The 115,343-nt window shown below is 41.4% G+C and carries 110 protein-coding genes, 1 tRNA gene and 3 pseudogenes (2 of these 114 cut by a window edge); 12 read left to right on the top strand and 102 right to left on the bottom strand.

Annotation, left to right across the window (positions count from 1 at the left end; all coding sequences use genetic code 11):
* A protein-coding gene (locus tag QFZ72_RS04375; protein WP_307429898.1) for a hypothetical protein crosses the window boundary here: on the bottom strand, window positions 1-459 show its 5' portion. 306 nt of this gene lie to the left of the window's left edge; the window shows 459 of its 765 coding nt (coding positions 1-459); the start codon lies at window positions 457-459; its stop codon lies off the left edge, out of view.
* Between the two features lie 282 nt (window positions 460-741).
* Here QFZ72_RS04375 and QFZ72_RS04370 point away from each other — a divergent pair, with 282 nt between their 5' ends.
* Together QFZ72_RS04370 and QFZ72_RS04365 are read left to right on the top strand one after the other, a co-directional pair.
* Window positions 742-1,455 carry a GT-D fold domain-containing glycosyltransferase gene (locus QFZ72_RS04370; RefSeq protein WP_307429895.1) on the top strand — a complete coding sequence of 238 codons (714 nt, stop codon included), beginning with the start codon at window positions 742-744 and terminating at the stop codon, window positions 1,453-1,455.
* Between the two features lie 684 nt (window positions 1,456-2,139).
* Window positions 2,140-2,424, top strand: a pseudogene (locus tag QFZ72_RS04365) (histidine phosphatase family protein); the annotation flags it as partial.
* Window positions 2,425-3,067: 643 nt separating this feature from the next.
* On the opposite strand, the gene eno reads toward QFZ72_RS04365, so the two are convergent.
* The 8 genes from eno to rpoN all read right to left on the bottom strand — a co-directional run bounded on the left by eno (window position 3,068) and on the right by rpoN (window position 11,826).
* Entirely contained in the window at window positions 3,068-4,360 is a 1,293-nt protein-coding gene (eno, locus tag QFZ72_RS04360; protein ID WP_223438259.1) for a phosphopyruvate hydratase, read from the bottom strand.
* Between the two features lie 25 nt (window positions 4,361-4,385).
* Window positions 4,386-5,921, bottom strand: a complete 1,536-nt coding sequence (gene gpmI / locus QFZ72_RS04355) for a 2,3-bisphosphoglycerate-independent phosphoglycerate mutase (RefSeq protein ID WP_307429892.1) — start codon at window positions 5,919-5,921, stop codon at window positions 4,386-4,388.
* Window positions 5,914-6,675 carry a triose-phosphate isomerase gene (gene tpiA, locus QFZ72_RS04350; RefSeq protein WP_252202468.1) on the bottom strand — a complete coding sequence of 254 codons (762 nt, stop codon included), beginning with the start codon at window positions 6,673-6,675 and terminating at the stop codon, window positions 5,914-5,916. Before tpiA ends, gpmI begins: the two co-directional genes overlap by 8 nt.
* A gap of 29 nt (window positions 6,676-6,704) precedes the next feature.
* Window positions 6,705-7,889: a phosphoglycerate kinase gene (locus QFZ72_RS04345; RefSeq protein WP_307429888.1), complete on the bottom strand. Its 1,185-nt coding sequence runs from the start codon at window positions 7,887-7,889 to the stop codon at window positions 6,705-6,707.
* Between the two features lie 135 nt (window positions 7,890-8,024).
* The gene (gene gap, locus QFZ72_RS04340; protein ID WP_070878074.1) at window positions 8,025-9,032 is read right to left on the bottom strand and encodes a type I glyceraldehyde-3-phosphate dehydrogenase; all 1,008 of its coding nucleotides are present in this window, start codon (window positions 9,030-9,032) and stop codon (window positions 8,025-8,027) included.
* A gap of 53 nt (window positions 9,033-9,085) precedes the next feature.
* The gene (locus QFZ72_RS04335) at window positions 9,086-10,114 is read right to left on the bottom strand and encodes a sugar-binding transcriptional regulator (RefSeq protein WP_307429881.1); all 1,029 of its coding nucleotides are present in this window, start codon (window positions 10,112-10,114) and stop codon (window positions 9,086-9,088) included.
* Between the two features lie 120 nt (window positions 10,115-10,234).
* Complete coding sequence (locus QFZ72_RS04330) at window positions 10,235-10,492, bottom strand: glutaredoxin family protein (protein ID WP_307429878.1); 258 nt, start codon at window positions 10,490-10,492, stop codon at window positions 10,235-10,237.
* A 14-nt stretch (window positions 10,493-10,506) separates the two neighbouring features.
* Window positions 10,507-11,826, bottom strand: a complete 1,320-nt coding sequence (gene rpoN, locus QFZ72_RS04325) for an RNA polymerase factor sigma-54 (protein ID WP_307429875.1) — start codon at window positions 11,824-11,826, stop codon at window positions 10,507-10,509.
* Between the two features lie 78 nt (window positions 11,827-11,904).
* On the opposite strand from rpoN, the gene yvfG reads away from it, so the two are divergent.
* Window positions 11,905-12,120 (top strand): protein YvfG, encoded by a 216-nt coding sequence (gene yvfG / locus QFZ72_RS04320; protein ID WP_252202474.1) that lies wholly within the window; start codon window positions 11,905-11,907, stop codon window positions 12,118-12,120.
* A 218-nt stretch (window positions 12,121-12,338) separates the two neighbouring features.
* Here the strand turns inward: yvfG and QFZ72_RS04315 are convergent, their stop codons facing one another.
* The 3 genes and pseudogenes from QFZ72_RS04315 to QFZ72_RS04305 form a co-directional block, all read right to left on the bottom strand.
* The gene (locus tag QFZ72_RS04315) at window positions 12,339-12,485 is read right to left on the bottom strand and encodes a hypothetical protein (RefSeq protein ID WP_307429870.1); all 147 of its coding nucleotides are present in this window, start codon (window positions 12,483-12,485) and stop codon (window positions 12,339-12,341) included.
* Between the two features lie 51 nt (window positions 12,486-12,536).
* Window positions 12,537-12,890, bottom strand: a pseudogene (locus QFZ72_RS04310) (peptidoglycan recognition protein family protein); the annotation flags it as partial.
* A gap of 508 nt (window positions 12,891-13,398) precedes the next feature.
* Window positions 13,399-13,474 (bottom strand) — tRNA-Arg (locus tag QFZ72_RS04305).
* 480 nt (window positions 13,475-13,954) lie between these two features.
* On the opposite strand from QFZ72_RS04305, the gene clpP reads away from it, so the two are divergent.
* Window positions 13,955-14,554, top strand: a complete 600-nt coding sequence (clpP, locus tag QFZ72_RS04300; RefSeq protein ID WP_307429867.1) for an ATP-dependent Clp endopeptidase proteolytic subunit ClpP — start codon at window positions 13,955-13,957, stop codon at window positions 14,552-14,554.
* Window positions 14,555-14,888: 334 nt separating this feature from the next.
* Here clpP and QFZ72_RS04295 read toward each other — a convergent pair whose 3' ends face one another.
* The 21 genes from QFZ72_RS04295 to QFZ72_RS04195 all read right to left on the bottom strand — a co-directional run bounded on the left by QFZ72_RS04295 (window position 14,889) and on the right by QFZ72_RS04195 (window position 33,335).
* A complete protein-coding gene (locus tag QFZ72_RS04295; protein WP_133312653.1) occupies window positions 14,889-15,146 on the bottom strand; it encodes an HPr family phosphocarrier protein in 258 nt (85 codons plus the stop codon).
* A gap of 25 nt (window positions 15,147-15,171) precedes the next feature.
* Window positions 15,172-16,122 carry a DNA-binding protein WhiA gene (gene whiA / locus QFZ72_RS04290; protein WP_307429861.1) on the bottom strand — a complete coding sequence of 317 codons (951 nt, stop codon included), beginning with the start codon at window positions 16,120-16,122 and terminating at the stop codon, window positions 15,172-15,174.
* Window positions 16,123-16,174: 52 nt separating this feature from the next.
* Window positions 16,175-17,134 carry a gluconeogenesis factor YvcK family protein gene (locus QFZ72_RS04285; protein ID WP_307429858.1) on the bottom strand — a complete coding sequence of 320 codons (960 nt, stop codon included), beginning with the start codon at window positions 17,132-17,134 and terminating at the stop codon, window positions 16,175-16,177.
* Complete coding sequence (gene rapZ, locus QFZ72_RS04280) at window positions 17,135-18,022, bottom strand: RNase adapter RapZ (protein WP_307429855.1); 888 nt, start codon at window positions 18,020-18,022, stop codon at window positions 17,135-17,137.
* Between the two features lie 53 nt (window positions 18,023-18,075).
* On the bottom strand, window positions 18,076-18,534 hold the full coding sequence (locus QFZ72_RS04275) for an 8-oxo-dGTP diphosphatase (protein ID WP_223438291.1): 459 nt from the start codon (window positions 18,532-18,534) through the stop codon (window positions 18,076-18,078).
* Between the two features lie 339 nt (window positions 18,535-18,873).
* Window positions 18,874-19,824, bottom strand: coding sequence for a thioredoxin-disulfide reductase (gene trxB / locus QFZ72_RS04270; protein ID WP_307429848.1), 951 nt, complete (start codon window positions 19,822-19,824; stop codon window positions 18,874-18,876).
* Window positions 19,825-19,927: 103 nt separating this feature from the next.
* Window positions 19,928-21,397 carry a tetratricopeptide repeat protein gene (locus QFZ72_RS04265; RefSeq protein ID WP_307429845.1) on the bottom strand — a complete coding sequence of 490 codons (1,470 nt, stop codon included), beginning with the start codon at window positions 21,395-21,397 and terminating at the stop codon, window positions 19,928-19,930.
* A gap of 637 nt (window positions 21,398-22,034) precedes the next feature.
* The gene (gene hisIE / locus QFZ72_RS04260; RefSeq protein WP_307429843.1) at window positions 22,035-22,667 is read right to left on the bottom strand and encodes a bifunctional phosphoribosyl-AMP cyclohydrolase/phosphoribosyl-ATP diphosphatase HisIE; all 633 of its coding nucleotides are present in this window, start codon (window positions 22,665-22,667) and stop codon (window positions 22,035-22,037) included.
* Window positions 22,664-23,422, bottom strand: a complete 759-nt coding sequence (gene hisF, locus QFZ72_RS04255) for an imidazole glycerol phosphate synthase subunit HisF (protein WP_307429840.1) — start codon at window positions 23,420-23,422, stop codon at window positions 22,664-22,666. Before hisF ends, hisIE begins: the two co-directional genes overlap by 4 nt.
* Entirely contained in the window at window positions 23,419-24,156 is a 738-nt protein-coding gene (gene hisA, locus QFZ72_RS04250; protein ID WP_307429837.1) for a 1-(5-phosphoribosyl)-5-[(5-phosphoribosylamino)methylideneamino]imidazole-4-carboxamide isomerase, read from the bottom strand. The genes hisF and hisA overlap by 4 nt, the downstream gene beginning before the upstream one ends.
* On the bottom strand, window positions 24,153-24,788 hold the full coding sequence (gene hisH / locus QFZ72_RS04245) for an imidazole glycerol phosphate synthase subunit HisH (protein ID WP_307429834.1): 636 nt from the start codon (window positions 24,786-24,788) through the stop codon (window positions 24,153-24,155). Before hisH ends, hisA begins: the two co-directional genes overlap by 4 nt.
* On the bottom strand, window positions 24,789-25,376 hold the full coding sequence (gene hisB / locus QFZ72_RS04240) for an imidazoleglycerol-phosphate dehydratase HisB (RefSeq protein ID WP_307429832.1): 588 nt from the start codon (window positions 25,374-25,376) through the stop codon (window positions 24,789-24,791).
* A 12-nt stretch (window positions 25,377-25,388) separates the two neighbouring features.
* Complete coding sequence (gene hisD / locus QFZ72_RS04235) at window positions 25,389-26,657, bottom strand: histidinol dehydrogenase (RefSeq protein ID WP_307429828.1); 1,269 nt, start codon at window positions 26,655-26,657, stop codon at window positions 25,389-25,391.
* Complete coding sequence (gene hisG / locus QFZ72_RS04230; RefSeq protein ID WP_307429826.1) at window positions 26,647-27,294, bottom strand: ATP phosphoribosyltransferase; 648 nt, start codon at window positions 27,292-27,294, stop codon at window positions 26,647-26,649. The genes hisD and hisG overlap by 11 nt, the downstream gene beginning before the upstream one ends.
* Entirely contained in the window at window positions 27,287-28,462 is a 1,176-nt protein-coding gene (locus QFZ72_RS04225) for an ATP phosphoribosyltransferase regulatory subunit (RefSeq protein ID WP_307439580.1), read from the bottom strand. Before QFZ72_RS04225 ends, hisG begins: the two co-directional genes overlap by 8 nt.
* A gap of 744 nt (window positions 28,463-29,206) precedes the next feature.
* Window positions 29,207-29,728 (bottom strand): acyltransferase, encoded by a 522-nt coding sequence (locus QFZ72_RS04220; RefSeq protein WP_307429823.1) that lies wholly within the window; start codon window positions 29,726-29,728, stop codon window positions 29,207-29,209.
* Between the two features lie 2 nt (window positions 29,729-29,730).
* Window positions 29,731-30,372: a pyrophosphatase PpaX gene (gene ppaX, locus QFZ72_RS04215; protein WP_307429820.1), complete on the bottom strand. Its 642-nt coding sequence runs from the start codon at window positions 30,370-30,372 to the stop codon at window positions 29,731-29,733.
* Window positions 30,362-31,312, bottom strand: coding sequence for a nucleoside recognition domain-containing protein (locus tag QFZ72_RS04210; RefSeq protein ID WP_307429818.1), 951 nt, complete (start codon window positions 31,310-31,312; stop codon window positions 30,362-30,364). The genes ppaX and QFZ72_RS04210 overlap by 11 nt, the downstream gene beginning before the upstream one ends.
* A gap of 4 nt (window positions 31,313-31,316) precedes the next feature.
* Window positions 31,317-32,135: a prolipoprotein diacylglyceryl transferase gene (gene lgt, locus QFZ72_RS04205; RefSeq protein WP_307429815.1), complete on the bottom strand. Its 819-nt coding sequence runs from the start codon at window positions 32,133-32,135 to the stop codon at window positions 31,317-31,319.
* A gap of 25 nt (window positions 32,136-32,160) precedes the next feature.
* Complete coding sequence (hprK, locus tag QFZ72_RS04200) at window positions 32,161-33,096, bottom strand: HPr(Ser) kinase/phosphatase (protein WP_307429812.1); 936 nt, start codon at window positions 33,094-33,096, stop codon at window positions 32,161-32,163.
* A complete protein-coding gene (locus QFZ72_RS04195) occupies window positions 33,069-33,335 on the bottom strand; it encodes a hypothetical protein (protein WP_307429809.1) in 267 nt (88 codons plus the stop codon). The genes hprK and QFZ72_RS04195 overlap by 28 nt, the downstream gene beginning before the upstream one ends.
* Before the next feature lie 111 nt (window positions 33,336-33,446).
* On the opposite strand from QFZ72_RS04195, the gene QFZ72_RS04190 reads away from it, so the two are divergent.
* A complete protein-coding gene (locus QFZ72_RS04190; protein ID WP_307429806.1) occupies window positions 33,447-34,130 on the top strand; it encodes an N-acetylmuramoyl-L-alanine amidase in 684 nt (227 codons plus the stop codon).
* A gap of 34 nt (window positions 34,131-34,164) precedes the next feature.
* Here QFZ72_RS04190 and QFZ72_RS04185 read toward each other — a convergent pair whose 3' ends face one another.
* The gene (locus QFZ72_RS04185; protein ID WP_307429803.1) at window positions 34,165-35,067 is read right to left on the bottom strand and encodes a metallophosphoesterase; all 903 of its coding nucleotides are present in this window, start codon (window positions 35,065-35,067) and stop codon (window positions 34,165-34,167) included.
* A gap of 112 nt (window positions 35,068-35,179) precedes the next feature.
* On the opposite strand from QFZ72_RS04185, the gene mscL reads away from it, so the two are divergent.
* The gene (gene mscL / locus QFZ72_RS04180) at window positions 35,180-35,569 is read left to right on the top strand and encodes a large conductance mechanosensitive channel protein MscL (RefSeq protein WP_307429801.1); all 390 of its coding nucleotides are present in this window, start codon (window positions 35,180-35,182) and stop codon (window positions 35,567-35,569) included.
* A 180-nt stretch (window positions 35,570-35,749) separates the two neighbouring features.
* Here the strand turns inward: mscL and QFZ72_RS04175 are convergent, their stop codons facing one another.
* The 10 genes from QFZ72_RS04175 to QFZ72_RS04130 form a co-directional block, all read right to left on the bottom strand.
* Window positions 35,750-36,118: a phage holin family protein gene (locus QFZ72_RS04175; protein ID WP_307429798.1), complete on the bottom strand. Its 369-nt coding sequence runs from the start codon at window positions 36,116-36,118 to the stop codon at window positions 35,750-35,752.
* Window positions 36,111-36,320: a PspC domain-containing protein gene (locus QFZ72_RS04170; protein ID WP_307429795.1), complete on the bottom strand. Its 210-nt coding sequence runs from the start codon at window positions 36,318-36,320 to the stop codon at window positions 36,111-36,113. Before QFZ72_RS04170 ends, QFZ72_RS04175 begins: the two co-directional genes overlap by 8 nt.
* 6 nt (window positions 36,321-36,326) lie before the next feature.
* A complete protein-coding gene (locus QFZ72_RS04165) occupies window positions 36,327-37,415 on the bottom strand; it encodes a DUF4097 family beta strand repeat-containing protein (protein ID WP_307429792.1) in 1,089 nt (362 codons plus the stop codon).
* A gap of 73 nt (window positions 37,416-37,488) precedes the next feature.
* Window positions 37,489-37,809, bottom strand: coding sequence for a magnetosome magnetite crystal formation protein family (locus QFZ72_RS04160; RefSeq protein ID WP_307429789.1), 321 nt, complete (start codon window positions 37,807-37,809; stop codon window positions 37,489-37,491).
* A gap of 217 nt (window positions 37,810-38,026) precedes the next feature.
* A complete protein-coding gene (uvrA, locus tag QFZ72_RS04155) occupies window positions 38,027-40,903 on the bottom strand; it encodes an excinuclease ABC subunit UvrA (protein ID WP_307429786.1) in 2,877 nt (958 codons plus the stop codon).
* Between the two features lie 7 nt (window positions 40,904-40,910).
* Window positions 40,911-42,893, bottom strand: a complete 1,983-nt coding sequence (uvrB, locus tag QFZ72_RS04150) for an excinuclease ABC subunit UvrB (RefSeq protein WP_307429782.1) — start codon at window positions 42,891-42,893, stop codon at window positions 40,911-40,913.
* 615 nt (window positions 42,894-43,508) lie between these two features.
* Window positions 43,509-43,748, bottom strand: coding sequence for a CsbA family protein (locus tag QFZ72_RS04145; RefSeq protein WP_307429779.1), 240 nt, complete (start codon window positions 43,746-43,748; stop codon window positions 43,509-43,511).
* Window positions 43,749-43,763: 15 nt separating this feature from the next.
* Window positions 43,764-45,353 (bottom strand): peptide chain release factor 3, encoded by a 1,590-nt coding sequence (locus QFZ72_RS04140; RefSeq protein WP_307429776.1) that lies wholly within the window; start codon window positions 45,351-45,353, stop codon window positions 43,764-43,766.
* A 237-nt stretch (window positions 45,354-45,590) separates the two neighbouring features.
* The gene (locus tag QFZ72_RS04135) at window positions 45,591-47,003 is read right to left on the bottom strand and encodes a HAMP domain-containing sensor histidine kinase (protein ID WP_307429772.1); all 1,413 of its coding nucleotides are present in this window, start codon (window positions 47,001-47,003) and stop codon (window positions 45,591-45,593) included.
* The gene (locus QFZ72_RS04130) at window positions 46,993-47,697 is read right to left on the bottom strand and encodes a response regulator transcription factor (RefSeq protein WP_307429769.1); all 705 of its coding nucleotides are present in this window, start codon (window positions 47,695-47,697) and stop codon (window positions 46,993-46,995) included. The genes QFZ72_RS04135 and QFZ72_RS04130 overlap by 11 nt, the downstream gene beginning before the upstream one ends.
* Window positions 47,698-47,889: 192 nt before the next feature.
* Here QFZ72_RS04130 and QFZ72_RS04125 point away from each other — a divergent pair, with 192 nt between their 5' ends.
* Together QFZ72_RS04125 and QFZ72_RS04120 are read left to right on the top strand one after the other, a co-directional pair.
* The gene (locus tag QFZ72_RS04125) at window positions 47,890-49,353 is read left to right on the top strand and encodes an ABC transporter permease (RefSeq protein ID WP_307429766.1); all 1,464 of its coding nucleotides are present in this window, start codon (window positions 47,890-47,892) and stop codon (window positions 49,351-49,353) included.
* Window positions 49,354-49,366: 13 nt separating this feature from the next.
* Window positions 49,367-50,068 (top strand): ABC transporter ATP-binding protein, encoded by a 702-nt coding sequence (locus QFZ72_RS04120; protein ID WP_307429763.1) that lies wholly within the window; start codon window positions 49,367-49,369, stop codon window positions 50,066-50,068.
* Window positions 50,069-50,392: 324 nt separating this feature from the next.
* Here QFZ72_RS04120 and QFZ72_RS04115 read toward each other — a convergent pair whose 3' ends face one another.
* The 14 genes from QFZ72_RS04115 to QFZ72_RS04050 form a co-directional block, all read right to left on the bottom strand.
* Entirely contained in the window at window positions 50,393-51,784 is a 1,392-nt protein-coding gene (locus QFZ72_RS04115) for a M20 family metallopeptidase (RefSeq protein WP_307429761.1), read from the bottom strand.
* 18 nt (window positions 51,785-51,802) lie between these two features.
* Window positions 51,803-53,173 carry a M20 family metallopeptidase gene (locus QFZ72_RS04110; protein WP_307439578.1) on the bottom strand — a complete coding sequence of 457 codons (1,371 nt, stop codon included), beginning with the start codon at window positions 53,171-53,173 and terminating at the stop codon, window positions 51,803-51,805.
* Window positions 53,174-53,277: 104 nt separating this feature from the next.
* Window positions 53,278-54,891, bottom strand: coding sequence for an ABC transporter substrate-binding protein (locus QFZ72_RS04105; protein WP_307429759.1), 1,614 nt, complete (start codon window positions 54,889-54,891; stop codon window positions 53,278-53,280).
* 36 nt (window positions 54,892-54,927) lie between these two features.
* Window positions 54,928-55,848 (bottom strand): oligopeptide ABC transporter permease, encoded by a 921-nt coding sequence (gene opp4C / locus QFZ72_RS04100; RefSeq protein ID WP_307429756.1) that lies wholly within the window; start codon window positions 55,846-55,848, stop codon window positions 54,928-54,930.
* 22 nt (window positions 55,849-55,870) lie between these two features.
* Window positions 55,871-56,821, bottom strand: coding sequence for an ABC transporter permease (locus QFZ72_RS04095; RefSeq protein WP_307429754.1), 951 nt, complete (start codon window positions 56,819-56,821; stop codon window positions 55,871-55,873).
* 30 nt (window positions 56,822-56,851) lie between these two features.
* On the bottom strand, window positions 56,852-57,868 hold the full coding sequence (locus QFZ72_RS04090; protein ID WP_307429751.1) for an ABC transporter ATP-binding protein: 1,017 nt from the start codon (window positions 57,866-57,868) through the stop codon (window positions 56,852-56,854).
* Complete coding sequence (locus QFZ72_RS04085) at window positions 57,865-58,884, bottom strand: ABC transporter ATP-binding protein (protein WP_307429747.1); 1,020 nt, start codon at window positions 58,882-58,884, stop codon at window positions 57,865-57,867. Before QFZ72_RS04085 ends, QFZ72_RS04090 begins: the two co-directional genes overlap by 4 nt.
* 31 nt (window positions 58,885-58,915) lie before the next feature.
* A complete protein-coding gene (locus QFZ72_RS04080) occupies window positions 58,916-60,121 on the bottom strand; it encodes an amidohydrolase (protein ID WP_307429744.1) in 1,206 nt (401 codons plus the stop codon).
* 395 nt (window positions 60,122-60,516) lie between these two features.
* Window positions 60,517-61,464, bottom strand: coding sequence for a siderophore ABC transporter substrate-binding protein (locus QFZ72_RS04075; RefSeq protein WP_307429740.1), 948 nt, complete (start codon window positions 61,462-61,464; stop codon window positions 60,517-60,519).
* Window positions 61,465-61,486: 22 nt separating this feature from the next.
* Window positions 61,487-62,242, bottom strand: coding sequence for an iron ABC transporter ATP-binding protein (locus QFZ72_RS04070; protein WP_307429737.1), 756 nt, complete (start codon window positions 62,240-62,242; stop codon window positions 61,487-61,489).
* A complete protein-coding gene (locus QFZ72_RS04065) occupies window positions 62,236-63,186 on the bottom strand; it encodes an iron chelate uptake ABC transporter family permease subunit (protein ID WP_307429734.1) in 951 nt (316 codons plus the stop codon). Before QFZ72_RS04065 ends, QFZ72_RS04070 begins: the two co-directional genes overlap by 7 nt.
* Entirely contained in the window at window positions 63,179-64,129 is a 951-nt protein-coding gene (locus QFZ72_RS04060) for an ABC transporter permease (RefSeq protein ID WP_307429731.1), read from the bottom strand. The genes QFZ72_RS04065 and QFZ72_RS04060 overlap by 8 nt, the downstream gene beginning before the upstream one ends.
* 204 nt (window positions 64,130-64,333) lie before the next feature.
* Window positions 64,334-64,765 carry a MarR family winged helix-turn-helix transcriptional regulator gene (locus QFZ72_RS04055; protein ID WP_307429727.1) on the bottom strand — a complete coding sequence of 144 codons (432 nt, stop codon included), beginning with the start codon at window positions 64,763-64,765 and terminating at the stop codon, window positions 64,334-64,336.
* A gap of 252 nt (window positions 64,766-65,017) precedes the next feature.
* Window positions 65,018-65,431: a VOC family protein gene (locus tag QFZ72_RS04050; protein ID WP_307429726.1), complete on the bottom strand. Its 414-nt coding sequence runs from the start codon at window positions 65,429-65,431 to the stop codon at window positions 65,018-65,020.
* Between the two features lie 390 nt (window positions 65,432-65,821).
* Between QFZ72_RS04050 and cyoE the strand changes: the two genes are divergently transcribed.
* The gene (gene cyoE, locus QFZ72_RS04045; RefSeq protein ID WP_307429723.1) at window positions 65,822-66,736 is read left to right on the top strand and encodes a heme o synthase; all 915 of its coding nucleotides are present in this window, start codon (window positions 65,822-65,824) and stop codon (window positions 66,734-66,736) included.
* 80 nt (window positions 66,737-66,816) lie between these two features.
* Here cyoE and QFZ72_RS04040 read toward each other — a convergent pair whose 3' ends face one another.
* The 34 genes and pseudogenes from QFZ72_RS04040 to degS all read right to left on the bottom strand — a co-directional run bounded on the left by QFZ72_RS04040 (window position 66,817) and on the right by degS (window position 98,288).
* The gene (locus QFZ72_RS04040; protein ID WP_307429720.1) at window positions 66,817-67,137 is read right to left on the bottom strand and encodes a ribonuclease E inhibitor RraB; all 321 of its coding nucleotides are present in this window, start codon (window positions 67,135-67,137) and stop codon (window positions 66,817-66,819) included.
* Between the two features lie 239 nt (window positions 67,138-67,376).
* A complete protein-coding gene (locus tag QFZ72_RS04035) occupies window positions 67,377-68,105 on the bottom strand; it encodes a MerR family transcriptional regulator (RefSeq protein WP_307429718.1) in 729 nt (242 codons plus the stop codon).
* A gap of 285 nt (window positions 68,106-68,390) precedes the next feature.
* A complete protein-coding gene (locus tag QFZ72_RS04030) occupies window positions 68,391-69,569 on the bottom strand; it encodes a PDZ domain-containing protein (protein ID WP_307429716.1) in 1,179 nt (392 codons plus the stop codon).
* 102 nt (window positions 69,570-69,671) lie between these two features.
* Window positions 69,672-70,025 carry a swarming motility protein SwrAA gene (locus QFZ72_RS04025; protein WP_252207555.1) on the bottom strand — a complete coding sequence of 118 codons (354 nt, stop codon included), beginning with the start codon at window positions 70,023-70,025 and terminating at the stop codon, window positions 69,672-69,674.
* Window positions 70,026-70,289: 264 nt separating this feature from the next.
* The gene (locus QFZ72_RS04020) at window positions 70,290-71,753 is read right to left on the bottom strand and encodes a S41 family peptidase (protein WP_307429711.1); all 1,464 of its coding nucleotides are present in this window, start codon (window positions 71,751-71,753) and stop codon (window positions 70,290-70,292) included.
* Between the two features lie 518 nt (window positions 71,754-72,271).
* Window positions 72,272-73,618: a murein hydrolase activator EnvC family protein gene (locus tag QFZ72_RS04015; protein ID WP_307429708.1), complete on the bottom strand. Its 1,347-nt coding sequence runs from the start codon at window positions 73,616-73,618 to the stop codon at window positions 72,272-72,274.
* Window positions 73,619-73,685: 67 nt separating this feature from the next.
* Window positions 73,686-74,576, bottom strand: coding sequence for a permease-like cell division protein FtsX (gene ftsX / locus QFZ72_RS04010; protein WP_307429705.1), 891 nt, complete (start codon window positions 74,574-74,576; stop codon window positions 73,686-73,688).
* Complete coding sequence (ftsE, locus tag QFZ72_RS04005) at window positions 74,569-75,255, bottom strand: cell division ATP-binding protein FtsE (protein ID WP_307429702.1); 687 nt, start codon at window positions 75,253-75,255, stop codon at window positions 74,569-74,571. Before ftsE ends, ftsX begins: the two co-directional genes overlap by 8 nt.
* A 435-nt stretch (window positions 75,256-75,690) precedes the next feature.
* Window positions 75,691-76,023: a cytochrome c551 gene (gene cccB, locus QFZ72_RS04000; protein ID WP_307429699.1), complete on the bottom strand. Its 333-nt coding sequence runs from the start codon at window positions 76,021-76,023 to the stop codon at window positions 75,691-75,693.
* Between the two features lie 53 nt (window positions 76,024-76,076).
* Entirely contained in the window at window positions 76,077-76,943 is an 867-nt protein-coding gene (locus QFZ72_RS03995) for a YitT family protein (protein ID WP_307429696.1), read from the bottom strand.
* A 366-nt stretch (window positions 76,944-77,309) separates the two neighbouring features.
* Window positions 77,310-78,411 (bottom strand): peptide chain release factor 2 gene (prfB, locus tag QFZ72_RS03990; protein WP_307429693.1). Its coding sequence is split into 2 segments (ribosomal slippage): window positions 77,310-78,338 and window positions 78,340-78,411, totalling 1,101 coding nucleotides; the frame shifts between segments, so codons are not numbered across the junction.
* A 57-nt stretch (window positions 78,412-78,468) separates the two neighbouring features.
* Entirely contained in the window at window positions 78,469-80,979 is a 2,511-nt protein-coding gene (gene secA, locus QFZ72_RS03985) for a preprotein translocase subunit SecA (protein WP_307429690.1), read from the bottom strand.
* A gap of 228 nt (window positions 80,980-81,207) precedes the next feature.
* Window positions 81,208-81,780, bottom strand: coding sequence for a ribosome hibernation-promoting factor, HPF/YfiA family (gene hpf / locus QFZ72_RS03980; protein ID WP_307429687.1), 573 nt, complete (start codon window positions 81,778-81,780; stop codon window positions 81,208-81,210).
* A 207-nt stretch (window positions 81,781-81,987) separates the two neighbouring features.
* Complete coding sequence (locus QFZ72_RS03975) at window positions 81,988-82,386, bottom strand: DUF8042 domain-containing protein (protein ID WP_483862251.1); 399 nt, start codon at window positions 82,384-82,386, stop codon at window positions 81,988-81,990.
* The gene (fliT, locus tag QFZ72_RS03970; protein WP_307429682.1) at window positions 82,370-82,720 is read right to left on the bottom strand and encodes a flagellar protein FliT; all 351 of its coding nucleotides are present in this window, start codon (window positions 82,718-82,720) and stop codon (window positions 82,370-82,372) included. The genes QFZ72_RS03975 and fliT overlap by 17 nt, the downstream gene beginning before the upstream one ends.
* On the bottom strand, window positions 82,720-83,121 hold the full coding sequence (fliS, locus tag QFZ72_RS03965) for a flagellar export chaperone FliS (RefSeq protein WP_307429679.1): 402 nt from the start codon (window positions 83,119-83,121) through the stop codon (window positions 82,720-82,722). The genes fliT and fliS overlap by 1 nt, the downstream gene beginning before the upstream one ends.
* 18 nt (window positions 83,122-83,139) lie before the next feature.
* Window positions 83,140-84,918: a flagellar hook-associated protein 2 gene (locus QFZ72_RS03960; RefSeq protein ID WP_307429676.1), complete on the bottom strand. Its 1,779-nt coding sequence runs from the start codon at window positions 84,916-84,918 to the stop codon at window positions 83,140-83,142.
* 14 nt (window positions 84,919-84,932) lie between these two features.
* Window positions 84,933-85,265 (bottom strand): flagellar protein FlaG, encoded by a 333-nt coding sequence (gene flaG / locus QFZ72_RS03955; protein WP_307429673.1) that lies wholly within the window; start codon window positions 85,263-85,265, stop codon window positions 84,933-84,935.
* A gap of 523 nt (window positions 85,266-85,788) precedes the next feature.
* Window positions 85,789-86,622: a flagellin Hag gene (hag, locus tag QFZ72_RS03950; protein WP_307429670.1), complete on the bottom strand. Its 834-nt coding sequence runs from the start codon at window positions 86,620-86,622 to the stop codon at window positions 85,789-85,791.
* A gap of 182 nt (window positions 86,623-86,804) precedes the next feature.
* The gene (gene csrA / locus QFZ72_RS03945; RefSeq protein WP_307429667.1) at window positions 86,805-87,029 is read right to left on the bottom strand and encodes a carbon storage regulator CsrA; all 225 of its coding nucleotides are present in this window, start codon (window positions 87,027-87,029) and stop codon (window positions 86,805-86,807) included.
* Complete coding sequence (gene fliW, locus QFZ72_RS03940; RefSeq protein WP_307429665.1) at window positions 87,029-87,457, bottom strand: flagellar assembly protein FliW; 429 nt, start codon at window positions 87,455-87,457, stop codon at window positions 87,029-87,031. Before fliW ends, csrA begins: the two co-directional genes overlap by 1 nt.
* Window positions 87,458-87,483: 26 nt before the next feature.
* Window positions 87,484-88,052, bottom strand: a pseudogene (locus QFZ72_RS03935) (DUF6470 family protein).
* 195 nt (window positions 88,053-88,247) lie between these two features.
* Window positions 88,248-89,129 (bottom strand): flagellar hook-associated protein FlgL, encoded by an 882-nt coding sequence (gene flgL / locus QFZ72_RS03930; protein ID WP_307429663.1) that lies wholly within the window; start codon window positions 89,127-89,129, stop codon window positions 88,248-88,250.
* A 10-nt stretch (window positions 89,130-89,139) separates the two neighbouring features.
* On the bottom strand, window positions 89,140-90,660 hold the full coding sequence (gene flgK, locus QFZ72_RS03925; RefSeq protein ID WP_307429660.1) for a flagellar hook-associated protein FlgK: 1,521 nt from the start codon (window positions 90,658-90,660) through the stop codon (window positions 89,140-89,142).
* A gap of 18 nt (window positions 90,661-90,678) precedes the next feature.
* A complete protein-coding gene (locus tag QFZ72_RS03920; protein ID WP_307429657.1) occupies window positions 90,679-91,158 on the bottom strand; it encodes a flagellar protein FlgN in 480 nt (159 codons plus the stop codon).
* A gap of 18 nt (window positions 91,159-91,176) precedes the next feature.
* Window positions 91,177-91,437 (bottom strand): flagellar biosynthesis anti-sigma factor FlgM, encoded by a 261-nt coding sequence (flgM, locus tag QFZ72_RS03915; protein WP_307429655.1) that lies wholly within the window; start codon window positions 91,435-91,437, stop codon window positions 91,177-91,179.
* A 71-nt stretch (window positions 91,438-91,508) separates the two neighbouring features.
* Window positions 91,509-91,925 carry a TIGR03826 family flagellar region protein gene (locus QFZ72_RS03910; protein WP_307429651.1) on the bottom strand — a complete coding sequence of 139 codons (417 nt, stop codon included), beginning with the start codon at window positions 91,923-91,925 and terminating at the stop codon, window positions 91,509-91,511.
* Window positions 91,926-91,982: 57 nt separating this feature from the next.
* Window positions 91,983-92,675 carry a ComFC family protein gene (locus QFZ72_RS03905; protein WP_307429648.1) on the bottom strand — a complete coding sequence of 231 codons (693 nt, stop codon included), beginning with the start codon at window positions 92,673-92,675 and terminating at the stop codon, window positions 91,983-91,985.
* Entirely contained in the window at window positions 92,675-92,956 is a 282-nt protein-coding gene (gene comFB, locus QFZ72_RS03900) for a late competence protein ComFB (RefSeq protein ID WP_307429646.1), read from the bottom strand. The genes QFZ72_RS03905 and comFB overlap by 1 nt, the downstream gene beginning before the upstream one ends.
* A gap of 81 nt (window positions 92,957-93,037) precedes the next feature.
* Complete coding sequence (locus QFZ72_RS03895; RefSeq protein ID WP_373464413.1) at window positions 93,038-94,504, bottom strand: ATP-dependent helicase ComFA; 1,467 nt, start codon at window positions 94,502-94,504, stop codon at window positions 93,038-93,040.
* A complete protein-coding gene (locus tag QFZ72_RS03890) occupies window positions 94,501-94,686 on the bottom strand; it encodes a Myb-like DNA-binding domain-containing protein (protein ID WP_307429641.1) in 186 nt (61 codons plus the stop codon). Before QFZ72_RS03890 ends, QFZ72_RS03895 begins: the two co-directional genes overlap by 4 nt.
* Before the next feature lie 532 nt (window positions 94,687-95,218).
* Complete coding sequence (locus tag QFZ72_RS03885) at window positions 95,219-96,061, bottom strand: DegV family protein (protein ID WP_307429638.1); 843 nt, start codon at window positions 96,059-96,061, stop codon at window positions 95,219-95,221.
* Window positions 96,062-96,375: 314 nt separating this feature from the next.
* Entirely contained in the window at window positions 96,376-97,059 is a 684-nt protein-coding gene (gene degU / locus QFZ72_RS03880; RefSeq protein WP_252202546.1) for a two-component system response regulator DegU, read from the bottom strand.
* Between the two features lie 71 nt (window positions 97,060-97,130).
* Window positions 97,131-98,288, bottom strand: coding sequence for a two-component sensor histidine kinase DegS (gene degS / locus QFZ72_RS03875; protein WP_307429633.1), 1,158 nt, complete (start codon window positions 98,286-98,288; stop codon window positions 97,131-97,133).
* 149 nt (window positions 98,289-98,437) lie between these two features.
* Between degS and QFZ72_RS03870 the strand changes: the two genes are divergently transcribed.
* Complete coding sequence (locus QFZ72_RS03870; protein WP_307429631.1) at window positions 98,438-99,073, top strand: YigZ family protein; 636 nt, start codon at window positions 98,438-98,440, stop codon at window positions 99,071-99,073.
* A gap of 19 nt (window positions 99,074-99,092) precedes the next feature.
* The gene (locus QFZ72_RS03865; RefSeq protein ID WP_307429628.1) at window positions 99,093-100,094 is read left to right on the top strand and encodes an LCP family protein; all 1,002 of its coding nucleotides are present in this window, start codon (window positions 99,093-99,095) and stop codon (window positions 100,092-100,094) included.
* Between the two features lie 1,343 nt (window positions 100,095-101,437).
* On the opposite strand, the gene QFZ72_RS03860 is transcribed toward QFZ72_RS03865, so the two are convergent.
* A complete protein-coding gene (locus QFZ72_RS03860; RefSeq protein ID WP_307429625.1) occupies window positions 101,438-102,520 on the bottom strand; it encodes a glycosyltransferase family 4 protein in 1,083 nt (360 codons plus the stop codon).
* A gap of 135 nt (window positions 102,521-102,655) precedes the next feature.
* A complete protein-coding gene (locus tag QFZ72_RS03855; RefSeq protein WP_307429622.1) occupies window positions 102,656-103,780 on the bottom strand; it encodes a glycosyltransferase family 4 protein in 1,125 nt (374 codons plus the stop codon).
* Between the two features lie 142 nt (window positions 103,781-103,922).
* On the opposite strand from QFZ72_RS03855, the gene QFZ72_RS03850 reads away from it, so the two are divergent.
* A complete protein-coding gene (locus QFZ72_RS03850) occupies window positions 103,923-105,155 on the top strand; it encodes a glycosyltransferase family 4 protein (protein ID WP_307429619.1) in 1,233 nt (410 codons plus the stop codon).
* 28 nt (window positions 105,156-105,183) lie between these two features.
* Here the strand turns inward: QFZ72_RS03850 and wecB are convergent, their stop codons facing one another.
* The 8 genes from wecB to QFZ72_RS03810 form a co-directional block, all read right to left on the bottom strand.
* Complete coding sequence (gene wecB, locus QFZ72_RS03845; RefSeq protein WP_307429616.1) at window positions 105,184-106,329, bottom strand: non-hydrolyzing UDP-N-acetylglucosamine 2-epimerase; 1,146 nt, start codon at window positions 106,327-106,329, stop codon at window positions 105,184-105,186.
* 150 nt (window positions 106,330-106,479) lie between these two features.
* Window positions 106,480-107,697, bottom strand: a complete 1,218-nt coding sequence (locus QFZ72_RS03840; protein ID WP_307429613.1) for a glycosyltransferase — start codon at window positions 107,695-107,697, stop codon at window positions 106,480-106,482.
* Window positions 107,694-108,428 carry an ABC transporter ATP-binding protein gene (locus tag QFZ72_RS03835; protein WP_307429610.1) on the bottom strand — a complete coding sequence of 245 codons (735 nt, stop codon included), beginning with the start codon at window positions 108,426-108,428 and terminating at the stop codon, window positions 107,694-107,696. The genes QFZ72_RS03840 and QFZ72_RS03835 overlap by 4 nt, the downstream gene beginning before the upstream one ends.
* Window positions 108,429-109,208, bottom strand: a complete 780-nt coding sequence (locus tag QFZ72_RS03830; RefSeq protein WP_307429607.1) for an ABC transporter permease — start codon at window positions 109,206-109,208, stop codon at window positions 108,429-108,431.
* 927 nt (window positions 109,209-110,135) lie between these two features.
* On the bottom strand, window positions 110,136-111,395 hold the full coding sequence (locus QFZ72_RS03825) for a nucleotide sugar dehydrogenase (protein ID WP_307429604.1): 1,260 nt from the start codon (window positions 111,393-111,395) through the stop codon (window positions 110,136-110,138).
* A gap of 83 nt (window positions 111,396-111,478) precedes the next feature.
* A complete protein-coding gene (locus QFZ72_RS03820) occupies window positions 111,479-113,119 on the bottom strand; it encodes a glycosyltransferase family 4 protein (RefSeq protein ID WP_307429601.1) in 1,641 nt (546 codons plus the stop codon).
* Between the two features lie 44 nt (window positions 113,120-113,163).
* Window positions 113,164-113,640, bottom strand: a complete 477-nt coding sequence (locus tag QFZ72_RS03815) for a hypothetical protein (RefSeq protein ID WP_307429597.1) — start codon at window positions 113,638-113,640, stop codon at window positions 113,164-113,166.
* On the bottom strand, window positions 113,600-115,343 hold the 3' portion of the coding sequence (locus QFZ72_RS03810) for a glycosyltransferase family 2 protein (protein WP_307429594.1). The gene runs 467 nt beyond the window's last position; the window shows 1,744 of its 2,211 coding nt (coding positions 468-2,211); the start codon falls outside the window, past its right edge — the gene reads right to left on this strand; it ends in the stop codon at window positions 113,600-113,602. The genes QFZ72_RS03815 and QFZ72_RS03810 overlap by 41 nt, the downstream gene beginning before the upstream one ends.

Raw genomic sequence — 115,343 nt, 5'->3', positions numbered from 1 at the left:
TGGTTTCCAGAAAAAAAACCTTCCTAATCTATTCTGTATCGAGTCGTATACATATCCATATTGCGGTATTAATGCAGCAGTATTCTTTTTATGAGTGTGTTTAAGCAGTACCTCAATAAATGATTGATGATACATATCATCACTTTCTAAGTGAACTTCATACAAAAGGTCACTTCCTTTAATGGTGTTTTTTACTACCGCTTCAAACAATTGAGAAGGGATAAACCTAACATTATTAGGGAGTGGACGATGATTATTTAGAGCGGTTTTTATCTTATCTTCTGTTTTAGGATTATACAAAACTAGTGCTAAATAATCTTGGGAGCTTTGTCCTTTTAAGCTTTTTAAGGTATAATTCATAAATATCGAGATTCTCCTTTCTATCCATTCCTTAGTAAAACTTTCCTCATTTGCTCCTATATTATTAAAAGGAATTCTTATAATTAATTTCTTTTTCACAATTTTTCTCCACCTTTAGTTATTTTCATTACTCTTTTAACTCGTTTCTCTAAATTACAAAAAATTGAGATTAGTATAAATAGATATGATTTTCGTTAATTTCTAAGATCCACATCTAATATTTACTCTCTTACAAACCTATCTTATGATTTCTGATAGTTTATGGAATAGACAAATTCATCTAAATTCTAAAAATGGTTGATAATATAAGAATTCAGAGAAGCTATTTCATATTCTATAAAAGATACTTAATTAATTTTGGAATTTAGGAGTGGTTTTAGTATGTTTAAGAGTATGTATCTGGAAATGGATGAAGTCATACAATTAATAGGGAATGCTCTAAATGAGAAAGAGCCCTTTTCTTTGGTGAGAATAGGGGATGGAGAGAATTTAGTAATGTCTCAAAACACCGTAATGAATATCCAGGATGTGTTGAGAGAGCCCTGGGTCATTAAAGCAAATAACGGTCAAAAAGGAGTTAAATTACCTAATGCATCTTTAAGGGATTTAATGATAGAAGCTATCAGAAAAGCAAATGTGGTTGGAGTTCTTCCTCAAAATGACACTATTATTCAAGCTCCAAGTCATCTTAAGCGAGATTTAACTGATAAAATATTTTCCTATTATAAAATAAATCCTGAATATACTTGTCATGCCTGCTTAAATAGAGAACTCGCTAAGGAACCGGAGTTTTGGAAGATATTAAAAGGGAAAAAAATCCTTATCATTTACCAATTCGCGGATCAACTAAAAAATATTTTACAGAGTGAGCCTTATAAATTAGAAATTACGATGACAATTCCCTTCTCTCACTATAATCAGATGACTGATACATTAGGAAAAATAAAAGCTAATAAAGATGAATTTGATATCGCCTTGATTTGCTGCGGTGTAAATGCTGTTGTACTTGCACATAAAATTGCTGAATTAACGGGAAAAGTAGGGTTGGATTTTGGAAAGGCATCAAACATTTTAATCAAAGGAAGTCCAAATTAATGTCGAGAGACAGATAATTATTTTTGAATGGTCCACGTTTGTTTTCTTTTCAATTTTTCAGAAAACTTGGCTATTAAGTAAGTATGATATAAGGATTAAAAAATGGCTGTTACTATCAACAGCCGGTACTTTTATCCTTATATATTTTGTATCATTTATTCCTGTCATTTTGATTTTTTCTTGTAACCATCATGTTCCGGGTTCGTTCCCTGCTGTTGTTACTGGTCTTATGCGGAAATGTCCCATGTCTGACTTGAAGATATTGAATATCTTTACAACGAAAACATAACTATTTTTTCCCCCTATCACCAGACGCAATAATTTATCTTCCTGCTATAATGCCAGGTTTGTCTTTCTGAATTCATTTCATATTAGCCTCAATATGTGATAATTTTCTCCAATTTCTACGGGTAATGCTTTTGAGTGATTCACCTAGACCATCCATTCCAAACATAGCATTTGCTGGATACTCTTGATTTGTTCGCCAATAGCTGATCTACTTGATGCTTGTCATTTCAGAATGCTGTAGTCATTTATTTGACGAAATAGTTCCTTATTATCTTTGTCTGTGTTACCTGCTTGTTTTTGGCATATCTATGAAAACAGAAAGATGCTAAAAATAATCCGAGGGGGAAAATCGAATGCAAATGATATTCACTTGATCCGTCAAGGGAAAAGGACTGGAACAAGGTGCAGCGTTTACTAGGAAGATTCGATTCTCCTTTAAATGGACTAGGGAAAAAACAGGCACTTCTTCTAGCCATTTGTCTCATAGCCGTTAAAGTTGCGGCTGTTTATATGAGTCCATTGAAACGAGCTAGAAAAACAACATATATCTTTGGACAACAGCTAAGTGTCAATATGAAAAGGGAGTCAGATCTCTCGGAGAGGTCTTTTGGTTATTTGGATGGTTTGCTTCGCAATAAAACTCATACTTGTCAGTATCATGAAGCCGGCTTCTTCTGGTAATTTACAACCGAATGTAATAATGAGTTTATCGGTATCTGACACCATTTTTCCTATCTCTACGTCAAAAATCCACGGATGATACTGCGTGGAATATTAAGGCAGATACTGATAAACGAGTCTTTTCTGATGCTGATCTTATTCACCTTTTGTTTTTTCCTTAATCTAGATATTGTCCTTGGTTGTCATGGGATAATAAATTATACTGATGTCCCTCTAAATTCGTAAATTATTAATATTGGTTGAAGGCCCATTTCATAAGGAGAATAACGAAAATAAGCAAATAAAATCTTCATATTATCTCCTTTATTCACATTTTCTTTGATTATTATTTATATGTAAGGTTGGAGGAGAAGGTATGGATAAGAGAGCATTAAAAGAAAAATATGCTAATTAACAATAAATAGGTGAAAGATTAAAAAGGAGCTTGAGCCGTATGAAGAAAATTGACAAGTACGGTACTGTGGAGAGCTAGGGAGATTGATGCCAGCGGGGACATGTTCTATTTTTGTTTCAAAAAATCTTTAAGCTCTACCTTATTAAATTCGGAAGGATTAGTGGAATCAAATCTCCATTTTGGTCTCATATGAATTAATACACATAAAAAAGCTGCCCATTTCATTTAACGGGCAGCTTTTTTTCAACATTATTTTCTTAAGTTATAGAAAGTATGGATTCCATCGTATCTAGCTGTGTCACCAAGCTGATCTTCGATGCGAAGAAGCTGGTTGTATTTTGCAACACGGTCAGTACGTGATGGAGCACCTGTTTTGATTTGGCCAGCGTTTGTTGCTACAGCGATGTCAGCAATTGTGCTGTCTTCTGTTTCACCAGAACGGTGAGAGATAACAGCTGTGTAGCCAGCGCGTTTAGCCATTTCGATCGCATCAAATGTTTCAGTTAATGTACCGATTTGGTTCACTTTGATAAGGATCGAGTTGCTGATTCCTTTTTCAATACCTTCAGAAAGCTTTTTCGTGTTTGTTACGAATAGATCGTCACCAACTAATTGAACTTTGTCACCAAGGCGCTCAGTTAATAGTTTGTGGCCTTCCCAGTCGTTTTCGTCTAATCCATCTTCAATTGAGATGATTGGATATTTTGATACTAAATCTTCGTAGAAGTCTACCATTTCAGCAGATGTTTTTACAACACCTTCGCCTGATAAGTGGTATTTTCCATCTTCTTTATTGAAGATCTCAGAAGCAGCAACATCCATTGCAAGCTTCACTTGCTCGCCTGGTTTGTAGCCAGCTTTTTCAATTGCTTCGATGATTGTTTGAAGAGCTTCTTCGTTTGATCCAAGGTTTGGAGCGAATCCGCCTTCGTCACCTACAGCTGTGTTAAGGCCTTTGCCTTGAAGAACTGATTTCAGGCTGTGGAAGATTTCAGCACCCATGCGAAGTGCTTCGTGGAAATCTTCAGCTCCAACCGGCATTACCATGAATTCTTGAATGTCAACGTTGTTATCAGCATGCTCTCCGCCGTTGATGATGTTCATCATTGGCACTGGCAATGTTTTAGCGTTGAATCCGCCAAGGTATTGGTAAAGTGGAAGACCTAAGAATTCAGCTGCTGCACGAGCCGCTGCCATAGATACACCAAGGATTGCGTTCGCACCTAATTTACCTTTGTTTTCCATACCGTCAAGTTCGATTAGAAGGTGATCGATTGCAACTTGCTCAGTTACGTCGAAACCTAATAATTCAGGAGCGATTACTTCGTTTACGTTTTTAACAGCGTTCAATACGCCTTTTCCCAGATAACGGGATTTGTCGCCGTCACGTAATTCTACTGCTTCATATTCACCAGTAGATGCGCCAGATGGAACCAATGCACGTCCCATAGCACCTGTTTCTGTGTGTACTTCTACTTCAACTGTCGGGTTACCGCGTGAGTCTAATACTTCGCGAGCAAATACATCAACAATGTATGGCATAATTTATTTCTCTCCTTTTAAATGGTTATTTTTTAATTAATGATTTACCTGTCATTTCTTTCGGAAGGTCTACTCCAAGCAAGTCAAGCACGGTTGGCGCTAAATCACCAAGAATTCCATCTTCTCTTAAGCCTGCAACTTCCTTTGTTACGATTACAGGAACTGGATTTGTTGTATGTGCTGTCATCGGTGTACCTTCTAGAGTTGTCACTTCATCAGCATTTCCATGATCCGCTGTAATTATAGCCGTTCCGCCTTTAGCAAGAATTGCGTCAACGATTTTGCCAAGACATTCATCAACTGTTTCTATTGCTTTAACAGTCGGTTCAAGCATGCCTGAATGTCCAACCATATCCGGGTTGGCGAAATTCAGGATAATCGCGTTATGCTTGTCAGCTTCGATTTCGCCAAGTAACGCGTCCGTTACTTCGTAGGCGCTCATCTCAGGCTTCAAATCATAGGTTGCGACTTTTGGTGAATCGATTAGAATGCGTTCTTCACCTGGGAATTCTGCTTCACGTCCGCCGCTCATGAAAAATGTTACGTGAGGGTATTTTTCCGTTTCAGCAATCCGAAGCTGGGTTAACCCGTTTTGCGATAGAACTTCACCTAGTGTGTTATCTAAGTTCGTTGCTTTAAAAGCAACATACCCGTCTACTGTTTCACTAAAATGAGTTAAACATACAAAATGCAGGTTTTTCGGATGCTTTGGTCCACGGTCAAATGAACGGAAGTCTTCGTTTGTAAATGTGTTCGAAATCTGAATCGCGCGATCCGGGCGGAAATTATAGAAAATAACCGCATCGTTCTCGCTGATTGTTGCAACAGGAGAGCCGTCTTCTTTAGTCATAACTGAAGGAAGAACGAACTCGTCGTGGATTCCATTTTTATATGAATCTTCCACTAAGTCAAGCGGATTCGTATAAGTTGGGCCCTCGCCGTATACCATTGCGCGGTACGCTTTCTCAACACGATCCCAGCGCTTGTCGCGGTCCATGGAATAATAACGGCCTGAGAGGGTTGCAATTGCACCAACACCATACTCTTCGATCTTTTCGTTTAATTGCTTAATATAGCCTTCTGCTGTTTGCGGGCCAACATCACGGCCGTCAAGGAAGCCATGGATGTAAACATTCTTGACGCCTTCTTCTTTTGCCAGTCTCAGCAAAGCGAAAAGGTGGTCAATGTGGCTATGAACGCCTCCATCAGACAGCAATCCAAAGATGTGAAGGTTTGTGCCGTTTTCTTTAACGTGATTCATAGCTGAAATAAAGGTTTCATTTTTTTCAAATTGACCTTCACGAATGGCTACGTTCACACGCGTTAAGCTTTGGTATACGATACGTCCGGCACCGATGTTCAAATGTCCTACCTCTGAATTCCCCATCTGGCCTTCAGGCAAACCGACGGCTTCGCCGCTTGCCGTTAAAGTAGCATGAGGATACTGATTCCAGTATCGGTCAAAGTTTGGTTTTTTTGCATGAATAACCGCATTACCCTTCTCTTCGCTGCGAAGTGCAAACCCGTCAAGGATAATTAAGGCTACCGGTTTCTTACTCATGTTGTCCTGCCTCCAAAAGCTGTAAGAAAGATTGCGGCTCAAGACTTGCTCCGCCGACTAAAGCGCCGTCGATGTCAGACTCTGCCATGTATTCTTTTATGTTTTCAGGCTTTACGCTGCCGCCGTATTGAATACGTACTGCTTCAGCCACTTCTTTAGAGAACTGCTCTGCCACAACTGAACGGATGTGTGAACAAACGTCATTTGCATCTTTTGCAGAAGAAGATTTGCCCGTGCCGATTGCCCAGATTGGCTCATATGCAATGACAACTTCTTTTAATTGCTCGTCTGTTAAACCAGCAAGTGCTTTTGTTACTTGAACTCCTACAAGATCGTTTGTTTTGCCTGCTTCACGCTCTTCAAGCGTTTCGCCGCAGCATACGATCGGCACAAGACCATGCTTGAAAGCAGCAGCCGTCTTTTTGTTTACTGTTTCATCTGTTTCAGCAAACATTTCGCGGCGCTCTGAGTGACCAAGGATCACGTAGCTTACGCCTAAGTCTTTAAGTGCAACAGGGCTTGTTTCGCCTGTAAATGCACCATTTTCTTCGAAATGCATGTTTTGGGCACCGATTTTAACATCAGTTCCTTTAGAAGCCTCTACAAGGCGGTCTAAAAAGAGTGCAGGTGCACAAACTACAGATTCAATTTTGTCAGCAGAAGGAACTAAGCCTTTTACTTCTTCAATGAATGCTGCTGCTTCGCCCATTACTTTGTTCATTTTCCAGTTACCAGCGATAATTGGCTTTCTCATCACGCACACCGTCCTTAACAAACAAGAATTTATTTATCGTTTAATGCGACAACTCCTGGAAGCTCTTTGCCTTCCATGAATTCAAGAGATGCTCCGCCGCCTGTTGAAATGTGATCCATTTTGTCTGCCATGTTGAATTTCTCAACTGCAGCAGCAGAATCTCCGCCGCCTATAACTGTGTATGTATCTTTTGCTTCTGAAAGTGCTACAGCCACAGACTTTGTACCTTCTGCAAATGCATCTAATTCAAATACGCCAAGCGGTCCGTTCCAGATCACAAGCTTTGAATTCCTGATAACATCAGCGTAGATTTCGCGGGATTTTGGTCCAGCATCTAAGCCTTCCCAATCACTTGGGATGCTGTCGATCGGCACAACTTTAATGTTTGCATCGTTTGAAAAATCATCCGCTACAACTACGTCAACTGGAATGTAAAAGTTAACGCCGTTCTTTTTCGCCTTTTCCATGAAGGATTTAGCAAGCTCAACTTTATCTTCTTCAAGAAGAGATTTCCCTACCTCGTGGCCCATTGCTTTAATGAATGTATAGGCAAGTCCGCCGCCGATGATCAAGTTATCCACTTTATCTAAGAGGTGATCAATTACACCGATTTTGTCTTTTACTTTAGCTCCGCCGATAATTGCTGTGAACGGACGCTCAGGGTTTGATAATGCTTTGCCCAATACTTCTAATTCTTTTTCCAAAAGGAATCCTGCAACTGCCGGAATGTGGTCTGCAATGCCTGCTGTAGAAGCATGTGCACGGTGCGCTGCTCCGAAAGCGTCATTTACATAGACATCAGCAAGCTCAGCAAATGCTTTTGCAAGCTCAGGATCATTCTTCTCTTCACCAGGGTAGAAACGAACGTTTTCTAATAGAAGTACGTCGCCTTCCTGCATTTTAGAGATTTCAGCTTTTACAGAGTCGCCATATGCTTCGTCTGCTTTCGCTGCATTTTTGCCAAGTAATTCTTGAAGACGCTCTGCAACTGCGTTTAAACGAAGCTCCTCAACAACTTGTCCTTTTGGACGGCCTAAATGGCTTGCTAATAGAACCTTTGCACCTTGCTCTGTTAAGTACTGAATAGTTGGTAAAGCTGCGCGAATGCGTGTGTCATCTGTTACTTTGCCATCTTTCATCGGCACGTTGAAATCAACACGGCAGAAGACAACTTTCCCTTTAACCTCGATGTCTTTTACTGACTTTTTGTTCATCTTCAGGAATTCCTCCTTTAATTTGGAATGGTATGGCATACAAAGCAAAAGGGAGGGGGCATGTATTCCCCTTCCCCTTTGCACTCATTATAACCTTAGTTTTGGTTTAAATCCAAGCCTCAGCAGACTTAAGGATTAAAGACCTTTAGAAGCGATGTAATCAACTAGGTCTACTACACGGTTAGAGTAGCCAGACTCATTGTCATACCAAGAGATTACTTTTACCATGCTGTCTTCCATAACCATTGTTGATAAAGCATCGATTGTTGAAGAAGCTGGGTCGCCATTGTAGTCGCCAGAAACTAATGGCTCTTCGCTGTAGTTAAGAATTCCTTTTAATGCGCCTTCAGAAGCTTCTTTGAATGCTGCATTTACTTCTTCAGCTGTTACGTTAGTGTCAAGCTCAGCAACTAAGTCTACTAAAGAAACGTTTGGAGTTGGAACACGCATAGCTCCGCCGTTTAATTTACCTTTAAGCTCAGGCAATACTAGAGAAACTGCTTTAGCTGCTCCAGTTGAAGTAGGGATGATGTTTTCAGCTGCTGCACGGGCACGACGGTAGTCTTTATGCGGCAAGTCAAGAATTTGCTGATCGTTTGTGTATGAGTGAACAGTTGTCATCATACCGCGTTTGATGCCGAATTTGTCGTTAAGAACTTTAGCGAATGGCGCTAAGCAGTTAGTAGTACAAGATGCATTAGAGATTACATCATGGCTTGCAGCGTCATATTTGTCATGGTTAACACCCATAACGATTGTGATGTCTTCATCTGTTGCAGGAGCAGAGATGATTACTTTTTTAGCGCCAGCTTCTAAGTGCTTCGCAGCGTCTGCACGCTTAGTGAAGAAACCAGTTGATTCAACAACTACTTCTACTCCGCGCTCGCCCCAAGATAATTTCGCAGGATCGCGCTCTGCTGATACTTGGATTGTTTTGCCGTCAACAACTAGGTTGTTTCCGTCTACTTTCACGTCAGCATCTAATCTGCCATGAATTGAGTCATATTTTAAAAGGTGAGCAAGCATGTTAGCGTCTGTTAAGTCGTTAACCGCTACAACGTCCACGTTAGGATTTTTAAGTGCTGCACGGAATACGTTACGTCCGATACGTCCAAAACCGTTAATACCAATTTTTACTGCCATGATGAAATTTCCTCCTTTAAATAAGTGAGAGATTTTTTTTGTAGCTATTATAATCAGGGATTAAGATCCCTTATTAACTCTTTCGCGGCCCCTTCATCCGTTATAAGAATGGAATCGGCTGCCTGCCTCAGGTATGCCCGGATGGCTTTTGCTTTTGAAGCTCCGCCTGCCACTGCAATAACATCCTGAATCTTTTCTAAGTCGTTAAGCTGCATCCCTACTGTCTGCACCTTGTGAACGACTTCTCCTTCTTGATTGAAATAATACCCGAACGCTTCTGCTACCGCCTGACCCTGCTCTATCTTTATGTAGTCTTCTGGCAGTGTTTTTCGGCGTTCCGCCATTGTCTTAGCGTCTCCTATTCCATGAACAACCATACTTGAGGATTTAATGAGCATAAGCAGCTCTTTAATCGACGGTTCTTCAATAATAGAGAGATAGGCTTCCTTGCTTAACTGATCTGGAACGTGCAGAAGACGGTAGTTTCCCATCGCCCTCTCAGCCATTTTTGCGCAGATTGTGTTGGCCTGGTTTTCTACATTTTCTCCAAGGCCGCCTCTGGCAGGTACATACAGCTGTTCGCGATTTTTACTGTCCGGCGTCATCATTTCAGCGACAGCGGCAATGGTTGTTCCTCCAGTGACAGCGACGATATTTTCCCCTGTAAGCCGCTCTTTTATGCATGCGACACAGGCTCTGCCCATTTCTTTCTTAACCCATGAGAACTGATCGCTGTCTCCGGATACGACGATGACGTTTTTAAGATTTAAACGTTCCTTTAATGTATTTTCCAAAAACGTTAAACCTAAAACATCTTTCATCGTTTCTTCGAGAATACTTAACAGAGATGATCCTTCCTTCGTTAACATCATGCCAGAGGAAAAAATATCGATCAAATTTTGATCTTTCAAAAATTGAACTTCCCCTCTTAAAACCCGCTCACTGATCCCGAGACTAGATGAAAGACTTCGACGTCCGATTGGCTGCATTAGTCGTATATACTGAAGGATCTGATAACGTTTTTGCATAACTTGAAGCAGATCAGGCAATAATTTTTTTTGGACTTCTATAATTGACCTCATGTACAAATTCCCTTTCAAGAACATACGGGACGAAAAGTGTCCCTCTATGACGTAATATGTCCCACTATACCTAAAAAAAATCATCCCTGCTATATTTTCATTTTAGCAGGGTGAAAATGCTTATTCAACTATTCTTTCTTGCTTTTTATCAAGTAACCGCTTTCTTATAAAATCTTTTTTAATTTTGCCGTATCCAAGCACCAAACCTCCATATTCAACGACAGGAATCATGAGCTGATACTTTTCAAGCAGGGTATCATCACTGTAAATATCAACAACTTCGATTTCTATATTCATGTCGTTTTTCAGCTTTTCAAGTTCCTCTAAAGCTTCAACACAGAGAGGACAGCTGTTTCTTGAATACATTTTTAAAAGCATTATTTTTACACATCCTAATATCGTTTTCTTGCAGAAGAAGAGGCAATCCCTAACTGATCTCTGTATTTGGCCACCGTTCTTCTTGAGACATCAATTTGATGTTCCTCTGCGAGTTTTGTGACAATTTTCTGATCAGACAGCGGTGCAAGTTTATCTTCCTTTTCAATCATTTGTTCTATGATTGTTTTAACAGTGGAAGCAGTAATGTCCTGCGAGGATTGTTCTAATCCATTTGAGAAAAAATACTTCAGCTCATAAAGCCCATGAGGAGTCTGAACATACTTCTCCCTCACTGTCCGGCTGACAGTTGATTCATGAACTTCAATTGCATCAGCGACAGTCTTTAATGTCAGCGGTTTCATAAACAATTCGCCTTTTTCGAAAAAGTCAGCCTGCCTCCGCACAATTTCTTTCATCACTTTCATCATTGTCTCTTTCCGCTGATTCAGCGTCTTAATCAGCCATCTGCATTGATTGAGCTTTGAAGACAGATATTGCTTCACATCTGCATCTTCTATAGAAGAATAATTAGATTTATAGGCAGAGTTAACGGCGACTTTAGGTGAAATGTCATCATTGTACATGACTTGCCATTCCCCGTGAACCTTGGCCACTGTCAGTTCAGGAACAATATAGCTGTCATGAACGTGATGATAGGCAAGCCCAGGGCGCGGATGCAGCGTTTTTATAAAATCCTGGACACTTTGAATTTCTTTTAAATCAAACTTTGTTCTTTTCGCAAGCTCTTTCCATGATTTTTCCGCGAATAAGTAGAAATAGTCGTTCACAATTAATTCGGCTGTTTTATTTCGTTTCGGCAGCCTTGCGAGCTGAATCGAAATGCATTCCTGCAGATTTCTCGCCCCTACTCCTGCCGGGTCAAGCTTCTGTAATACGGTTAGCTGCTGATTTAGCTCTTCAGCACTGATGCTGAATTTTTCAGAAAGTACACTAAGATCTCCCTCTATGTACCCGTTAGGATCAAGAGCCTGTATCAGGATATGAAGAGCTCGTTTTTCTGATGCAGTCAGCTTCATCCCGAGCAGCTGGGCCTCTAAATGCTGCTGCAGGGTTGTGCCAATGCTTGATACGTTTTCAATCAAGTCCGTGTTCTTTGATGAACTTGTCATTTTTGTCCGTGATGAGGTATGATACAATACGCCTGAATCAGGCTTCTCTTTTAATTCGATGAGGGGATTTTCAAGGGTAAGGTCCTCTATATAGGAGGCAAGCTCCATAGAAGAGTATTGAAGAAGAGTAATTGCTTGCTTTAATTCTTGAGTCATATTGAGTTTTAATGATTGCTCTTGAAATAAACCGACTTTCATATCCATAGTTCGTTCCCCCTGCTTCTCATTTTACACGAAAACGGTCCATCATTGTATGGAAAGAACTTCAAAGGAGAGATATCAATGAGTGAATTATTTTCAGTGCCCTACTTTGAGCAAAATTTTAAAGAGCACATTAAACAGAATGAAGGTCAAGTTCCGAAGCTTGATGCCATGAACCGTTATTATCGATCTGTCGTTTCAGCGCTGGTTCAGGATCAGCTTACAAAAAACTCAGTGGTCTTAAAACGGATTCAGAATTTGGATGAGGCGTACAATACGATTAAATCTGAAAAATAATTGAAAAATTTACCTGTTCACAAAAAACGTGACATGCTTTAAAATAAGAATTGTTGAGTCGTCAAGCACGGCAATATACACTTCTTGTCCAGTGCGGCTTACTGGACTCTTACATATTATTTCTGTTTCCATTCAATCATGCCCCGCCAGGTTAACTTGGCAGGGCTTTTTTTATTGGATTGGCATTTAAAGTCCGCGTCAATATCTGTCTAGATCGTCTAAAAACACTTTTCTACCGAACCCCGGTTTCCCTTTCGTATAATGGTCACATCTACCTCAGTGCCTGTTTCCTGCTTTGGCGGCTCTACTTTAATAGGCGTTCCGCTGCTGCCCCATGCATCATAATAAACACGCACATCACTCATAAATTTTCCCCATGTCACACCATGTTCTCTGAACCAGCTGCCCGGATCCGATCTTCTGCGTGGATCAAGTGTACTGTGGGCAACTATTTTTGTCGAAGGGTTTAAATTGAACCTGCGGCAAAGGTACGCGTGGTACCATACATACCGGTCATAGGCTTTAATGAAATCTCCAGTGCGGCAGAGCTCAACTGCAATAGCTGCGTCATTTGCATCATAACCGAAGAGCTGATAATATTCAGGGTTCCGATATAGATTGTGCCACGCTTTTTCATCTAATGGGATGATCTCAAGAATTTTGCCATCACCTATAAACGTATGAGCAGATGCACTCGGCTGAGAGTTGTTAAAATAATTAAAGTGATCGTCAGCATCAGCCGAGTTATTTGCCGTTTCGTGAGAGACTATAAATAGAGGTCAAGTCAGTTTTTCCCCTGAACGTGCATTTCCAAGACGGATATATTTGATATTTTTGAGAAACACTCAATGCTTATCACCCCTTATTATAGTAAATGAGAAAGAGACGCCTTTTGGAAAGGCGCCTCTCTTGGGTCATTCGTCTATTTTTAAGGAATCTATAATAGAATCTAGCATTCAAAATAGCAGAGCTATTTGCTCAGCTCCATTTCTGACAAATGAGCTTTTGTGTTGGAGCTTGTACCGGTCAACTCAGTCCGTATAGGCGTCCTGCTAATCTTTGACGGCCGCACAGAAAGTCTTTTTAGCATAAACCGCTGTTTTATTAGCATAAATTCCATTTGTTCTAGCCGATTTTCCGCTTTTTTAGCTATTTTCAATTATTGATTAGCCGGCGAATTGTGGGTTTAACCATTTTTGTGATTAGCTCAATTGAAAGAGCCTCCAACAAAAAAAGAAAGAGCTGGTTTAATTAAAAACCAGCTCTTTCTATAAGTGACGCGCTCGAAGGGATTCGAACCCCCGACAGACGTGGTACCGGAAACCACCGCTCTATCCAACTGAGCTACGAGCGCATATAAAAATTTATTAGTCAGTAGCGCTATTATACGATAAAAACTACCTATGTATCAAGCGGTATTTTTATTCTGCAGGCTGAAAGGACTAAACTCCTGAAGAAAACGGGGGATTTCTAAGATATAAAGCGCTGAACCAAATAGGGTGATCATTAAAAAATGCTTTCCTTTTATCAGCTGCCGAACGGAAATATAAAGGATATTTTAAAGTGCCTGCCGAATACTTATGTTACAGCCTGCTTGGGAAAGACCACTATTGAAGTTCTATCATACGCAGAAAAAATGAGGCATGAAACAGCTTCACTCAACCGTTTGAAAGAAAGAATAATTGGGTAACATGGTTACAGTCAGCAACTGCTGCATATATTATAAGCTGCAAGAAAAAGCATCAAAGAACAGCGTTTCGTTTGACCTTTATTGACCATAGTTGTATGATGAGAGTACATAAAATTTACCTTTATTTAAAAGGAGGAAAATACGATGAATTTAATACCTACAGTTATTGAACAAACGAACCGCGGTGAACGTGCATACGATATTTACTCACGTCTTTTAAAAGACCGCATTATCATGCTTGGAAGCGGGATTGACGATAACGTGGCAAACTCAATTGTCTCCCAGCTTTTGTTCTTAGAAGCTGAAGATCCAGAGAAAGACATCTCAATCTACATTAACAGCCCTGGCGGTTCTATTACAGCCGGTATGGCGATTTTCGATACAATGCAGTTTATTAAACCACAAGTATCAACTATCTGCATCGGTATGGCCGCGTCAATGGGAGCATTCCTCCTTGCAGCCGGTGCAAAAGGCAAACGCTATGCCCTTCCAAACAGTGAAGTTATGATTCATCAGCCTCTTGGCGGAGCTCAAGGACAGGCAACTGAAATTGAGATCGCTGCAAAACGCATCTTGTTCTTGCGTGATAAGCTGAATCAAATTCTTGCTGACCGTACTGGCCAGCCAATGGAAGTGATCGCTCGCGATACAGACCGTGACAACTTCATGACGGCAGAACGTGCACTTGAGTACGGCTTGATTGATAAAGTGATGACTCGCAATACACTGCCTGATAATAAATAATAAGATACAGCAGAACGGCCTTAGGCCGTTCTGTTTTTTTGTTTTCTTCTTAGTAAATTGGCTTTTCCAATAGACTTGAGGCATGATTTCCAAATCGTGGATTTTACTTTCCAGAATCCTCTTTTTACTAAAGAAAATCCGTAAAACACTTTCCAGATTGAGCGAAATCCTCCTTTTTTCCTGCTGTAAGCTGATTTACTTTCCAAATAGTGACTTTTACTTTCCGAAATATCCTTTTTACTAGCGAAAACCCGTAAAATACTTTACAAAGTCAGCGAAATACTTTCTGTTTTCCAAATACCTCCTAATCAAAAAAAACGGCCAAAGGCCGTTTTTAAGCTTCTTGCTTCACATATTGAGATAAAACCTCTAATGCTTCTGACTCGTCATGGCCTTCTGCGATAAGAGTAACCACTGAGCCAGTGCTGATTGCAAGACTCATTAACCCCATGATGCTCTTCGCGTTCACTTTTTTCCCGTCTTTTTCTAAAAAGATGTCTGATGAATAACGATTAGCCTCTTGTACAAAAAGTGCTGCTGGACGGGCTTGTAAGCCTGTCTTTAAACGAACTTCGACCTGTTTCTCAACCATATGAATCCCCTCTTCTTTCCCCTTTTTATTTGATCGTTACTGGCTGGCCATTTCTTAGTTGTTCTGCAATCTCGTCAAGTTTTCTCAGACGGTGATTAATGCCTGACTTGCTGATTTTGCCGCTTGATACCATTTCACCCAGTTCTTTAAGCGTAACATCCTGATACTCTACCCGAAGACGTGCAATTTCACTTAATTTGTCGGGCAGTGCTTCAAGACCCATTTTTTCATCGATAAATTTTATATTCTCGACTTGGCGTATGGCTGCACCAATTGTTTTGTTTAAGTTAGCGGTTTCACAATTGACGAGGCGGTTAACGGAATTTCTCATATCGCGGACAATCCGCACATCTTCAAAGCGCAGGAGTGCCTGATGACCGCCTATAATGCTGAGAAAATCAGATATTTTCTCGGCTTCCTTCAAATAGGTAATGTATCCTTTTTTCCGTTCGAGTGTTTTGCTGTTCAAATGGAAGGAATTCATTAATTCACATAGAGAGTCATTGTGCTCTTTATATAATGAAAAAATTTCTAAGTGATAGGATGAAGTCTCCGGATTATTGACAGAACCTCCTGCCAAAAAGGCACCTCTTATATAGGATCGCTTGCAGCATTTCTTTCTGACAAGCTCCTCGGAAATACTTCTCTCAAACGTAAAATTTTCTCCGAGGATGCCCAGATCCTCTAATATTTCACGAGCTTTTTCTATCAGCCGAACGATGTAGACGTTATTCTTTTTCAAACGCATTTTCTTCCGCACAAGCAGCTCGACAGAAACGTCATACTGCTTTTTTAAGAGAGTATATATTCTTCTAGCTATTGCTGCATTTTCGGTTTGAATGTCCAAAATTATTTTTCGATTCGAAAAAGAAAGAGAGCCGTTCATTCGGATGAGTGCAGATAACTCTGCTTTTAAACAACAGGCTTTAGACTCTATGTTGGTTAATTCTTTTTTTGTTTCAGAAGCAAAGGACATCTCTCTGCACCCTCCAATCCTTATGAATGCATTCGTTTGCACTCTTTATTTTTTATGTGATCATATCATACAGCAGCTTGGCAACTTTAACCGTATCATGGCGGATGACGTTATTTTCGTAGGAAACAATCTTATCATGAACGATCTCCAGTCCCAAATCCCGCAATGCTTCAATATCATAATAGACCGGTTTAGCCAGTTCCTCTGCATATAATGCTTTCATCATATCAGGAATTTCTTCATCATTCACTAATATTGTATCGATGAACGTGCATTTCATATGTTCATTCAATGCTTTTACATGATCGCTTGCAGTAAAATCAAGGGTTTCCCCTGCCTGAGTCATCACATTGCAAATATAAACCTTTTTTGCTTTTGCCTTGCAAACCTCATCACCAATTTTAGGAACGAGAAGATTAGGAAGAATACTCGTATATAAGCTTCCCGGACCGAGAAGAATTAAGTCAGCCTGCCGAATCACTTCGATCGTCTCTTCAAGAGGCTCAATGGACTCGGGTGATAAAAAGACGCGTTTAATCTTCTTGCCGGAGTAAGGTATTTTTGATTCTCCTGAAACAATCGTTCCATCTTCCATTTCAGCATGAAGGACGACGCTTCGATTTGCAGCAGGCAGAACTTTTCCACGCACATTAAGGACTTTGCTCATTTCCCTCACGGCATGGAAAAAGTCTCCAGTAATATTCGTCATCGCTGCCAAGATAAGATTTCCAAGAGAATGTCCTGTGAGACTATTTCCTTTATTAAACCTGTGCTGAAATAAATCTTCTACTAACGGCTCTACATCTGAAAGCGCAGCTAACACATTGCGTATGTCACCTGGAGGCGGAATTTGGAGTTCGTCACGGAGCCGGCCTGAGCTCCCGCCATCATCTGCAACTGTAACAATTGCTGTAATATCAACAGGGTATACTTTTAACCCCCGCAAGAGTACAGACAATCCGGTACCTCCGCCGATTATGACAACCTTTGGCCTATTTGCAGTATCAGTCATTTAATGACGGCTTCTGCGCTCAATATCACGATGTGATACGTGCGTCTGATAGTCATTTTTGTAGTGCTTCGCAATGTATTCCGCCAATGTAACCGACCGGTGCTGGCCACCTGTGCATCCTATTGCAATGACAAGCTGGCTTTTTCCTTCTCTTTTATAGTAAGGCAGCATGAAGGTAAGCAAATCCAGTACCTTTTCTAAAAACTTCTGAGTCTCTGTCCATTTTAGAACATACGAGGAAACTTCCTCTTCAAGTCCTGTTTTCGGTCTCATATGATCAATATAATGCGGATTCGGCAAGAATCTGACATCGAATACTAAATCAGCATCGATCGGCACTCCGTATTTAAAACCGAACGAGAGCACATTTACAGAGAAGGTATGCTCAGCATCTTCCGCAAACTGCATCAGTATTTTTTCTCTGAGTTCGCGGGGCTTCAATTCAGATGTGTCAAAAATCATCTGAGAACGGCCTTTCAGCTCCTCCAGCAATTCTCTTTCGTTTTTAATGCCTTCTAAAGGCAAGCCTGTTGTGGCTAATGGATGGGACCTGCGTGTTTCCTTGTATCGAGTAACAAGGGTAGCATCCTTAGCATCCAGAAAAAGAATTTGAGGATTTATCCAAGTCTTTTCCGCCATATCATCCAGCGCCTGAAACAGGCTTTCAAAAAATTCGCGTCCCCGCAAATCCATTACCAGTGCAACTTTGTTCATTTTAGAGCCGGATTCCTTCATCAGCTCAAGAAACTTCGGAAGCAAATTAGGCGGCAGGTTATCTACACAAAAATAACCAAGATCTTCAAAGCTTTGAATGGCAACCGTTTTGCCTGCTCCTGACATGCCTGTAATAATCACCATCTTTATATCCTGAACACTGCCTGTACTCATGCAGATTGCCTCCTTTCTCTTTACCCGCGCTTTTATATTAATGAATGGATCGTTTACTGCGGATCTAACCGATATGCCAGCAGTTCGAAATCAGGTGTGTAAGTAAAGGTGCCATATATCAGACCGGCACCTTTCATCATAAACTCAAGAATATGATGATCGCCCGGAGCCATCGGAAGGTCACTGACCTCTTCTAAAGAATGCCACTTAAGCTTTCCTTCCTCAGACTCTGCCACATTCTCACCTGTAAATTCCGTAGCAAAAAACGTAAACATCATCCACTCTGAAACAATTTCATTTCCATCTTTAATAATAAAAGTGAAGATCCCTTTAATTTTTGGGTTTTTTAAATATATGCCTGTTTCTTCGCGATATTCTCGAATGACAGTGTCTTTAATCGATTCACCCTGCTCCATTTTTCCGCCAGGCGCCACCCACCATCCTCTTCTCGGTTTTTGCAGGAGAAGAATTTTATTGTCCTGTACTAAAACGCAATTCGTTACTCTTTGCAAAAGTCTTTCACCTCTGGATTCGTTCGGGTAGTCTTAACATATTTTCTCACTTTTTATTATACTATTTCAAAGACAACCTCACAATGAACGGAGGCTACGGACAGACTTATTTTTTAAAGGAATGTCTATGAGGTTTATATACGTGTAAGCCCTGAAAAAAGTTTCAAAGAAAAATGAACAAAAAAAAGGAGTACGGGAAAGGGCGCCCGTACTCAAAAGTTTATTTATAAAAGGGGGTCAATTACTATTTATATAGTACCCCATTATTATTTCAGTGATGTTACAGGATAGTTAAAACCGAGTTACGTTTTTGTTAACAGTTTAAAGCATGACCGAAAATCAATTGGCAGCTTTCATTTTTTCCATTAATTCTTCTACAAAATGCTGAGCACTTTGTGCTGCAATCGAGCCATCGCCTGTAGCTGTTACGATTTGACGCAATGATTTTTCGCGGATATCGCCTGCAGCAAAGATGCCAGGCACCTTCGTTTCCATGTGCTCATTCGTTTCGATATATCCGTTTTCGTTTGTAATGCCAATAGAAGCAAACGGTTTTGACAGAGGAAGCATTCCGATATAAATAAATACTCCGTCCGCACTCATTTCAGTCTCTCCGCCTGTTTGAGTGTTTACAAGGGTTGCACTGCCGACCTTGCCGTCTTTTTCATTGATTTCTTTAATCGTATGATTCCAGATGAAATCTACTTTATCATTATCAAACGCGCGCTGCTGAAGAATTTTTTGGGCACGAAGCTCATCGCGTCTGTGAACAATTGTCACTTTTGATGCGAAACGGGTTAAATACACGCCTTCTTCTACTGCAGAGTCGCCTCCGCCAATAACGATCAGCTCTTTGTTTTTAAAGAATGCGCCGTCACATACTGCACAGTAAGAAACTCCGCGGCCGCCCAGTTCCTTTTCGCCCGGAACGCCGATTTTCTTGTACTCGGCACCAGTTGAAATAATGACAGAACGCGCTTTGTATTGTTTGCTTCCGGCAACAACTGTTTTGTACTCTTCGCCGTCGATAATTTCTTTTATATCTCCGTATGCATATTCAGCACCGAATTTTTTCGCATGATCAAACATTTTTGTTGATAAGTCAGGTCCAAGAATATGGTCAAAACCAGGATAGTTTTCAACGTCCTCTGTATTGGCCATTTGTCCTCCAGGAACACCGCGCTCAATCATTAAAGTTGAGAGGTTTGCTCTGGATGTATAAACAGCTGCTGTCATTCCGGCAGGACCTGCACCAGCGATAATGACATCATAAATTTTCTCTTCAGACACACTACATCACTCCTTGCGTTCGCAGCAATTGATCATTTTCGGGATCTTGTGTTACCCCTACTCTTATCCTATAAGAGATAAGTGCTTCATGCCATTTTTTTGCTCACGTCCATAAATTCTTGATGAAAGCTGAATACTTTGAAAGAGTTTTACCTGATATGGAGTATTGTTCAGCAAGCTCTGTCTGCGTCACTTTATATCCATTTTCTTTTTTCCACACGTATTCCAGTGCGCAAGCCCATGCAAGGTGGTTTTTAAGCGGCATCTCTTCTCTTTTTGCTTTTAAAGCTGTTTTAAAGAAAAACAAATAAAGTCCTTCATTCATGGTTTTATTGTTTTCAAACAGGACTTGCGCTGCCTGGTAGGTGAACTTTGATTTCTCAGAGACACTTTTTTTAATCTCTCCATTAACATGCGCAATTGCAAGATCCATAAACTCTCTTTCGAAGACTGATTGAGGAACTTTTGCTGATTGAAAGAATTGAATCTGATCAAGCTGCTTTGTTTCAGCCGCTAAAAAGATCGCAAGCAGACGCTCTTCAATCGGCATCGTCATTGGACGTACCGCCGTCTTCTTCTCCGACGACCACGGTTCTGAACCGGCTTTTTCAGGATTTATTTCAATCACACGATCCCAGCTGGTTCTGGCAAGCTCTTCTTTTCCGGTAAAATAAGCGGAATATGAAAGCCAGTAATAGAAGGTATCATCACCGTCAAAACCTTGTCTATAAATGGCTCTGAGCCATTTAAAGGCAAGCTCATATTGCCCGACCAATGCAAAAGTCGCACCAAGCTTATAGCGGTGTTCAAAAAGAATAGGATAGATGTGTCCAAGTCTTTGCGCCAATTCTTCTACTTTATCATCCTGCCGTTCGTAGTAGTAGAACACAAGCAAATTGCAAAGAGCATGGAGGTTGCCCGGATTTTTGTCGAGCACCATATCTAAATAATCTTTCGCCTGCTGAACGTCGCCCATGTAAAAGTAGGCTAACGACAAGTTGTTGTAAGCTGACCAGAATTCCGGAAAATCCGTGACGATTTCTTTTAACAAGGAAATGGCCTCTTCTAATTTCCCATTTTCCAGAAGGGATTTTGCTGCATCCTGCTTAACAATCAGTTCATCTGAATCTAAAAAGGGATCCTCTTCATCTGCCCCTTCAATTGTGAGCAAATCAAGGAGATCTTCTGTTTCTTCGATGAACTCGCCATTCGGCTCTTTTGACTGATATTGGGTCGCGCATTTGTAGGCTTCATGAAAGAGACCTAAATGTGCGTAATTATTCGCCATAAAGTAATGGCATTCCGTTAAATCTTTATCAATATTCTTGATAATGTATGTTAAAAGCTCATTAGATTGCTGGTATTTTCCAAGCTCGGTATAGATAGCTGCAAGCTGGCTAAGCATGACAATCTGATTCGGCTCAAGCTGAATCGCACGCTGAATCCACTTGCTCGCTCTTAAAAGATCGCGTTCCCGATAGGCTTTCATGCCCTTACGGTAAAAGTACTGTCCGTCTTGGAAGAAAGGGACAATCTGCGCTTTTTGCTGAGTGTTACTCGATTGTTTTCCCACTGAAATCCTCCATTTCTTTACTTCTGCCGTAGGTTAGTATACCACATCGGGGAAGTTCAACAATAGGAATGGTAAAAATTATTAAACCGTTTTACAAAACAAGAATATCGCCTTATGAACATGGTCTAAGCTTAGGCAAAATGGAAGTGCGGCAAACAGAATTGATGGAAATATTTGAGCGCTTGAAGAAAAGGAGTTTTTGCTGGATCTATGAGGACCCAGATTGTTTTTTTCTGTACAGAGATGCAAGTTTTTGAGGTTATTAAATAGGAGGGAATTGGCAGAGCTATTGAATAGCGAGCACAAATAAGGCCAACAAAGTTTTTCCTCTTTCCCCATCAGCCATTAAACCCTAAATACTCAATTGCATCGAGTAAAAGACTGATCAGAAGTTGGCATGGAAAATCTACGTGCACATTTTTCTGGGTGGAAAACGTTTTTCTGCTCCATTCCGCCTCTTTGATGCACTTTTTTCAAGGGGGAGATCATTTTTCTGCTCCATTCCACCTCTTTGACGCACGTTTTTCAGGGTGAAAGCCATTTTCATGCTCCATTCAGCCGCTTTGATGCACTTTTTTTAGGGCAGAGTTGGTTTTTTTGATCCTAAGAAAAAGCCCTCAAAATGAGGACTCTTCCACTATTCTTTCGGTAAATGACGCTCTTCCAATACATTTAGCACTTCATCAAGCGGAAGTTTTTGTTCACGGAGCAGCACCATTAAGTGGAACAATAGATCAGCAGCTTCCCATTTTAGTTCATCCGCATCGCGGTTCTTGGCTGCGATGATGACTTCTGATGCTTCCTCTCCAACTTTTTTCAGGATTTTATCGACGCCTTCTGTAAACAGGTACGTTGTATAAGAGCCTTCAGGCATTTCTGCTTCACGTTCTGCGATCAATTTTTCCAGTGTGTTCAGGATTTCAAAGCGTTCGGCAGGGGCTTGCCCGGAATCGCCAAACACGTTTTCTGAAAAACAAGAGTACGAGCCAGTATGACACGCAGGGCCGGCAGGTTTCACCAATACAAGCAGAGCATCCTGATCGCAATCGTATTTTAACCCAACAACCTCCTGGGTATTGCCTGAAGTTGCCCCTTTGTTCCAAAGCTCCTGTCTGGAGCGGCTGTAAAACCATGTTTCTCTCGTTTCAATTGTTTTTTGCAGAGATTCCTCATTCATATAGGCCAGAGTAAGAACTTCTTTGCTGACTGCATCCTGAACGATTGCAGGGACTAAGCCATTTTGATCAAACTTTACCGATTGCAGATTCATCTGACATTCACTCCCTGCGTTTTTAAGTAATCTTTCACTTCTTTTACTGACGTCTCTTTATAGTGAAAAATAGAAGCTGCAAGGGCAGCATCCGCTTTTCCTTTTAAGAATGCCTCTGTGAAGTGTTCAGCGTTCCCTGCACCTCCTGAAGCAATAACAGGAACGGAAACTGCTTCGCTTACCATTTTATTTAAAGCAAGGTCGAATCCGCTTTTTTCACCGTCGCTGTTCATGCTTGTGAGCAGAATTTCGCCTGCGCCGCGCTTAACTGCTTCTCTGGCCCAGTCTGTCACTTCCCACTCTGTTTCTTTTCTTCCGCCATGTGTGTACACCATATATTTGCCGGTTTCTTCAGTAAATCTTGCATCAATAGCTACAACCATGCATTGGGAACCAAAGAATCGCGCCCCCTCTGAAATCAGTTCAGGGCGCATCACTGCTGATGTATTGACAGAAACTTTGTCAGCACCTGCACGAAGAATTTTTTTCATATCGGTAAGCGAATTGATGCCGCCTCCCACTGTAAATGGGATCGCAAGCTGCGCTGCAACACGTTCAACCACATCCACCATTGTTTTTCTGCCTTCGTGAGAAGCAGATATATCTAAAAAGACGAGCTCATCTGCGCCCTCTTTGTCATAAAAGGTTGCAAGCTCAACAGGATCCCCTGCATCTCGCAGCCCCAAAAATTGAATGCCTTTTACTACCCTTCCGTCTTTTACATCAAGACAAGGAATGATCCGTTTTGTAATCATGCGAGCTCCACCTCTTCTAAGGCTTGGGCAAGATCGAATTGATTTGTGTAGAGCGCTTTTCCTACAATTGCCCCTGCCACTCCTTCTTTTTGAAAAGCAGCAAGCTTCACTAAATCGTCCAGAGAGCTGACTCCGCCAGATGCGATTACTTCTTTGCCGGTAGCCCCCGCCATTTCGCGGACAGCGTCAACATTAGGTCCGGATAACATGCCGTCTGTTGCAATATCAGTGAATATAAACACTTCAGCACCTGCTGCAGCAAGCTCCACACCAAGATCAGCAGCCTTTACTGTTGACGTCTCAATCCACCCTTCAGTTGAAACATAGCCATCCTTTGCATCAATTCCGATCGCTATTTTACTGCCATATTTCGCAAGCATTTTTTTCACGAAATCAGGATTAGAGATTGCAGAGCTTCCCAGGATAACGCGGGATATCCCATTTGAAAGATAATACTCTACGTCTTCCTCCGTACGGATTCCTCCGCCTATCTGCACTTTTACATTCAGCTTTTCCGCTACTTCGAGAACATGTTTGTGATTAACTCTTTTGCCGGCTTTAGCTCCATCCAAATCAACCATGTGAATCCATTTTGCCCCTTTATCAGCAAACACTTTTGCCATCTCGTAAGGTGAGTCGCCGTAAATTGTTTCTTTTGCATAATCGCCTTGTATTAGACGGACACATTTTCCTCCGCGCATATCGATTGCCGGATATATGATAAATTCACTCATGATTTCTCCTTCTCTTCAACAATTTTGACAAAGTTCCTCAGAATGCCAATTCCTAAATGACTGCTTTTTTCGGGATGAAATTGTGTCCCGAATATATTTTTCTCACCAACAACTGCAGGAACATCGACGCCATAGTCGGCACTTGCAATCACGGTGCTGCTCTTTTCAGCCTTCACATAGTAAGAATGCACAAAATAGGAGTAGCCTTCTTCAAGACCTTCAAGAAGATCGCTCTGCTGGTGCATGCGTAATCGATTCCAGCCCATGTGCGGCACTTTCAGCTGTTCTTTTTTCATAAGATCTTCCGGAAAATGCACGACATTCCCTTTTAAAAGGGTCAGTCCTTCTGTTAAACCATTTTCCTCACTCGAATCAAATAATAATTGCATCCCTAAACAAATACCAAGCAGCGGCTTCCCCTCACTTGCGATTTTCTGAATATAGTCCGTTAACTTTGTTTCATTTAAAATCGCCATTGCATCCTTAAAGGAGCCGACACCAGGAAGAATATAGCCATCCGCATTTTCAAGCTCTTCCGGATTTTCTGAAATGAAATAGCTAATATTCAAGCGCTCAAGCGCTTTGCTGACGCTGTACAAATTCCCCATGCCATAATCAATTATTCCGATCATTTATAACATTCCCTTCGTAGACGGGACTCCTTTAATCCGAGGATCAATCGTTGATGCCTCGTCAAGCGCTCTGCCTAAAGCTTTGAAAACCGCTTCAATCATATGGTGAGTATTGCGGCCGTAATGGACAATGACATGCAGGTTGATCCGTGCTTCAAGAGCAAACTTCCAAAGAAATTCATGGACAAGCTCCGTATCAAAGTTTCCTACTGTAGGACTTGGAAACTCGCCTTTCAATTCAAAGTGCGGACGGTTGCTTAAATCAACTACTACCTGGGCAAGGGCTTCATCCATAGGAACCATTGCCTGACCATAGCGCTTAATTCCTCTTTTATCGCCTAATGCTTCTCTGAATGCCTGTCCAAGACAAATGCCGATATCTTCTGTCGTATGATGGCCATCAATCTCCGTATCTCCAATAGCCGCAACAGATAGATTAAATTGGCCATGCTTCGTAAACAGATCAAGCATGTGTGTCATAAAGGGCACGCCTGTATTTAATTCAGAAATCCCTTCTCCGTCAATTGAAAGAGACAGAGAGATATCCGTTTCGTTAGTTGTTCTTTGCAGACTTGATGATCTTTCCATTATCAGTACCTCCTATTTTAAGCGCTCTTCAACGGCGCGTGCATGTGCTTCTAAGCCTTCTAAACGTGCGAATGCTGCAATCTTATGTGCTGAGTGCTGAAATGCTTGTTTACTGTATGAAATAATGCTGGATTTTTTCACAAAATCATCGACGTTCAGCGGACTTGAAAAACGGGCTGTGCCATTTGTAGGGAGCACATGATTCGGCCCTGCAAAATAGTCCCCGACAGGCTCTGAGCTATATCTTCCGAGGAAAATAGCGCCTGCGTGTCTAATGCTGTTCAGCAGCTCCATTGGATTTTCTGTTAACACCTCAAGATGCTCCGGTGCGAGCTCGTTCACGGCGTTAATGGCTTCATTCAGTGACTCTGCCACATAAATAAATCCGAACTGCTCAATCGAAGGGCCTGCTATCTCTTTTCTCGGAAGAGTCTCAAGCTGACGCGTGACTTCTGTTGATACGGCTTCTGCAAGATCCATTGAATCTGTTACAAGTACGCTTGAAGCAAGAACATCATGTTCAGCCTGGGACAGCAGATCGGCTGCCACTTCATTTGCTTTCGCCGTCTCATCTGCTAAAACAACAATTTCACTTGGTCCGGCAATCATATCTATATCGACATCCCCAAATACTTCCCGCTTCGCAAGAGCCACATAGATATTTCCGGGACCAACAATTTTATCAACCGGCCTGATTGTTTCCGTTCCATATGCAAGTGCAGCAACCGCCTGGGCCCCGCCTGATTTGTAGATTTCCTCTATACCAAGCTCTTTTGCAGCAACAAGTACTCCTGCAGGCAGCGTACCTTTCCTGTTTGGAGGGGAAATCAGAACAATTCGCTTAACCCCTGCCGTTAGTGCAGGAATGACATTCATTAAAACGGATGAAGGATAAGCGGCAGTGCCTCCAGGTACATATACTCCAACAGCATCAAGAGGAGTGATCTTCTGTCCAAGCATCGTTCCGTCCTCTTTATATGTAATCCAGGACTCACGCTTTTGCTTTTCATGAAAAAAACGGATATTTTCTGCTGCTTCCCTGATAATCTCAACTAAGTCCGGATCAAGCTCCTGATAAGCTGCCTCCACTTCCGCTTCTGACACTCTCAGACTTGATAAACGGACAGAATCGAATTTTTCCGCATAGGCGAAAAGAGAAGCATCCCCTTTTTTCTTAACATCTCCAATGATGTTTTTAACAGCCTCTCTCTGCGCTTCTGTACCAGAGTCAATCGAACGCTTTAGAGAGGCAAAATTCCCTGATAATCTTTCAATTCTCATTCGCTTCTCCCTCCACAACTTCTGATAATCGGCTGACCAGTTCATCAATCTGGGCATCCTTCATTCGGTAGCTGACAGGATTGACAATGAGTCTTGAAGTAATGCTGCAAATTCTCTCAAGTTCAACCAGGCCGTTTTCTTTTAACGTTCTGCCCGTTGAAACAATATCGACAATACGGTCAGCTAGGCCAATTAATGGAGCAAGCTCAATCGAACCGTTCAGCTTGATGATTTCCACCTGTTCCCCCTGCTCGCGGAAATAAGAAGACGCCACACCTGGGTACTTTGTTGCAACCTTTGGGGCAACAACATCTGAGCCGCTCATGTTAGGCAAGCCAGCAACAGCCAAGTAGCAGTCACTTATTTTCAAATCCAGCACCTCATAAACATCACGCTCTTCCTCAAGCATGACATCTTTGCCGGCAATGCCAATGTCCGCAACCCCATGTTCAACATATGTTGTGACATCCATCGGCTTCGCTAAAATAAAGCGCATGTTTTCTGCAGGAACTTCTAAAATAAGCTTTCTTGACTCATCGAATTCAGGCGGCAGCTTATATCCTGCTTTTCTGAGCAAGTTTGCTGCTTCATCAAATATTCTTCCTTTCGGCATCGCAATTGTAAGCATATTACCCATCCTGCTCTTCCTTTCTCGATCCAATAAAATAAGCTACATCGGCAAACTGCTTTGTATAGGCATCTACATCATTTACACCGGATATATCCTGTAAAATTACTCTTTTCCCCTGTCCTCTAAGCTCAGCCGCAGACTTCAGAGCCTCTGTTCTTCTTTCCTGACTGTAAAGAACACAATGAATGTAAGGTGTCTCTTCCTGTTCTCCAAGAGATTCGATCAGCCTGTCTAACCGGATTCCAAAGCCCGTAGCCGCTGCAGGTGTATCAAATCGTTCGAAAAGCTGATTATAACGGCCGCCGTTTCCAAGAGGAAAGCCGACATTGCCTGCATAAACCTCAAATAAAACTCCTGTGTAGTAGCTCATATGACTGACAAGATTTAAATCCAGCTTTACGGATTCCAGCACCCCAAAATCCTGAAGATGCGACCACAGCTTGCCAAGTTCTGCAGCAGCCTCTTTTCCTTCCCTGCTTGAAACCAGGTCGGCAGCAACTGCAAGCTGATCCTCTCCGCCTCTCAGCTGCAAAAGCTGAAGCAGCCTTCCTTTATCAATAGACGACAGCGGCAATGACTTCACATGCTCGCGATAGCCGACATAATTCTTTTCATATAAGTATCTTCTTAAAACATCAGCCCGCTCCTGATTTCCGAGAATCTCTATAAATAAAGCGTCCGCGAAACCTATATGTCCGATTGCGACCTTAAAATCCTGTAGACCTGCCTCTTTAAGAACGGCAATCATAAGTGCAATAACCTCTGCATCTCCGCTTGTTGTTGCATCACCGATCAATTCAGTCCCAATTTGTTCAAATTCAGCAGGGCGTCCGCCTTCACGCTGCTGCGCACGGAACACATTCGCATCATAAGCAAGTCTGAGCGGATAATTTTCCTTATAAAATCTTGAAGCCGCTACCCTTGCTATTGGTGCTGTCATATCCGGTCTAAGAACCAGCGTGTGCCCTTCCTGATCAAGCAGCTTAAACAGCTGTCCTTCAAGAATCGCTGACTGAACACCTACCGTATCGTAAAATTCAAGCGTTGGCGTTTCAATAAATTGAAAGCCCCATTTCTCTATTGCACCCGTCATTTTTTGACGAAGCTGTTTTTTCGTTTCATACAATAATGGCAATGTATCTCTCATCCCGAGAGGTTTTTCAAACATAAACATGCTGACTTGCACCTCTTTCACAAAAAGTTCCGAATCCTTTAGTTCGCTAATATAGTAACATGCTACCAAAATAAAGACAGGTTCGCAAGTATGAATATTCCTTATCATTCTCTTTTTTTACCGAATTTCCTCTAAAAAGAAATGTTTAAACAAACGTTTGATTAGGTTTATTACGATGAAAAGCGGGTAAATAAAAATATTATTTCCCCCAATTAACATAGAAAACCGGCCAAGCAGTAGTTGGCCGGTCTTTTTTTCGGACTAATTTGTCCTGAGGTCTAAATGCTTGTGGCGAGTTAGAATGCTGTTTCGGAGAGTTAGAATGGATTATGAGCGAGTTAGAGAACTGTTTTGAAGAATTTGGAGCGGGATTCCGGCGAGCAGGATCATTTAGATATCAGCAGGATACTGAATTTTTACGCACGGATGGCTGCCTTGCGAGTTGAACAATTGGTTTCGAGAGTTGAAACAGAAAATTCGCGAGTTGGCAGTCTGTTTTTGTGAATTGGATGGCGTTTTTTGTGAGTAAGGTCATCTGGGATCCTGCTCGAAACAAAGATCCAATGGCCAAAGGCCGCTAGAAATAAGGCATTTCAAAGTGTTTTTAAAAATCTCATAATCCTGCTAAAAATATAAAGGTTTTCTCGTGTGAAATCATAAATTAACTCATCAAACTGCTTTTTCCGTAATGCCCAACTCAATTTCAACCGATTTGCAAGCTACAATAAAAAAAAGACATCAGCTTTAAAAGCTGGTGTCTTTTTCATTCCGCAAATCCATCTCTTCCTTTGAAAAAATAACTCTCATCGGATTTCCGCCTACAAAGGTTCCTGCCGGAACATCTTTATGGACGAGCGTGCCAGCTGAAACAATGGCTCCGTCTCCGATTTCAACACCCGGCAGAACAGTGGAATTGGCACCGATCATGACTTCGTCACCGATGACAATGTCACCAAGTCTATACTCGCGTATCAAATATTCATGCGCAAGCAGTGTCGTGTTGTAGCCAATCACCGTATTCCGGCCAACTATAATTTTTTCAGGAAACATCACATCTAGCATAACCATCAGGGCAAATGATGTGTGCTTCCCCACCTTCATTCCGAGAAAATTCCGGTACATCCAATTTTTCATTAAAAGAAATGGGGTGTAGCGAGCCAGCTGAATGACAATGAAGTTGCGGACGACCTTCCAAAATGGGACTGTTTTGTAAACATGCCAAAGTGAATTCGGGCCTTTAACAGGGTATCTCGTTGTTTTTCTCACACTTATTCCGCTCCAAGCACGTTCAGTAAATCACTCATCTTATTCAGCATGTAGTCAGGTTTAAAGCCTTCTAGATACTCCACGCCTTTAATTGTCCAAGCCACACCAGCCGTTTTGGTGCCTGCTGCTTTTCCGGAATCAATATCATGGTGGTTATCGCCGACCATAATCGCTTCCTCAGGAGAACTGTTCAGTTTTTCTAAAGCAAGCAGGACCGGTTCTGGATGCGGCTTTGCGTTTTTAACATCATCAAGCGTCACGACTGTTTCAAAAAACTGGCCAAGACCCGTGAGCTTAAGACCCATATTCACGGTATCACGTATTTTAGTTGTGACAATTCCAAGCTTATAGCCCTTTTCGTGCAGTGCCTGAACTGTTTCATAAACCGTTTCAAATTGAGTAACCAATTGATCGTGCTGATCATGATTAAACTTCCTGTAGGTGCTGATCATTTCATCAACACGAAGCGGGTCCATTTTTACAAACGTTTCATGAAGGGTAGGTCCGAGAAACGGCAGGACGTCCTCGCGTCCATATTGATTCGGATAATAAAGATTCAGCGTATGCAGGAAAGATTCTATGATTAAATCGTTTGTATTAATTAAAGTTCCATCCAAATCAAACAGTACGGTATTAATTCTCATAAGTTGCTTCCTTTCTTCTTGTATGTTCAAACCGGCTCCAAATCGCACCTACTGCCATTGTCAGAACGACCGCTGTTACAATCCTGATCAATAACAGAGGCAGAACCGGAATGCCAAGCGGCATGAAAATCAGGGTATCCTCCACCACAGCATGACAAGAGACGAGAAAAATAAAGGCGAGCGTTAAATCTTTATAGCTGACCCCGTCTTCTTCCGCTGCCTGAATCATGACCCCAGCTCCGTATGCAAGCCCTATCGTTAAACCGGCTACCATTGTCATGGAGGTGTTTTCATTCATTCCGAGCATCCTTGTAACAGGTGCCATCCATCTTGAAAAAACAGTTAAAAACCCTTTATCCTTAAGCACCTGGATGATGATCATCAGCGGGATCACAATTAAGGCGAGCTGCACAATGCCAAGACCTGCTTTCTGAACAGCACTTAAACCAATTTCAACATAGCCGATCGGATCGGCTGTATTTTTTGGAATAAACCCATACTGTGCCGTTTCCTGTCCGCCCTGCCATACTAGATTGATCATAATAGCAGAGCTGACCGCAAGCCCAATCCTTACAGCAAGAATGATCCAAAGCTTGATTCCCACCTTTGCAGCAACCGTTGATTCAATAATCAAGTTATGTGAGAACGATAGCATAACCGCTAAAATAAACACTTCCTTAACAGATAGATCAAGCGTCAGGATTGCTGCTATCCCGGCATACAAGTTCAGCATGTTCCCAAGTACCAGCGGAATGGCTGCTTCACCTGATAAACCGAAAATTCCCATGACCGGCTGAATAAGCTTGATCAGCCACGGGAGTACCGGTGTGTGCTGAAGAAGACTCACAATCAAGGTAACCGGAAAAATAACCTTGCCAAGCGTCCAAGTTGTTTGAAGCCCTGCCTGAAGTCCTTTTTTTAAACTATTAATCAGAAACATCCCCTTACTCGGCTGATTCTAAGTATCTTTCATTTGAATATCCTTTGACTCTCCTGATAATTAATACTGCAACCGCAATCGCAATTAATACTAGAGAAATAACTTGTGCAACCCGCAGCGATTCCGTCAGCATCAAGCTATCGGTACGCATACCTTCAATGAAAAAGCGTCCGACTGAATACCAGATGATGTAGGTGAGGAAAAGCTCTCCTCTGCGCAAATTGGCTTTTCTGAGAAGCATAAGTCCGGCAAAGCCTACAAGGCTCCACAGAGATTCATATAAAAACGTCGGGTGATAGTAAGCACCATTAATGTACATTTGATTGATGATGAACTCAGGCAGAAACAATCCTTCTAAAAATTGACGGGTTACCTCGCCGCCATGAGCTTCTTGGTTAATAAAGTTTCCCCAGCGGCCGATTGCCTGCCCAAGGATTATGCTCGGAGCTCCAATATCAGCAAGCTTCCAAAAAGAGATCCCTTTCACCTTTGCAAAGATATAGCCTGTTACAAATGCCCCAATTAAACCGCCATGAATAGCCAGGCCTCCGTTCCAGATCTTCACAATGTCCCCCGGGTTTTGAGAGTAATAATCCCACTGAAAAATCACATAATAAATACGCGCACAAATAATCGCGATTGGAATGGCAAACAGCACTAAATCTACAAACGTATCTTTATGAAGACCTCTCCGCTCACTTTCACGGACAGCAAGCCAAAGACCAAGCAAAGCTCCTATCCCGATAATCAAGCCATACCAATGCACCTGAATGGGTCCAAGCTCAAGAAAAATCGGATCGATAGGCGTAAAATTTTCCTCCATTGTCTCTATTCCCCCTTAACGATGATTATGCGTCGTCATGCTCAGTATCTGTTATGACATCTGTTAATTTATTTGTAAATTGCTCAGCTGCATTCAGACCCATGCGTTTTAATCTGAAGTTCATAGCCGCCACTTCAATGATGACCGCTAAGTTTCGTCCAGGGCGGACGGGAACGGTTAATTTAGGAACATCTGTGTCGATAATTTTCATTTTCTCTTCATCAAGGCCCAATCTGTCATATTGCTTCTTAGGATCCCAGATTTCAAGATCAATAATGAGGGTAATCCGTTTATAGCTGCGGACTGCGCCTGCTCCAAATAACGTCATCACATTTATGATGCCAAGTCCACGGATTTCTAAAAGATGCTCAATTAAGTCTGGTGCATTTCCGATCAATGTATCCTGATCCTCCTGGCGGATCTCGACACAGTCATCTGCAACTAAACGATGGCCGCGCTTTACAAGTTCAAGAGCCGTTTCACTTTTACCGACTCCGCTTTTCCCGACAATCAGCACTCCTACGCCGTAAACGTCTACTAGTACGCCGTGAACTGCAGTAGTGGGAGCAAGCTTTCCTTCTAAAAAGTTCGTCAGATGACTTGATAGACGGGTTGTTTTTAAAGGTGAACGAAGCAGCGGAACTGACTTTTCTTCTGAAGCGTCTGTTAACTCCTGCGGGATCTCCATTTCGCGTGAAACGATAATGGCCGGTGTTGAATCTGTACATAGCTGATCCATCCGGTTTCTCTTTTCCTCATCTGTCAGTTTTTGAAAAAACGTCAGCTCTGTTTTTCCGAGTATTTGCACGCGTTCTTTCGGGTAATATGTAAAAAAGCCAGCCATTTCAAGCCCCGGGCGGGACAAATCGCTTGTTGTGATGGGACGATTAATTCCTTCTTCCCCGCTGATCAGCTCTAAATGGAATTTTTCAATTAAATCTTTCGTTCGAACTTTTGCCATACTTCTGCTCCTCCTTTTTCAAGCTTTAAGAAAGTATATAATTTTGCGCTACGATGTCTAGCTCCATCGCCCAGCTCCTCGGCCAGTAAAGGCAAAAAGCGCCTTTTCTGGCGGATCCTTATCTGTCTGTCTGAGCTAACGGGCGCTTCCGCTTTTCTTATTAAAGGGGTACCAATAAAATCCTCTCTTATTTTAGCACTTTTACCTTTTAAACGGAAACGGGAATCCTTTCTCATCAATTTTAATCTTTCTTCCCTATTTTTTTAAAAACATAGGACAATCACCGCTACTCTATCGCACATACAGCAATATATTAGTAGGGTAAAGACCATTTAATAGGAGGACTGTACGTGAAGATTGCAATTGACGCCGGACATGGTTACACAACACCCGGGAAAAGAACGGTAGACGGAATGAGAGAATATGAATTTAATCGTGCTGTAGCAAACGAAATGAGGGACCTTCTCGCTGGATATGAAAACATTACAATCCTTTTTACTCATTCAGACACACGTGATGTTCCGCTGAAAGAGAGAACGGATAAGGCCAATGCCGCAAATGCAGATGTGTTTGTATCCATTCATGCCAACGCATTTGGAAACGGCACGGCTTGGAATAATGTCAAGGGCATCGAAACATATGCTCACGACTCAAAACCCCAAGAATCCATTGCCCTTGCAGAAGCGGTTCAAAAAAAGCTGATTGAAAAAACAAAACGGGAGGACCGGGGAGTTAAGCTTGCCAACTTCCATGTCTTGCGGGAAACAAAAATGACGGCTATTTTAATTGAGTGCGGCTTTATGACAAATCAAGAAGAAGCGCAGGCTTTAAAATCAGCAGCTTACCGCAAAACTTGTGCACAGGCAATTACTGAAGCACTTGCTGCTTTTTATAAGCTTAAGAAAAAGCCAGCTCCTGAACCGGGAAAATTGTACAAAGTACAAGTCGGGGCTTTTGCAGAAAAAGAAAATGCCGTAGCCCTGGCCAATGAATTAAAAAATAAAGGCTACAATGTCATCGTCCTTTACGAATAAAAGAGTAGAGACAGTCTGCATCTTACAACTGTCTCTACTCTTTTAATTTTAAAAGAAACCTCTCCTTTGGCAGATGCTTCTTAGACCTGAATTTATTCAAGTATGGCGAATAAGTATCAACCTGAATTTCCTTTTGACCTGCTTTAAAAAACAGAAGACGCATAAAGCCGTTGCCCCCATGCTTTTCAGCCTGATAATTCGCAAGCATCTGAAAAACTCTTTGCTCCTCAGAGATGCGGGTTTCTAAAAAACCCGTTCCGTAATAGTGACCGGATAAAACCAGTTTCACGTTTGGATTTTTCAATACGACTTTCTGAAAAAGTTCTTCTCCTGCAGGACTTCTCTCATTTTTATAGTTCAAATAATCATGAAAAGCTAAAATCGCCGTGTGATTCCGGTAATCCTTCAGTACCTTATTCATCCACTTAAGCGCACTGCTGTTTACATCCCAGCTCATATATATCATGATATATGGCTGATTGTTGATCGTCAGAAGATCATAGTGGCCTCGGTTATTTTCAAAAGAGCCGCCGTAAAAAGGCTGCCGAATAAACCGATGATAGCCGAAATGATCTGTAAACACCTTATAAGGCTGTTCTTTATGAACCAAATCATGGTTCCCTGCCAAAACACCATATGGAATCCTCGTCATATCAAGCATTTTCAGTATTTGATCGGTTCTTTCCCATTGCACATCATCATTAGGCTGATCCACAAGATCGCCTGTATGAAAAACATATTGAATGTTATATTTGTCCCGGTTTTCAATAATCCACTGTATTTGTTTAATCATGATTTCCGGATAGTTTTTTGCATAATATTGAGTATCTGATAGCCAGACAATCGTCGCATCTCCATCTTCAAATGAAAATTTTGCGTACGCAGGAGTTGTAAATAGACAAAGCAGCAGGACTGCCGCAATAAAAGTTTTTTTCATAACCTTCACCCATTTTTTAGCGTACCCATATAGCGTGTCCTTATGTTCACGATTTACATTTATGATCATTGGTCTATACTAGATATTGAAACCAAAACAAGGAGACGTACATATGCTGAAAGAATTTAAAAAGTTTGCCATTAAAGGCAACGTTATTGATCTTGCAGTCGGGGTCATCATCGGTGCAGCGTTTGGCAAGATAGTCACTTCTCTTGTGAATGACATTGTGATGCCGTTGATCGGAATCCTGCTCGGAGGAGTAAATCTTTCGGAGCTCCAGTATACATTTGGAGATGCTCCTTTAAAATACGGAGTATTTCTGCAGACCGTTCTCGATTTCTTTATCATTGCTTTTTCCGTGTTTTTATTCATTCGATTCTTTGAACGGTTTAAACGAAAAGACGAGCAAAAGCCAGTGCCTACATTAACAAATGAAGAGAAGCTGCTGACGGAAATCCGTGATTTGCTGAAGAAGGATGTACAGCAGGAAAGAGAATTTTAGAAAGAAAAAACAGGAAATTGGGGTACTCGTTTCGGAAAAACCTATTCCAGGTACCCAAATGCGCAAGCGCCTTGTTCACACCGAGGATCTAGGCGGTCCGAGCTAGACCAAGGATGCTTGCAACTATATTAATTCTGGTATTAACAAAAAAGGCAGGATCCATGTGATCCGGCCTTTTTTCTATTTCTTTTTACTTTCTCTAAGCGGTTCTATGACGCCTTTTTGAATCAGCAAATGAAGCAGCGAAATCACAATAGAAGCTAAGATCGCTGTGCCAAAACCATCAATGTTGAAGGAGTCTCCCATAATCCCCTGCGCGATCATCAGAGTAATCGCATTGATGACAAACAGGAAAAGTCCAAGCGTTACCACCGTGACCGGCAATGTCAGCAGGATAAGAAAAGGCTTCACTAAAACATTTAAAACAGATATAAGCAAGCTTGCAAGAATGGCGGCTCCTACACCGCTGATGTAAAACGATTCAAAGTACCCTGATACAACAATCAGTATGAGGGCATTGACCAAAATACTGATTGCCCATCTAATCATGCTTAATGACATCTCCCTCATTCGGCACGATGAAGATCGTAATCAAGTAGATAAGACCGAATGGGAAAAAGGCAGTGGTGAGCAGCAAAATCACAAATAAAATCCGGAGCAATGTTACGTCCATGCTTAAGTAATCGGCCAATCCTCCAATGACACCGCCAACCATTTTTTTAGATCTGGATCTATATAATTTCTTTTTCATGTTGAATTACCTCTCTTTTAATAGAATGGAGCCTGTTTTAGAATCTGCAAAAACAGACATCGTTTGTTCACCTGCTGTATTTGATTTGACCCTCAGCTCCTTTTGAATCGTCTCATTCTTCTCAAAAAGCACATCAAGATCTTTTATATCAGCAGCTACTGAACCTAAATTTGATTTAAGTTCACCATTGATTTTCACGTTTTCCGGAACATAAACGTCCACGTTTCCAGTGGCCGTTTTCGCATACAGAGTGTGACATCCAACGTCCTCAAGCTTAACGACGATATTTCCATTAAAGCTTTGAACATCAATTCTCTCGCTTTTCCCGTTTAATTGGATGAGACCATTTATTGTTTCCGCTTCAGTATGGGCTGCCTCGATGTTTGACAGGCGGATTTGACCATTTGCTGTTTCAGCTTCTATTTTTTCACCCTTGAAATTCAGGACAGAAATAACACCATTTGCCGTTTTCGCATTAAAATCCCTTACGTTTAAATCTTCCCCTCTAATTGGCCCATTAAACAGCTTAATTTTAACAAGCTCATACTGCTTTTCTGGAACATATAGGGTCATATTGATTTTTACTGTTTTCTTTTCAGTGTAAAAACGGAACTTCGAACCGTCCACTGAGCAATCAACATTTTGCATAAAGGTTTCTCTTGCAAGCTCCTGATTCTCCGCACGGAATACTTTTGCATCACATTCAACGCGAACATCGTTTTGTGTCCATGCCTGCAGATTCACACTTCCGTTGATTAATTGAATATCAAAATCCCGGATCTCAGCATCCTTGAACTGATAAATGTGCTGAACATTGAGAGAACCGCCAAAGTTTAAATCAAGATCAAGCTCCTTTACCTTCTTCACTGCTGTATCAATAAAAGTCACAAGCTTTGCAGAAAGAGACGATTGAGAGGATTTCTCTTTTTCAACAAAAGGATCTTTTGAAAAAACATCTGCAGACAACGACGTTATCATTTCGCTTTCTTTATGACTGTATTCCTCTTCCAGCTTTTCAATGAGTGTCAATGCTTCACTTGCCGACAGCTTTCCCTGTTCAACTAAATCCAAAATGCGTTTTCTTTGGTCCTTCACTTTTTCCATCCCCCAGTACTTGAGTATGTATTTGAAAAGAAAAGCCTTGAGCAAGAACCCAAAGCCTTTGTGATTAAACAGTTTTTAAAATTTTAATACCCTGCACAATGTTATAAATAAATACAACAAGATTCACGATTCCAACCAGGATAAAGCCAAAAATGACAACTCCAAATGCAAAAGCTTCTGGTGAACCAGACATTTCTGCAAATAAAATCATGAAGAACGGTGCAATAATCGTTACGATTGGAATAATATGTGACAGCAATGATTTTTTCGCATGCTGCTTCACTTCACGTTCATCAGAGATAAAGTAGACGATAATCGGAAATAAAAACGGCGCGAAAAAAATACTGAAATAGCATAAAGATGAGAGCAATTTATTTGTATTCACTTTATTTCAACTCCTTATAACAAGTATACGATTGAGTAAGAGATAAGTTTCATTAAATTTCTGTGCGGAGTTCGGATATCAACCGATTTCAGGAATTATCCACATGATTTTCAATTAATCAATAAAAATAAATGAATCCCCCATAAATCAAAGATTTAAAACAAAAAAGCGTTTACCGCAAAAAGACCCTTAACTGAATGTGTTAAGGGTCCCTCATTTATGCTTTAGCTACAGCTTCTTTTTCTTTGATGGCCTTTTTCATCCGGTCTCGGTCTCTTGTTAAGATAGGCTTTAAATACTTCCCTGTATAAGAACCTTCTACCTTAGCTACTTGTTCCGGAGTTCCAGTTGCAACGATTTGCCCGCCGTGATCCCCGCCTTCCGGTCCGAGATCGATTAGATAATCTGCTGCTTTAATGACATCAAGATTATGCTCAATCACTAAAACAGTATCTCCATTCTCGACGAGACGCTGAAGCACTTTCAGCAGTCTGGCAATGTCGTCTACATGCAAACCGGTTGTCGGTTCATCCAGAATGTAAAGGGAACGTCCTGTTGAACGGCGATGCAGCTCAGAAGCAAGCTTCACACGCTGCGCTTCTCCTCCGGACAGCGTTGTTGCAGGCTGACCAAGTGTAATGTAGCCGAGGCCTACATCATAAATGGTTTGGAGCTTTCGTCTGATTTTTGGAATATTTTCAAAGAATGCCACTGCATCTTCAACGGTCATTTCTAAAATGTCAGCAATGTTTTTGTTTTTGTATTTCACTTCAAGCGTTTCGCGGTTATACCGTTTTCCATGGCAAACCTCGCATGGCACATAGACGTCAGGAAGGAAATGCATTTCAATCTTGATGATTCCATCACCGCGGCATGCCTCGCAGCGTCCGCCTTTTACGTTAAAGCTAAAACGGCCTTTCTTATAGCCGCGCACCTTCGCTTCATTTGTTGTGGCAAAGACGTCCCGAATGTCATCAAAAACACCTGTATAGGTCGCAGGGTTGGAGCGGGGTGTCCGTCCGATCGGCGATTGATCGATATCGATCACCTTATCAAGCTCTTCAATTCCTTTAATTTCTTTGTGCTCGCCAGGCTTCGTTTTTGCTTTGTTCAGCTTCTGAGCAAGAGATTTATGAAGGATTTCGTTTACAAGCGTACTTTTACCAGATCCCGATACGCCTGTAACGGCCACAAATGTGCCAAGCGGAAACTTCGTTGAAACGTTTTTCAGGTTATTTTCGCTTGCGCCCTTTATTTCGATGAAACGGCCGTCCGGCTTCCGGCGTTCAACCGGCAGCGGAATGAATTTTTTGCCTGATAAGTATTGTCCGGTTAATGAATTCTTATCATTCATCACGTATTCAGGTGTTCCTTCAGAAATAATCTCTCCTCCGTGAACCCCTGCACCGGGACCAATATCAATTAAATAATCCGCAGCAAGCATCGTGTCTTCATCATGTTCAACTACGATCAGAGTATTTCCGATATCCCTCATGCTTTGAAGCGTTTGAATCAGCCTGTCATTGTCACGCTGATGAAGCCCGATAGAAGGCTCGTCAAGTATATACAGAACACCTGTTAATCTTGAACCAATCTGAGTAGCAAGCCTGATTCGCTGAGCCTCTCCGCCTGAGAGTGTTCCTGCAGCACGGCTCAAAGACAGGTAATCAAGACCGACATTGTTTAAAAAGCCAAGTCTCTCTTCAAGCTCTCTTAAAATCAGTCTTGCAATCTGCATTTCTTTTTCTGTCAGGTTGACCTTTTCAAAGAAATCGATTGCTTCATGAACAGATAATGAAGTGACATTTCCAATGTGATTGCCATCAACAAGCACAGACAGGCTTTCCTTTTTTAAACGATGGCCTTTACACTTAGGGCATGCCTGCTGAGCCATGTATTTTTCCATCTGCTCGCGGATGTAGTCTGAGCTTGTTTCCTTAAAGCGGCGCTCTACATTGCGAATGACACCTTCAAACAGAATATAATTTTCACGCACCTGGCCGAAGTCATTTTCATAGCGGAAGTAAATTTCATCGTTTCCGCTGCCGTATAAAATCTTGTCCAGCAAGTGGGATGGGATTTCTTTTACTGGAACATCCATCGGGATGCCGTAATGATTACACACAGCCTCAAGCAGCTGAGGATAATATTGAGAGCTCGTCGGCTCCCATGGTGCCAGAGCATGCTGCTTTAATGATAAATCCTTGTTTGGAAGTACTAAGTCTACATCGACTTCAAGCTTTGTTCCAAGGCCGTCACACTCATTACATGCGCCAAACGGACTGTTGAAGGAAAACATTCTCGGTTCCAGCTCGCCGATTGAAAATCCGCAAAGCGGACAAGCGTGATGCTCACTGAAAAGAAGCTCTTCTACTCCGATCACATCGATCATGACTCTGCCTTCGCCAAGGCCAAGTGCAGCTTCAAGGGAATCTGCAAGGCGCGCCGCGATTCCTTCTTTGATAACGATACGGTCAATCACAACCTCAATGCTGTGCTTCTTGTTTTTCTCAAGAGTGATCTCATCACCGATCTCCATCATTTCCCCGTTTACGCGAACCCTAACATAACCTTGCTTTTTGATATCTTCAAACACCTTTGCATGTGTTCCTTTTCGGCCGGAGACAATCGGTGCTAGCACCTGAAGCTTTGTCCGCTCAGGATACTCTAAAATCCGGTCGACCATTTGCTCAATCGTCTGTGATGAGATTTCAATGTCATGATTCGGGCAGGTCGGTCTGCCGACACGAGCAAAAAGAAGTCTCAGGTAGTCATAGATTTCTGTCACGGTCCCAACCGTTGAACGAGGATTTCGGCTCGTTGTTTTCTGATCTATAGAAATCGCAGGTGAAAGTCCTTCAATTGAATCAACGTCCGGCTTATCCATTTGACCAAGAAACTGCCGGGCATAAGCAGAAAGGGATTCAACATATCTGCGCTGGCCTTCTGCATAAATCGTATCAAACGCAAGCGACGATTTTCCTGAACCGGATAAGCCAGTCAGAACAACAAGCTTATCCCGCGGAATCGTCACATCTATATTTTTTAAATTGTGAGCCCGCGCACCTTTCACAATAATTTTATCAATAGCCATTCTAGTTTCATCCTTCCGCTTTTAGCTCTAAAATAAGATCGCGAAGCTCAGCTGCACGCTCGAAGTTCAAGCCTTTTGCAGCCTCTTTCATCTCTGCTTCCATTTGTCCGATCACCTTTTCGCGCTCTTTCTTGGTCAGCTTGCCGAGCTTTGGAACTTGTGCATCGAATTCTTCCCCGTCCTCCGGTGCAATCGTAGCCCGTATACCCTCGCGAATTTTTTTCTGTATCGTTTTTGGCTCAATGCCATGCTTTTTATTAAAAGCCTCCTGCGTTTCACGGCGGCGTTTCGTTTCATTCAATGCAATTTCCATTGATTTGGTCATTTTGTCGGCATACATAATAACGTGTCCATTTGAGTTTCTTGCCGCACGTCCAATAGTCTGGATCAGCGATCTCTCAGATCTCAGGAACCCTTCCTTGTCTGCATCCAAGATAGCTACTAAGGACACCTCAGGAATATCAAGACCTTCTCTTAAAAGGTTGATTCCGACTAGAACGTCATACTTGCCAAGCCGCAGCTCACGGATGATTTCAATCCGCTCAAGTGTTTTGATTTCAGAATGCAGGTAGTTAACTTTAATGCCTATGTCCTTCAGATAATCCGTCAGATCCTCAGACATTTTCTTCGTTAATGTTGTGATAAGGACACGTTCATTGCGTTCTGTCCTTGCCTGAATTTCCCCGATCAGGTCATCGATCTGACCCTGAATCGGTCTCACATCAATGGTAGGGTCAAGAAGTCCTGTCGGGCGAATGATCTGCTGAACCATTTCTGGTGTATGGTCAAGCTCATATGGGCCAGGAGTAGCCGATACAAACATGATGTTATTGATATGCTTTTCAAATTCGTCAAATTGAAGCGGACGGTTATCTTTCGCTGAAGGCAGGCGGAACCCGTGGTCAACGAGAACCTGCTTTCTTGCCTGGTCACCGTTAAACATCCCTCTGATCTGAGGAATGGTAACGTGGGACTCATCCACAACGATCATGAAATCCTCAGGGAAGAAATCAAGCAATGTATAAGGAGTCGATCCTGCCGGGCGAAGCGTCAAATGTCTTGAATAGTTTTCAATTCCTGAACAAAAGCCCATTTCCCTCATCATTTCAAGATCATACCGGGTACGCTGTTCGAGACGCTGAGCTTCTAACAGCTTGCCGTTCTCATGAAGCTCTTTCAGCCGTTCATCAAGCTCCCGCTCAATATTCGTAATGGCAACCTTCAGCTTTTCCTCGCGGGTTACAAAGTGGGACGCAGGGAAGATGGAGACATGCTCGCGGTCTCCTTTGATTTCGCCTGTTAAAGCATCCACTTCTCTGATTCGGTCGATTTCATCGCCGAAAAATTCAACCCTGATGCACTGCTCGTCTCTTGAAGCCGGGAAAATCTCCACTACATCCCCGCGCACTCTGAATGTCCCACGTTTAAAGTCGATATCATTTCTTTCATACTGCACATCAACAAGTCTTCTGAGCAGCTGATTGCGTTCAATCTCCATGCCGGTGCGAAGAGAAACGACCAGTTCACGGTATTCTTCAGGTGAACCCAATCCGTAAATGCACGAGACACTCGCGATGATAATGACATCCTTCCGCTCAAATAATGAAGCTGTTGCGGAGTGTCTGAGCTTATCTATTTCATCATTAATGCTTGCGTCTTTTTCAATGAATGTATCGGTCTGCGGCACATAGGCCTCCGGCTGATAATAATCATAATAGCTGACGAAGTATTCTACTGCATTATTTGGAAAAAACTCTTTGAATTCGCTGTATAATTGTCCTGCCAATGTTTTATTATGTGCAATAATCAGCGTCGGTTTGTTTACTTCCTGGATGACGTTTGAAACGGTAAACGTCTTCCCTGTACCTGTAGCACCAAGAAGCGTCTGATGCTTCTTCCCTTCTTTAATGCCCTGGACGAGCTTTTTTATCGCCTCGGGCTGATCGCCCTCTGGCTTATAATTCGAGACTAAGTCAAAACGATCGCTCAACAGGAGGACCTCCATTCATATGTAATCAGTATTTATATTTTACCATAAACAGGTGGGAAATCACCAAAAATACGAACTATAGTTCGTATATTTCTTTCGACATTTTGTTTTTGATTCTTTCATTATCGCCGGATTTTTCTATTTAAATGCCTGACTTATCTATTTCAATACCTTTTTCAGGAGGTTGGTAAACCGATAGCAACCGAGGTCATGATAAAAGAAGGGAAGAATGCAGGCTATTTTTAATGTCACGCCGACCAATCTAGTACCCGCTTACTGTTGAATGTGCTCTTTTTTAGAAAAAGACTATTTCTCATTTCAACAAGCGTGACTTTCCCAACCGATTCCGAGACTTTCAAGCTTTATTCCAAGACTTTTAGAAGGAATTCCGAGACTTCGCGGATTAATTCCGAGACTTTCCAAAATAATCCCGTATAAATGTGAACAACTGCGTTGGCCGGGATACAGCCTCAGATAAGGATCGTAAAGCTTTGACTTTTTTTCTCGGATTTGTTCTGACCGAGGAGTTGGGCGATGGAGCCAGTCATAAATGCTGGAAACTCTATACATTCTGGTGTAAAAAAAACCCGCTCCCAAAGGGAACAGGTTCAAACCTTAATTCGTTTTTTCGCTTCTTGTGCGCCTTGCCATTTTCGCAGCATACAAAAATCCTGCGGTAACAGATATCACATCTAGAACTATGATAATCCATGATTCCATATACCCTTTCGAATAAGCTGCAGCTAAAAGAGCAATTGTCAGGACAGTCGCAACGTAGTGGTTATATGAGACTCTGGCAAACAAAGTCAAAATAATAAAAGGCAGAGTCAGGGCCAGAACGGCTTTTAGTAACATGGAATCAGCTCCTGCTTACTTCTCTGAAGCAGAAAAGCTTTGGTAGTCGTTTTCCTGCAGAAGATCGATAAGTTCAATCTCTTTATGATTTTCTTTAAAATGCCTGAAGGTAAAATCATTTTCAAAGAGGACAGCATATTGATCATTGCGGTCGCGCACGAGCAGGCTTCTGGAATCAAAGAAGCGCTTTTCGAATTTTTCATTGCCGATCCATCTAGGGATGCGGTCGCCCATAGGAACAAATTCGATCTCAACGTTGTACTCGGCTCTCATCCGGTATTCAAACACCTCGTATTGAAGCTGTCCGACAGCGCCAAGGATGATGTCATCCGTTGAATCCTGACGGAAATACTGGATGGCGCCTTCTTGAACAAGCTGGTCAATTCCTTTACGGAACTGCTTTGCTTTCATGACGTTTTTCACGCGCACCTTTTTAAACATCTCCGGCGGGAACTGAGGAAGCTCATCATAATGATAGCCTTCTTTTCCAACCGTTAGTGTATCACCGATTTGATAAACGTTCGGGTCATAAATCCCGATGATGTCGCCTGCGAATGCTTCATCAACTGTTTCTCGGTCTTTAGCCATAAACACCTGCGTCTGATTCAGCTTAAGCGTTTTATTTGTTCTGCTCAGCTGTACACTCATGCCGCGCTCAAATCGTCCGGAACACACGCGCAGAAAGGCGATGCGGTCACGGTGGGCAGGGTTCATGTTGGCTTGGATTTTAAAGATATAGCCGGAGAATTCTTCAGTCTCAGGTGCAATAAAGCCCTGATTTGTTCTTCGCGGCTGCGGAGGAACGGCATACTGTAAAAACACATCAAAAAATGATTTCACACCAAAGTTGGCAAGCGCACTTCCGAAGAAGACAGGCGTTAATTCTCCGCGCTTAACACGCTCAGCGTCGAACTGATTGCCCGCTTCCTCAAGCAGCTCCAGTTCATCCTTTGTTTCCAAATAAGTCGGGTGGCTGCCAATCTCGCTTAAATCTACTTCATCTGAAGGAATAATGTCTTCCTGCTCGTTTCCTTTAAACTGAACGACTGTATGCTGTTCACGGTCAATAATTCCAAGGAATCGCTTGCCCATGCCAATCGGCCAGTTCATCGGATAGGATTCAATGCCAAGTACTTCCTCAATTTCAGAAAGAAGCTCAAGCGGATCTTTTCCTTCGCGGTCCAGCTTATTAATAAATGTAAAAATTGGGATGCCTCTCATGCGGCAGACTTTGAAAAGCTTGATCGTTTGAGGCTCGACCCCTTTTGTAGAGTCGATGATCATCACTACGCTGTCTACTGCCGTTAGCGTACGGTATGTGTCTTCACTGAAATCTTCATGTCCAGGAGTGTCCAGAATGTTTACGTGGAAATCATGGTATGGAAAGCTCATAACACTTGATGTAACGGAAATTCCGCGTTTCTTTTCAATTTCCATCCAGTCGGAAGCCGCAAATTTGCCGGTCTTCTTCCCTTTAACAGTACCTGCTTCACGGATGACTTTACCGAAATATAATAATTTCTCTGTTAACGTCGTCTTTCCCGCATCCGGATGGGAGATGATGGCGAAAGTCCGTCTCTTTGATATTTCTTTATCTATGTTCATTTACATTACCCTCACAAAGTTTACTTCGTTTGAAATATATCACATTTAGAGCAATAGAACAATTTCACTCTGGACTTTCTCCTGCTTTACACCGGTGCTGTAAAAAAGAGCACATTCACTGCAGCCATCACGACCGCGCCGATAATAATAAATGCTGTATCCTTCTTTTTCATGTTTTTCTCCTCCTGCATTGTTTTCACATAGTTTATCAAGAAATTATGTCTAAATTATTAACAATTAATAATCATGTTTTTTATCAGGAAATTTCAGGATGAATTTGGTGCCGTGATCCTTCCTGCTATCGATCACGATTTCTCCCTGATGTAGGTGAACAAGCTGTTTAACAATCGATAATCCCAAACCGAATTCGCCGAATTGATGGCCGGTTCTGGACATATCCGCCTTATAAAAACGCTGCCATATTGATTCTACCTCTTTGGGGTCCATCCCGATTCCGGTGTCTTCAATTTCAATAATTGTTTCCTTATATCCTTTTTTTCCGCGCAGCCAAACGGTCCCGCTCTCTGTAAATTGAATACTGTTTTTTGTAATGTTAATTAAGATTTGAATGAGGCGGTCATAATCAGCATAGACCATTATTTCTTCATTTCCATCAATCTTTAATTCCACCTGTTTTTCCTCTGCCTGAAAAAATAAATGCTCTTTAATAATTTCAAAAGCCTCCGTAAGCTGAATTTCTTCTTTGAATAGCTTCACCTGATTGGAGCGGATTTTTTCATAATCAAGGTTTTCATTCACTAGTCTTATAAGTCGTTTTGCTTCCTGACTGACAAGCTGAATGCCTTTCTCCTTTTCATCCTCTTCAATCATGTTATTTTTAAGCCCTTCAATTACTCCGCTGATTGTTGTTAAAGGAGTCCTTAATTCATGAGAGACATCCGCCATAAATTTTCTTCTTCTATTCTCTAAACTTTCGATTTCCTGATTTGATTGCTTTAGCTGCTCTGCCATATTATTAAAATCGTTCGCAAGATCGCCGATTTCATCTATGTTGGACGATGGCACCGAAATATCGTATTTCCCTTCCGCAATCATTGAGGTTGCATTTCGGATCCGCTGAATTCTTTTTACATGAACATTTGAGAGAAACCAGCTTAACAAAAGGGAAACGGATAAGGAGATTAAAATGGTGTATAAAAGATAGCGGTTAATCTCGCTGATTGTCTCTCTGGAACCTTTAATCGGCGAAACTAACAGAATTCCTCCTGAAAGATTGCCGTTCTCAAGATACGGCAGGGCAACTAAAGAAACCTCCTGGTTAAAGCGTTTGATTTCATGCTTAACGACGATTCTCTCGCCTTCCTTCAGATTCTGCCATTCTTCTTCTGTAGGCTGAAACCTTGGAGCGTTGCCTGCATACGGATAGAATATCATTCCTTTATCATCAAAAAGACTAAACCGTATGCCTCTCGCACTGAGCACATGCTCATACTCTCTCAAAGCGGGCTCTCCCCTGTTATTTTGAACGTCTGTTAAAATTCTGTTGCCATACTGCTCAAGCTCTTCCACCTTGTTTTCATAAACAAAGGATTCCGCATATTGGGCTACAACAAGACTTAAGATCATAAAAGCAATGATCAGAATGCTGATATGACTTAAAAACAGCTGATAAATATACTTAATTCTCATTCGGATCTACCGTTTCATCAAACTTATAGCCCACTCCCCATACGGTATGGAAAAAAGGCCTGGTTTGCGAGCCCAGCTTAGCCCTCAATCGTTTGATATGAACGTCTACCGTTCGTTCATCCCCGTAAAATTGATAGCCCCAAACCCGTTCAAGCAGCTGCTCTCGCGAGAAAACCTGCCGGGGATGCTCCGCAAAATAATAAAGGAGATCAAATTCTTTTGGCGTTAAGTTTTCTACCTTTTTATTTTCAAGCAAGACCTCGCGAGTTTGTTTGCTGATTTTGAAATAAGCTGTTTCAAGACTGCCTGTCTCTTTTTTAGGCGCATGCGAGACTGAGTGCCTGCGGGACACTGCTTTAATCCTCGCCATAAGAGCAAGCGGGCTGAATGGCTTCGTCACATAATCATCGGCTCCCATTTCAAGCCCAAGAACCTGATCAGATTCGCTGTCCTTTGCTGTCAGCATAATAATCGGAACTGAGCTCTTCTCTTCTCTGATCTTCCTGCAAAGGGTAACCCCGTCCATTCCCGGCAGCATCCAATCAATAATCAGCACGTCCCAGTCTTCCCGCTTATATGCATTGTAGCCTTCTAGCCCATTATTTATAAAAGCACCCTGGATGCCTTCTTTTGAAAAAAACATTTCAAGCATTGCACTGACACTCTGATTATCTTCTATGACTAAAACCTTCATATTTACACCATCCAAAAATATGACTTTCTTTTCAAAGTAAAGTGAATTTCAATGTTTCGCAACAGTTTTCTAAATTCTTCCCTGTTTTTTAAAGGTTAAGAAATAGTTTGGACATAGTTTGTTCATTTCTGTCCATTAATCTGTGAAAGCAAAGAAGTTGTGGTACTTATTCTAATACAAAGGAGAACCAAAATGAATTTTATGAAACGCGGTTTTTTAAGTGTGAAAGCACGTGCAGGAAAAAGCCTGCTGCAAGTCTTTATTTTTACGGTCATTTGCGTGTTTGTCCTATCAGGGCTGTCGATTCAGTCAGCTGCTGAAAAATCAAGTGTGCTTGCGAGAGAGTCGCTTGGAGGCGAAGTGACTCTTAATGTAGACATGGAAAAATTGATGGAAGAGCAGCGCAGCGAAAATACGGAGGAAGGCGCAAGAGTTCGCTTTCAGCCTGTTCCCATACAGGAAGAATCAGCTGAGGAGCTGACCTCCTATTCACAAGTAAAAGGCTATAATTTCTTATCCTCTACATTCGGAACAGCAGCGGACTTCGAGCCAATTGAAAATGAATCCACGGATGCTGCAGAAACAGAAGAAGCTGCTCCAGGCAGAATGGGGGGCGGGGCAATGGCTGCCGCTGATCTTACCCTGCAGGGTGTCATGTTTACGGATTCTGTCCAATCCTTCTTAAACAGTGAGTCTACTATTGTAGAAGGCCGCCACCTGACAGATGAAGATTTAGAGAAAAATGTAACGGTCATAGAAAAAACACTCGCTGAAGACAATGAGTTAGCAGTTGGCGATAAGGTCACTGTGCAATCAACAGCTGATGAAGAGACATCTTTAGAACTAGAGATTGTGGGAATCTACGAAACTGCCTCTGCAGGCTCAGATCTTGGAGGCAGAAACGTCACAGCTATGAATCCATACAACCTGCTTTATGTTCCATATACAGCAGTCTCCGCTCTTAAGGGAGCTGATTACGAAGGAACCATTGATCAGGCAGTTTATTACATGAACGATCCTGAGAAAATTGACAGCTTCGTGGATGAGGCAAAAGAAAACAGCAGCATCGATTTTGAAACGTTCAAATTGGATGCCAATGATCAGACGTATCAGCAAATGATCGGTCCAATTAATAATGTAGCCTCTTTTTCAAAAAATGTTGTGTATTTAGTAACCATTGCGGGTGCGGTCATATTAGGACTCATCATTATGATGTCTATTCGTGAACGCAAATATGAAATGGGTGTCCTGCTTGCGATTGGGGAAAAGAAGTGGAAGCTAGTAGGTCAATTCTTGTTTGAAATTTTGATTATCGCTGTTCTGGCTCTTGGCGTTTCATCCGCAACCGGTCAAGCTGTGGCAAAACAGTTCGGAGATCAGCTGCTGTCGCAGGAGCTTACTCAAACTGAAGAAACCGCATCAAACCCTGCTTCATTCGAAGGCGGACGAGGCGGCATGGGAATGGTCGGACCGTTTGGCATGCAGCAGTCTGCTGCAGATGCAGATCCGATTGATGAGCTTCAAATTGAAGTGACCGGCAAGGACTTAGGCATTCTCTTTGGCATAGGGCTGTTAATCGCCATTATTTCAGCGTTAATCCCGGCTTTATCTGTTTTGAGACTACAGCCTAAAACCATCTTAACGAAACAAGACTAAGGAGGAACAATACATGACTAATCTGCTGCAATTTGAAAATGTCAGCTACTGGTACCATCATGAAAATAAAAAACATGTGATTTTGAACGATATTTCCATTGGTTTTAACAAAGGAAGCTTCTATACGATTGTCGGACCATCAGGTTCAGGAAAAACAACCTTTCTCGCACTTGCAAGCGCACTTGACGTTGCGAAAGAAGGCTCCGTTTTATATGAAGGCAAAAACATTAAGAAAATCGGCCTTGCCAACTTTCGCAATAAATATGTATCGATCGTTTTTCAATCCTATAACCTCCTGCCTTATATGACAGCCCTTCAAAATGTCACGACGGCTATGGAGATCACTGGATCGACCGAGCCAAACAAAAATGAATTTGCTTTACAGATGTTAGAGAAAGTTGGCATTTCCGAGAAACAGGCAAGACAAAAAGTGCTGACCTTAAGCGGAGGACAGCAGCAGCGCGTCTCCATCGCCAGGGCGCTTTCCTGTCAATCTGAATTAATCATTGCAGACGAGCCAACGGGGAATTTAGATGAGGACACAGCCAAAGACATTGTCCGCCTCTTTCAAGACCTTGCCCATAAGGAAGATAAATGTATTATTGTTGTCACACATGATCAAAATATTGCGGCGATTTCCGATGTGACGGTGAAGCTTTCTAAGGGGAGTTTTTATGTGAGTCATAATAGGGAAGCGGTTGGTTTAAAAAGCTAAGATTAATGCCCGCTCCGCTCATTTAAGATGAGCGGAGCGGGCATTTTTATATTTTTCAATGGATGGGGCTCACCTGTCAATCAAGATTCCGTCAAATAAACCATTTACTTTCCAAATCGCCATATTTACTTGAAAAAAATTAAGAAATACTTTCTAAATACAGTATTTCACTTTCTTTTTTCCATTTACCTCCTAACTTCATGCCATATCCACCATTATTAAAACACTTTTAATTGGAATTGAATTTTCTGCCTAAAATGAAGTACGTTTCACCAAATCTTGATTTCTTTTAATAACTGAGTGAAGAATCGAAGTTGAACTTCGTTAGAAGCTAACACTTGCGATCGGCTTTGGTTCTGCTTCAGGCACAAGCGGCGAAAGATAGTGCCTTCCGTTTAGTGCTCTTGCATGTTCTTCTTTGGCTTCCTTCACTTTCCCTGGGTGGACAAGCAAATCAATCGCTGTCGCAGCAAGTACTTTTCCTGCATGCAGCATGCCTTTATGACCGATGCTCATTGCACCCTGTGAAACAACCTGCCAAGTATGAAAAGGAGTTCCTATAGCTGCTGTGACAACTGAACACTGTGCGGTTGGAACAAGCCAGCTCACATCTCCGACATCTGTTGATCCATAGGAAAAGCCCTCATTATATCTGTATGGTTTTAGTTCATCTGATAAATAAGGATACGATGTGGCCTTAGAGAAAGTGGACTGAATATCTTTGGCAAAGTCTTGCTCTTGTTCCGTAAAATTTGGAATACCGATTTTTTGGAAGTTTTCAAACATGACAGATTCCAGCGTTTTATTTAATACTAGATTGGAAGAACCGGCATCAAAGCGGACATCAAGCTCTGTTTCCGTCATTAACGCTGCTCCTTCGGCAATTTTTAACACTCGTTCGTAAATCTCCTGCACTTGTGCAAATTCCGGAGCTCTAAGCTTGTACAAGACTTCGGCAATCGGCTGAACAACATTTGGAGATTTTCCGCCTGAGTTCGTAATGGCGTAGTGAAGCCTTGCATCCTGAATAAGATGCTCTCTTAAAAAATTGGCGCCTAAGTTCATCAGTTCAACTGCATCTAATGCACTTCTTCCTAAATGAGGGCTTGCTGCAGCATGTGAGCTTCTCCCATTAAAATTGAAATAAATCTGGCAAGTCGCTAAGTTTCCTGAGGATTGAATATGGTTATTGGATCCCGGGTGCCATGTCAGCGCTGCGTCCACGTCGTCAAACAATCCCGCTCTGACCATGAACCCTTTTCCGCCGCCGCCTTCTTCAGCCGGACAACCGTAAAAGCGGATTGTACCTTGTAAACCTGTTTCCCGCATGTACTCCTTTAATGAAACTGCCGCTGCAAGCGCACCAGTCCCAAGCAGATTATGCCCGCATCCGTGTCCGTTCCCCTCATTTTCAATTGGAGATTTATGAGCGATCCCTTTTTCCTGGCTTAGATTAAACAGTGCATCGTATTCCCCAAGAATGGCAATGACAGGACTGCCGCTTCCGTAGCTTCCGACAACTGCTGTTGGAATGCCCCCTGCTTCCCTCTCAACCTTAAAACCTTCCATTTCCAATGCTTCTGCCATTCGTTCAGCTGACTTAACTTCTTCATATCGAGTCTCGGCATAGCTCCAAATTTCATCACTGACCTGAATGAATACGTCGCGCTTTTCTTCAATAAGCTGCGATAAACGTTCATAGTAAGGGATACTCATGATTTGATTTCTCCTTTTCTATTTTTTGGCGGATGCAGCAACATTTTTTGGTATTGGATTACGATAAGGATCATCTTGGGTTTTTCCAGCCAGCTCCTGTTTTGCCAGAGTGATTAACTCAGGGCTGTTTAAGATTTCAAGAGCTGCTGCTGCCATGACTTTTCCGGCGTGAAGCATACCTTTATGAGCAAGCGGCATGGCACCCTGCGCCACAATTTGGTATGTATGAAACGCGGTGCCAACAGCAAAGCATGCTGTATAAATCTGTCCGGTAGGTACAACCCAGCTTACATCGCCAACGTCTGTAGAGCCTGCGATGTTTACAGTGACGTCCAAAGGGATGACAGAATCAGCTAAATCCTTATTCTTCATTTCTTTTGACAGGCCGAATGTTTTATCTTCGTCAGAAAGCGTTGCGCGGATCTTTTTCGCAAACTGTAAATCTTCCTCATTAAACTTCGGTGTTCCAAGCTCTATGAACTTTTCATGCAGCACTTTTTGAATCGTGTTATTAGGAATAAGATTGGAGCATGCTTTATCAAAAATGATTTCAAGATCGGTTTCAGTCATCAGTGCTGCACCTTCGGCAATTTTGCAGACTCTCTTATAAATCTCGTCCACTTGGCTGACTTTTGGCGCACGAACCAGATAAAGAACTTCTGCTTCTGACTGAACAACGTTTGGTGAAAAACCGCCTGTATTTGTAATCGAATAATGCAATCTGGCATCCTGAATGACATGTTCCCTCAGATAATTGACTCCGGTATTCATCATAGCAACCGCGTCGAGAGCGCTTCGCCCCGTGTGCGGGCTTTGTGCTGCGTGAGCCGAGCGGCCTTTGAATTTAAAATAAACTTGATAGTTAGCTAGAGAACTGCCGTTCATGACACCATTTCCCGTTCCCGGATGCCAGCACAGAGCATAATCGGCATCAGCAAATAGTCCCTCTCTGACCATAAAGGTTTTCCCGGACCCGCCTTCCTCACCAGGACATCCATAGTAGCGGATTGTTCCTGGCAGATTGTTCGCTTCCATAAATTCTTTAACAGCAACTGCAGCGGCCAGTGAACCTGATCCAAGTAAATTGTGCCCGCAGCCGTGTCCATTCCCTCCCGGAGAGACGGGATCATGACCCGCCACCCCCTTTTTCTGACTCAACTCGGCGAGGGCATCAAATTCACCCAAGATAGCAACAATGGGTCCATCTGTACCAAAACTTCCAATAAACGCGGTAGCCATATTCCCAACACCTCTGTCAACTGTAAAACCTTGCTGTTCAAGCGTTTTACAAAGCAGCTCTGACGATTTAAATTCTTCAAAGCGCGTCTCGGCAAACTCCCATATTTGGTCGCTTACCTTTATGAAAATATCTTTCTTCGATTCAATCATTTCCGAAACCTTATTCGATATTCTTTCACCACTTGCTGCTCTTGCATGATCTGCCTCCTCCTTGAAATTTCTTCCTTCATATAAAAAATTGAATTCGTCCATAGTTAATTGGATCCTGTCATCGTCCAATTTTGAAGGTTTTTATGAAAACCAAATACTTTAGGCGCTCCCTCCTTCACTTCTTTGCTGACAGCTGAAAAATCATTATCTGAATACAAGGTGAAAACAGGCAGGTCTTCATTCCAAAGCTTTTGCAGCTCTGAATAAATTTCTTTTCTTTTTTCCACATCAGGCTCAGATTTCCCCTTTTTCAGCAATTCATCACTCTTTTCACTGTTGTATTTCATATAATTTGAAGGTGCATTTGACTTATATATGGAGGAAATATCTGGATCAAGTGTATTTGTAAATCCAATAAACATCACATCATAATCCCCTGTCTTGGCTTTTGCCAACAAGGTCGGGAAGTCATACGTTGTCACGTTTGTTTTTAATCCTATCGCTTTCAAGTCTTGTGTAATAATATCTGCAGATTGTTCACGGACTTTGTTGCCTGTCGGAACGATGATGTTTAGCGGCTTGTTAAAATCCCATCCCGCTTCTTTTAACAGCTGCTTTGCTTTTTCAGGATCATACGTGTACGTCTTAAGTTCTTTATCTAGATACGGGCTGACAGAGGTATAAGGACCATCAACGATTTCGCCTTCTCCTTTCAGGAGCTTGTCCACAATCGCCTTACGATCGATTGCATAAGCAACAGCTTGCCTGATTTTCGGATCTGCAACCGATTCTGTGTTGAACATAATAGATTGGTAGCCATATGTTTTTTCAAATTTAGTCGTTACATTTTGGAACTTTTCCACTGTTTCATAATCATTTGCAGGGATCTTCCCTATTCCTCCCGCTGCGTTCATGCTAAGTTCTCCCGTTTGCAATTGAGCAACGATATTAGCTGCCGGCATAATTTTCACAAACATTTTATTAAGCTTTGGCTTACCTAAATAATAATTTTCATTTGCTTCATATTCTACGTACTGATCCTTTTTATAAACAACGAAATTGAAAGGTCCATTTGTAACTGTTGGCTTTTGCATGAAAGGATCTTTTGACAGATCTTCAGGCTTTACATCTTGCAGCACATGCTTAGGCAAGATCATAAATTTAGCTCCCAGCTGCTCTTTTACCATATTTGGGTCAACAGGCTGTTTTGTTTTAAACGTAAATGTTTTTTCATCAACCGCTTCTATTGAAGGGATCTCTGTCTCACCTTCCGGAAGCTTTCCGCTATCATCTAATCCATCAATAATGGTGAGAAAGTTGCCTACGCTTGTTTCTGTTTTAGGATTTGCGACAAGATTCATTGTGAAAATCGCATCTGCAGCAGTAACAGGTTCACCATCAGACCACTTGGCATCCTTTTGAATTTTGACGGTGTAATTTTGTTGATCTGTGGTCTCAAATGATTCGGCAAGCTTTGGGGTGAAGCTTTGTGGAGCATCCATATCCAAAAACGTATCAAACATAAATTTCTCAAGAAATTGTGCGGCAACATCGGTAGAGTTAATCGGATTAAAGGTAACAGGAGGATTTACCATTCCAATGAACATGCTGTCATCTCCTGAACCTCCACTGCTTGTTGTACTTGTTCCTCCCGCACTGCAGGCTGCGAGCAGCAAAAGACTTAAAATCGTACAGATCGAATTTTTGATCAACTTCATTGTTTTCCCCCCATATTCTCTATAATCGTTTTGATTTTATTTAAAGCTTTTCGGATCTAATGCATCACGCAGTCCGTCACCCATGAAATTAATCGAAAGGACTGACAGGATAATCATTAAACCAGGCGGAATCCAAAGCCATGGCTGGGTGCCAAGCACGGTTAAGGACTGTGCCTCAGTCAGCATGTTTCCCCAGCTGGCTGCTGGAGGCTGAACTCCCATTCCAAGAAAACTCAACGAGGTTTCAAGGATAATGGCAGAAGCAATTCCAAACGTTGCATTTACTAGAATAGGCGCAAGACAGTTTGGCAAAATATGCTGAAAAACAATTTTAGGAGCTGAATATCCAAGCGCAACACCGGATTTAATATAGTCCATCTCTTTTACTGACAGTACGCATCCCCTGACTAAGCGCGCCACTGAAGGCCAGCCCAGGAGTCCAATAACAAGGATGATGTTAAAAAGGCTGGGACCTACGACACTAACAAGAACAAGAATGACCATTAAATAAGGAAAAGACATAAATATATCTGTTAAACGCATGATGATCATATCAACCCACTTGCCAAAATAACCAGCTAAGGCACCGAGAATTGTCCCAATCGTTATGTAAATGACAACGGCTCCAATGCCAACTGACAGGGACACTCGTGATGCATAAATGAGGCGGCTTAATAAATCTCTGCCAACCTGATCAGTCCCCAGAATGTGTGCTGAGGAAGGCGCTGAGGAAAACTCTCCTTTGATCTCATAAGGACTGAGCGGAGCAAAAACAGGCGCAAACACTGCGATTATTGCCATAATCGTAAAAATAACGAGGCCCACAACCGCTAGCTTATGCTTGAAAAACCTCTTGGTAATTTCTTTAAAATTGCTTTCTTCTTTCCCTAAGTCCTCCCTCAATTCTCGCGGCGGCAGCTTAACCTCAACTTCAACCTTCGGGTTAGCAAAAGACATGGCACGCACTCCTTTCTGAAAGTTAGGTGTACTTGATTCTCGGGTCTGCTACAGAATAAAGAACATCAGAGAGCAGGTTGGACAACAGTACAGCAACTGCGGCCAGTAAATTAATGGCCATTAAGGTTGGGTAGTCCCTTGATCCAATGGCTTGAATGGTTAATTGGCCCAGTCCTGGCCATTGGAAAATCTGTTCGGTTACGACAGCGCCCCCAATTAGTAAGGGAATATCCATACCTATTATGGTGATGATGGGGATAAGGGCATTTCTCAGTGCATGTTTATTTGTGACAACAAATTCTTTCAATCCTTTAGCTCTGGCTGTCCGAAGGTAATCCTGACCTAACACCTCAAGCATGCTCGACCTCACATAACGGACCATACTTCCTGCAATCCCCGTCCCAAGTACAAAAGCAGGCAATATGAGGTGAAGAAATGTATCATAAAAACCGCTTGATCCGCCAAGAGTGTTCATCCCTCCTGTTGGCAGCACTTGAAACATCAAGGAGAAAATATAGATGGCACCGAGTCCAAGGAAAAAACTAGGAATCGATACACCAAGAAATGAGAACGTAGTAGTGAGATAATCTGTCCATGAATACTGTTTTACGGCACTAATAATGCCGATTGGAATCGCAATTAAGTAAGCTATGATCAAAGCCGTCCCCATAAGCAGAAGAGTTGGAAAAACCCTTTCAGATATCATATTGATTACAGGTTCATATGTCGTAAATGAATTTCCAAAGTCCCCTTTCAAGATGTTGACGAGCCAGTGCCAGTATTGAACATAGAGAGGGTCATTTAATCCAAGAGCCTCTTTCTTAATGGCAATATCCTGTTCTGTTGCATCAGGGTTAATATACATTTCTACCGGATCGCCTGGTGCCAGATTCACAATAAAAAAATTGAATACTGTCACACCAAATAAGACAGGTAAGGCAATAAGAAGCCTGCGCAATATATACTGGAACACTCTGATCTCCTCCTTTATCTATAGCTGTTGTTAGTTCAGCGGAAAATGACAAGCGATTGATTGGCTGCTTCCTAATAACTCTGGCGTTTGCTGCCTGCAAATATCCTTCGCTACCGGGCATCTTGTATGAAAGCTGCATCCTTTCGGCGGATTTGCAGGGCTCGGGACATCACCCGCCAATACAATCCTTTCCCGATCCCTGAAATGCGGATTTGGTATGGGATATGCATTTAATAAGGCTTTTGTATACGGATGCTTCGGATTTTTAAATATTTCCTCCGTTTTTCCGATTTCAACAATTTTCCCAAGATACATTACCGCGATGCGATCGCTGATATATTTAACAGCACCTAAACCATGAGCAATAAACAAATAGGTTAAGCGGAATTTTTTCTGCAAATCCTTTAACAGGTTCAAAATTTGAGCTTGTATCGATACATCGAGTGCCGACACTGGCTCATCGCAAACGATCAGCTTTGGTTCAAGAATTAATGCACGGGCAATGCCGATTCTCTGTCTCTGACCACCTGAAAATTCATGGGGATAACGGTTTTTATGAGATTTTGTTAGACCGACAATTTCGAGCATATCATCCACTTTTTTGACTGCCTCTTCTTTGCTTGCAAGCTTATGAGCAAGCAGCGGCTCAGTAAGAAGATCTCCAATCCTCTTTCTGGGATTCAGTGAAGAATACGGGTCTTGAAAAATAATCTGCAGATCGAGGCGGGCTTTACGCAAATCCGTGCCATTTAAGGAAGATAAATCTCTTCCGTTGAAAATGATTTGACCGCCCGTCGGCTCATCCAATTTTACAATTGTTCTGCCTGTTGTAGACTTCCCGCAACCCGATTCCCCAACAAGTGCAAGTGTTTCTCCAGGGTATATTTCAAAATTCAAGCCATCGACCGCTTTGACATGACCAACAGTTCTTGAAATAATCCCTTTCTTTATTGGATAGTATTTTTCCAGCTGTTTGATTTCAATTAGAGGCTTGTCCATGATCGGTTCAGGAATGGATCTTTCTTTTTCAGCAATTTGAATACTCATACTTGTACCTCCATGTCAGAAGCCGCTTCGCTGTTCCTTTGCCCTTCATATAACCAGCACCTAACCTTATGTGGATTGTTTTCATCCAAAGAATCCAGAGCTGGGTTTTCGGATAAACATTTATCAAGTGCATAAGGACATCTGGCATAATAGCGGCAGCCCTTCGGCATATTCTGCAGCGTTGGGACAGCACCGGGAATGGAATAAAGCCGCTCATGCTTGTCCGACTCCAAATGCGGAATAGACTGCATCAGCCCTTTCGTATAGGGATGCTTTGGGTCATCGAATAAGGTAAACACATCCGCTTCCTCCACTACTTGCCCTGCATACATGACAAGCACCTTATCGGCCATTTCCGCTATAACCCCCAGATCATGGGTAATCAATATAATCGCTGTTTTAGATTCTTCACGTAAGTCCTTCATCAGCTGAAGAATTTGCGCTTGAATCGTGACATCCAATGCTGTCGTCGGTTCATCCGCTATTAACAAACTTGGATTGCATGACAATGCCATCGCAATCATGACTCTTTGCCTCATTCCTCCAGATAGTGCGTGAGGGTATTGATCCATTATTTCTTCTGCTCTTGGAATTTTTACTTTCTCAAGCATTTGGACACCATACTTTTTGGCTGCTTTTGCATTCATGTTCATATGAAGCCTGATCGATTCAACGAGCTGATTTCCAATCGTGAAAACCGGATTAAGTGACGACATCGGCTCCTGAAAAATCATTGAAATTTCATTCCCGCGGTACTTCCTCATTTCCGCTTCCGATAATTTGGATAAATCCGTTTTGTTTAACATGATTGAACCTTCTTTAAGGTATCCGTGTTTCCCCAGCAATCGCATGATGGATAAAGAGGTGACACTTTTCCCGCAGCCTGATTCTCCTACAATTCCGAGGGTTTCCCCCTTCTCAAGCTCAAAGGAAACCTCCTCGACAGAAACGACTTCCCCTTTATCTGTTGAAAAAGCCGTTTTTAATTTATCAACCTTAAAAAAAGGATCTGTCACCTTTTACACCCCCTATAAAATCGTGCTGATATTAAACAATTTCAACCGCCTTCTCTTCCGGAATTACAGCAGTATAATGATAGACAAGTCCCAGCAATGATTTTGCGGCATACACCATTGCACGCTCATCAAAATCAAATTTAGGATGATGATGAGGATAAGCTGCTCCTGTTTCTTCGTTTCTGGCACCCGTATGGTAGAACATCCCTGGTTTATTTAACAAATAATAGGCAAAATCCTCACCACCCATAATTGGCGGAGTTTCCATCAGCATCTCTTTATCTAATGAAGAAGAGATAACCTCTTTAAATACTTCAACTTCCTCATTGTGGTTGTATACTGCAGGATAGCCGTTTTGATATGAGACTTCACAGTCAGCATGGAAAGCAAGACAAACTCCCTTTACAATATTCTTTAACTCCTCTTCTACATATTTCCTTACTTCCTTGTCGAACGTTCGAACGGTTCCAGTAATGACTGCTGAATTAGCAATAACATTGTTTGCATTTCCAGCGTGGAAGGAACCTACTGATAAGACAGCCGATTTTTGGGGATCTACTCCTCTGCTGACAACATGCTGAAGCTGATTTACCACTTGGGCGCCGATCGCAATTGAATCAACTGTTTCATGAGGGGAAGAGCCATGACCGCCTTTTCCAATTATTTTTATTTCAAACGAATCCGCCGAGGCCATTGAATAACCGCTGCGATAGGCAAATGTCCCAAGCGGTCCTCTTGACGATAAATGCGTTCCGTATACAACATCGACATCTTCCAAACAGCCATCCTCTATCATTGCGATGGCACCGCCAGGGTAAAGTTCTTCCGCGTGCTGATGAATAAGCACCACATTTCCTGCAAGAAGATGTTTGTTTTCACTTAGTATTTTTGCGACAGCCAATAATGTTGCCGTATGACCGTCGTGTCCGCAGGCATGCATCACACCGGGAACAGTCGATTTATATTCGACTTCTTTTTCATCCTGAATGGGGAGAGCATCAAAATCAGCTCTTAGCGCAATTGTTTTTCCAGGTTTCCCGCCATAAATTTTCCCGACTACTCCCCTTCCGCCTACGCCAGTGCGAACTTCAATTCCATAGTCTTTGAGAATACCCGCTATCATTTTCGGTGTTTCTACTTCCTCGAAGGAAAGCTCAGGATTGCGGTGAAGATGCCGCCTCCATTCCACCATTTGACTAAACATTTCCTCTGCTTGATCATGCCATGCTTTTAACACGCTCATTCCTCCATTCCTCATAATAAAGATCGAATAATCGTAATTTTAATATTATTCAGATAATTAAAATCATACTTGTCCTTCAGTACCGATACTTTTTATAATGGTTATACAGCTCCTATCATTTATATTTTTCAATAACTTATCATATATAAATAGATGTTGAAATAATCATGTTACATTTTATGACAAATAATATTAATATAAGTCATAGTTTTCATTTATCCTCAAAAATAGAAGTGAAAATGGAAGATTATATAACAAACTATTTTCTAACATGAGTATCTGCACCGTTACACTCCTAACAAACCACTCTATATGATAATGGCTGCTTCACTTACATAAAAAACAAGACCGCAGAATGAATACATTTCTGCGGCCTCACCAATCAATCCCTATTCAATTGAACCTGATACTTCCTCAGTCATTCCGGCAACAGATTCCAATCCACCGCCAGATAAATACCAATAGTCAGGATCTAAATAAATAATCTTTCCATTTTTGTAGGCCTTCGTATTTTTGACTAAGTCATTTTCCAATACCTGCTTCGCAGAGGATTCTCCGCCGGCAACTGCTCCTCTATCAATAACAAATAGGTAGTCCGGGTCTTTTTCTGCAATATATTCAAATGAAATGCTTTGTCCGTGTGTAGAAACCTCGATTTTTTCATCAGCTGCCGCGAATCCGAATTCGTCATGGATAATGCCGAAGCGTGAGCCTGCTCCGTAGGCACTTACCTTGCCGTCATTCGCAAGGACGATTAAGGCTTTTTCATCGCCTGCTGATGCTTTCTCTTTAAGGGCTTTGATTGACTCTTCTACTTTAGCAAACTCTTTTTCTGCTTCTTCTTCCTTGCCGAAGATCTCGCCTAATGTTGTTACATTTTCTTTAAATGATTCCATGTACTTCATTGTATCCACGCCCATGAAAATGGTCGGGGCAATCTTGCTCATCTCTTCATACGAATCCTGCTGTCTGCCTGAAATGATGATGAGATCTGGTTCCATTTCATTGATTTTTTCAAAGTCCGGCTCTTTTAAGCCGCCGACATTTTCGTATTTTGCATCTTCATATTTTGAAAGATAAGAAGGAACGTTTTCCTGCGGCACTCCCGCTGCTTCAATGCCTAATTTATCTAAAGAATCCAATGTTCCGAAGTCAAAAACAACGACTTTTTCAGGATTTTCAGGTACTTTTGTTTCGCCTAATTGATGCTTCACTGTTATTTCTTCTTTCGCTTTCTCACCGCTGGCAGAAGTTTTTTCTGCCTCTTTTGTTCCGCACGCTGCCGCAAAAACAGCCAGTACAACCGTTAATAGGACTACTAATAAATTCTTCTTCATTCTCTTCACCTCTATTATTTTATTAAAAATAAACACAAATGCGATTGCCGTTTATCGTTTGAATATCAATATCCATCTCATAAATTTCTTTTAAAACAGGGGATGTAATGATTTCTGCAACAGGACCTTCCTTCACAATTTTTCCGTCTTTTAATGCGACAATAAAATCTGAATAGCAGGAAGCAAAGTTGATATCATGAATCACAATCACGACTGTTTTTCCAAGCTCGTCCACAAGCCTTCTCAGCACTTTCATGATCTGCACGGAATGCTTCATGTCCAGGTTGTTCAGCGGTTCATCAAGGAGAACATACTCTGTATTCTGGGCGATGACCATGGCAATAAATGCGCGCTGCTGCTGGCCTCCGCTCAGCTGATCCAGGTATTTATCCTGCATGCCCTGAAGCTCCATATACTGAATGGCCTCATCAACGTGCTTCATATCTTCCTTTGTGAGATTCCCTTTAGAATATGGAAACCGTCCAAAGCTGACCAGGTCTCTGATCGTTAAACGGATATTCAAATGATTGGACTGCTTCAGGATCGAGATTTTTTTCGCAAGATCATTGCTTTTCCATTCTCCAATGTCGGTGCCGTCAATAAATACCTGCCCCGTATCCTTTTTAATCAAACGGCTGACCATCGACAGCAGCGTGCTTTTTCCCGCTCCGTTCGGTCCGATAAAAGAGGTGATTTTCCCTTTTTCGACCCGGATGGATACATCTTCCACTACATTCTTATTTCCATACCGTTTTGAAACCTTGCTGACTTCTACCATGATTTATTCTCCCTGAGCAGCAGATAAATAAAGTACACGCCGCCTATGAAATTGATGATCACGCTTAATGTTGTTGAAAAGGTGAATACTTTCTCAACGATAAATTGACCGCCGAGCAAAGCAATGATGCTGATTAAAATTGATCCTATAATCAAGTACTTGTGCTGATATGTTTTTAAAAACTCATGTGCCACATTTGCAACAAGCAGGCCAAGAAATGTAATCGGGCCAACGAGAGCCGTTGCGATAGAGACTAAAATGGCAATCATAATCAGCAGCCTTCTGACCACTCCATCGTAGTCGATGCCGAGATTTACAGCGTGCTCCCTTCCGAGCGAGAGCACATCCAGGAAATGACTGAATTTCATAAAATAAACCGCAATCGCGGCAGTGATAAGAATCGCAGCAAGGAGAAGATCTGTGTTCACATTGTAAAAGCTTGCAAACATCCTGTCCTGCACAATCTGAAACTCATTCGGATCTATCAGCACCTGCAAAAATGAGGACATGCTTCCGAATAACGTTCCAAACACAATCCCGACTAATAGGAGAAAATAGATGTTTCTCCCTTCTCTTTTAAAAAGAAGCTGATAGAGGAGCAGGGCAAACAGCACCATTAACCCGACAGATAAAAGAAAGTTTATATTCTTATTAGTCATCGTAAGTGATTGAGAACCAAAAACAAAGATGATGAACGTCTGAATAAAAAGATAGAGAGAATCTAATCCAATGATGCTCGGAGTTAAGATTCGGTTATTTGTAATCGTTTGAAAAATCATCGTAGAAAACGCGATGCAGCTTCCTGTCAAAACAATGGCCAAAATCTTGACTCCCCGTTTTGGAAGAACATAATCCGGGTTCCGTCCAACATCATAGAATAGGAAAATTGCAGCGAATAATACGGCGATGACCCCAAGGATGATAAGCTTCGTTTTATTATTCATATGCCTTTCTCCTAAACAGTAAATAAATGAAAATGATGCTTCCGATCACACCGACAGTCAAACCAATCGATATTTCATACGGATAAATGATGATGCGCCCTAAAATATCACAGAACAGGATAAATACTGCACCCAGCAAAGCTGTATGCGGAAGGCTTTTCTTCAGGTTGTCCCCTAAATAAATACTGACGATGTTCGGAATGATTAATCCAAGGAACGGAATGACGCCTGCGGTCAAAATAACGACCGTTGTCACAAGAGCTACGATCACAAGACCTATATTGACAACCTGCTTATAATTCAGTCCCAGATTGGCTGAAAACTCTTCTCCCATTCCAGCTACCGTAAATCGGTTCGCATAGAAATACGCAACAATAACAAGAGGAATGCTTATGTAGATCAGCTCATACTGCCCTTTTACAATCATAGAAAAATCGCCCTGAAGCCAAGATGACATGTTTTGAATCAAATCATTTTTGTAGGCGAAAAAGGTTGTAATGGAACCAATGATGTTGCCGAACATTAAGCCTACAAGCGGAATGAAGATCGTATCTTTAAATCTGATTCTCTCTAAAATCTTCATAAAAATGAACGTTCCGGCTAGTGCGAAAAGGAAGGCAACACCCATCTTTTCAAGCGGACTTGCCGAAGTGAAAATCATCAGCGAAACTAAAATGCCCAATCTAGCTGAGTCCATCGTACCAGCTGTGGTCGGAGAGACAAATTTGTTCCTCGTTAACTGCTGCATGATTAAGCCGCAGATGCTCATACTGACACCTGCAATCAAAATGCTGATGAGCCTTGGCAGTCTGCTTATCAGGAGGATTTGCACCTGATCATCCTGCAGATTCAGAAGATCTAAAGGCGTAATGTCCTTGACCCCGATGAAAATGGAGCTTATTGATAAAATTGTGAGCGCTAAAAACAAATATCTCTTTTTCATAATGTTTCCTTACATCCATGTATTTTTGAAGCTCTATGTTGGGTAATCACCTCATCCGCTCTGGTAAAGATAATCATTCTCATATAACCCTTAAAAAAAAGAAGCTTTCGCTTTTTTTGTTATCCACTTTAAATGATAATGATTTTCATTATCATTTGTCAATATAAATTTACTTGTTTAAACAAGTATTTGGGCAATAAACATTTATTTTAAGTTATTTCTTATTTTATCAAGCACCGCCAGACAGATTTCCATGTCGTGTTCACTAATCTCTGCTGAAGCATCCGCAATGGTTTGACTTGCTAACCCCTCGAGCTCAGATTGAAGATCTTTCATTGCTTCAGTCAAAAAAATCAGGTTGATGCGCCCATCACTTTCGTGCGGAACTCGTTTCACCAGCCCGCGCTTGATCATATTATCAATAAGCCGTGAAACACTTGGCTGATCTCTTTCATTAAGCAGAGCCAGCTGATTTTGCGTTTGGCCATCCTTTTCATAAAGTCTGCACAGGATTTGCCACTGTTCATACGTAACGGAATAGTCTCTTAAGTTTTGATTTAAACGGCTGCATATTAGCCTTGAAGCATGGAACAGCTTATATCCGAGTGAGTTGTCCAAATAATATTTAGTGTTCATAGCTACACTCTCCTTTTACAGTCTGTCCACAAATAATGGTAGTGTAAGAAGCTAGTTTATGCAAGCATTTTCATAAGAAAAGCGGAATCGCCCGTTTAGCTCTGGCATGACAGATAAGGATCCGACAGTAAAGTCAGGGTTTGACTTTTCGCCGGATCCGTTCTGGCCGAGGAGCTGGACGGTGAAGCTAGACATAAATACTTGATAACTATATAAAAGCAGTACCAGGCAGGCACTCCTTTTTGATTATTCTTATTTAGCTTTCTCAAGATTCAGATCCCAGATCATTCCGAATGTATCCTTCACCTTAGCATAAGTGGCTCCCCAGAATGTATCCTGAAGCTCCATCAAAATCGTGCCTTTTTCAATTAGAGCACTGTAAACGGTTCTGATTTCATCCTCCGATTCAAACTCCAGCACCAATGATAGATTGTTGCCGGTTTCAACTGTATTGCCAGGAAAAGCATCTGAAATCATTAGAAGCAGATCATCTTTTTTCAGGCGGGCGTGCATGATCTTATGTTCAGCCTCAGGAGGAGCCGGATAATCGGCTTCGCCATACGTCTGCATCTCTGCAATCTCGCAGCCGAAAACTCCTTTATAGTACTCCAGCGCTTCTTTCGCATTCCCATTAAACATTAAATAAGGTGTTGCTTGATGCTTCATACACAAACACTCCTTTAAAATGGAAGATACTGTCATTATTGTGGACAGCTTCCTAATACTCAATCGGATAATTGTCTGAAGAATAAGAAAACGTATAGAAAATGTTCACAAAGATACGACATCTTTTTGTCAAATGCTCCCGACTATTACTTTCCAGTACAAATAACTGTTAATATGTTAGATAATCAAGTATGTTAGTATGAGTTTGGATTAAGAAAAGCGCAATCGCCCGTTCAGCTCAGGCATGATAGATAAGAATCCGGCAGAAAAGTCCGCTTTTGACTTTTTTGACGGATTTGTTCTGGCCGAGGAGTTGGGCGATTACGCTCGCCATCAATGCGCAAAACTTTATACTTTCTTATCTCTTTAAAAAAGAAAAGGAGAATTGTGATGAAAAGTACAGAGGTAATCGTAGAGGATTCTCTTTCTATAAAAAGCATCTTTTCTTGGAGTAATTTTAAGGCTATCGTCAAAGACGGCATTGTGAAATCAAACCTACTAGGTATGTTTGCCGGCCTTTCAGTAGCATTGTCTGTATATAATGTCAGTTTTGTGGATAATATTCTAGTCGTCATTCTTGCTCTTCTAGGTACAGCAGCTGTTGTAGGCGGTGCCGGTGCGATTAATAACTATTACGACCGCGATATCGATTCTCTTATGAAACGCACGATGGAGAGACCAACAGTTACAGGATCCATCCATCCCAAGTTTGCTTTATGGCTTGGCACCGCTCTTTCAATAAGCGGAATTGTGTTTTTGTTCTTGATCTCACCTTTAACGGCTTTTATTGGAGCTCTTGGATTATTTTTATACCTTGTCCCTTACACAATGTGGACAAAAAGAAAAACCATTTATAACACGGAGGTAGGAAGCTTATCCGGCGCCATTGCCCCTCTAATTGGCTGGGCAGCAATTTCGCCTGACATGTTCCACCCTGCAGCACTTGGACTATTCGTTTTAATGTTTTTATGGCAGCCTCCGCATTTCTATGCGATTGCCATCAGACGTTTAGAAGATTACAAGAATGCAAGCGTTCCGATGCTTCCGGTTGTAAAAGGAACACCGCGTGCTAAAATTCAAACAATCGTTTATTTAATTTTGCTGCTTGCATCATCATTCCTGTTCTTATCGTTCAGCAAAGTTGTCGCTTTCTCCATGTTCGCCCTGACGCTTGCCTGGATGCTTGCCGGAATCATCAGCTTTAAAAAGATGGATGATTACAAATGGGCAACGATGATGTTTATCTTCTCACTCAATCATTTAACGATCATTTTCACTATGCTAATTATTGTTTCTTTTCTATAAGAAAAGCGGAAGCGCCACGAGTACTCAAAACTTTATATTTTGCAATAACTAAAAAAGTCAGCCCTTCAGCTGGCTTTTTTCTATTCAGTCATGACGCTCCATCCATCTGCATAGCCGCCAAGCGGCTTAGTAATCGCATCAAGCTTCTTTTGCATGGCCACAATCTCATTATGCTTTAAATGCATCTTAACGGAGCCAAAGCATGTCCATTCTTCCACATCATCGTCATACTCCATCATGAATTTGTAGCCTTTATCAGAGAGTGCCTTTACAATAGCTTCTCCGTTCTCCTGATCCGGAACCGCCACATAAAAATCAATCATATGAGGCTTCTTAAAATTAAGACCCTCTTTATACAGCATACTCAGTACTTTTCCATCCTCATCCTTTGGAAAATTCACAGTATCTCCTCCTTTTTATAAAAAGTGCATCTTCATTATCTTATAACAATCTAAAATTGCAATCCCCATCTAAAGTCTGAGAAAATGGCAGCAAGAGGAACTCCATAAACGAATACAGTTTAACGAAATGTATCAATTATATTCTGATGTACCAAGGAAGAAAGTATGCGCGGACTTTATTTTATTTAAGATTTGCATATGAAACGAGAGCTCAGCCAAAAAACGGCTGAGCTCTGTTTTTACTTCTTATGATTATCCGCGTAAATAGCCATTGCATCTCTCATATATGCAGCTAACCCTTCACCGAACTTATCAATGTTTTTCGTAAACCGTTCATCATCCACATACATTTGTCCGAGTCCTTTAAAAGCATCAAGCGAATAATCACCAAATTCATTCAGCATTACATACCATTCTCCGATTGCAGCCTGCGACTCTTCAGATGAAGGTGAATCGTAACGAAGATCTGCAAGCTTTCTATAGAGATTATTAAAATTTTCCTGCATCTCTATAGTCATGCCTGCTGCTTTTGCGTTAGCCTTATCAACCGCCTCGTCGCCCCAGCGTTCACGAGCTTCCTGCTCATAAGGATTTTGACTGAAGTCAAACCCTTCAAATTTTTCTTTCTGTGACATCTCAATTTCTCCTTTCGCATGTTTTATTGTTTTCTCAACTGTTGCAATCATCTGATCAAGCCGGTTCCGCTTCTCAAGCAGCATTTTCCTGTGCAGCCTGAGCGCTTCTTCCCGGTCAAATGAAGGACTGCTGATGACTTCTTTTATTTTCTTTAAAGGGAAACCAAGCTCTTTAAAAAATAAGATCTGCTGCAGCGTTTCGAGATTTTCATTGGAATAAAGCCGGTATCCAGAATCAGTTACCTTATCTGGCGTTAACAATCCGATTTCATCATAATGATGCAGTGTGCGCACACTAATTCCAACTAAATCCGCGACCTCTTTTACTTTCATAAGCTGTCAGCCTCCCTTCACCATTAACTTTAAGGTATGACGTAACGTCAGAGTCAATCGATTTTTTAAGTTATTTTATTGGGGCTGATTCCCTTAATATTGGAATTGTGCCTCTTCGGGGTGCCATAGCAGCACTATGATTTCCTAAGTTACTATTTCGTCTTTTCAGGGTATCATAGCCGTCCTTAGGTACCAATTTCATCATTTTCAACACACCATACACTCCAATAGTTTACACCGATACAAAAAACACTCAAACAATAGTTTGAGTGTTTATCTGGCAGCTTATACCGCCTCTGTCTCCCACTTCTTCTCATCCTGCACAAACAGAATGCCAAGCTCGTGGTGTTCGCCTTTGTAAACAGCTCCCTGGACGTAGCGGATCTCTCTATTTAAGCCGATGACTTCCATTTTGCAGAAAGCACCATTAATTTGCAGAGCCTGGTAAAACTCATCGACCGTTTTGACCGAGGCTCCATTTGTTTTCATAATGATTTCGCCAACTTCAAGCTCAAGCTTGACGGCAGGTGAATGCGGCAAAATGCCAAGCACCATCAGGCCATGATCCCGCTTTGAGAAATAGAAAGCTGCAGAATTATCATTCATCCGCTGCCGGACGGTCAAAAATTCCCTGCCTATGATGGCAAGCAGAGCTGCTGCAAATGCAAGCGGCATAAACCAGACACTTGCGACCGCCGCGGCAAAAATCATCAATCCAAGCCAGATGACGCGCTTAGACGTGACCATAATACTTTCTTGAGGCAATGAACCCTGAACTCTTTGATGAAAACCAATGATATAAGGAATGAATACAAAAAGAAACGGCTCATCTCCGATTGTCAATACCGGCCACCACGACAGGCTTTCCGTTAAGGATCCTCCTGGAATGAGTAAAAACAGCGGCAGCAGCCATGTGCGATTTGCAACGTGATTCCCGATTGGAAGACCCCTGCTGCTTTTTAATAGAAACGGAGACGTCTTTATATGAGCTGTCCGATAAGCAAGGACACCCTCCGCAATCATAAGCAGTCCCATTAAAATAGCAAGTAAGGAAAAGCTTGTCTCATTTAGATCTGGTAAAAAAGAGACAGCATCTGCCTGCATCAAAAGAAATACCGAAAAAATTGTTAATCCCATTGTGTAAGCCGGCGAAAGAAAGCGCAGCTGAAAAGTAAGAGACAGAATAACTGTCACGGCTGCCAGCAGGATGATTGAACCAAGAGGCATCATCATGCCAAGTACAAATGTCACTGCAGACAAAAGAAGACCTGTAAGCAGTCCTTTTGAATATGTAAACCGTACTTCTTCATAGATATCTTGAATTCTTGTATGGAAGGATTTTCGCTCCCGCTTTATGCGAATAAATCCAAGCACAAGTGAATAAATAAGGAAAAAATAAACGAGAGGATGAATAAAAAACCTTCCCATTGCCAATAGAAATTCTAGCAACCAGTTTTCGAGCAAACTTCATACACCACCTTGATTGCTTTCGTCAGCTTAGTAAGTAAACGATTAATGCTATTTTATCAGATATAGAATAGGATGAATATCTTATATTGACCGAGTTTACTTTAATTTGCTCCAAAGATGCAAATTCGACAGTGAAAAATCAAGGAGTGAGTCGTCTACTTTAATATCCAGCACTTCTTCAATCAGCTGCATAGACCGTTTTATATCCGTGAGGTTTAACGAAAGACGCTTGTAGTTCTCCGTTAAATAGTGAAAGTATTCTTGAATGCAAACTTTATCGATTTCCTGCAGTCTCTTAACGTCTGTGTAGTTTGCCAAGTACATGCAGAACAGCTGAACCCATTTGCTGACCTTCGCATGTGAGGAATTTGCAGTTTGTAGTCTTTCTTTAAATTCTTCTGTCAACTGTCGATAAGTTTGTTCTCTCATCACACTTGCCCTTTTTTTCAATTGATCTCCCCATCTTTCTGTTTTTAGAGTGTGTTGTAGAACAGTACTTCCATCGTAAAACTAATATCCCAATTTATCAACTAGCTAAAGTTTCATTTTTTTGTGCGCGAAAAGTCGGTACTAATTATAAAAATACGGAAATTCTTTCTGATTTTCGTCGTTATTCTCACAAAAAAATAGAAAATCGTCCTAAATGTAGTTAATTTGTCAGGAAATTCCATAAAAATAGAGCCAGCTCACTAGTTTGCAAGCTGGCTCTACTATTTATTTGGATAATGTTTCAATCGCTTTCTCAAGCTGAAGATCATGTTTTCCATTTAAACGCTGTTCAGAAACTTTTTGATTAATGGCCTCTGCTGTTTGAACATCAATATTTCCAGTAGCCGAAAGCTTGTTTTTCTTTTGGAAATCCTTGACGGCTTCAGCCATTTTCTTGCCGAAATATCCATCTTCTCTTCCTGGGTCATAGCCTAATCCTTTTAAAAGAATCTGCGCTATTTTGATTTGCTCATCATTCATATCAACAGCGAGCGGTTTTTCCAGCTGGATCGGTGCAGTTACAAGGTGCTTAGGCTGTGAAACCTTGATTGTTGGTTCAACACCTTTTTTATGGATCCAGTTTCCTTCAGGTGTCAGCCATTTATAAAGGGTCAGCTTGATATTGCTTCCGTCGCCCATAGGAACAGCCTGCTGAACAGTGCCTTTTCCAAAAGAGGTCTCTCCAATAATCTCATACTTTCCGGCTTCCTTTAAAGCTCCTGCCAGAATTTCAGAAGCAGATGCACTTCCTTTATCAATCAGGACTGTAACAGGATAGTCTTTTTTCTGAGTCAAATTGGAGAAATAGCGTTTCTTATCGCCGTTGCGCTCTTCAATTTGAATGTATGGCTGATCCTTGGTCACAAATTGTTTCAGAATTTCTTCCACACTTTGCAAATATCCGCCCGGGTTTCCGCGAACATCGATGACCAGTCCTTTAATGTTTTTTTGCTCAAGTTTTGTTAATTCCTCTGTGAAATCGTTAGCTGTATCTTCGGAGAAAGAGGTGATTTCAATATAGCCGTATTTCGATTTCCCTTTTGTTTTAACAGAACTGAATACCGTTTCAATCGGAATTTCGTCCCGTGTCACATCAAAGCTCAGTTTTTCTTTTGAACCGGTCCGCAGCACTTCAATTTTAACCTTTGTTCCTTTTTTCCCGCGGATTTTAAGGACGGTATCGTTGAGGTCGCTGCCGACTACAGGCTCACCATCAATGCTAATGACCTGATCATTCGGCTGCAGCCCTGCTTTTTCTGCAGGTGAATTTTTAAATGGAGAGACGATAATGATTTTACCGCCATCCATTCCCACCTCTGCACCGATCCCTTCAAAAGAAGAATCAAGACTATCGGAAAATTGCTTGGCTGTTTCTTTATCCATATAGACAGAATAAGGATCATCGAGAGTGGTCAGCATGCCTTGAATCGCTCCTTCAAGCAGCTCCTCCTCGTCTACTTCCTCAACATATTTGCTTGAGATTAAGTCATAGGCCTGTTTCACTTTTTCGAGACCTTCTACTTCTTGATCCCGATCTTGCTTTAATACATCTGTCACAGCAGGAACGGCAAGCTCTTCTGCTTTTGTATCCTGCTGATCATGTTCCATAAACTGCATGCCGGCGTACATGCCGCCCGCACCCAGTGCCATTGAGAGAGCCATCATAAGAGCTGTGACTTTTTGCTTCATCTTGTTCCTCCTTCTAAAGGTTAACTTCGTTATGTACGATCTTTACAAATAAACTCGTATCTCTAGTATATGTGAAAAAAGGATAAATCATGTAGGACAAGATGGTTTCACTTAAAAATAAAGGAACATGAAAAAAGCTAATCAAAAATAATTTGTGTTCTTGAAGTTGTACTTGGGAAATCAATTTGTAATTTTGATATCCTATGATGCACTTTTTCTCCAGGAAAGGCGAGTTTTTTCTTCATTCTCCGCTTTGACGCACTTTTTTCTAATAGAAAGTGATTTTTTTGTTCCATTCGATGCCTTGACGCACTTTTTTCTACAGGAAAGCGATTTTTCTGCTCCATTCGACGCTTAGACGCACTTTTTTCTACACAAAGATGATTTACTTGCTCCATTCGACGCTTAGTATGGAAAGTAGACACACCTATTAGTGATTATGTGTAAATACGAATTATCCTATAATTTCCTAAACAACAAAAAAACTCCTAAAACATAATGTTTTAGGAGTTTGGTTATTATTGTAAGAACTGCATTGGGTTAACTGGGTTTTTCCAAGCACCATCGTGAATTTCGAAGTGAAGATGCTTGCCTGTTGAACGGCCAGTGTTACCCATGTAGCCAAGCTGCTGACCTTTGCTGACAGATTGTCCGCTGCTTACATGGCGCGCTTCTAAATGTGCATAAACAGTTGTGTATACTTTACCGTCGATGTTATGTGAAATGAAAACAGCATTTCCATAGCTGCTTGAGTAGTAAGAACGGATAACCGTTCCTGCTGCTGCTGCTACAACTGGTACATTGCTTGCTCTGTTTGCAATATCAATACCAGCGTGCAATTTACCCCAGCGATGGCCATATCCAGATGTAAATGTACCTTGTGCAGGCCACATGAACTTGCCGCCAGTTACTGCCGGTGCAGGTGCCGGTTCTGGTTCCGGAGCAGTTGCTGTTGATTCATTTGAAGAACTGTTAGATGAAGCTGCTGCTGGCTTACTAGCCGCTGCTTTTGCTGCTGCCGCTTTTGCATCAGCTTCCTGCTGTGCACGTGCAGCTGCTTCTGCTGCTTCGCGCTTGCGCTGTTCTTCTACTTGTTTTTGACGTTCCATTTCTTTTTGAATTGCTGCTTCCTGCTCTTTTAAGAATGCTGATTCATCTTCTAACTCATAGATTGCTGCTTCTGTTTCCTGATGCTGAGCTTTAACTTGCTCAATTAATTTGCCTTTTTCTGCTGCTTGCTGTTTTAACTGCTGTTTTAATGCTTCTAACTCAGTTAAAGCTGTTTCAAGCTTCTGAAGCTGGCTACTTAGTTCTGCTTCACTTTGCTCTAGAAGTTTTTTGTCTTCCTCGTGGGCTTTGATAATTTCTTTATCTGCTTCGACAATCGTTGTTACAGCACTTACGCGCGTAACAAGGTCACCGAAATCCTGAGCACCTAGTAGCACATCTAAATAGCTTACTACACCGCCGCTCTCCTGTAGAGAACGTACACGGTCCTCTAGAAGTAGATTACGCTTTTTAATACGCTCTTTTACTTCTGCAATTTGAACCTTTAATTCTTCAATCTTTTGTTTCGTTTCATCGATTTCAGCTTGACGCTCACGGATTTTCTCATTTGTATCCGCTGTTTGCTTATCAAGTTTTTCAATCTCGTTATTTAAGCTTTTCTCTTTTTCTTCAAGCTTTGATAACTCGCCTTGCTTTTCTTGGATGTTTGAATCTACGCCTGAACGCTCATTTTGAATATCTGCTTTTTTCTTTTCAAGATCAGCGTTTGCATATGCCTTTTCTTGGGTAATTGGAATAATAACAGAGCTTGTCCCTATTAAAGCAGCCAACCCAAGTGATAAGATTTTCTTTCTCACTCTCTAGTTCCTCCCTTTATCTATCATCCTCTGAACGAGGAAACCAGCAATCTATCAGATTGCCAGTTTATACTCTTAAGAACTTTCGGACAGACATTAAACTTCCCCACACTCCGATTAATCCGCCTATTAAGATCAAAATAGCTGATACTTGGAAGACGAATGGACTAAACGGCAGTAATTGAACAAATGAACCTGCAACTTTCGGTTCAACCCATGTATATAAATAGTTGTACGTGGCCATTACGAGCACAATCGGAATAATTGATCCCATAATTCCAAGCAATAAACCTTCAAGGAAGAACGGCCAGCGGATAAACCAGTTTGTTGCACCTACTAGTTTCATAATCTCTATTTCATGCCTTCTGGCAAAAATCGTAATTTTAATTGTATTTGAGATAAGGAACATGGCCGTAAAGACTAATCCGATGATTAACCCGATGCCGATGTTTCTTGAGATTTCAACAAAATTGAATAGTTTTTCTACTTCTTCTTTACCGTACAGAACTTTATAAGCTCCATTAAATCCCTCAATCCTCTTCGCGATTTGAGGGGTTTCACGCGGATCTTCCGTTTTGATGACAATAACATCATTCAAAGGATTGTTCTGTTCAAAAAGCTGATAAGATTTCCCTTGTTCTCCCATGCTGCTGATCAGGTTATCAAGTTCTTTTTCCTTTGGTGACAGTTTTGCTGTTTTAATTCCGCTGAGGTTATCAATCTTGGTCCTCAGCTGCTTTTGTTCCTCGGGTGTGCTTGTCACATCTACCAGCACCCGTATTTCAACGTCCTCTTCAACCTTAGAAGCAAAGTTGTTTAAGTTCATCATAATAACCAGGAACGTTCCGACAAGAATTAAAGTGACAGTTACGGCACTGACTGACGCAAATGTCATCCAGGCATTGCGGCTTAAGCTTTTTAACGTTTCTTTGAAGTGACGCCCAAGGGTTCTAATCATAAATCCCATACTCCCCTCTAGCCTCGTCACGCACAATCTTTCCATCTTCGATCGCGATGACTCGTTTTTTCATGGTGTCTACTATCTCACGGTTGTGTGTCGCCATCACAACAGTCGTTCCTCGATTGTTGATTTCCTCAAAGATGCTCATGATCTCCCAGGAAGTATCGGGGTCAAGGTTTCCTGTCGGCTCATCAGCGATGACAACCCCAGGATTGTTAATAATTGACCGCGCAATCGAAACGCGCTGCTGTTCTCCTCCTGATAACTCATTAGGGAAAAATCTAGCCTTATGCTTGAGCTGAACAAGGTCTAAAACGTCCAGCACTCTCTTTTTGATAATTCTAGGATTCTCTCCAATAACTTCAAGAGCAAATGCAATGTTTTCAAAAACAGTTAACTTAGGCAAAAGTTTAAAGTCCTGGAAAACAACGCCGATGCTTCTTCTTAAATATGGAACTTTCTTTTCCCGCAATTTAGCAAGATTTATTCCATTGATCACGATTTTGCCGTCTGTTGGTCTTTCTTCACGGTACATCATTTTAATAAATGTTGATTTACCAGCACCGCTCGGACCGACAACATAAACAAATTCGCCCTGATCAATTTTTACATTTATTCCATTAATGGCAAGAACGCCATTTGAATACGTTTTAAAAACGTCTGTCATTTCGATCATATTTTTATCACCCAAAGCTGTTTATTTTGTAGATTACGTGGTGTCCGCTGGTTCGTATTGTTTTTAAGAGTGTGTCTCGGAATATGTATCCAATATTTTCATATATTAATAAGATTACCCACAAAAAATATTATAACATCAAAGTTCGGCAAAAATAGACTTAAAAATATTACAGTTTCATTTCAACGTCGTAAATTGTAGAATTTTATCGATTAACAATTGTTTATGGTTCCAATGTTGGAGGTATTGGAAACGCTTTAATGTAAATATTAGAACTTTCCGACTAAAAAGACAATCTATTTTTAGGGATTATATAATGGTAAATTTTTCTGAGTGTCGAAAGGTTTTACTTGCGGATTGGATAGAATTAGGTTAAAAGTGAGGGGATAAAAATAGGAAAACCAGCCATATTTTTCAGGCTGGTCTTAATGGAAGTTACTTTTTCTGCGCAAGCCATTCTGCTACCACAGCTGCGTCTGTTTCATTAATAAGACCTGCAGGCATTCCGCCCTGACCTTTGTTAATGATGCTTTCAATTTTATCTTCATCATATTTAGCGCCTACTTTTTCCAGGCTAGGTGCAGCCCCGCCGCCTTCAAGATTTTGTCCATGACAGCTGATGCAGTTTTGCTGTACGATTTCTTCAGCTTTTGCCGTATCCTTAGTTCCTGAATCTTCTTTAGGCTCTTCTCCGGCATTATCTCCGCCTCCGCATGCAGCGAGCGCTAATGATGTTCCAAATAATAGTGCGAATAGTTTTGTTTTCATTGCCAAAATCCTCCTCAAATAAGGATATAAAATACATTTCTATTATATCCTATCTACGCCCGCTTGAAACCTTCGCCGAGTACATCAGAAGCATCCATTACAACGACAAATGCAGACGTATCAATGCTTTTTACGAGTTGTTTCAATTTGGTGAATTCTGTTTGATCAACCACACACATTAAAATCGGCCGCTCATTGTCCGTGTAGCCTCCGAAAGCAGATAATTTGGTCACTCCCCTGTCAATTTCACTCAGAATAGCCTTTCTGACTTCTTCTTCTTGATTGGTAATGATCATCGTCATCTTTGAACGTCCAAGTCCAACTTGAACGATATCAATTGTTTTGCTCGTCACATAAAGGCCTACAAGTGCATATAAACCGCGTTCTATATCAAAAACAAAAGCTGCCGTCAGCACGATTAGTCCATCTATTAAAGCTACACATGTACCAAGAGAGAGTCCTGTAAACTTATGGATAATCTGTGCCGCAAGATCTGTCCCGCCTGTTGAAGCTTTTCCGCGAAAAACAAGACCGAGACCAAGACCTACGCCGATTCCGCCGAAAATGGCGCCAAGCAAAGGATCTGTCGTAGCAGGCTCCATATCTTTCGTTAAAAAGACTACAAAAGGAAGGAAAATGGTTCCTATTAACGTTTTTAAACCAAATTGCTTTCCAAGAAGCAGAACTCCTGCAATAAATAAAGGAATGTTGAAGGCCCACTGAACATACGCAGGTTCAAATTCAAATAAGAAATCTGTAATTGTACTAATGCCGCTGACTCCGCCAGATGCAATGCGGTTAGGCAAGAGAAACAAATTAAAGGTAATGGCAACGATTCCAGAACCAAGCAAAATAAACAAATATGAAGTGATCTTTTCTAAAGCCGGATTGTAAGTACGAGTGCGTTTACGCTGAAACATGCTGTATCCTCCATCTATGAAAACACTTGTTTTTTGACATAACCTTTCAGAGTATAGCACCCGTCTGAACAAGCTGTAAATAACAGTGTAATAACGTGCTAAAGAGGTAAAGGGTTGGGGTTAGTTTTTGCTAATGATGATGGATTTAGCCATATTTGGTTATGGGAACTTACTTTTTGTGAAAAATTTTCGTTATTTAGATAGTGCTTACTTTCCAAAATAGAGAAAATATTGTCTAAAATGACCCTATTACTTGCGGGAATCAATAAAATACTTGCCGTTATAAAAGCTTTACTATCTTTTTTACATTTTCCTTCTAAAAATAAAAAAAACGGCCGCCCTCAAAAGGACAGCCGTAATATCTTCTTATGAAAGTTTAGAACGCAAGTATGCATCAATAAATGGATCTAAGTCGCCGTCCATGACACCTTGAACGTTTCCGCTCTCTGTACTTGTGCGGTGATCTTTTACAAGAGAGTACGGGTGGAATACGTAAGAGCGGATTTGAGATCCCCAGCCGATTTCTTTTTGCTCGCCGCGGATTTCGTCAAGCTCTGCCTGCTGTTCATCAAGCTTCAGCTGATAGAGCTTCGCTTGAAGCATTTTCATGGCTCTCTCACGGTTTTTGATCTGTGAGCGCTCCGTTTGGCATGTTACAACCGTATTGGTTGGAATATGCGTAATACGGACAGCGGAGTCAGTTGTATTGATATGCTGACCGCCGGCACCGCTCGCACGGTACGTATCAATTTTCAGGTCCTCTGTACGGATATCAATGTCGATTTCATCATTGAATTCAGGCATAACTTCGCATGATACAAACGATGTATGACGGCGGCCTGAAGCATCGAATGGTGAAATACGGACAAGACGGTGAACACCTTTTTCAGCTTTCAAGTAACCGTATGCGTTATGTCCTTTGAAAAGAAGCGTAACGCTCTTAATGCCGGCTTCGTCTCCAGGCAGATAATCAAGGGTTTCTACCTTGAAGCCTTTCTTTTCGCCCCAGCGAGTATACATGCGAAGCAGCATAGAGCCCCAGTCCTGGGACTCCGTGCCGCCAGCTCCTGGATGAAGCTCAAGAATCGCATTATTTTTATCATGAGGCTCGCTTAATAAGAGCTGAAGCTCAAATTCGTTCATAGCTGTTGTCAACTCCACGACTTCGCCTTCAAGCTCGGCATGAAGCTCAGCATCAAACTCTTCCTTTAAAAGCTCATGCGTCATTTCGAGATTCTCATGCATTTCGTTCATTTCATTGAATTGGTTAACCGCTTCTTTTAAAGAATTGCTTTCATTAATAACGGTCTGTGCTTCATTTTGATTATCCCAGAAATTCGGATGGGACATCATTTCATCTAGCTCATCAATACGAGCCTGTTTGTGGTCGAGGTCAAAGAGACCCCCTAAAAGCCGCTAATTTCTTAGCCATTTTTTCAAGTTCGTTCCGGATATCTGATAATTCCATTATAATTCTCCTCTAAAATGGGGTAAAGAGAGGTGCCTGACACCTCTCTTTCCTGATTTACTTACCGCAGCAGTTTTTGTATTTTTTGCCGCTTCCGCAAACACATGCTTCATTTCGGCCAATTTCCATCTGCTTTTTAACAGGTTTTTTCTTAGGCGCCTCGTCTCCCTCTTTCGGGTGAACGGCCTCCTGTGGTTTTGCAACTTCCTCGCGCTCAAGGTTGTTGCGGATTTCTGCTTTCATGATATATTTTGCAGCATCTTCTTCAATCGATGCAATCATGTTTTCAAACATCGCAAAGCCTTCCATTTGATACTCGCGAAGCGGATCCGTCTGTCCGTAAGCGCGAAGGTGAATACCTTGACGCAATTGATCCATTGCATCAATATGATCCATCCATTTCGTATCAACCGCGCGAAGCAGTATCACTTTTTCGAATTCGCGCATCTGCTCTTCGCCGAACGCTTCTTCTTTTTCGTTGTAGCGTGCTTTTGTTTTCTCTAACACAAGCTCAGTGATTTCTTCAGATTCTTTCCCTTTGAAATCATTCACCGTGAAGGTACCCTCTTCAAGAAGATTCGCGCTTAAATAATCAAGCAATCCATCAAGATTCCATTCCTCAGGAAGCTCGTCCTTAGGAGTGTACATGGCAACAACGCGCTCAACTGTTGATGTAACCATGCTTTCTACGATGCTGCGAAGATTTTCTGAATCAATGACATCAAAGCGCTGCTTGTAAATGACTTCACGCTGCTGACGGAGAACATCGTCATATTGCAGAAGCTGTTTACGTGCATCAAAGTTATTGCCCTCAACACGTTTTTGCGCAGATTCAACCGCACGTGTAACAATTTTACTTTGAATCGGCTGTGAATCATCCATTCCAAGACGATCCATCATCGCCATCATATTCTCAGAACCGAAGCGTCTCATTAATTCATCTTCCATAGAAAGGTAGAATTGAGTCACACCAGGATCTCCCTGACGGCCTGAACGTCCGCGGAGCTGATTATCAATTCGGCGGGATTCGTGGCGCTCTGTACCGATAACAGCTAAACCGCCAAGCTCTATAACACCAGGTCCAAGCTTGATATCCGTACCGCGTCCAGCCATGTTCGTTGCGATTGTAACGGAACCTTGGTGACCGGCATTCTCGATAATTTCAGCTTCCCGCTCATGGTTCTTCGCATTCAGAACGTTATGCGGAACGCCTTTTTTCTTCAAAAGCTTTGAAATAAGCTCTGACGTTTCAACAGCAACCGTACCAACCAATATCGGCTGACCGGCAAAATAACGCGTCGTTACATCATCCACAACTGCTTTGAACTTGCCTTCCATTGAACGGTATACAAGGTCAGCGCGGTCATCACGGACAACATCACGGTTAGTAGGAATCGCTACAACCTGCATGTTGTAAATGTTGCGGAATTCCTCTTCTTCCGTTTTCGCTGTACCCGTCATACCAGAAAGCTTCTCGTACATGCGGAAGTAGTTCTGGAACGTAATCGTTGCAAGCGTCATGCTTTCATTTTGAATCTCAAGACCTTCTTTTGCCTCAATTGCCTGGTGAAGACCATCGCTGTAGCGGCGGCCTTTCATTAAACGGCCTGTAAACTGGTCAACGATGACAACCTGACCGTCTTCAACTACGTAGTCAACATCATTGTGCATCACAACATGTGCTCTTAATGCCATATTTATATGATGATTTAATGAAACATGTGTAAGATCAAAAAGGTTTTCAATATGAAATGCTTTTTCAGCTTTAGACATACCGTCTTCTGTCAGCTGAACACCTTTTGTTTTTTCATCAAACGTGTAATCCTCGTCACGTTTAAGAGAACGCACAAAACCGTTTGCCTGCACATAAAGCATCGTTGACTTTGCAGCAGAACCGGAGATGATCAGCGGCGTACGCGCTTCGTCAATTAAGATGGAGTCAACTTCATCGATTACAGCATAGTGAAGCGGACGCTGAACCATCTGCTCTTTGTAAAGCACCATGTTATCGCGCAAGTAGTCAAATCCTAATTCATTATTAGTAGAATAAGTTACATCAGCCGCATAAGCAGCACGCTTTTCTTCTTTTGAAAGGCCGTTCGTATTTAAACCTACTGTTAAACCAAGGAACTCATACAGCTTGCCCATTTCAACAGCATCACGGCTTGCCAAGTATTCATTGACTGTTACAACATGAACGCCTTTTCCAGAAAGAGCATTCAGATAAACAGGCATTGTGGACGTCAGCGTTTTACCTTCCCCTGTTTTCATCTCAGAGATATTGCCCTCATGAAGCGCGATACCCCCCATAAGCTGAACCGGATAAGGGTATAAGCCAAGAACACGCTTTGCAGCTTCACGGACTACAGAAAAAGCCTCAGTCAAAAGGTCATCGACGCTCTCACCTTTTGCAACGCGGCCTTTAAACTCCTGTGTTTTCGCCTTTAGATCTTCATCAGAAAGCTTTTCCATGTCTGATGCTAAAGACTCTATTTGATTAGCCATTTTTTCATATTTATTTAATGCACGTTTGTTAAAATCGAACACCTTATTTAAGATTCCAAGCATTTTATACGCTCCTCTGTCTAATGAAGTGCCATACATGAACAGTATTCATGAGAACCCGCTAGAAATTTCAAAACTATTATTTATTTTACCATATATTTAATGTTTTCAACAGTATATCGGGTATGGACAAAAAAAGCATGCCGAAAGTTACAAAATAATGCCATTAGTAAATCGGACAAAGTAAAAATGCAGCCCGCTCATAGAACGGACTGCATTGGTTTATTGGTATTATTCAGTTGGTTCGATAATTGCATATTTGCCGTCTTTACGCTGATAAACCACATTCGTAGAATTCGTTTCAGCATTTGTGAAAACGAAAAAGTTATGGCCCAGCATGTTCATTTGAAGAATCGCTTCCTCACTGTCCATTGGCTTTAAGTTAAAGCGCTTCGTGCGGACAACTTCGATCGTGTCATCTTCTTCCTGAACTGGCGGCTGAGTGTTTTCACCCTCTGCCTCAACTGCCCCATTTGTGAACATGAATTTCGCTGAACCCTGCTCGCGCAATTTTCGGTTTACTTTCGTTTTATGTTTACGGATTTGACGCTCAAGCTTGTTTGTCACAAGATCGATGGCAGCGTACATATCCTCATTGTATTCCTCAGCACGCAATACTAAATTGGTCATTGGAATCGTTACTTCAATCTTTGATTCTTGATCATTGTAGAATTTTAAATTTACATTTACGTTTGCATCGATTGAATCCTCAAAATAGCGTTCTAGCTTGCCGATTTTCTTCTCGACATACTCTCTTAAAGCTGGAGTTACCTCAATGTTTTCGCCTCTGACGTTATAATTCAAAATGAACTCCTCCTTTTGTTAAGGATATGTAAACTTATTTCTCTCTTTCCCTCGGGTATTCCTGCTCAAACGTTAAAATAATGTTAAAACTATGTGAAATTTGTTGAAGATTGCGGCTGAATGACTGCCGTGGATGGATGTGAATAGAATATGACTGAGAATCTTTATTTATGCTATAGAAAAAATCCCATCCGGATGCAGATGAGATTAATGAAACAGGTATGGCAATAGGTATGCCTGAACCTCCCTTTTCCATTTGATGAATAATACTGAAAGCTCTTCTTTTATATAGATCTGAAAAGAAAGGGTATCGTCCTTATTCAATGTAAACGGCTTCAATTCGTCGATGATTTGATCAAATAAAAGAATTTGATTTTGGAGATGCTCATCATCTCTTGCCAGGTGGAACATGCCGGAATGAGTGGTATCAATTTGAATGAATGCATCAACAAGATCATCCATGACACGCTCGCCTTCTGTGTACTCCATGGATTCAAAGCTCTGAATCAAATCGTACATGTCCTCCTCAATACAATTAAGCAGCTCATTATAGGAATAAAAGAGCTCATATTCACTTTGAGTGAGGGATTTATTTGCGTTTATCATAGTACATGCCGTCAACTGATGCGTTCTGATAAGGATTGATGTATTTTTGATTCGATGCTTTTTGAACCTTGAGCTGGGTAATATCGTTTTTAATTTCCTGCTTCAGCAGATTCAGCTTGTCATGAATAATGGCGTTCCATTCAGTAATTTCTTTGCCAAGCTGTTTTTCCTCACGATTGTAAGGAGGCTTTAGCTGGTTGATCAGGCTGTCACGCTGCTCAATCCAATCCTGGATATTAACGATGTGGCTGTCTCTCATGTCTTTATCTGGTGCACCGTTTACTTCTGATAGTAATTGCTTTGTAAGCTGATGCAGTTTGTTTACTGCACTCACTAGACTTGACCGCCTTGTCCGAACTGCTGCTTGCGGGCCGATTGAATTACTTGCTTCCAAGTATCACGAAACTCCGTTACATACACTTCCACTTCAGCAAGAATAGCCAAATCGTTTGAAATATTGGCTTCTACTAAACGGCGATTCATATATTCATACATTGACATCATAGATTCAGATACAGCAGCTTCAGGATTTAACGTAATTATCAGCTCCTGGATAATCCGCTGTGCTTTTTGAAGATTGAGGTTTTTCTCTTGCGTGTTTTTCAGCTGAATTGCCCGGCGTGCCTGCTTGATAAACTTAAGACAGCCATTATAAAGCATCAGCGTTAATTCGCCCGGTGAAGCTGTACTCACAGAATTTTGCTGATACGCTTGATAAGGGTTGTTAAGTGCCATTTTCAATTTACTCCTTTATTAACCGAATTGCTGCATAAGATAATTCATTTGGTCGTTTGAACGCTGAATGGCTTTTTCCATCGCCGTGAACTGCGACCAATAGCGGTTTTCTACTTGGGTTAAGCGGTCTTCAAACCGATCGATTTGAGTGTCAATGGAGGAAAGGTTCCTGCCGATTGTAAACTGCTGGCTTGTTGAGCTTGAAGTTCCTGCCTTCGCATTCAGCTTGTCCATCGTTGTTTTTAAGTTGTCATAAAGGTTTGTGATAATCCCTTTTTCACCGCTTGTCGGCCCGTTGCTTGTAAAGAGCTTTTCAACACCTTCAGGGTTTTCTTCAATCGCTTTTTTCAGCTTCGCTTCATCGATGATCAGCTTGCCGCCTTCACGGTAGTTCGAAGTTGTCGAGATGCCAATGTTAGACAAATGAGTGAATGACGAGCCGGATGCTGCAGATAGAGTGGAATAAAAATCTGAACGCATTTGGCTTAGTGCACCAGTTAGGATTGAGTCTTTTCTGAGCAGTCCGCTTTGAGCTTTTTCGTCCCATTGCTCCTGCTGTTTATCAGTTAGAGATTCGCGCTCTTCATCAGACAGCGGCTGATAATCACGGTAGCGTGTTTCATCTGTTTTGGCCTGAATTTTTGCGATTGTTTCATTATATAAGGTCACGAACTTTTTAATATTGTCGAAGACAGCGTTCGTGTCGTTTGTGACGTTTATTGATACTGCTGAGTCTGTGGCTGTGAATGTGTCTTTTAAAGTGAAAGTGACTCCGCTCATCTCGAAAGTGTTGGATGTCCGTTCGGTTGAAAGGCCGTTGATCGTAAATTTTGCGTTCTGGCCGCCCGTCTCCGTTCCAGAACCAAAACTCAACACATCGTTCAGGAAACCAGCTGAAGTAATGATTTCATTACCTGCCGTATTAAAGTCACCAGTTTCTTTTCTAGTAAGCGTAATTTTATCCGAAAAAGAATCGTATAAAGCGGTGACACCTAGTTCAGATGAATTGATTTTATTAAAAACGGTATTTAATGATTCTGTTCCCTGTATTAGAAAATTTTCATTTATTTGCCCTTTGGATGTGTGTGTTTGCATGTCAAAGGACATGTAGTTGTCTGTACTGTCTATTACATAATCTACTTTTATAGTGCTTCCTTTTTTAATCGACTCCCCGAATGTAAGAGTCCCGTCACTATCAATCTTTGCTTCTCCAGCCTGCGGTGTTCCTGTTACAAGTGTAATAGATTTTCCATCTACTTTAATAACGGCATCTTTATCGAAGTTTTTAAGAACTTCTCCGCTCTCTAATTTGAGATTAAACGTACTTCCATCTGCATCAGCGGTAATCGTCTGATTTTTCACGGTACCTGTCTGCCAGTTGAAATTCTGGTTGGCAAACGAATCTTTGATCTCATAAAGAGATTTTGAAGGGTCAACCTTTGATCCGGCTGCTGAAATCGCTCCAGCATTCACCTTTGTTGCAGCTGCCGCCAGTTGGTCGACCTTTGAAATACTGTAAGAAGACTGACTTGCAGCACTTGTGGCAGTGGCTGTCACTTTATCTGAATTGGAACTGTTCGTTGAACGTGCACGGTAATTACTTGAAAGTTTCATATCAAATGTCGCATTACGAAATGCAAACAGCAGGCTGTTCATTTCACGATAGCCGTCCCGCTGCCATTCAAGCGTTTGTTTATTTTGCTTTAATTTATCAAGCGGCATTCTCTCTGCTTTCATTAGATCGGCTACAAGCGAATCAATATCCATTCCACTTGCTAAACCACCTATTCGAACCATGCTGAATCACCTCTCTAAATCTTTTTGTCTACAACAAATCCCAGAAATTCTGTCATTGCTGCATATAAATCGAGTATTTTTCTCGACGGGATTTCCCTGACGATTTCTTTTGTTTGATTATCAACTACCGTTACGTAATATTCGTTCAGCTTTTCGTGAAGCTGAAACTGAATATGCGTGTTAGCAGGCTGCAGGAAATCGTTAATGCCATTTATGACTTTTTCTAATTCTTCTTTTGAAAATGTGGGTATGTTTTCTTCGTTATTATGTTCTGGAAGTTTAATAGGTTTCGTGTCGATTTCTGAGATGCGCGGACCAGGCTGCGATGACATTTTTTCGATCATCATGGTGGGTCGCTCCTTGGGATTTATGTTCTAATGGTTATATCGGTTGTACTTATAGGATTTTGAAGTCTTAAAGTTTAAATTCAGTTTAAATATTGAATAGTAAAATCTAACATAAAAAAGACCCTAGCATGGCTAGAGTCTTTAGTCCAATTAACGAAGTAATTGAAGTACACCTTGTGGTTGTTGGTTGGCTTGCTTTGCCGCTACGCCTTTCGGTCATAGAATAGACTATATCTTCACCCTTCAATTATATGGGGCTGGGCACTTCGAACAGTTTTCACTGCCCTACGAGATTCATAGTCATAGCTTCTCGCCTTAGACCGTGTTCTCTAGTCGTTGAACCTTCTCCAGAGTTTCCTCACAGGAGCTTGGCTGCTGATTATCCATTGTTCATCTTCATCATTTTCAAACCATTTCGCCTGTCGTTTCCAACTACGCTTTGGTTGATGAAGCTTTAGGAAGTTCCAGCAATTCACCCAGTGATGCTCCAGTTCGTTACCAAACTGGACGCCCTTCTAATCAATTATCTCAGAAGTTGTAAAACTCCTTGAGGCATTTGATTGGATTGAGCCAGCATTGCTTGTGCTGCTTGAGAAAGAATAGAATTCTTTGTTTGGTTCATCATTTCTTTCGCCATGTCTACGTCACGTACACGAGATTCGGCAGCTGTTAGATTTTCAGAAGCATTATTCAAGTTATTGATAGTGTGCTCTAAACGATTTTGATTTGCTCCTAGTTTAGAACGAGAAGCGGAAACTTTTCCGATTGCAGCATCAACTTTTGCAATATCTACATCGAAATTTGCTTTAGTACCATCAAGAGCAAGAGCATCCATAGCTAAATCCGTTGAGCTAAATCCCTCTAAAGCTGTACCATTATCTATTGTTAATGAAAGTTGTTGACCAGCATTTGCTCCGATTTGGAAATCCTTCGCAAAACTACCATCCAACAACTTTTTACCGTTAAACTCAGTACGTGTTGAAATACCATCTAATTCTGTGTTCAATTGAGTGATTTCATCTTTAATCGCTGTTAGGTCTTCTGTTGCTAAAGTTCCACCATTTCCGGCTTGAACAATTAGTTCACGTTGTCGTTGTAGGATAGAGTGAGTTTCACCTAAAGCTCCCTCCGCAGTTTGAATTAATGAAATACCGTCTTGAGCATTACGAGAAGCTTGATCCAAACCACGAACTTGTCCACGCATTTTTTCAGAAATAGAAAGACCAGCTGCATCATCACCAGCACGGTTGATTCGCATACCTGAAGATAATTTCTCCATAGATTTACTTTGTGCATTGGAAGCACTGTTCAACTGACGGTAAGTATTAAGAGCCGCAATATTATGATTGATTCTCATTTTAAAATTTCCTCCTTGAAATAATTGTAGTAATCCACATCCATGTGAATTCTTATATACTCGCAGTCGCAACGGTCGGCCGCCTGTTGGTTCTGCTTGTTACACTTCTTATATCGTCATGATCAGGAGTTGTTTTAGAGCATTTAGAAAATATTTCATAAAAAAACCTTAAGCGAATGTGCTTAAGGTTTTCTGTTCTTTAATTGAGCAAGCATATCTAGAGATACTTCTGCTGCCTTATTGTTTTCTTCTTGAATTGAGATGTAAATTTCTTTGCGATGGATATCTACATTTTCAGGAGCGCTAATACCGATTTTCACTTGGTCGCCAGCGATAGAGATTACCGTGATCTCAATATCATCGCCAATTTGAATCGCTTCTCCAGTTTTCCTAGTTAAAACAAGCATTATGCTCCCTCCCATAGACGATGTTTAGTTGTATATTCTGTCTTGTTAAGGATAAGCTGCTTGCCCAATCTTTTTCCTTTATTTAAAATCAACGGACCTTGTAAATTCGCTGTTGAGTTCGTAAATGGATCACTGACTGTTAAAATAACATACACTTCGACATCATTTGGAGATTCTATCATTAATAATTCTTTTGATGATTTATCCAAATCAAATTCATAGTCTTTGAAAAAGAAAAAGGGACTAGTGACGACAAATGCAGTGTTTTGAGATTGAATGGATTGAAGGATAAAGAATGAAGAGCCTTCTTCAAGCGGAAGCAAGATAAAGTTCTTTTCTTCTATAAATCCTGGAATCCCATGTTCAAAGGTGATTTTGTGCGCTTCATCAATTGTTACTTCCCCATGATATTTCGTTTGAATTAACATGCTTCACATTCCTTTGTTTAAGTCTATTAAATCTTTCTGTCTATTGAAACAAAGTCTACTTTTAGCTGATTTCTCTCAGCGAGTTCCACTTTTACCTCTCCTGCATTATAGTCCATGATCGGCTTGTTGATTTTGCTCTCAATGATCGGAGCATTTCTCTGCACATCGATTTTCACTTCTGATGGCTGATAGTCAAGCTTTACGCTGAAATGAGATGGGATAAACCCTATGTTAAATTGCTTGATTTCGCCTTCGCTGTTTTTTTCGCCTGAGCAGTAAGCGGTTTACCGCCATTTTCAATTCTCATCTGTTCATCGCCTTGCTGGATTCGTCTCGCAATTCCGGAAAGAACGTCCCGGTGCCCCTGGTCTGCTGCTTCTGCAATTCGCTTAGAAATATGCTTTAAATCCACCTCTTCCCTGGCTTTTGTCTGGTCAATTGTTAGCTTGCCAGGTGTTGTTTGTATGGACAGCTCTGCTTTTGGCTGCTGGATGGATAGGTCCGCTTTTGGCTGCTGAATTTCAAGTGAAGCATTGACCGTTTCTAAACCTAGTTTAGCAAATCTGCTTTCTAACCTTATTTGAGGAATGTCCATGAATTGTCCTCCTATTTAGAAAAGTGTAAGCGCCCGTTTAGCTCCGACAGACAGATAAGAATCCGGCAGAAAAGTCCGGTTTTGACTTTTTTGACGGATTTGTTCTGGCCGAGAAGCTGGGCGATGGAGCTAGACATCAATACGCAAAATTTCACTTTCTTATATCTTAAAAAAGCTATCTTATAAAAAGATAGCTTATCTTAAAAAGTCCATTAACGTTGGCTGAATGATTCTTGCGCCGACTGATAATGCAGCCCGATGGATACTTTCTTGTGCAGTTAAATCCATGATTACCTTTTCTAAATCAGCATCTTCGTTCTCAGATAGAATTCGTGTTGAAACAATCTCTTGTTTTCCCACTCGATCTTCAATAAGCTCCAGGCGATTGTATCTGGCTCCTAGTTCTGCACGTTCCGCTGACATTGAGTCCATTTTACCGTCAAGGTCAGAAAGCAATCCGTCTAATCCAGATGCGTCACCAGAACTTAACGCCTTTTCAATGGAACCCATCACCGCAAATAAGTCCTCACTGAAAACATTGTCAGAATTAATATTCGCTTTCAATTGAACACCCTTAGAAACCTCAATTTCAAATGGTGATTTATCAATGTTTACTGTTACTGTTCCATCAGCGTTAAGAGTAACAGGCGCTTCTTTCGTCTGTGTACCGTTAAAAATATAATTCCCTGCCACCTGCGTATTCGCAGATCCAACCAAATCTTCCTTCAGCTGCTTCATTTCAGCGCCAATCGCCTTTAAGTCTTCAGGGCTGTTCGTTCCATTACTGGCCTGAACCATCAGTTCACGCACTCGCTGAAGAACTTGTGTGCCCTGCTCAATTCCCGCTTCTGAGTTCTCCATCCACTGATAGGCCTCAGAGATGTTGCGCTGGTATTGTTCGACTTCGGTTAAGTTTGTGCGATAGTGCATTCCCTTCATGGCGACAACAGGATCATCTGAAGGACGGTTGATTTTTTTGCCGGTTGCGAGCTGGTCCTGGTAGGTGCCCATTTTTTCATAGCTTTTGCTTAGGTTGCGGAGCGAGTTGCCTGCGAGCATGCTTTGAGTTACGCGCATGATTGTTCACCTACCTTCTTAGTCCGTTAATAATTGTATCGAGCATTTCATCCTGCAATGAAATCATTTTTGCTGAAGCGTTGTATGCGTGCTGGAATTGGATCATGTTTGTCATCTCTTCATCCAGTGATACAGCACTGACAGATTGACGGCGCTGGTCAACTGCAGAACGGAGCACATCACTGTTGCTTACCAGACGGTTTGCTTCCTGTGCGTCAACGGCCATGCCTCCGATTAAGCTTTCATAGAAATCCTGGATGGTTGTCGTTTTCCCGCCGATTGTGAAGGTTTGATTTTTCACTTCTGCAAGCGCAAGCGCATTTTTCCCATCACCCATATTGCCGTTTGAAGATGCGGCAATGTTATCAGTTGAGTCTATGATAGATTGATGAAGGGTTAACATAGACGCTGCATCTTTAGGCGGATCTGTCATGTTAGTAAAATCAAAAAACTGTGTACTGCTTGACCCATTTTCTTCAATCCGCTTGATGCTGTACCCCGCTTCCTGAACTTTGTTTACTTCTGTCGCAAAGCTGTATGCCAGTTCATTAAGCTGCCTGAGCATCTCCGGATACAATCCATTTGCGGAACCGTCTGAATTGTAGCCGTAGGAATCAATTAACCCGCGAATTTCGCCGACGCTTCCAAATTCTTTAACATCTATAGCATTTGAGCCTATCGAAACCGAGTCTACTAATCCATTATCAGAAGAAAATCCGATGCTTAATTCATTAACAGATTTACTCTTGCCATCTACTAAAGTTCCAAGTGATTTACCGTTAGCATCCATGCTTTCAATCGTTACAGATCCTTCTGCAACAGCAAGCGAGTTTCCTCCGCTCTTTTCGTTTGAAATCTTGATGTTAGCCAGACCTGATAGCTGATCAAGAAGACGATCGCGCTCATCGTACAGATCGTTTGCCAAGTAGCCATGCGGTTCGATTTCAGAGATTTGTTTATTGATGCTGTTAATCTGGTTTGCAAGTGAGTTGATTTCTTTTGTCGATACCTCTAATTCACTTTTCAGTTCTCCTTGAACAGCTTTAAGTGAAGTCGATAAGTATTGAAACGTTTCTGCTACTGCAGCCCCGCGTTCGCGGACAACCGCACGTGCACCTGCATTTGCAGGATTCAATGCGAGGTCCTGCATGGACTGCCAGAAGCGGTCAAAGCTTTTAGAAAGGCCTGTTTCAGATGGTTCGTTCATGATTTCTTCCATTTTCAAAAGAGAATCAGCACGAGAATCCCAGTATCCTACTTTGTTATTTTCGTAGCGAAATTGTGTATCGAGAAAGCTGTCTCTCACCCGCTCGATTGTTCCCGCTTCAACGCCTGTTCCAATTTGGCCCGGATACTCAGGGCGGTTCATGGATGGTGCAGGGTATGCCTCAGTCTGTACAAAATTAACACGCTGTCTTGTGTAGCCGGGCGTGTTGGCGTTTGCAATATTATGTCCAGTTGTGTTTAAGGCGCTTTGCTGTGTAAACATTCCTCTTTTTGCAATTTCAAGTCCTGAAAAAGTCGAGCGCATGGTTCATTCCTCCGAGCATTAGGCTTTTGAGTCAAATAAAGATCTTCGTTTCGGTTCTGTAGCCGTTCCGCCCGGAGGCTTATAGGCTGGAGATTGTTCCTTTGGCATCAGCATATCCAATGATAAGGAGACAAACTGCAGGGCCTGGATGGTAAGATGCTGATTCAGCTTATTGGCGTTCTTCAGCTTTTCCATTACATCTGTTAATGACTGAAAAAGATCAGAAAATTTTTCTTTATCTGCTCCCTCTGCTTTTTCCATGCATGCCGATAAAGTTAAGTCATCTTCCCTGTTTAAATAAGCCGAAGCAAGACCGATCCGTTCATTTTCCACTTGCTTGATGGCCTGTACATAGATTTGTTCCTGCTTGAGTGTTTGCTGCAACACAGTCAGGTCTTCTGTTTTCAAGGCTTCTGTTTTTGTTTGCGCTAATTGGTATAGCTGCCGATTCAGCCCGAGCAGCTTCTCAAGCTTTAGAATTAATGACTGTGCTGACACTGCAAGTCCTCCCGAAATCTATTTTTGGTAATGCTTGATGACGCTGTTTGCGATAGCTTTTGGATCAATGGTATAGGTGCCGGTTTCTACTTGCTTTTTTATTGCAGCTACCTTTTCTTGCCGTGCCTGGTCAATGGCATTTTGCTGCTGAAGCTCTTTTGCCTTTGTTGATATTTCAACCTTATCCTGCTTTTTAGCCTGCTGCGCTGCTTCCTGCTGCTTCTCTGCCGTTCGTTTATAAGGATTTATCCCTGCTGAGTTTAAGTGATTGATCTTCATCCCTTTTCCTCCATTCTTTCGTTCTTCTCGTTACTTTCTATATCGGCTGGAAATAGTTGTTGTTAATAAATTTAGTTATTTTTAGTCTGAAAGGTATAGTAGGTCGCCTGCTTCTCTGTGACTTTTTGCCGGCGTTCTTCTTCCTGTTCTAATTCAAACAGCTGAGTTTTAATGTCTTTTCCGCAAGAAATACAAAGCTTATTTTCTCTGATCAGCTTTCCGCATTTCTGACAAGGATAACCGAGGTTCGGGAAGTTGGCGAGCTGAATTCTGCCCTGTCTGATAAATTTCAGAATCAGCTCCTCTTCAACTCCCGTATGCTCTTCGACATTTGATAGAGTTGCTGTTCGATTTTTACTCTGCTTTATAAAACCGTAAACGACTTCGAATTTACGTTCTTCTTCTTTATAACATGCATCACAAACCGTTTTAAATTGTGTTTTCACAAATAGCTGGTAGCATTCCGGACAGTTCGATAGTTCTCCCATTGATGATTCTCCTATCATTGTACTATATCTTTACTATCGGAATCAGTTTGAAAACGTTTAGCCTCGAACGAGCGTAAGAGAAGAAACACTTTCGGCACCATGGTCGATAAGCAGTTTGGCTGCGTGTCTGATCGTGGTTCCTGTTGTATAAATATCGTCAATCAGAAGAAGGTTTTGTCCGGAAAATTCAGAGTTGCCATTTATAAAAAAAACATTTTCAGTCTGCAGGCGTTCAGTTCTTGTTTTCTTGGATTGTTTTTCTAAGTGGATACGCATGAGAGGTTCGTGAACTCGGGCATTGAGCAAGTCAGCAAGCAAGCGTGCCTGATTGAATCCGCGTTCATAAAGCCGCTCTTTACTGAGAGGAATGGGGACAAGAAGGGAATTCTTTGAGAAATGCTTAGAGAAGACGTTTCGAAAGGGCTCGTAAAAGAGGTCAGCTAATTGTGCATCGCCTCTATATTTGTATCTGGCGATTAAATCTTTCATAAATTCATTATACTGATAAACAGAATGATTACTCGCAAGGACGCTGCCAAACACGGGATCTGCTTGCCATCTTTCACAGTCAAAGCAAGCTTTTGCCTCAGACTGGGGCCGATCGCACATTGGACATACAGTACCTTCAATCAAACAGAGCTTAGATGAACAATCAGCACAGCATGCACTCTCTTGTTCATCTAAAAAAAATACGCTCCTCCAGGATACAGCTTTTTCAAGCTCACCCTGGCAAATAAGACATCTGTTCATTACTCACCTCTGACATAAGTTTCGCACTTCGGTGTATCGGAGACCATCTTTGCACATTCTGCTAATTTGACAATTAAAGTCGTCATTTGCTGTTTGTCAACAAATTCTGCTTTCACATAAGCAACCTTATCCGGGTTGGTTACGTATCTCGGCTGAACCCTGTTTAAAACAAGGGCAAGCACGTCATTTAAGCATTCCTCACACATACAATTCATCTGCAGAGCAGCCTTATATTCATCTAATAAATCGACCATGATTCGTTCCATCGCATTAACTACCACCGCTCTACCCCCATCCACATTATCTTGTAGATGATTATGCCACAGAAGGAATATGTTTGATAGAAATAATACCTTAAACAGTTACAAAGTCACTCTTTTCGCCTCAGTATTCATCATTTGGATATGCTTTTTGGCACGAATCATCGCTTCTGTTTTACCGTAATGAAAAAATCGCACATCTCCGCTTGGGTGCTTCGCACTTCTGCCGACTCGGCCGGCAATTTGCACCAGCGTACTCTCTGTAAAAACATTGTCCTCTGCTCCCAGCACAGCGACATCAGAATTAGGAATGGTGACTCCTCTTTCTAAAATAGTGGTGGTAATAATAATGGGAAGCACTCCATCTCGGAAGCGCTGAACCTTTTCTTTACGAGCAGGATCTTCTGCATAAACCCCTTCTATTAAAGGATCCTGCTTTTTTAATAGAGCCGTCGTTTCTTCTAATAACGGTATGGATGGAACGAATAGAAAGGCTTGTTTTTTTGAATCCAAATGGGAGGAAATCCATTCTTGAACGTTTAATGGGAGTTTGTCTTTTTGAAGAGCCCTTTTATAATTCCCGCACCATGAAAAGACAGGTACAGGAAGCGGATGACCGTGGTATCTTTGAGGGATTTTGACTTGATTGGCAATCTTTTTCTTCAGGCTGCTGGAAGGTGTTGCCGTTAAATAGATGAGGGAGCTTTGTTCTTTTCTTGCCCGTCCCGCAGCAAACTGAAGACTTTGATCAGCTGAGTAAGGAAATGCGTCTACTTCATCTATGACCATTAAATCAAACGTTTGTTCAAAACGGAGAAGCTGGTGAGTCGTGGATATGGTGAGGTTAGCCTGCTTAAATCGGTCTTCGCTCCCTCCATATAGAGCAGCAATTTCCGCTTGAGGAAAAACGGACTGAAGCCTTGGGGCAAGTTCCAGGACAACATCCATGCGCGGCGTAGCGATGCAGACTTGCTTGTTCTCTAATAAAGCTTGTTCAATTCCTTTGAAAAGCATTTCTGTTTTCCCTGCACCGCATACAGCCCAAATCAGCAAATCACTTTGATTTTTCAGCGCATGCAGCATTCGGTCTGACCCTTTTTGCTGCTCTCTTGATAGCTTTCCTTCCCAGTGCATCGCCTTAAATTTTGTTTGCTGAATGTGTGATTCAGGACCAGCCCACCTAAGTAATGGCGTGCATTCACTGACTCTTCCCATAAGAATGCAGGAGCGGCAATACGAGCAATGTTCACCGCACCTTGCACACTTAAAGGATCCGATCAAGCTTTGATCACTGTTGTTGCAGCGATTGCATCTAAGCCGGTTATTTGTTTTCTCCAAGCCATACTCATACTCAATATAGCCGTTTTCATAATGCCGGTGTATGATTTCGAACGGAAATGGAATTTCATCTATGAGCAGCTTTCTTCCCTGAAGGTGTTTTTGGAGGTCATTGGAATATGTAAACGATGGATTGATTTGGCTAACACGGAGGCGATGCTTTGAAATGGGCAATCCTTCTTTGTTATTCTCTGTGGGTTTCAACAATCCGTTATGTATGTGGAATTTCATTCTTCATTGAACTTGGTTTTTTCGATTTTTCTGAATCTTTTTTCCACACTGATGGGTGTTCGGTTTAGCTGACTTGCAATATCCCGGAATTTAACACCTTGCTTTCTTAAGTCCATTAACTTTTTGTCCTCTAATGTTGTCCAATGACGGTAGGCGCGTTTCTGTAAGTCAATTTCCTGCATGTGACCACTCCTCTAGTTTAATAAAGCATTATCTTAAGTATGTTAATTTCTGCAGAAATTGTCTAGTCTTGTCACATTAATTACAAAATGAGGAAAACAAATTTTCGGTGCGAATTTCGTTATTTTTTCGTTGTTTTTTTGAAATTTGTTGTTTCGACAAGCGAAATAGTATGGCAGTCTCCTAAAATCAAGGAAAAGGCACAGAAATCGGAAGCCGTTGAGCCTTGTTTTTGAAGAGAATTAATTATCAATTCTTCATTTTGGCTTTCAATAAAATTATTTTCTTGTGCGGGGCGTTTTTATGAGATCTAAGATTTCCTAAAATAATTCCCGGACTTTCCGATTCCAAGACTTTTCCTATTAATTCCGAGACTTTCCGCGTTAATTCCCGGACTTTACGAATTAATTCCCAGACTTTACGAATTAATTCCGAGACTTCCAAAAATCACCCCTCAAAAAATGTGAAGAAATGCAGATTCATCAAAAAAACTGACCCAAAAAGCCGCATATTGCGACTTTTTGAGTCAGCCTCTTATCTCTTATACCACCCAAGTCCCATGGCACCTTCACCTAAATGCGTGCCGATAACCGGTCCGAAATAGCTGATGGAGTATTCTACATGGGGATACTTTGCTTCAAGTTCTTCTTTCATTTGCTGAGCTTCATCCGGGCGATTGGCATGAATGATGACCGCGCGCATCGGGTCTCCAGCGCCAGCGACTTCATTGAAAAGCTCATAAATGCGGTTGATTGCTTTTTTGCGTGTGCGGATTTTTTCAAAAGGGACGATCAGTTTATCGACAAAATGCAGGATTGGCTTTACCTGCAGCAGGCTGCCGATCAGTGCCTGTGCGCCGCTTAAACGTCCGCCGCGCTGAAGATGTGCTAAATCATCTACCATGAAATAAGCTTGAATTGATTTTTTTACTTCGTTTAGACGTGTCATTATTTCCTCAGGTGTCTTGCCTTCTGCAGCAAGCTCAGCTGCCTCAATGGCATAAAATCCCTGAACCATGCAGCTCACTTCCGAATCGAATGCATAAACATCAATGTCATCGACCATTTGACCAGCTGATACAGCTCCGTTGAATGTTCCGCTGATTCCGCTTGATAAATGAACACTGATCACTGCATCATATTCCTTAGAAAGTTCTTCAAATAATTCAACAAATTTGCCAGCAGACGGCTGTGACGTAGTCGGAAGCTCGCCTCTATTTTTGACTTCTTCGTAAAAGTCTGCAGCGGTTATTTCAACTTCCTCCTGGTATACTTCCCCGCCAAAAATCACGCTCAGCGGAATCATCTGAATATTTAACCGCTCACGTGTTTCTTTTGGAATATAAGATGTGCTATCCGTAACTATTGCCGTTTTCATATATGTACCTTCCTTGTAATCGACTTCTCTTAATGTACTTTTCATTCTATAAGATAATGCTTCTAATTTCATTACTTTGTATGTAAATAAATGGTGAAGAAATAAGAAAAGAGCATGCGCCCGTTTAGCTCAGGCATGACGGATTTGTTCTGGCAGAGGAGTTGGGTGATGGAGCTAGACATCAATGCGCAAAACTTTATACTTTCTTATTTCTAAATAAATCCCTGCTATCTACTATAACAGGGATTTGCGAGATATAGATATGCAACTTTTAAAAAGCGCCATGTAAAAGAAAAAACCTGCCGAAGCAGGTTTTATCGCACTTCCACCCAGCCGTTTTTGATGGCAACGACTACTGCTTGAGTACGGTCATTTACGTTCATTTTTTGAAGAATGTTGCTTACGTGATTCTTAACTGTTTTTTCACTGATGAAAAGGGCTTCGCCGATGCCGCGGTTGCTTTTTCCGTCCGCAAGCATTTGCAGCACTTCACATTCACGGCGAGTTAAAATATGTAATGGACGTCTGATTTCAGTCGTGATGGTTGTTGTGCCTCCGCCTGATCCGCTTGTAGCAAGACGTCTGAATTCATTCACAAGGTTATGTGTTACTTTAGGATGCAAGTATGAACCGCCATCAGAAACGACTTTTACAGCTTCGATCAGTGTGTCAGCATCCATTTCTTTTAACAGATAGCCACGAGCGCCTGTTTTCAAAGCGTGAGTTACATAGTTCTCATCGTCGTGAATCGACAGGATGATTACTTTTGTTTCCGGATTTGATTCCACCAGCTGTTTTGTAGCTTCCACGCCGTTTACTTTCGGCATGTTGATGTCCATGATGACAACATCAGGCTTGCTGTCTTCAACGATGGCTAATGCATCTTCGCCGTCATCGCCTTCTGATACAACTTCAAAGCTTGGTTCGAAATCCAAGATTCGTTTAACGCCTTCTCGGAATAATTGGTGATCATCGATAATCGCAATTCTTGTCTTCATGCATACGCCTCCCATTTTTTATTCTAGTCTATTACAGGGTGATGCCGTCAATATGCCTTTGGTCTATTTTTTCAGACATTGAGAGGCACCTGTATCATAATGAATGTCCCAAGACCTATTTTAGAATCAATTGTGATTCGGCCGTTTAAGAGCTCTACACGCTCTCTCATCCCAAGGAGTCCGAATGATTTCTTCTGATTTTGCTTCATTTCTCTCGTATCGAAGCCTTTTCCGTTATCTTTGATCATCAGAATAATATTATTCTGATTCACTTCAACCTTAACCTGAATCTCACGGGCTTCGGCGTGCTTTAATGCATTCGTGACTGCTTCCTGAGCCAGCCTGAACAACGCCACTTCAAAGCGGGGCGGAAGCCTGTTTTCTTCGAAATCACCGAGGCTTGAAAATAAGATACGGGTTTTCCCGTTATACTCTTCGATTGTATAAAGATACTTTCTGAGGGTTGGTATGAGTCCAAGGTCATCCAGTGCCATTGGCCTTAAATCATAAATAATCCTCCGAACCTCATACAGGGCATTGCGGACATTTTGGCGAAGGCTGCGGATTTCTTTAAAACCTTCGTCAGACCCCCGCTCTCTGAAGATCCGTTCAATCAGCTCTGAACGCATCATTACGTTCGCAAGCATCTGAGCAGGTCCGTCGTGAATTTCCCTTGAAACGCGCTTGCGCTCCTCTTCCTGAGCTTCAATGATTCTTAGACCGAAATCCTGCTTCTGCTGCGCATCCTCAATCAGCATGCCGACCTGACGAAGATCCTGATGCAGATAATTCAGGACAACCGATATTTGGCTCACAAGCACCTCTGCCCGCTCAATTGTTTCCTGAAGCCTAAGCAGCCTTCTCTCTAAATCATCCCGCCGATCTCTGAGCTGCTTTTCTTTTTGCTGAAGCATGGTGAGCTCCACCTGAAGCTTGTGGGCCTTCTCATAGGCTTCCCTGATCTCTTCCTCGCTGAATTGCTTAAAGTGCTTGCTCACCTCAGACAGACGCTTTCTGGCAAACCTGGCGTGAACCTCAAGCTTGTCTCCCTGTTCAATCACATCATTAACCTGTATCTTAATTTGTTTTAATTCTTCTACAAGCTCTTCGTATTGCTGACGGGACTGCTCGCCGATCTTAAAAATTTCGCCTTTGCTGCCGTCAACCGTCGCTACCATCTTATCCAGAATTTGATCAAGCACTTTGCAGTCAAGCTTCTTGGAGTCCACTATATCTCCTCCACTAATGGGTTAAAATAAACTTCACACAATATTACACAATATAATGATTGAAGTGAAAATTTTGTCGCTTTATAATATAAGAATGTGCATTTATAATTCCATTTGCCTTCTATAAGCTTGCAAGGAGGTGTACAAGCATGCTTTCACACTATTATACCGTAAAAGGATACGGAGAGCATGAAATATCCATACAGAAATCACGTTTTATTTGTTATATAAACCGCGCACAAACCGAAGAAGAGGCGCAGGCCTTCATTCAGCAGATAAAAAAGAAGCATTGGGATGCGACACATAACTGCTCAGCCTATTTAATCGGCGAACACGATCTGATTCAAAAAGCAAATGACGACGGAGAACCAAGCGGAACCGCCGGCGTGCCTATCCTTGAAGTGCTTAAAAAGAGACAATTAAAAGATACAGTTGCCGTTGTCACCCGTTATTTCGGAGGCATAAAGCTCGGCGCAGGCGGACTGATCCGCGCATACGGGAGCTCAACCTCTGAAGCCCTGAACGCAATCGGCATTGTCGAGCGTAAGTTAACGCGCGTGATGCATACTAAGATTGATTATACATGGCTTGGAAAAGTGGAAAATGAACTCAGAAATTCACACTATCAGCTTAAAGAAATTCATTACCTTGATAACGTTGAGGTGGAGACGTTTGTCGAAGAAGGCCTGAAGGATCAATTCATAGAATGGATGACAGAGCTGACAAATGGCCAGGGTGAAATCAGCGAAGGTACTCAAATCTATTTAGAACAGCCAAAAATTTAAACGGACAGAGGAGTAACTTATGAATAGGCAGGAAGTTAAAAAAATAAAGAAAAAGAAGAAAAAAAGCGTTTTTAAACGAATTTTATTTTTGTTCTTCATACTATTTCTATTAGTTGGCGGATATGCAGGCTATGTCTTTTATCAAACCTATCAGGCCGCTAACAATTCATATGACGATTTAGGAAGAGATAAATCCAAATTGCGCGATGAGGCCGTGAGCATCTCAAACGATCCTGTTTCCATACTGTTAATGGGGGTTGAAAACTACTCAAGCGGAGGATCCGGAGGACGGGCTGATACACTTATGGTCGCTACTTTTAATCCAAAGGATCAGACGATGAAATTGTTAAGTCTTCCGCGTGATACACGCGTAGAAATTCCAGGTAAAGAAACAAAGCGCAAAATCAACTCAGCCTATTCAACTGGCGGAAAAGAACTAACAATTGAAACGGTCGAAGGTTTCTTGAAAATTCCAATTGATTATTATGCAACAGTTAACTTCGAAGGCTTTAAAAACATTATCGATATCGTAGGCGGCATTACAGTGGACGTTCCTTTTGATTTCACTCAAAACAGTGATGATCCAAAAGCCGAAAAACTTGAGTTTACTGAAGGACCAATGAAAATGGATGGAAGATACGCTTTGGCCTATGCAAGAATGAGGCTGCAGGATCCTAACAATGACATTGGCAGAAATGAAAGACAGCAGCAGGTTGTAAAAGAGGTCATCAATGAGATCGTATCAGCCGGCACTCTCCTGAAGGTTGACAAGCTGACAAATGAAGTTGGAAAGAACGTTGAAACCAACATGAGAATGTCTGAGCTATTAGGTTTTTATAAAAAGTACAACAACTTTAACACAAATAAGATTGAAACTGTAAAGCTTGAAGGTACAGGGGAATACATCGGCAGCGCCGCTTACTGGATTCCGGATGATACTAGCCTTGAAGAAGTAAGAGATGAATTAAAAGAGCATTTAGAGCTTAAATCAGAAGAAGACGATAACTTAGACAGCAATTAATACCGAAAAGCTCCAGCCTTACATTGGCTGGAGCTTTCTTTATTCCAGCATCCTCTGTATTTCATGCAGGAACCGCGATCCTTTTCACCCTACTCGCAAAAAACGACATTCAATTCGCAAAAACCTGCTTTTAACTTCCACAAACCCATGTTCAACTCTCACAAACGGACTTCCAACTCGCAAACCTTATTTCCAATGGAAAAAAGGGACATTAAATTGCCTTTTACTAACCGCCTTTGGCCATTTTATCGATGCTTCAACTAAATTCAAATGAAATTTCGCTGTATTTCATGCAGGAAACCGCGATCCTTTGCATCCTACCCGCAAAAAACGACTTTCAATTCGCAAAAACCTGCCTTCAACTCGCACAAACCCCTGTTCAACGCTCACAAACGGACTTCCAACTCGCAAACCTTATATCCAATGAAAAAAGGGGACATTAAATTGCCTTTTACTAGCCGCCTTTGGCCATTTTATCGATGCTTCAACTAAATACAAATGAAATTTCGCTGTATTTCATGCAGGAAATTGCAATCCTTTGCACCCTACTCGCAAAAAACGACATTCAATACACAAAAACCTGCCTTCAACTCGCACAAACCCCTGTTCAACGCTCACAAACGGACTTCCAACTCGCAAACCTTATTTCCAATGAAAAAAGGGGATATTAAAATGCCTTTTACTAGCCGCCTTTGGCCATTTTTTCGATGCTTCAACTAAATACAAATGAAATTTCGCTGTATTTCAAGCAGGAAACCGCGATCCTTTTCACCCTACTCGCAAAAATCGACATTCAATTCGCAATAACCTGCCTTCAACTCCCATAAACCCCTGTTCAACTCTCACAAACGTGCTTTAAACTCGCAAAATTTAAATCCAACGGAAAAAAGGGACATTAAATTGCCTTTTACTAGCCGCCTTTGGCCATTTTATCGATGCTTCAACTAAATTCAAATGAAATTCCGCTGTATTTTATGCAGGAAACCGCGATCCTTTGCACCCCACTCGTAAAAATCGACATTCAATTCGCAAAAACCGGCCTTCAACTTCCACAAACCCCTGTTCAACTCTCACAAACGGACTTCCAACTCGCAAACCTTATTTCCTATGAAAAAAAGGGATATTAAAATGCCTTTTACTAGCCGCCTTTGGCCATTTTATCGATGCTTAAGCTAAATACAAATGAAATTCCTCTGTATTTCATGCAGGAATCGGCGATCCTTTGCACCCTACTCGCAAAAAACGACATTCAATTCGCAAAAACCTGCTTTCAACTCCCACAAACCACTGTTCAACTCGTAAACCTGAAAATAAAAAAACCGCACAGCAGCAGCTATGCGGAATTAATTATCTTTTTGAGGCTTTGGCTTAGCCAAAAGCTTTCTGAATGCATTTATAAGCGGTTTATGGCCTTCCCCGATTAATCCGATGAGCTCAGCTGTAATCTGGATGAAGAACAGCAAAATCATCATAATTAAGAGAGCCATCCACATCGTTGCATTTGAGAAAAGAATAGCCGACAGTCCAAAGCATGCACTGAAGAAGTAAATAAGCAGCACGGACTTTCTGTGGCTGAATCCCATGTCCACTAAACAATAGTGCAAATGAAGCTTATCGGGTGCAGCGATATTCTGTCTGTTCACCAGTCTTCGCACAATCGCAAAGAGTGTGTCAAAAATAGGTATAGCCAAAACAATGATCGGAATAATAAAACCGAATAACGTGATGTTTTTAAATAATCCCATTGTCGACAGAATAGAGATGGAATATCCGAGGAACAGCGCTCCGGTATCTCCCATAAAAATCTTCGCCGGGTAGAAATTGTGAATCAGGAATCCGAGCGTGCTTCCGATCAGAATTACACACAGGGATACAACTGCAAATTGAAAATTAGTAAACGCCATGATCAGGATACTGGTCATCGCTATAGATGAAACGCCCGCTGCCAGCCCGTCTAATCCATCAATCAGATTGATGGCGTTTGTGACGCCGACGATCCAGAGAATGGTTACAGGATAGCTCCAATAATCAAGATAGATCAGTCCGAAAAATGGAAGGGTAATCTTGTTAATAAGCAATCCGGATGAGACAACGACTGCTGCTGCAGCCAACTGCCCTGCAAGCTTATACTTTGCCGAAAGAGTAAAGCGATCATCAAGAATACCAATGATGATAATGATGAAAGCACCGATTATAATCTCTTTCATATACATTGATTCAGGACGCAGGTATAGGTAGCCTGCCACAACACCAATAAAGATGGCAAGACCGCCAAGCCTTGGCATTAGGCCCTGATGGATTTTTCGCTTGTTGGGCTTATCAACCGCCCCGATTTTTATCGCAAGTTTTTTTATAAGTGGTGTAATAGATACAGCCACTATAAACGATACTATAAAAGCTATAATATAATTAGAATAATCTAACATGCTTACACCAACTTGTGTGAGATATTTTCACTTCCTCCATCATAGCAAAAATATATAAACTTGCAATTATTATTTTGTTAAGATTTTGCACGCTTTATTCTAAGTATGAACTCTTTTTGAACAAAATCATAATCGCTATTGCTGCTTCAGCAATTTTTTATAAAATGAGACTAACTTTTTTTCTTCAGTTTCCCAATTATACGTTGTTTCGAAACTCATTCTTCCATTTACACCAAAATCTTTTGTCTTTTCCGGATCATCCAGCAGCACATTCAATGCATCAGCAATGGATTCAGGCTTCTCAGGATCAATCAAAAGTCCGCTGCGTGAATTCTCCACCACTTTCCGGTAATGAGGAAAATCAGAAGCCAGAATCGCAACACCTGCTGCCATGTATTCAAATAGTTTATTGGGCAGACAGACCAAATGATTAGGCTCAGGCAAGTAAGGAATAATGCCGATTGAAGCCTTTGATAGATAGGTTTCGATTTCTGAATAAGGCACACTTCCCATAAACTCCACGCGGTCAGCCAATCCATAATCTTTTACCTTCTGTTTGATTTTCCGTTCGAATGCTTCAGACTCAAATCTTCCAACAAAAACAAACCTTGCATCCGGATGCTTGTCCGCTGCCAGTGAAAAGGCCTCTGTTAACTGTTCAATCCCTCTGATAGGAGTTATTCCGCCAAGATAAAGAATCATGTCTGGATTTTTCAGCGAAGAGTGATTGAGCGTGAACATTTCAGTCAAAGGATAGTTTTCAATCTTGCAGGAGTTATATCTCTGATACCTCTCTCCTACTTCGTCCGTCGTATAAATAACGCCTGACAAAATAGGCAGAGAAATTCTCTCAATGGTTTCGTAAATGAAACGGACTGGTTTTTTCATCCATCTTTTCAAGTATTTTTTGCTCATAATCGCATTAGGATAATGCTCATGGGCATCAAAAATTACAGGCTTTCCGGTAAAAATCCGAAGCAGAACCCCGACTGGAATAAGCTCTGGATCATGAAAATGATAAAGGTCTGCATTTGTTTTTCTTGCTGCTTTAAAAACAGTAAACGTATGTAAAAAACGCTTGAATTCCTGCTTTGGCTTTTCAATTGGAATAAGCTTTATTGAATCCTCCAGCATTTTCTCAGGCTTTGGTGCAACAAGCGAGACATCATACCCCGCCTTAACAAGTGATTTGCATTGCTTATGATAAATACGGCCGTCATATGCGTTATGAACAGACGTGATTACGCAGATTTTCTTCATAGATATCCATTCCTTTTTAAAGTTATAGCAGAGTATAACGTTTAGCGCATTGATGTTCTCTCAACTCTAAGTTGTAACTTTTCAATTTATACTTTACACTATTATATTGACATATCCTAATTTTTAATGGAAAGGGATCACTATGAAAATCGTTTATATAACACAGCACTTTCCGCCTGAAATTGGTGCAGCACAAGGCCGTGCCTTTGATATGAGTACGAATCTTACAAACTTAGGGCATGATCTGCATGTGCTTACGGCCTTTCCAAATCATGAGTCAACTTCTAAATTGTACAGCAAAGAGAAGGTGAACAAGCTTTCCGTTTATCGCTCTTTTCGCATACGTGATACTAAAAAAAGCTCAATCCGGCGTTTAGCCAACTACTTGTCATTCATGTGCTCAAGCATCTTCAGCGGCTTGTTCGTTAAAAAACCGGATATCGTTTATGCAACTTCCCCCCAGCTCTTTCAAGGGGTTACCGGGTATGTGCTGAGCCGCATTCATAGAACAAAGTTCGTTTTTGAAGTCCGTGATTTATGGGTAGACTTCGCTGAAATTTTAGGTCAATTTAAAAACAAAAAATTACTGAATCTCGCCAGAAAGCTTGAGAATTTCATTTATAAAAAAGCGGATCTGATTGTTGTCGTCACTCACGGCTACAAAGACCGTCTGATAGACATGGGTATTTCAGCAGATAAGATCATCGTCATTCCAAACGGAGTGAATCCAAATACCTTAAAACCTGTTATAAAAAGGAACGATGTGAAAAAAGAATACGGGATCGAAGATAAATTCCTCGTTCTTTATACAGGCAATATTGGGGCAGCCCAAGGTCTTCAGACCATCATAACAGCTGCGGTAAAGCTGAAGGATGACCCTTCTGTCTGCTTTATGTTCATTGGTGAAGGTGTTGAAAAAGAAGCTTTAATGGAACAAGTGAAAGCAAATGAGTTAACCAACGTTCTCTTTCTGGACAGCAAAAGAAAAGAAGAATTGGCTTCCTACTACGACAGCGCTGATCTTGGCATTGTCAGTTTAAAAAAGCACCCATTATTCGAAATCACCATTCCATCCAAGGTGTTCGATTATATGGCGGTTTCACTGCCGGTACTGATCGGTGTTGAGGGTGAAGCCAGAGAGATCATAGAGAAAAATCATGCCGGCTTCACATTTGAACCAGAGAATCCGGAAGACTTTATCCGTGCACTCAAGCTCGCTCAAAGTCAGCCAGAAACACTTAAAGAAATGAAGAAAAACCTGCGTCACCATCTTCTTCAATCTTTTAATAGAGAAACACAGGCAGCAGAGCTTTCTCAAGCCCTGCACTACTGCAATGAATCTCAAAGCATCAACCACATAAAAAAGACGACCTGATTTCAGCATCAGGTCGTCTTTTTTGCCGTTATACTTGGAAAGGTACAGGCTTTTCATCACGCTTTTTGAAATAGTGCAGAATGGCTTCCGCGATACGTCTGGAAGCTTCTCCGTCTCCATATGGATTAGAGGCTTTCGACATCTCTTCATAGCGTTCTTTATTGTTAAGCAGCTCGTAAGCAAGCTTATAGATCGTTTCCTCATCTGTACCCGCTAGCTTCAATGTTCCTGCTTCAATCCCTTCAGGGCGCTCTGTTGTGTCCCGCAATACAAGGACAGGCACTCCAAGAGATGGCGCTTCTTCCTGTACGCCGCCTGAATCTGTCAGGATAATATGAGCTTTAGAAGCAAAGTTATGGAAATCATAAACGCCAAGCGGTTCGATCAAATGAATTCTAGGATCATTGCCAAGGATTTCATCCGCTACCTCGCGAACAGCCGGATTTAAATGGACAGGATAAACAACCTGTACATCATTATGCTCTGTGATCAGGCGCTTAATCGCACGGAACATGTTTCTCATTGGCTCCCCTAAGTTCTCGCGGCGGTGAGCGGTTAATAGAATCATGCGGTCAGATCCTACCTTCTCAAGCACCTCATGTGTATAGGAATCCTTAACAGTTGTTTTTAAAGCATCAATCGCGGTGTTGCCTGTTATGTAAATCGTCTCGCCTTTTTTATTTTCCTGAAGCAGATTGGCTTCCGCTTTGTCCGTTGGAGCAAAATGAAGATCTGCAATCACACCTGTAATTTGACGATTAACCTCTTCAGGGAATGGAGAGTATTTGTTCCATGTTCTGAGCCCTGCTTCTACATGCCCAACAGCAATTTGATTATAAAATGCAGCTAAGCTTGCAACAAACGTTGTCGTTGTATCGCCATGAACCAGTACAAGATCAGGCTTAACTTCCTTCATCACTTCATCTAAGCCTTCGAGCGCCTTTGTTGTTACACCTGTCAGCGTCTGGCGGTCCTTCATAATGTTCAGATCATGATCTGGAGTGACTTCAAATAATTCCAATACCTGATCAAGCATTTGACGATGCTGGGCAGTTACAGTAACGATTGAATCAATTTCATCCGGATACTTTTCAAGTTCAAGCACAAGCGGTGCCATTTTAATGGCTTCAGGTCTTGTACCGAAAATAGTCATGACTTTTAATTTGCGATCCATATATACGAAACTCCTTTTATAGTCCAATTTAGGCAGCTAGTCTCATTATATCACGTGCCTGAAAAAGAGTATTTTTCTTTATTATTAGAATTTCATTTCATTTTAATTAAATATTTATAAAAAAGATGTGGTGCTATAACCCCACATCCACTACGATAAATTATCATACATCTGTATCAGCTTTTTACTTTCCGTATCCCAAGTTAAAACCTCTCTGGCAAGCAGGCAGTTTTGCTGATAGTAAGAATATTGATTCATAATCTCCATAATGCCATTTACAATGCCTTCCGGAGTTTCCTCTGCCAGCACGCCGGTTTTGTACTCGTCAATAATGACAGACTTGCCGGGATGATTGGAAGAAACAGCAGGAACACCTGCCTGAAGGTATTCAAAAATTTTATTAGGTGTTGAATAATAATTGTTTTTAGAAACCTTCTCATACATCACAAGGCCGATGTCAGCCTTCGCTGTATAATGAATTAAATCCTCAGAAGATACCTGATCGTGAAAAAAGACCCGGTCTGACAGTCCAAGGGAATTAGTACGGCTAACAAGTTCTTCTTTCAAAATACCCGAACCAATCATCACAAGTTTAAAGGTTTCAGGAAGCTTAGCCATCGCATCAATGATCAATTCGAGTCCGCGGTACGGAGAAAATCCGCCTTGATAGAGCAGAATCGTATCTTCTTCCTTAAACCTATAATCCCAGTCAATTTGCTTATCCTGATTCAGGATATCCTTGTGAAAAAGAGGGATATTTTGAATGAGCACACATGGTTTTTCACCGTTTTTTTCAAATAAATAATCTCTCAGATAAGGATTCACAGTAATAAAATAATCTATCTTTTGAAAAAGCCGTTTTTCCATCCTATATCCTACGATGCGGTCGAGCTGGTTACGCCCGGCCATCTCGTTGAAGATTTCATGTGAATCATAGATTAGCTTTGCAGAGAAATCATTTGAGAGCATGTGCCCCTGCCACAGCGTATTTAGATCATGACAATGAACGGCATCAATCGAGACATCTTTTAAATTCGCTTTGACCTTTTTATAAAATTCATAGTAGGCCAGGTAGTCTTTAGGAATTTTGACAATCGGCAGTCTGGCAGTGCGGACAATCAGCTTTTTTACTGCTGACTGTCTTGTTTGACCGCCGGTATTCCCTTTAGACATACTAGCTTTCATGCTTTTAACTGAAATGCCAATCCGAATCAAGTGTATGTTTTTATGTAAAAAAGGATCAGGCTCCTGGAATTCTCTGACGCAGGCTAAGTATACGGCATGTCCTGCATCAGCTAATGCCAAGGCCTCTCTTTTTACTCTCGCATCATAAGGAATATCCTTATACAGCAGCATGAGAATATTCATTTTCTTGCCAATTTCATAAATTCATCATATTCCTTAACGATCGGACCTGTTTCACCGACTGCCTTTTGCTCGCCAAGATGAATCCAGACAACACGGTCACAGATCGCTCTTACTAAGTTCGATGAGTGGGTAACAAGAATAACCGTTCTTTCTTGTTTGATTTTCTCCATAATCGCTTCACGGCATTTCATCTGAAAAGCCGTGTCGCCTACTCCTAAAACTTCATCGATGAGTAGAATCTCAGGATCAAGCGAAATAGCAGTAGCAAAAGCGAGTCTTGATTTCATTCCTGCAGAATACGTGCGAACAGGTTTATAGATAAAATCGCCAAGCTCGGAGAATTCAATAATATCATCGATTTTTTCATCAATCGTTTTCTTTTTATGACCTAAAAGGAGGCCATTCAGATAGATATTCTCAATCCCAGGCAGCTCAGGCTGAAATCCCGCTCCCAATGAAAGAAGAACTGGATGCTCCTCGTCCATGATGCTGAATTCGCCTTTATCGGGAGAAATCAGGCCGCTTAGCAGCTTTAAGAGCGTACTTTTACCAGAACCGTTTCGGCCGATTACGCCAAGAACCTCGCCTTTTTTAACTTCGAAGTTCAAGCCTTTCAGCGCCCAGAATCGATCCTCTTTTTTATGAACACTGATTAGTTTTTTTAATGGTTTTTCTGTATGCTCCGGGTACGAAACCCAAAGATCTTTTACTTCAATTATATTTTCACTCAATTAAATCACCTTAGCATATTCTTTTTCATTTTTGTTCAGCAAGCGGATGCCTAAATATAAAACGGCCATTGAAAGAATGGTTAAGATAGCCAGCGGCATGAACTCTGGTGGTTTTCCATACACCAGAATGTCCCGATATGATTCTATAAAAGTCGTTAAAGGATTCAAATAAAGAAGCGGAACTAATTTTTCAGGAACGGTGCTCAATTCAAACAATACAGGAGACAGATACATCATAGTCCTTGTAATGTACTGCATCATGTTTTTCACATCGCGGATAAAGACGCCCAGATGTGCCAAGAAAATCATAAGCCCCAATAAACAAAATGCATTCAGGACAAAGATGAGCGGGAAATACAGCACGTTCCACGTAAAGTCGATACCGTAAATAGCCAAAAACAAAAAGAGAACGACTACACTTATCAAATATTTAATACAGTTAACAAGCAAGCGAACCAATATGAAAATAATTTTCGGTACATACACCTGCTGCAGAATATTCCCTTTGGATGAGATGGAATTCGTTCCATCTACTAGAGCAGCAGTGAAAAATTTCAGAGGAATTAAACCAGTAAAAATGACGACTGGATAATCTGGCGTGCCTCTATCTAGTATGACAACGACTAATAAGTAGAAAATTGCCATATAAAAAATCGGATCCAGAATCCACCATAGAAAACCAAAATATGTCCTTGAGTTATTTGCTTTAAAGTCTGAAGTAGTCAAGTGATATATTAAATCTTTATTGTTTTTTATGGTTTTTATTGTATCTAATAGCATAAGATGTTCTCCTAACTAGCAAAATGTTGCACCTTAATAATAATATACTTACTTAAATCACCTTTCAAGTTTTACTCCAAATTGTAAAAGGATTGACACGAATTGAAATCGCAGAATAGGAACCGGCTGTACTCTGCGGAAATTATTTTGTACGATAGTGCGCTAAAAGCTCTGGATGATACCCTGTAATAGGTTTGAAATTTGAAATTGAGTAAACATTTGAGATACCCAATACTCCTCAAAACCCCGAATTGGGTAACCATTGAGAGCGTATAATATCCTATAACTGCGCAAAACCCAAACTCGGGTAGCTATTGAAGGTGTATGATGCCTCAAAGTTGCTCAAAACCCCGAATTGGGTAACCAAGAGAGCGTATGATGCCCCAAAGTAGCTCAAAAATCAGATTCGGGTAACCATAGAGAGCGTATGATACCCCAAAGTTGCTCAAAAATCGGATTCGGGTAACTATAGAGAGCGTATTATGCCCCAAAGTCTCTCAAAAACCAGATTCGGGTAATCATAGAGAGCGTATGATGCCCCAAAGCTGCTCAAAAACCAGATTCGGGTAACCATAGAGAGCCTATGATACCCCAAAGTTACTCAAAAACCAGATTCGGGTAACCATAGAGAGCGTATGATACCCCAAATTTGCTCAAAAACCAGATTCGGGTAACCATAGAGAGCTATGCTACCCCTAACCGTTCAAAACCCAAACTAGAGTAACCATAGGAGCCGGATGTTACCCCGTAACTGCTCAAACTACAAAATCCGGTAACCACAGTAAGTTCCTTAACAGGCTTAAAGTGTCTTTTCTAGCGCAACACCAAGACCAGCAAAGCATCCCCTAAATTTCGCAGCCCAAAACCTTACGGCAGAATAAAAAAAGACCATAAACGAATATGGTCCATTGTTGATTCAAGTTTGACTTACTTTACAAATTTATAAAGGTTTCCGAAGTTGATATAAGCGATCTCTTCCGGGCACTCTTTTACAATGTTTTTCGTGTCAAAAATTCTCTTTGTTTTCATGCCTGCAAAGTCAGCTGCATCGACTGATTTGAATTCGTTGTGATCTGTCAGAACTAAAACAAGATCAGAATGGTTAACTGCTGCTTTAAGGTCTTTTTCTACCCAGTCTTTTTGAACATGCGGGTCGTAAGCGATCACTTCGTTCGCACCAGCCATTTTTAACTGCTGGTAGATATCCATTGCAGGACTTTCACGAATATCGTCTACGTTTCCTTTGTATGTCAGACCGAATACAGTGATTTTTTTATCATCTAAGCCGCCAAGCATTTTAGATACGTTTTCTACAACAAATGAAGGCATCGAAACGTTGATATCACGTGCCTGATAGATAAGCTTCGCCTGTTCAGGAGCTTCAGCAACGATGAAATACGGATCAACAGCTAAGCAATGTCCGCCAACGCCCGGTCCAGGGTGATGAAGGTTTACACGCGGATGCTTGTTGGCCATTTCGATTACATCAAGTGCATTGATATCTAGCTCGGTACAGATTTTTACAAGCTCATTTGCTAGTGAAATGTTTACGTCACGGAATGTATTTTCCATAAGCTTGGACATTTCCGCTGTTTTAGCATCTGTTAAAATAAGCTCGCCTTCAACAAAAGTGCTGTATACTTTTGCTCCGGCTTTTTTACAAGCTTCTGTCACACCGCCGATGATGCGGTTATTGTGAATTAATTCGTGCATAATTTGTCCAGGAAGCACGCGCTCTGGGCAATGTACTAAGAAGATATCTTCCCCGATAGTAAAGCCGTGTTTTTCAAGCAACGGTTTTACATGATCGTCCGTTGTACGCGGAGCGATTGTTGATTCAACAATAACCGTGTTGTTTTTTTCCAAATAAGGAATCATCATTTCAACAGCACTTAAAACATATTTTAAATCTACAGATTTATATTGATCATCTTTATTTGGAGTTGGAACAGCAATAATGAATACATCTGCTTTTTCAGGTTTCGTAGCTGCCTTGAATTTGCCAGATGCCATAACCTCTTCTAATGCATCCTGCAGACCAGGCTCTTCGATATGAATTTTGCCCTGGTTTAATGAATCAACTACTTGCTGCTGAACATCTACACCAAGCACGCTTACGCCATGCTTTGCAAACATTATAGAAGTTGGCAGTCCAATATAACCAAGACCAAGTGTTGCGATCTTCATGTGAATTCTCCTCCAGTTGGTTGTTCAAAAAATTTCTCTCATACAACAGTACAGCTTTGAAAACAGCATGTCAATGATTTGAGTTACCGCTGCTCGAAGAGAACTTTCTCATTTTTTGTTTCTGTTATTTCATTAAGTTCTGCCTGAATCATTTTGTTTTTTCCGCATTGATACCTGACGATATGTGAAGCTTCTTCGGATTTTTGCAAAAAGGCTTTCGGATGATAATAAAGGTATTCAATGGCTTCGGCAAGACCCATATAGTCCTCGCCTTCAGCTAAAAATCCGCAAGAATCATCTATGAATTCAGGAATGGCATATACACCGGATGTTACAGGCACCAACCCGCTCGACATCGCCTCTCCAAGGGAAACACCTTGAGAATCCATTCTGGACGGGCTCAAAAAGATGCCATGTGACTTATGCTGTTCAGCTATTTCCTGCTGAGATAAGAAATAGTTATGAAGATGAACATTTGGGATGTCTCTGATTGGCTCTACCACTTCATTAAATAACGGTCCCTGCCCGTAGATGTCAAAGGTCAGATCATTAAAAAACGGCTTGTCTTTTAACACAAGAATGGCTTTTACGGTCAAATCATTCGCATACGTCCTTGAAGCAAACGGCCTGATGGTTAAAATCCGTGTTCTTTGCTCTTCCGATTTCTCTACATAATTAAACAATTCATCATCAATTGCATTGTGGATGATGCTGTAGTTTTTAATGAGCGTATTTGTATCTTTTTCAGCAACATTTTCTTTGTACCATTTTGAGACGAAGATGAATTTAATATCGTCATCATTTGTCGTATAAAGATCCGCCATAAAGTCAAGCTGCTCCTGGTTCCTTTTCGCATACTCAAGGCTTTTGCGTATTTCTTTGGTGCTTTGGTAGAAATTAAACCAGCGGCGGTACCATTTCGTCGTTTCGAACCCGTGAACCCAGATAAGCTTCGGAGTATAACGGGCTTTTGACTTTCTGACAGCTCTGTACATTCTTTCATTTATGAAGTGAAATAATACTTTCTTGTAGGGCTTTGCATTTAAAAGGTTCGTAAGCGCTTCTTCCCCGCCTATAAAGACAGGTACACCATCATATACATAATGAGCAATGCTTGCAGGTGACGTATTCAGCCGGTATATGGCTGCATTAATTCCGTTTTCTTTATACGCAAGCACCCGTTTATGCACGAACATGTTTTGGTAATACGTGTTCTTTTCAGGATAAACATTTGTCACAATCAGGTAATCCACCTCAGGATATCTCAAAAACAATTCCTTTTGGCTTTCTTCAGTCGAAACATTGTAGGCAGAAACAGAATAATCCGTAATTACCGCTTCTCCGGTACCTGAAAGCCTAAGCCCCAATGAATAGCTGACTACATTTTTCGGAAAGCTCAGGTTCATTTCACTGCCTAATGGATTGTACTGAACATACACCTTATTGTTATCTTTGTCATAACCGACGATAACCTGCTGTACCTGAACGCCGCTGTACGTTTTTCCGTCAATTTTAGCATTATACGTATAATCAGCGTTCAAGCTGCGGTCAACTTTATTACTTTTATCGTAGTAAAGGATGATCGGATTGGCTTCTTTATTAAGCTGAGTGATCTTAATATCAAGACGGTCACTGCCCTCTATCTGTACATCAAAGCTTGACGCTGTTTTTTTGGGCCATTTATCAAAAAAGGAATCCGTTTTAACCGGCTCTTTTGTTATCAAGACTGTCCCCTCCCGTCCTCAAATAAAAAATTTGAGACTTACCTCTATCTTCTGCGTTTCAGTTCCCAATATTTCATTTGTAATTTTCCAAGTTTGGAATTTTGCAGTCTTGTCAATTTCGTTCTGAGCTCATTTATTGTCCGGTCTTTTTGTTCTAAAAGCTTTTTCTGCTCTTCCTGACCTGCTGAAATCGTTTCAATGGATATACCAGCTGCCGTTAAACTTGCAGCTTCCTGTTTACTGATGAGCTGACCCAGATTTTCACGGGATTCAATGTCATCGGCAATTGCTGCCAGAATTTCCTTGAATTCCTTTTCCATTTCCTTCTTATCTTGAATCAGACGGTCCGCTAATTGGCTTAATCGTTCACATTCGTCTTTATCTGTACCTGTCATCTGATGATCTGCTGTCTCCATCGTTTTCATCCAGCTCCTTTCAAAAACAACCCCGGTCTTAGGCGCAATTTTGCTGACTTCATTGTCAGGGACGCCTGGGATATTTTTTTGAAACCATTTTTTCAAAAACGCCTGCAGCTGCTTTTGCATCGTCAAGAGGTGATAAGTAGGTAATGCCGTCACTTTGGCCTAAAATACTTCCTTCTTCATACACACCCCAAATATCAGTGCCGCTGCCTTTATAATCACTAAGTTTTGAAGGCAGGTAAGGATTTATAGGCTTGTTGTCTTTCGTAGTTGAGTCATTAACAACTAAACAGTCAAATTTTGTGCATAGGTTCAGGAACGTATAGAAGTCGACAAAGCCATTGACAATAATGGAATCTTCAAGCGGATCATTTTTCAGCTGATCCTCTAGTTCTGTCGGCTTAGCGGTAAATACATGGATAAGCACCTTGCGCTGTGTATCCTCATTCGCTTCTTTTAACCCTGAGAACAGATCGTTCAAGTTTCTCTTGCTGTAAAAATTACCGAAGTAGGCAACATTTACATGGTCATCAGAAAGCAGAGGATAATTAAACTCCTCCATATGATAATAACGTTCAGGCAGTGTCGGATGCGGCTCTATGACCGCTTTTTGCTTGATGATTGGCTTGATTTCCTCAATCGGGAACATGTCCATCATATATTGATACTGATTTTTGTTGGTGAAAATTAATTCATCCGCAAAGATATACGGAAGGTATTCACACCATACGAACAAACTGCTGTCGTTTGGTGAAGGGTATCCAGCTTTTTTTACATCTGCTTCCAGCTGTTTTAGATACCCCTGATCTGTGATATCAACAAGGCGTTTCTTCGCTTCAATGTCATAGATCAAAGGATCTGAAAACTCAGCAATCCACTTCGTTTGCGGATATTTCTTTTTGTATTCATACGCTAAAAAGTGGGAGGCAGCCCACATTGCACGGCTGAACACCTGCTTATGAACACCATTTTTCTCAACCAATTCGTTTGCGCCTTTCATGCCCATGTCTACAAACGTTTTTATATGGGCCCAGTGAGAAAAGCTTGAAGGTGAATTGATTGGAAGCCTTGTATGAATTAAATCATCCACCATTTGGTTCAATGATGTATTTCTTGTGCGGACTTTGTCCATCGTATTATAGATAACATCTGATACCTTGCCTGCTTCCCTCATACGTTTCGCCATAACGTTTCCGGCTGTGTCGTTATAAGGCGGGAAGCAATAAGAAACGACCAATTGTTCTACCTTGTCCTTGTTAAGCAGATGATACGGGAAGTAAGTCAGTCTTTTGGATGAAACTTCTTCAGTAATCCGGTCGTATTCATCCTTATGCTGTTCATAGTATTTTACAATGAACGAACTTTGTGCGTTTATTTTACGCTCAACGAAATCGCGTTTTCCATGCAAAAGATCAGGAATCTGCAGAAGTTCATTCAGTTTCGCAATAACATCTGCACGCTGTCTCACATTAAAGTCAAACGTCATAGCTTGTCTGGAGATAGAGTTTTCTCTAAGCGTTCTGTAATAGACTGCCTTTTTGGTTATTGGCGCTACAACAAATTCCAAGTCATTTTTAATAAGCAGCTCAGAGAAGAAGACAACGTCTTCGCCGCTTTGCAGACTCTCATCAAACTTGTACTTTTGCACATATAAAGTCGGAATCAGCTTACATGCGTTGATGGTTAAAACTGTATGAAGCTTCATGTAAGGACTTTGCTTGCTGATAACGGATTTTAAAATCTGACGATTAATTGGATTGGAAGATTGTATATTCCCGTCTGGCTCAACGTTAAAAATTTGA

It is taken from the genome of Bacillus sp. V2I10 (assembly GCF_030817055.1).
Classification (GTDB): domain Bacteria; phylum Bacillota; class Bacilli; order Bacillales; family Bacillaceae; genus Bacillus_P.
Note: the sequence above shows the minus strand (reverse complement) of the source record. Positions and strands in the feature narration are given on the sequence as shown.

What these genes read in the sequence shown, in the direction of transcription:
- QFZ72_RS04170 (WP_307429795.1), bottom strand. Translation starts at nt 36,320, where the DNA reads ATGAAAAAGAAATTATATAGATCCAGATCTAAAAAAATGGTTGGCGGT.
- hag (WP_307429670.1), bottom strand. Translation starts at nt 86,622, where the DNA reads ATGAGAATCAATCATAATATTGCGGCTCTTAATACTTACCGTCAGTTG.
- hisA (WP_307429837.1), bottom strand. Translation starts at nt 24,156, where the DNA reads ATGAGTGAATTTATCATATATCCGGCAATCGATATGCGCGGAGGAAAA.
- clpP (WP_307429867.1), top strand. Translation starts at nt 13,955, where the DNA reads ATGAATTTAATACCTACAGTTATTGAACAAACGAACCGCGGTGAACGT.
- fliW (WP_307429665.1), bottom strand. Translation starts at nt 87,457, where the DNA reads ATGTTAATTCAAACGAAATATCATGGGGAAGTAACAATTGATGAAGCG.
- QFZ72_RS03840 (WP_307429613.1), bottom strand. Translation starts at nt 107,697, where the DNA reads ATGAATATTCTCATGCTGCTGTATAAGGATATTCCTTATGATGCGAGA.
- csrA (WP_307429667.1), bottom strand. Translation starts at nt 87,029, where the DNA reads ATGCTTGTTTTAACTAGGAAAACTGGAGAAGCGATTCAAATTGGCGAT.
- gpmI (WP_307429892.1), bottom strand. Translation starts at nt 5,921, where the DNA reads ATGAGTAAGAAACCGGTAGCCTTAATTATCCTTGACGGGTTTGCACTT.
- QFZ72_RS04105 (WP_307429759.1), bottom strand. Translation starts at nt 54,891, where the DNA reads ATGAAGTTGATCAAAAATTCGATCTGTACGATTTTAAGTCTTTTGCTG.
- QFZ72_RS04335 (WP_307429881.1), bottom strand. Translation starts at nt 10,114, where the DNA reads ATGAGGTCAATTATAGAAGTCCAAAAAAAATTATTGCCTGATCTGCTT.
- QFZ72_RS04135 (WP_307429772.1), bottom strand. Translation starts at nt 47,003, where the DNA reads ATGAGAATTAAGTATATTTATCAGCTGTTTTTAAGTCATATCAGCATT.
- QFZ72_RS03975 (WP_483862251.1), bottom strand. Translation starts at nt 82,386, where the DNA reads ATGATAAACGCAAATAAATCCCTCACTCAAAGTGAATATGAGCTCTTT.
- rapZ (WP_307429855.1), bottom strand. Translation starts at nt 18,022, where the DNA reads ATGAGTACAGGCAGTGTTCAGGATATAAAGATGGTGATTATTACAGGC.
- uvrA (WP_307429786.1), bottom strand. Translation starts at nt 40,903, where the DNA reads ATGGCTATTGATAAAATTATTGTGAAAGGTGCGCGGGCTCACAATTTA.
- QFZ72_RS03910 (WP_307429651.1), bottom strand. Translation starts at nt 91,925, where the DNA reads ATGGGAGAACTATCGAACTGTCCGGAATGCTACCAGCTATTTGTGAAA.
- gap (WP_070878074.1), bottom strand. Translation starts at nt 9,032, where the DNA reads ATGGCAGTAAAAATTGGTATTAACGGTTTTGGACGTATCGGACGTAAC.
- QFZ72_RS03850 (WP_307429619.1), top strand. Translation starts at nt 103,923, where the DNA reads ATGAAAATCGTTTATATAACACAGCACTTTCCGCCTGAAATTGGTGCA.
- QFZ72_RS04070 (WP_307429737.1), bottom strand. Translation starts at nt 62,242, where the DNA reads ATGGTAGAAGTCAGCAAGGTTTCAAAACGGTATGGAAATAAGAATGTA.
- QFZ72_RS03825 (WP_307429604.1), bottom strand. Translation starts at nt 111,395, where the DNA reads ATGAAGATCGCAACACTTGGTCTTGGTTATATTGGACTGCCAACTTCT.
- QFZ72_RS04315 (WP_307429870.1), bottom strand. Translation starts at nt 12,485, where the DNA reads ATGAGTGATGTGCGTGTTTATTATGATGCATGGGGCAGCAGCGGAACG.
- eno (WP_223438259.1), bottom strand. Translation starts at nt 4,360, where the DNA reads ATGCCATACATTGTTGATGTATTTGCTCGCGAAGTATTAGACTCACGC.
- QFZ72_RS03870 (WP_307429631.1), top strand. Translation starts at nt 98,438, where the DNA reads ATGCTTTCACACTATTATACCGTAAAAGGATACGGAGAGCATGAAATA.
- QFZ72_RS04110 (WP_307439578.1), bottom strand. Translation starts at nt 53,173, where the DNA reads ATGATTGAATCGAAGAAAGATATTTTCATAAAGGTAAGCGACCAAATA.
- tpiA (WP_252202468.1), bottom strand. Translation starts at nt 6,675, where the DNA reads ATGAGAAAGCCAATTATCGCTGGTAACTGGAAAATGAACAAAGTAATG.
- flgL (WP_307429663.1), bottom strand. Translation starts at nt 89,129, where the DNA reads ATGCGCGTAACTCAAAGCATGCTCGCAGGCAACTCGCTCCGCAACCTA.
- hisB (WP_307429832.1), bottom strand. Translation starts at nt 25,376, where the DNA reads ATGGAAAGATCATCAAGTCTGCAAAGAACAACTAACGAAACGGATATC.
- QFZ72_RS04050 (WP_307429726.1), bottom strand. Translation starts at nt 65,431, where the DNA reads ATGAAGCATCAAGCAACACCTTATTTAATGTTTAATGGGAATGCGAAA.
- ftsX (WP_307429705.1), bottom strand. Translation starts at nt 74,576, where the DNA reads ATGATTAGAACCCTTGGGCGTCACTTCAAAGAAACGTTAAAAAGCTTA.
- hisD (WP_307429828.1), bottom strand. Translation starts at nt 26,657, where the DNA reads ATGAGAATTGAAAGATTATCAGGGAATTTTGCCTCTCTAAAGCGTTCG.
- QFZ72_RS04075 (WP_307429740.1), bottom strand. Translation starts at nt 61,464, where the DNA reads ATGAAGAAGAATTTATTAGTAGTCCTATTAACGGTTGTACTGGCTGTT.
- QFZ72_RS04060 (WP_307429731.1), bottom strand. Translation starts at nt 64,129, where the DNA reads ATGAAAAAGAGATATTTGTTTTTAGCGCTCACAATTTTATCAATAAGC.
- hisH (WP_307429834.1), bottom strand. Translation starts at nt 24,788, where the DNA reads ATGATCGGAATAATTGATTATGGCATGGGGAATTTGTACAGCGTCAGC.
- QFZ72_RS04330 (WP_307429878.1), bottom strand. Translation starts at nt 10,492, where the DNA reads ATGCTTTTAAAAATGTATTCAAGAAACAGCTGTCCTCTCTGTGTTGAA.
- QFZ72_RS04120 (WP_307429763.1), top strand. Translation starts at nt 49,367, where the DNA reads ATGACTAATCTGCTGCAATTTGAAAATGTCAGCTACTGGTACCATCAT.
- QFZ72_RS04130 (WP_307429769.1), bottom strand. Translation starts at nt 47,697, where the DNA reads ATGAAGGTTTTAGTCATAGAAGATAATCAGAGTGTCAGTGCAATGCTT.
- flgK (WP_307429660.1), bottom strand. Translation starts at nt 90,660, where the DNA reads ATGCGCTCGACTTTTTCAGGACTTGAAATTGCAAAAAGAGGAATGTTT.
- QFZ72_RS04125 (WP_307429766.1), top strand. Translation starts at nt 47,890, where the DNA reads ATGAATTTTATGAAACGCGGTTTTTTAAGTGTGAAAGCACGTGCAGGA.
- hisIE (WP_307429843.1), bottom strand. Translation starts at nt 22,667, where the DNA reads ATGAATCTGCAATCGGTAAAGTTTGATCAAAATGGCTTAGTCCCTGCA.
- lgt (WP_307429815.1), bottom strand. Translation starts at nt 32,135, where the DNA reads ATGGAGGAAAATTTTACGCCTATCGATCCGATTTTTCTTGAGCTTGGA.
- QFZ72_RS03995 (WP_307429696.1), bottom strand. Translation starts at nt 76,943, where the DNA reads ATGTTTCAGCGTAAACGCACTCGTACTTACAATCCGGCTTTAGAAAAG.
- QFZ72_RS03895 (WP_373464413.1), bottom strand. Translation starts at nt 94,504, where the DNA reads ATGAAATTCCACATACATAACGGATTGTTGAAACCCACAGAGAATAAC.
- degU (WP_252202546.1), bottom strand. Translation starts at nt 97,059, where the DNA reads ATGAAGACAAGAATTGCGATTATCGATGATCACCAATTATTCCGAGAA.
- wecB (WP_307429616.1), bottom strand. Translation starts at nt 106,329, where the DNA reads ATGGATCGCAAATTAAAAGTCATGACTATTTTCGGTACAAGACCTGAA.
- QFZ72_RS04115 (WP_307429761.1), bottom strand. Translation starts at nt 51,784, where the DNA reads ATGAGTATCCCTTACTATGAACGTTTATCGCAGCTTATTGAAGAAAAG.
- QFZ72_RS03890 (WP_307429641.1), bottom strand. Translation starts at nt 94,686, where the DNA reads ATGCAGGAAATTGACTTACAGAAACGCGCCTACCGTCATTGGACAACA.
- QFZ72_RS04035 (WP_307429718.1), bottom strand. Translation starts at nt 68,105, where the DNA reads ATGAAAGTAAAAGAGGTCGCGGATTTAGTTGGAATTAGTGTGCGCACA.
- ftsE (WP_307429702.1), bottom strand. Translation starts at nt 75,255, where the DNA reads ATGATCGAAATGACAGACGTTTTTAAAACGTATTCAAATGGCGTTCTT.
- QFZ72_RS04285 (WP_307429858.1), bottom strand. Translation starts at nt 17,134, where the DNA reads ATGACTGATACTGCAAATAGGCCAAAGGTTGTCATAATCGGCGGAGGT.
- QFZ72_RS03885 (WP_307429638.1), bottom strand. Translation starts at nt 96,061, where the DNA reads ATGAAAACGGCAATAGTTACGGATAGCACATCTTATATTCCAAAAGAA.
- QFZ72_RS03855 (WP_307429622.1), bottom strand. Translation starts at nt 103,780, where the DNA reads ATGAAGAAAATCTGCGTAATCACGTCTGTTCATAACGCATATGACGGC.
- rpoN (WP_307429875.1), bottom strand. Translation starts at nt 11,826, where the DNA reads ATGGATATGAAAGTCGGTTTATTTCAAGAGCAATCATTAAAACTCAAT.
- QFZ72_RS04185 (WP_307429803.1), bottom strand. Translation starts at nt 35,067, where the DNA reads ATGAAAAAAACTTTTATTGCGGCAGTCCTGCTGCTTTGTCTATTTACA.
- QFZ72_RS03905 (WP_307429648.1), bottom strand. Translation starts at nt 92,675, where the DNA reads ATGAACAGATGTCTTATTTGCCAGGGTGAGCTTGAAAAAGCTGTATCC.
- QFZ72_RS04370 (WP_307429895.1), top strand. Translation starts at nt 742, where the DNA reads ATGTTTAAGAGTATGTATCTGGAAATGGATGAAGTCATACAATTAATA.
- QFZ72_RS03865 (WP_307429628.1), top strand. Translation starts at nt 99,093, where the DNA reads ATGAATAGGCAGGAAGTTAAAAAAATAAAGAAAAAGAAGAAAAAAAGC.
- whiA (WP_307429861.1), bottom strand. Translation starts at nt 16,122, where the DNA reads ATGTCCTTTGCTTCTGAAACAAAAAAAGAATTAACCAACATAGAGTCT.
- QFZ72_RS04090 (WP_307429751.1), bottom strand. Translation starts at nt 57,868, where the DNA reads ATGAGTATTCAAATTGCTGAAAAAGAAAGATCCATTCCTGAACCGATC.
- fliS (WP_307429679.1), bottom strand. Translation starts at nt 83,121, where the DNA reads ATGGCACTTAACAACCCTTATCAAGCGTATCAGCAAAATTCTGTGAGT.
- QFZ72_RS03960 (WP_307429676.1), bottom strand. Translation starts at nt 84,918, where the DNA reads ATGGTTCGAATAGGTGGTTTAGCAAGTGGAATGGATATTGATTCGCTT.
- mscL (WP_307429801.1), top strand. Translation starts at nt 35,180, where the DNA reads ATGCTGAAAGAATTTAAAAAGTTTGCCATTAAAGGCAACGTTATTGAT.
- cyoE (WP_307429723.1), top strand. Translation starts at nt 65,822, where the DNA reads ATGAAAAGTACAGAGGTAATCGTAGAGGATTCTCTTTCTATAAAAAGC.
- QFZ72_RS04055 (WP_307429727.1), bottom strand. Translation starts at nt 64,765, where the DNA reads ATGAACACTAAATATTATTTGGACAACTCACTCGGATATAAGCTGTTC.
- QFZ72_RS03830 (WP_307429607.1), bottom strand. Translation starts at nt 109,208, where the DNA reads ATGCTATTAGATACAATAAAAACCATAAAAAACAATAAAGATTTAATA.
- QFZ72_RS04345 (WP_307429888.1), bottom strand. Translation starts at nt 7,889, where the DNA reads ATGAACAAAAAGTCAGTAAAAGACATCGAGGTTAAAGGGAAAGTTGTC.
- secA (WP_307429690.1), bottom strand. Translation starts at nt 80,979, where the DNA reads ATGCTTGGAATCTTAAATAAGGTGTTCGATTTTAACAAACGTGCATTA.
- QFZ72_RS04175 (WP_307429798.1), bottom strand. Translation starts at nt 36,118, where the DNA reads ATGATTAGATGGGCAATCAGTATTTTGGTCAATGCCCTCATACTGATT.
- flgM (WP_307429655.1), bottom strand. Translation starts at nt 91,437, where the DNA reads ATGAAGATCAATCACTTAAACTCAGCAGGGATAAATCCTTATAAACGA.
- QFZ72_RS03860 (WP_307429625.1), bottom strand. Translation starts at nt 102,520, where the DNA reads ATGTTAGATTATTCTAATTATATTATAGCTTTTATAGTATCGTTTATA.
- QFZ72_RS04225 (WP_307439580.1), bottom strand. Translation starts at nt 28,462, where the DNA reads ATGTTTATGTTTGAAAAACCTCTCGGGATGAGAGATACATTGCCATTA.
- QFZ72_RS04020 (WP_307429711.1), bottom strand. Translation starts at nt 71,753, where the DNA reads ATGAAGCAAAAAGTCACAGCTCTTATGATGGCTCTCTCAATGGCACTG.
- yvfG (WP_252202474.1), top strand. Translation starts at nt 11,905, where the DNA reads ATGAGTGAATTATTTTCAGTGCCCTACTTTGAGCAAAATTTTAAAGAG.
- ppaX (WP_307429820.1), bottom strand. Translation starts at nt 30,372, where the DNA reads ATGAGAATTAATACCGTACTGTTTGATTTGGATGGAACTTTAATTAAT.
- opp4C (WP_307429756.1), bottom strand. Translation starts at nt 55,848, where the DNA reads ATGTCTTTTGCTAACCCGAAGGTTGAAGTTGAGGTTAAGCTGCCGCCG.
- hprK (WP_307429812.1), bottom strand. Translation starts at nt 33,096, where the DNA reads ATGGCAAAAGTTCGAACGAAAGATTTAATTGAAAAATTCCATTTAGAG.
- QFZ72_RS04065 (WP_307429734.1), bottom strand. Translation starts at nt 63,186, where the DNA reads ATGAATAATAAAACGAAGCTTATCATCCTTGGGGTCATCGCCGTATTA.
- hisF (WP_307429840.1), bottom strand. Translation starts at nt 23,422, where the DNA reads ATGATTACAAAACGGATCATTCCTTGTCTTGATGTAAAAGACGGAAGG.
- cccB (WP_307429699.1), bottom strand. Translation starts at nt 76,023, where the DNA reads ATGAAAACAAAACTATTCGCACTATTATTTGGAACATCATTAGCGCTC.
- flaG (WP_307429673.1), bottom strand. Translation starts at nt 85,265, where the DNA reads ATGATGATCGAAAAAATGTCATCGCAGCCTGGTCCGCGCATCTCAGAA.
- QFZ72_RS04140 (WP_307429776.1), bottom strand. Translation starts at nt 45,353, where the DNA reads ATGAACATAGATAAAGAAATATCAAAGAGACGGACTTTCGCCATCATC.
- QFZ72_RS04295 (WP_133312653.1), bottom strand. Translation starts at nt 15,146, where the DNA reads ATGGTTGAGAAACAGGTCGAAGTTCGTTTAAAGACAGGCTTACAAGCC.
- hisG (WP_307429826.1), bottom strand. Translation starts at nt 27,294, where the DNA reads ATGGGTAATATGCTTACAATTGCGATGCCGAAAGGAAGAATATTTGAT.
- QFZ72_RS04210 (WP_307429818.1), bottom strand. Translation starts at nt 31,312, where the DNA reads ATGTTTCTGATTAATAGTTTAAAAAAAGGACTTCAGGCAGGGCTTCAA.
- QFZ72_RS04145 (WP_307429779.1), bottom strand. Translation starts at nt 43,748, where the DNA reads ATGTTACTAAAAGCCGTTCTGGCCCTGACTCTGCCTTTTATTATTTTG.